This window comes from Kocuria atrinae (assembly GCF_039531425.1).
GTDB classification, from domain to species: domain Bacteria; phylum Actinomycetota; class Actinomycetes; order Actinomycetales; family Micrococcaceae; genus Kocuria; species Kocuria atrinae.
In genome coordinates this window covers 47,499-162,841 of the sequence record NZ_BAAAQA010000004.1, presented here as the reverse complement: position 1 = coordinate 162,841, position 115,343 = coordinate 47,499, and the positions used below count along the sequence as shown (strand labels likewise).

Genomic DNA, 115,343 nt, shown 5'->3' with positions numbered 1-115,343 from the left:
GGCACCCTTGGCCACGGCGTCGTCCACGAGTTCCTGAACCTTGTCGAGAGCCTTGGCTTCGACCAGGGGCCCGACGTCGGTCCCGTCCTGAGCGCCGTCGCCCACCGACAACCTGCCCAGTCGCTCCGCGAGCTTTCTGGAGAACTCGTCCATGACCGAACTGTGGACGAACAAGCGGTTGGCCGCGGTGCAGGCCTCACCCATGTTCCGCATCTTGGCGGCCACTGCGCCGTCGACCGCGCGATCCAGGTCAGCGTCCTCGAAGACGATGAACGGCGCGTTACCGCCTAGTTCCATGGAGGAGCGCATCACGTGCTGCGCTGCTTGTTCCAGCAGGCGGACGCCCACATCTGTGGAACCCGTGAAACTGACCTTCCGGGCAATGCCGCTGGCCATCCACGGGCTCACCACCGAGGAGGCCTTCTTGGTGCACACCACGTTGAGCACACCGGCCGGAAGCCCCGCCTCGACCAGAATGTCGACCAGCGCCAGAGAGGACAGCGGCGTAAGGTTCGCGGGTTTGAACACCATGGTGCAGCCGGCGGCGATGGCCGGCCCGATCTTGCGCGTACCCATGGCCAGCGGGAAGTTCCACGGCGTGACCAGCACGCACGGACCCACGGGTTGTTTGGACACCATGATGCGATTCTTGCCGTCCCCGGTCATGGTCTGGTCCCCGCCGATGCGCACGGCTTCTTCGGAGAACCAGCGGAAGAACTCGGCGGCGTAGGCCACTTCTCCCTTGGCCTCGGGCAGCGGCTTACCCATTTCCGTGGTCATGATGAGAGCCAGCTCGTCCTGGCGTTCCATGATCAGGTCGTAGGCGCGGCGCAGGATCTCGCTGCGTTCCCGTGGCGGCGTAGCGGCCCATTCCTTCTGGACCCGTCCTGCGGTTTCAATGGCGCGCTGGGCGTCCTCAGGTCCGCCGTCAGCCACGGTGGCGATGACTTCTTCGGTTGCCGGATTGAGCACGTCAAAGCGAGCCCCGGAGGCGGCCTCACCCCACTGGCCGTTGATGAACGTGCCCGTGTTGACCGTGGCTACCGCGTCCAGGGCCGCCTGCGAGGTGCGGTGTTCGGTGGTGTGTGTGCTCATGGGAGTTCCTTCGTTCGAAGATGGCCAGTCATGTCAGGGCGAGCCCGGTGGTTGTGATTCAGTTGCCCCGGAGCTCGTATACCGAGGCTCACCGTCCGCTGCGGCTCGGCTGAAGGATCCGGGGTCCAGGATTTCGGCGATGTGCGTGCCACGTGCGCTGGGATCCAGTTGATTCACCTGCATTGCGCACGAGAATCCGTCCGTGAGCACCGCGGTGTCCGGTGCAGCCGCGCGCAAGGCCGGGGCCAGGGACGTTTCTGCGACCTTCATGCTGACCTCGTAATGTTCGGCCTCGAATCCGAAGTTTCCGGCCACTCCGCAGCAGCCATTCGCCTCGTTCACCTCGGCAACTCCCGCGGCCGCGAGCGCCCTGCGCTGCGTGGCGGGGCCGAACACCGAGTACTCGTGGCAATGGGTCTGCACGACGGCGCGCTGCGGCAGCGGCCGCGCCGGCTCTGCCAGCCTGTCCTGACCCGCCAGAGAAGTAATGTGCGCCGCGAAACTCGTGACCCTGCGCGACACCCGCTGCGCTTGCTCGGTGTGCACGAGTTCCGGCAGGTCCTTACGCAGGGCCGCCGCGCAACTGGGTTCGATGACCACGATGGGGTGGTCAGTTCCGTCATCCAATACCGACGCCGCGCGATTCAACATCTTCTTGGCGGTGCCCAACTGTCCCGTGGAGATCCACGTGAGCCCGCAGCACACATCCGCCGCGCACTCGACGTTTTCGCCCGCGCCGGCCAGAACTCGGGCGGCCGCTCCGGCGACCTCGGGTCGGAAACCGCGAGTGAAGGTGTCCACGAACAGCACGGCGCCACGGGAAGGGTCGCCGCCGGTCGAGGAACTACTCGATGTGGCACTGCTGGGAGAGGTGGGGCCGGACGTCGAACCGTCGGACGTGGAATCCGACAGGCCTCCAGAACCGTCGCGTGGAAGGGTGCGAGCGGCGTCGTTGGTCTCGCGGCGCGACCGCCCGGTGCGAGCGGCATCGTCGACCTCGGTACGCCACTGCCCCGCACGCGCGAACTTCGGCAGCGCGCGGCGCGTGGTGAGACCGCCGAGCCACGCGGCGGCCTTGCCCAGCGGCGTGGTCAGAACGGCATTGACGAGCGGTGCGATCCTGCCCGCGATCTTGAGCCAGCGCGGCAGCCACCCCAGGGAGTAGTGCGAGCGCGGACGGATCCGGCCCGCGTAGTAATGGTCGAAGAATTCGGACTTGTAGGTGGCCATGTCCACGCCCGCGGGGCAGTCCGTGGCGCAGGCCTTGCAGGAGAGGCACAGGTCGAGGGTCTCGCGCACGTCGTCGGACTTCCACCCTTCGGACACGGTGGCGGCTCCGCGCACCATGTCCTGGAGGACTCTGGCCCGCCCGCGCGTCGAGTCTTTCTCGTCATGGGTTGCGCGGAAGCTCGGGCACATCACGCCGCCGCTGTCCGCGCGGCAGCGCCCCACACCAATGCAACCTTGGACCGCGTGCACCCAGGGATCGGGTTGGGCAGCGTGCCCGGACTCGCGGGCGGTTTCCGCCGCGCCCGCGGGTTGCAGATCGAAGCTGGTGTGCCATTCCCGGTCCGGCACACCTTGGAGGGCCAGGTGCGCGTCGATGGGTTCCGGATCCACGATCGATCCTGGGTTCAGCAGCCCCGTGGGGTCCCACGCGCGCCGGAACGCAGCAAAGGCCTCGAGTACCTCGGGCGAATACATGATGGGCAACAACGCGGAGCGGGCGCGGCCGTCGCCGTGTTCCCCGGACAAAGAGCCGCCGTGGCGAACCACCAGGTGGGCGGCATCCCGGGTGAACTTCCGGTATACCTCGCGCCCGGCTTCGGTGCGCAGGTCGAACGTGATGCGAATGTGCATGCACCCGGCGCCGAAGTGCCCGTACATCACACCGTCCAGGTCGTAGTCCCCCATGAGTTCACGCAGTTCGGCCAGGTAGTCGGCCAGTTTTTCAGGGGCCACCGCGGAATCTTCCCAGCCCGGCCAGGATTCTCCGCCCGTGGACAGCCGGGACGAGAGTCCGGCGCCGTCCTCGCGCACCCGCCACAGGTTCGCGCGTTCCTCCGGGTCGGGAACAGCGATGCCTTCCACAAGCCGACCGTTCTCGCTCAGCCGCTCCAGCAACTCATCCGCCTGCGCATTGACGGCGTCTTCCGTGTCGCCGTCCAGGTCCACGAACAACCACGCATTGCCCTCGGGCAGACCCGTGACGGAATCGGGCCCGCGCCGCCAACGCATGGTCTCCACAATGGCCTTATCGGTTCCCTCGACCGCCGCGGGCGAGAACTCGAGGATCGTGGTCACGTCCCGAGCGGCATCAACCACCGTGTCGTAGCCCAGGCACACCAGCAGCGCACTCGCGGGTTTGGGCACCAATCGCATGCGAGCGCCCACGATCAAGGCGCAGGTCCCCTCGGATCCCACAAGCGCCCGAGCCACGTTGAAACCCTTTTCGGGCAGCAGATTCTGCAGGTGGTATCCCGAGACTTGGCGCGGGATTTGGCCGAGTTCCAGCCGGAATGCAGCCAGGTGTTCGCGGGCCAGCTCCCGCAGTTCACGGCTCAATTCCTCCGCACGCATCACCGATGCCCTGTCGGTCGGGTCCGTGGCGCGCAGCTCGCTCGCGGTGGCCGTCAGCCGTGCCCCGTCCGAAGTCACTACGTCGATCTCGATCGTGTGATCGCTGGTCCGTCCGTACCGCACGGAGTGGTTGCCACACGCGTCGTTGCCGATCGCGCCGCCCACGGTAGCGCGATTCTTGGAGGACGGATCCGGGGCGAAGGTCAGCTTGCCGCCCGTCGCGGCCTCGACCTCGCGGGTCAGATTCGCCAGCACCACACCGGGTTCCACCGCGACGGTTCCGGCCTCCCGGTCCACCTCCAGGATCCGGTCCATGTGGCGCGAAAAATCGACGACGACGCCGCGCCCCACCGCATTGCCCGCCATGGACGTTCCGCCGCCCCGGCTGACAACGGGGGTGCGAGTTGCCGCGCAGGCGCGCACGGTAGCGACCACGTCATCCACGGCGCGCGGAAAGACGACGGCGAGGGGTCGCACACGGTAGTTGGAGGCATCGTAGGCGTACTCGGAGGTGCGGCGCTCGGAGGGGTCGACCTCAATTCCCACTTCGCGAAGTCGGGTGACCACCGGAATTGCTGCGGGCGTCATGGGCGCCCTCAGTTCCCGGCAGCCGAGCCAGCAGACGCCGTGACGGCGGCCAGAGCGGCGTCGAACCGTTCGAGGCCCTGCTCGATCTCGCGTTCGGTGACCACGAGCGCGGGGATCAACCGAACCACGTTGCCCGCGGGCCCACAGGTGAGCGTGAGGAGGTCCTGGTCGGTTGTGGCCTGCTGCACCGCAGCGGCGGTGGCGGCATCCGGTGAGCCGTCCGGGGCGGTGAACTCGATGCCCTGCATCAGGCCAAGCCCGCGCACGTTACCAATCACCGGATAGCGGGACTGGATGTCCAGAAGTCCGGCTTGGAGTTGGTCGCCGCGGACCCGGGAGTTCTCGACAAGACCTTCGTCCTCCACAACCTGAAGGGTGGCCACGCCCGCCGCCGCGGAGACCGCGTTGCCGCCGTAGGTGCCACCCTGCGAACCGGGCCAGCCCTTGGACATGAGCTCGTTCGACGCGGCGATGGCCGAGATCGGGAAGCCCGAGGCTATGCCCTTGGCCATGATCTGGATATCCGGCAGCGCGGTGGAGTGTTGGTGTCCCCAGTACTTGCCGGTGCGCCCGACCCCGGCTTGCACCTCGTCGAAGATCAGGAGGATGTCGTGGCGGTCGGCTCGTTCGCGCAGTCCCTCGAGGAATCGCGGGGGCGTGGGGATGTAGCCGCCGTCCCCCAGCGCCGGTTCGATCAGGAACGCCGCGGTGTCATTGGGGGCCGTGCGCGTGGTCAGCAGGTAGTCGAGCTCCTGCAACGCAAAGCCCACGGCCGTGTCCTGATCCCAGCCGTAGCGGTAGGCGTACGGGAACGCGGACATGTGTACGCCGGACATCAGCGGCGAGAAGCCGGCCGAGAACTTGGTACCTGCGGTCGTCAAGGATGCCGCCGCCACCGTGCGACCGTGGAACCCACCCTGGAACACCACGATGTTGGGGCGGCCCGTGGCCATACGAGCCAACCGGACCGCGGCTTCGACAGCCTCCGAGCCGGAGTTGGCGAAGAACAGAGAGTCCAATCCCGCGGGCAGCACCTCACCCAGTTTCTCCGTGAACGCCAACAGCGGCTTGTGCAGCACGGTGGTGTATTGCGCGTGGATCACCTTGCCCACTTGCTCCCGGGCCGCTTCCACCACCTTGGGGTGGCAGTGACCGGTGCTCGTCACCCCGATGCCCGTGGTGAAGTCCAGGTACTCCCGGCCGTCCGTGCCATAGATCCAACTTCCCAGGGCGTGATCGACCACAACGGGAGTTGCCTGCTTCAGGAGAGGACTCAGAGATGTCATGGGTCACATTGTCCCGGCGTAATCGAATGATTGTCAACAATCAGAGGATTGCTCTAGGGTGCAAGTGTGGAGCCGAAAAAAACACCCGAAAACCACCCGGACAACACATCAAGCACCGCCGGGCCGCCAGCTCGCGCACCTCAGGGCACCGGCAATACGAAGCGGGCAACCCTGGCAAGCGACGCCGCCGCCGGGAGCGAGCGACGTCGGCGCCCAAAACTCGTAGTGCTCACCTCCCCCGGCGTCCCCGACCTACCCAATGCGCGGGAGATCGAGACACTGGCCGAGGTCGTCTACGCGGACGCGGACCGACTACCGGAAGCCCTACCCGGCGCGCAGGTATTACTGGTCTGGGATTTCTTCTCCACAGCCCTGCGGGACGCGTGGCAGTCCGCAACGGACCTCGAGTGGATCCACGTGGCGGCGGCCGGCGTGGATTCGTTGCTGTTCGACGAACTCCGCGTCTCGGACATCACGGTGACCAATGCCCACAGCGCCTTTGACGTGCCCATTGCCGAGTTCGTGCTCGCCTCGATCCTGGCCCACGACAAGCAACTGCACCGCAGCAAGGAACTGCAACGCGAGGCGGAATGGCAGCATCGCGAACTCCAGCAGACCGCGAGGCAGCGGGCACTAGTGGTTGGCACCGGCGGCATCGGCCGCGCCACCGCCCGACTGTTGAGTGCGGCAGGATTGAAGGTCACGGGTGCGGGACGCACCGGTCGCGAGCGCGACGAGGATTTCGGGACGGTCATCGCCAGCTCGGACCTCGCGGACCACGTGGGCGAGGTCGACCACCTGGTGCTGATCGCGCCCCTGACCAACGCCACGCGGGGACTACTGAACAGTGAAGTCCTCCATCGCATGAAACCGTCAGCGCACGTGGTCAACGTGGGACGCGGAGCGCTCGTGGACGAACCGGCGCTGGTCAATGCATTGCGAGAAGAACGCATAGCGGCGGTGTCGTTGGATGTCTTCGAGCACGAACCCCTCCCCCGCGACCACCCGTTCTGGGCCATGCCCAACGTGCACATGTCTGCGCACATGAGCGGGGATGTGGTCGGCTGGCAAACCACCCTGGCGGAACAGTTCGAGGACAACCTGGGCCGCTGGTTGCACGGCAAGACCCTGAAGAACCAGGTCGACAAGCACCTGGGGTACGTGCGCAGCCACTAGAGGGGCTCGTGTACGGCCAGGACTATTCATAGCCAGACCGTGGCTGCAATGCGCGGCATCCCTCGCGCTACCGCACCCCCCAGCAGTGTGGAGTGAGGAACCTACAGCCCCGCAGTCTTAGGTGATGAACATGCAGAAAAAGTGCGCTCAAGCTGCACTTCCTTCCCCTGGCGCTTCGCAGCCGCCTTTTCCTCACACGAGGCTTCCCCGCATCGAAATCTCACGCCACACTGCCCACGCCATGGCGCATCGACACCTCAGGCGCCGATGCCGGATGCCGTCGCCCCGCCGCCCGATGTGCACATAGCAGCTAGTCAGAGCCTCAACACCATCTTTCGGGCAGCCGACCCACGGGGTCTTTCCTGCGCACCCGCGCAATACCACGAAATTTTTCGGCAAACCTCTTGACCTGTGACCCAGCTTACAGTATATTTCGTATTACGGAAAACAGCTTCCGGATGATGAAAGGAATGAGAAATGTCGAACGCACCTGCCACTGCAGCCCACGTGTCCTACTTCAAGTACACCGGCGATACGCTGGACCCGGATTTCTCCGCCGGTAGCAGCAAGATCGAGAACCGTTCCGCTGAGATGTGGACTCTGGCCGTATCTGCTGCTTGCATCGGAGCAGCACTGTCCCGGATCCTGACCCGCTGATCGCGGATCCCGCCGGAACCACCAAACACCTAGGAGCAACCATGTCCCGCGAACTCGCTACGGGCGACACCGCCCCCGCCCTCAACCTCACCGCACACGACGGCAACACCGTGAATCTCGGTGAACAGAACGAGCGCAGCGCAGTGGTGTACTTCTACCCCAAGGCGTTCACGCCGGGGTGCACCACCGAGGCATGCGACTTCCGCGACAACCTGGCCGCCATCAAGGGCCTGGGTTACGACGTGTACGGAGTCTCCGGGGACAGCCCGGAAGAACTCAACCGTTTCGTGGAGGAGTACCACCTCCCCTACACGCTTCTTTCCGATCCCGATCACGCAGCCGCCAAGGAATGGGGCGCATGGGGTGAACGCACCATCAACGGTGAAACCTCCGAGGGCCCCCTGCGTTCCACGTTCGTCGTGAACGCAGACGGCACGCTCGCGAACGCCGAATACCGCGTCGATGCGAAGGGACACGTGGGTCGTCTCGTGTCCGAATTGTCCAACGGTTCCTGAGAACCGTCACTAATCTCCGCCCGGACAGTGGCCTCCTGGACGGACGGAAATAGCGGCAGCCGCCTTCGGGCGGCTGCCGCCCCTTTTAACCGTTCATCTGTCTTACGACGACGCCGCGCCCTTGGCATTCAGACTCCGCTCTCAGACCCGGGCTGACCCCGGAAAGGTGATGGGAGCTCGGACCCGCGCCGATCAGTCCTCGGCAGTAATGAGGCCTTCGGAAACCATCCAGTCGTAGGCCACGTCCACGGGTTCCTGACCTTCCACATCCACCTTGAGGTTCAACTGGCGCATGGTCTCATCGGTCAACAGCGGTGAGACCTGGTCAAAGACTTCCTGCAGTTGCGGGTACTCCTCCAGAGTCTCCGAGTTGAACACCGGTGCCGCGTTGTACGCCGGGAAGAAGTTGCGATCGTCCTCCAGGACGGTCAGCTCCAGGGCGTCGATGCGACCATCGGTTGTGAAAACTTCACCGAAGTTGCAGTCGCCATCATCGGTCGCCGTGTACACAGCGCCCGTGTCGTACACGCCGATGTTGCCGTCCGGAATGCCGTTGGAGGATCCCCGCGGAATGTCGTAGGTCTCCAGCATGGGATCCAAGCCGTCCTGCCGGGAGTTGAACTCCGCCTCCACGCACAGCGTCCGCTCGGCCACGGGCAGGCTCCCGATCTGTGAGAGCTTGGAAATGTTGCCCAGTTCGGGCACCGCCTCGCTACGCACCGCGAATGCGTACGTGTTGTTCAGCGGCGCGGGCCTGCCCCATGTGAGTCCGTTCTCCAGGTCCGCGTCATGCATAGCCTGCCACTGTTCTTCCTTGTCCGGGATGCCGGTGGCGTTACCCATGTAAGTGATCCACGCGGTTCCCGTGTACTCGTAGGTGAAGTCCCCCTCGCCCGAAACCATCAGTTCGCGCACCGGCTGGCTTCCGGGCACATTGGTGAAGTCCTCCACCTCGAATCCCGCGGCCTCTGCGGTCATCACGGCGATCTTGCCCAGGATGAGTTGCTCGGTGAAGTTCTTACTCACCACCGTCACCTGGGCGTCCTCGGGCAGTCCCTCCACAGGTTGGATCTCGCCCGGTTGTACCTCCGGCACGAACGACGTGGCCGGTTGCAGCCCACATCCCGCCAACAACATCACAGACGGTGCCGCACCGATTCCGGCAACGGCGCGCGTCGGCTTACTTTTCGACGACGCCGCCCCGGCCACCGGTCGTTGCGCTCCTTGCGTTCGTTTCGACGTTGCCATCACAGTCCCTTCGGGCGCGCGACGTGTTCCACGAAGCGCCCCAGCCAATCCACGAGCAGTGCCAAGAGTGCGACCAGCAGAGAGCCCGCGATCAGCACCTTGATCAAGTTCAGGTTTACGCCCGTGGTAATCAGAATTCCCAGTCCACCGCCGTTGATGAACGTGGCTAGCGTTGCGGTTCCGACCAGCAACACCAGAGCGGTGCGAATACCGGAGAGCATGACCGGCACCGCCAGCGGAAGTTCCACTCTGAAAAGCACAGCCGCCGCGCTCATACCCATTCCGCGTCCGGCCTCCACAAGCCGTTCATCCACCTGTTGCAGGCCCACCATGGTGTTGCGCAACACCGGTAGAACCGCATATGCCACCAGCGCGACGACCGCCGCGGTGAAGCCGAAGCCCAGCCAGAAGGACAACAACACCACCAGCCCGATGGCCGGTGCCGCCTGTCCGATGTTGGCCACCACGAGCACGGGTCCGGTCAGTTTTCGCAGCGGCCCACGGGTGAGCAGGATGCCCAGCGGAATCGCGATGAGCAGGACCAGTGCGGCTGCCACGGCGGTGAGTTTCAGGTGCTCCCACGTGTAGCCCCATAGGGCGTCGGGTGCCAGGGTCGCGCGTTCGGTGTCGGTCAGATCGCCGAATGCCAACCACGCGAACAGTGCCGCAATGCCCACCATGATGACAGCGAGCTGAATCCACAGCCCCTTGGACGAACCTCCCGCGACCGCCGCGGTGGTCGAGACGGCATCCGGGTTCGTTACGCCGGTGGTTGCACTCACGGCCGATCCCTCGTTTCTGCCACGTTATCCCTGCCGACGTCGCCCCGACTCGTTGCGCTCGAGTCGTCCCCGTGCTCGTCCCGCGGGGCACGCTGGCCCTCAGCCGGGGTTCGAGTGGAGTCGTCGGAGGCGCCCGCCGCCGTGGAACCGGCGGTGGCGGCGTCGTCGGCAACTTCCGGAAGGGATCCGGTGTTGAGGCCCACCGGTGCATCGCCGCCGCCCTGGGCTGCGGCTTGCCCGGTGGAGATGGCGTCCATCACCGTGTTGACCGTGATCAGGCCGGTGAACACGTCTCGTCGACCAGCGACCAGTGCGGCTCCGGTGCTCGCGACCAGCATCGCGTCCAAGGCATCGTTGAGCGTGGACTGTTCGTTGACGAGAGGCAGGTTGGGGTCCGTAGCGTCCGAGATGACCTGCATGCGTGAGAGCTGGCGCTGCGACAACCATTGAATGGCGCGCCCGCGGGAGTCCAGGATCACCACGTTCTGCTGACTTGCTTCCTCAAGTCGAGCGATGATCGTTTCCGGTGACTCGCCGGGGGTAGCGGTGACGGCTTCCTGCTGCTCGACTTCGTGCACCCGGTTGAGCGTGAGTTGCTTGAGACCCGCACCGGAGCCGATGAAGTTCTCCACGAACTCGTTGTTCGGATTCGCCAGAATACGTTCGGGAGAGTCGTACTGCTCGATCTGGGCGCCCTCGTTGAAGATGGCGATCCAGTCGCCGAGCTTCACGGCCTCGTCAAAGTCGTGGGTCACACAAACGATGGTTTTCTGCAGCTCTGCCTGGATGTTGAGCAACTCGTTCTGCAGGCGCTGCCGGGTGATGGGGTCCACCGCACCGAACGGCTCGTCCATGAGCAGGACGGGCGGATCTGCGGCGAGCGCACGGGCCACGCCAATGCGCTGCTGCTGGCCACCGGAAAGTTCTTTGGGATAGCGGTTGCGGTAGGTTTTCGGGTCCAGGGACACCAGTTCAAGGAGCTCGTCCACGCGGGCGGCAATGCGGCCCTTGTCCCACCCGAGCATCTTGGGGACCAAACCGATGTTGGCCGCCACACTCATGTGCGGGAACAGACCGCCGGCCTGGATCACGTAACCGATCTGACGGCGGAGCTTGTCGCCGTTCATGTCCGTGACGTTGTCCCCGTTGATCACGATTGACCCGTCCGTGGGCTCGATCAGACGATTGATCATCTTCAGCGTGGTGGTCTTACCGCAACCGGAGGGACCCACGAGCATCACGATGCTGCCCGCAGGGATTTCCATGGTGAGACCGCCCACGGCCGGCTTGGCCTGTCCGGGGTACTGCTTGGTCACCTGATCAAGCAGGATGGACGCGCCGCTGACCTTCTCGGCGGAGTTCTGGATGGTTTGTGTTTCGGACGCGGATACCTCGCGAGGTTGTCAGACGGCTCAGGACCACCAGCAGGAGGTCCAAGATGATGGCCAGCAGGATGACACCGACGACTCCCACCACCACGGATTCGAAGGCGTTGGCCCCGCCCAGGCGGGAGAGACCGGAGAAAATGAAGCCACCCAGGCCGGGGCCCAGGGTGTAGGCGGCCACGGCGGCAATGCCCATGACCATCTGGGCAGACACGCGAATGCCCGCCAGGATGATGGGCCACGCCATGGGCAGTTCCACGGTGGCCAGGGTGCGGAAACGGCTCATGCCAATACCGCGAGCGGATTCGACCACGGAGGCGGGAATGCTGTTCAACCCCACCACCGCGTTACGGAGGATGGGCAGGGTCGCGAAGAACGTGACCACGATGACCGCTGGAACCACACCGAACCCGAACGGCGCGATCAGTAGACCGATCAGAGCGAAGGACGGAATGGTGAGGCCCATGGCCGAGACCCCGTTGGCCAGCGCACTGGCCGTCCTACTCCGGTAGACCAATGCGGACAGCACCACGGCCAGAACGGTGGCCAGCACAAGGCACTGCACCACCAGGCTGAAATGCTGCCACGAGGCGAACAAAATCTGTTGTTGACTATCTCTGACGAAATCCCACACGCGCGTACCGTCCCCACCCTCCCCGCAGGCAGAGGGCTGCATCGTCCATAGTGGTCAGATTGCTGTTGAATCCCACGCAGGTTAGGGCCGATTTAGCGCATTCTTGTGTATTACGACATACGTTCTTCGTATCGTGACCCGTTCGTGACCTTAAGGGCCGGGGTCCTGAATGAGGCCGAGCCTCCTCGACGAGATCGCACCGGCAGACAGCGAGGTCGCCGGCAGCCTTCGCAATCGAGTGTTCTCGGGGCCGGCCGTGTCGCTCATAGCGGACAGCCCGCGAATCTTCTTGCCAACGTCGCCGCGCGGTGGAACCGTAGAACCATAATCACATTGAAAGGAGCCTTACCAATGGCTGACTTGACCGGTAAGAAGATTCTCTCGCTGCAGACCAACCGCGGCGTGGAGCAGGACGAGTTGAAGGTTCCCCTGGAAAAGCTGCGCGAAGCGGGTGCCACCGTCACCGTTGCATCGCAGGAGACCGGCGAGATCCAGAGCCTCGTGGGCGACTGGGATCTGGGTGAGACGTTCCCCGTGGATCAGACCATCGCGGACGTGAACGAGTCCGAGTACGACCTGTTGCTGCTGCCCGGCGGCACGCTCAACGCGGATACCCTGCGCCTTGATGAGGATGCCCAGAAGATCGCCAAGGCGTTCGCTTCCTCTGGCCGCCCCGTCGCGTCCATCTGTCACGGCCCGTGGTTGCTGGTGGAGACCGGCCTGGTGGACGGCAAGACCCTGACCTCCTACGACTCCGTCAAGGTCGACATCACCAACGCCGGCGGCACCTGGGTGGATGAGCCCATGAAGCGCTGCCCCGCCAAGGACTGGGTGCTCATTACCTCGCGTAACCCCGGTGACCTGGAACCGTTCGTCCAGGCCATCAAGGATGAATTGAGCGCCTGAGGTCACTGACCGGATCACCTGGCTGAGCCCTAGTCAGAGTTGATCCAAATCAGAACCAAAGCTGCCCCGGCCGCGTCACGCGACCGGGGCAGCTTTCTTGGTCATGATTGTGCCGGACAGGATCTGGCCGGCAGTCGCCCGCGCTACTTGCCGAGCACGTCCTTCAATGCGCCCAGGATGAGCGCCACGGAATCCGGCGCGGCATTGGGGCCCATCAGTCCGATACGCCACACGGTGCTCGCGAACTCCTTGACGCCGGCACCGATCTCCAGGTTGTACTTCTCGAGGAGCTCCTTACGGACCGCCGCGGAGTCCACGCCTTCCGGAACCTTGACGGTGGTCAGCTCGGGCAGGCGATACCCCTCCGCGGCGAACAGCTCGAGGCCCATGGCCTCGAGTCCGTCCTGGAGCGCCTGGCCTGCGGCGTAGTGACGGTCGCGAACGGCGTCGAGACCCTCACCCAGAATGCGCTGCAGCCCCGCGTCCAGGGACGCGATCATGGCCACCGGAGCGGTGTGGTGGTAAGTGCGCGAGGCGCTGCCGGAGGTTTCCCCCACGTAGCCGCCCAGCATGCCAAGGTCCAAGTACCACGAGCGCGGGTTCTCCACGCGGCGCTCCCACGCACGGTCGGACACTGTGAAGGGCGCCAGACCGGGGGCCACACCCAGGCACTTCTGGGTGCCGGCGTACCCGATATCGATGCCCCATTCATCGGCCTTCAGCTCGATGCCGCCGATCGAGGTTACGGCGTCCACGAGGAGCAACGCGTCGCCCTTGATCGCACCGAGGGCAGCGATGTCAGAACGCGCACCCGTTGAGGTCTCCGCGTGAACGGCGGCGATGATCGCGGGGTTCGGGTGCGCCTCGGCCACCTTCTGAGCGTCCACGGGCTGGCCGAATGGGAAGTCCACCCGAACCACCTCGGCACCACAGCGTGCTGCGACATCGCACATGCGCTCACCGAATAAACCATTGACCGCGACAACCACCACGTCACCGGGGTTCACGAAGTTCACGAACGCCGCTTCCATACCCGCCGAGCCGGTGGCCGAGATCGGCAACGTGCGGCGATTGGAGGTTCCCCACACCTGGCGCAGACCATCGCATGCACGGTCCATGATCTCCAGGAACTGCGGGTCCAAGTGGCCGATGAGCGGCCGGGCGAGGGCCTCGGTGGCTTCCGGGTACGGGTTGGACGGGCCGGGGCCGAACAAGTGGCGAACGGTCAACGTGTTGGTCATGCGGGGCCTCCTCAGGCTGTCCACGTGTGGGTTTTGTCTCGTTCAACCCTAGTCGGCGCTGGGCTGCACGGTTTCCGGTGTGACGGGGCGGCGCAGGAACAGCACGGTCAGCGCGAGCGCCACCACGATCAGCGCGCCCACGAAGGCCACCACACCGTTCCACCCGAAGTTGGTGAGGAACAGCCCGGCCGCGTAACCAAAAACGGAGGAGCCACCGTAATAGAACAGCGTGTACAACGAGGACGCCTGGGCGCGCCCCACGGTGGCTCGCGCGGGCACCCAGCCGTTAGCCACGGAATGGGCGGCGAAGAAGCCCGCGGTGAAAATCAGCAGTCCCACCACCACTGCGGGCAGCCAAGGAATCAGCATCATGAGCAACCCGCCCAGCGTGATCAGGGACGAAATGATCAGGACCTTCCTGCGGCCGTGACGCGCGGCAATCCGCCCCGCCTCGGTCGAGGACCACGTGCCGGACAGATACGACAGGAACAGCACCGACACGATCGACTGGGGTACGTTGTACGGCTCCTCCCCCAGGTGGAAACCGATGAAGTTGTACACGGCCACGAACCCGCCCATGAGCAAGAATCCCTGCATGTACAAGGACACGAGTCCGGGGTCCTTGAGGTTGACCAGCAACCGTTCGAAGAGTCCACCTTGCCCACCGAGGCGAACCGATTGCGGGGTGAACCCTCGTTGCCTGGGTGCTAACAGGATGAAGGCCACAGCGGCCCCGGCGGCATAAATCGCCACGACCATGGTGCCGGCACGCCAGCCCCAGAAGTCAGCGACCGGTGCGGCCACGATACGACCCGAGAGCCCTCCCAGGGTGGTGCCCGAAATGTAGCTGCCCGCCGCAACCGCGGCGTGCAACGGGTTCACTTCCTCCGCCAGATAGGCCATGGCCACGGAGGGAATACCGCCCAGCGCCATGCCCTCCAGGAATCTCATTCCCACGAGCAGTTCGAAGCTCGGCATGAACGTCATAGTTACGCCCAGAATGGTTGCCGCGATGACTGCCGCCACCATGGTGGTCCGGCGGCCGAACCTGTCCGACATCAGCGACCACGGGATCACCGCGACCGCCAAACCCAGTGTGGCCGCCGAAACCGCCAAGGATGCCTGCGCGGCGTCGATGTGCAGTTCTCTGGCCATGATGGGGAGGACCGCCTGCACGGAATACAGCTGCGCGAAGGTTGCGATCCCCGCGCAGAGCAACGCGATCAGAATCCTCTTGTACCCGGAGCTGCCTCGCTCATAGCCTTCCCACACTCCGCCGGCCTGCATGCTGAGGCGCTCCCTTTCACATTGATGCCGCTGCAAACTTCCTGGACCAGGGTACGCCTCGTTCCGTGGGCCCCGGGCGCCCAGCACCGGACAGAACAACACATCTGTTTCCCTCGGGTAGCCACAGCCCCTACAGTATGAACACATCATCTAGTTCAACTTGGGGGAGTCGAACTCATGAGATCTTCACGGGGACCATTCTGGGCTGTGACAGTCATTCCACTAGTCATGGGCACGGTGCTGTTCACCGCGGTGGGGGCCGCGGTGGCCGCACCCACGACCACACCGGACGTGTCGGACACACCGGATGCGGAGTCTGACCTGGCCTCATCCGCGTCTCCGAGCCAAGACCCCTTGCGGGAACGCACGGGCATCTCGGCCGGGATTCCAATCTGGGGCAACTGGTGCGGACCCGGTCACGGCGGTGGGGAGCCGCAAGGCACCTTCGACACGCTGTGCATGCGCCACGACCGGTGCTACATCGACAGCGGCTACTTCGGCTGTCTGTGCGACGCGCACTTCCGCGCCGAAATCCACCGGTTCGGGCCTCAAATGGAAACCGACGAACGCGTGGTCGCCGCGGCCACCACCGTCTGGTTCACGGTCTCACCGTGTGTGCCGCGATGAGCCACTTCGCTGCGCAACCAAACGCGAGGTCTCGTGCCGCTCGAGCCGCTGAACCTCTGTCAGATCAGCCCCGCCCCGCCACGTCCCGGCGAGAAGCCCGCGAAGCATCACGGCAGGCAGCATCCCCGCCCGCATCCCGACCGGCTTCCCGGCGTGCTGCACGGCGTGATTCCGGTTCCGGACCTCGCCATTCGGCGCGTAACCACCGTCCAGCTCACGGCGAGCGCGGTCATTACTCGTCGCGGCTCACGGTGATCATGTTCTTCGTGGCGGTGGGGATCACGTTGTTCCTGCCGTTCGGCCAGTACATGGGTCCGTGGTTACCGCTGGTCCTGCTGGGGGTTCCGTTCCTCGCGGGCGGGTGTGGCACGGGGTGCGCCGTTCTTTGCAATCGCCCGGGGTGGGGCATCGCCAATTTGGCCGTCGCGATCCTCTACCTGCCGCTGTTGTTCGTGCTGATCACGGTGATCAGCGGCCCCTAGCCGGGTCGCCCATGGAGACCGGCCCGTGGGTGCTGCGCCTCGCGACGCCCGAGACTTCGCGCGGTCAATGAGCTGAAGCACAAGGACGACGCCGCCCGGCCCCCGCGCTGTGCGGGCGACCGAGCGGCGTCGTCATCTCGTCTCAGGAACTGCGGAAGTGGAGCTTTACTTGTCGCTCACCGCAGCGGCGAGGTTCTCCAGGGATTCCTCGAGTACGGACTCCGGGAACACCGGGAAGCTCAGCTTCTTGAGCAGCTTGTGGTGCACGTCCGACCAGGAGTAGGTCAGCGTGACCTGGGTGGAATCCGGTCCCTGCGGCTGGAGTTCGTACATCCACTCCCAACCGTTGTGCTCGATGGGGGTGCCCTCCTGGCAGGGCTTCCACGCGATCAGCTTGTTGGGATCGAAGCCGGTGACGTGGTTCTCCATTTTGTAGTCACCGCCCATGGCTTCCGCGTTCATGTTCATGACGAACACGTCCCCGGTCTGCTGGATGCGCTGGTCCGTGCCGGACACCACGGTGCCCGATCCATCCACCTGCGGGTGCTTGGCGGGCAGGGAGAGTACTTCGAAGATGTCCTCTGCCGGGGCGTCGATGACCCGGCTGGCGCTGATGCTGGTCTCGCTCATGAAAACCTCTTTCTGCGATGGGTTCTGCGACTAACTGGTTTCAACCCTAGGCGCTGCCCGCCCCGCCACCGCAAGGACTTCAGCGATCGGCGAAGCCCTCCACCGGTCCGCGCTCAAGTGCGTCACGGGTGCCGTCCTGAGCCGCCAGGTTGCGCAAGTGATAGGCAAAGCCCAGGGCGGCCCGGCCCCGCAACCGCCCGGAGGTGATGGCCCGAATGCGGTCCGTGGACTCGACGCGAGCGCCGTGCGCGCGAAGCGCACCGACCACCGCCTCGTCCTCGCTGCATTCCACGTTCGGGAAGCCACCGGCCGCTTGGAACGCGCCTGCTCGCACCCCCATGTTCGCGGCATGGATATAAGGGTGCCCCTCGGTCAGATCGTGCTCCAGGTGCCACAGTCGGAACACCTGTTCGGGGCAGTCGGCGGGGTCCGGTTCCACGGTACCGAGCACAGCATCCACACCGGCCAGCGAGCGTTCAACCTGATAACTGAGCCAGTTCTGCGGTACCGCAGTGTCCGCGTCCGTGGACGCGATCCAGTCCGCCCCGAGGCGCAGCGCATGGTTTGCGGCGGCTTGTCGCGCTCCGCCGGCGCTCGCCCAGTCACCCTCCAGAACGGTCAGGTCCGCCCACTGTTCCAGGCCCCGTGACGACGGCGCAGCCCAGGCCTCCCGGGTGGCCGCCACCGTGCGGTCGGTGCAGCTGTCAGCGGCCAGGATTACGTCAACGGTGGTCTCCGGTTCGGCACGCACGAGCGTCCGAGCGGCCCCCGCGACCGACTCGATGCACCTGGCCACGCGTTCTTCCTCATTGCAGGCGGGAATCACCACCGCGATCCGTGGACTCATGCGCGGCCGCGCCGAGTGCGTGTGTAGATGTCGATCTCGAAGTCCGCCTCGCGGTGCTCCACCAACCGGGTCAGGGTGCGCCGCCGCCGGGCCTCACGGTGCACGTCGTCCCCGTCCAACGGCCAATCCTTGATGGGGTGGCGCCAGTGGCACAACACCAGGTGGCCGTCCGGTGACAGCGCCTTGGTGCACAGTGTCAGCAGCTCTTTCCACTGTTCGGGCGAGCAGAAGTAGCCCACCTCGCTCACCACGATCAGGTCCAGACCGGTCCACTCCGGATCCCATTGCTCGGGCAGCACCGCGTTGCGCAATTGCACGTTCTTGAGACCCCGCTCGGCGAGGCGCGCGCGGGCCTTGTCCAGGGCGACGTCGCTCGCATCCACCGCCGTCATCACGTCAACACGCGCGGCCAACTGCGCGGTGAGCGCACCGGTGGAGCAGCCGATGTCCAGGGCGCGGGGGTACAACTCCCGCGGGAGGCTGGCGGTGAGCACATCGCGTTTCCGGTGCTCGTAGCGGGAGCTGTCCACGTTCCACGGGTCCTCGGATTCGGTGTGGACACGGTTGAAGACCGGAGTCTGATGGGGTGCGGCCAGGATGAAGTATTCGCGGTCCCGTTCAAAATGTTCCAGGATGTGCGGCCCGAGCAGCACCTCGTCCCCAGGCTGGTCCGAGAGCGGGCGCACCTGGGACGCGTGATGTTCCAGCGCCTGTTGTTTGGCGTCCCGGTCCTCGTCAGAGAGCGTTACATGCACCAGCCCGCGCGGCAGTTTGTTCGGGGTGCCCCAGTGCCACCACCAAATGGGGTACTGAACGCAGCGAACGGCGGCCGCACCGGCGGTCTGCCGAACCTGTTCCGCGAGGACCTCGTGATCCGGGTGACCGTCCTTGACCCACGTGACCACGGCCAGGGGCTGGTTCCCGTGAGCCGCCCAGGCCACGGCGTCGTTGATGGGGCCCGCGAGCGCCTCGGCCGTGAGCCCGCCGTCGGGTAGCGCGAGGTACTCGGGGGTGACACAGCCGGCGGTGATGGCACCGACCGCTTCCGCCATTTCCTGGTGGCGCACGCGTGACAGCGATTCCTGGGTGTGCGTGGGGGAATCCGGGTGGGACTTCTCCCCCAGCGTGGCCACGATGACGCGTACGGCCGCACCGTTTTGGATCAGTCGGTGCACGGTGCCGCCCGCGCCCAGGGTCTCGTCATCCGGGTGCGCGGCGAAGACGACGGCGCGGTCCACGCCCTCCAAGTCCAGCTCGGGAACTACACGCAGGGCCTTACTGTCGGCCCATTCCTGCTCCGGAGTTCCAGGATCCCGGTGATCGAAGGTCACCACGGTGTTCCCTCCTGAGTCGTGTCACCCACGGGTTCTGCGGTCAGCAGCAGTTCTCCCAGTGCCGCGTTGTCCCGTTCGGCGTGGTCCTGGCGGATGTACACCTGCAACGAGGAGACCCGGCGGATGTGCGCGGCGTCCCCGGTCAGCGGCCCCGGTCCGGTGGCCCGTGAGACTTCTCGGAGCACCGTTTCCGCGGCTTCCGCAACCGTTCTACGAACGCGCAACGCCCACAGCGCGCCTCGCTCCCCCGTTGCCTCACCACGGTCGACGGCGCTCGCGGCCCGATCGAGCACGGCCGAGGCCGCGGTCAGGGCCAGGTCCACGCGACCGAGGTGGGCGCGGGCGGCGTCGTCGAGGGGCTTGCGCGGTTTCTTGGAGCGCTGCCACAGGAGGTCCGCCACGGATTGCGCCCCGCCCAACCAGATCGCGGCCACACCCATGCCGCCCCAGGCGAACCCGGGGCGGGTCAGGTACCACTCGTCCTCGCCGAGCGGTTCGGCGGGCACCGAGCGGAAGTTCACCGCGGTAGTGGGGACGTCCGAGAGCCCCTGAGAAACCCACGTGTCGAGGGGCTCGGGCTGGAATCCGGGGTGATCCGTCGAAATCACGAACGCACGGCGGTGACCGGTGCGCTCACCCGACTCGTCCGTGACGTGCGCGGTCGCCACGGCGCGGCTCACGAAGTCCGCCAGCGAGCACCACGGCTTGGTGCCGGTCAGTGTCCAGCCGGTCGCGGAAAGTGATGCGGTCAGTGGCGTTCCGGGGCCTTCCGCTGCCCACACCGCCCAGGTGTCTCCATCGGTCAGGAGGTCGCCGCGACCGGCCTGATCGATGATGGCCACGGCATCCAGGTGCGGTTCAATGATGCGTGCGTGGGCGAGATCCTGCCGCCCCAAGTGGCTCAAGGCGGCCCAGAGCTCGCGCGTATCTCCCTGACCCGGCAGGGGAAGCTCACGTGTCAGTTCCCCCGCCCTGTTCAGGCTGTGGCGGACGAACTCCGCCACCTGCCCGGCAACGGGTCGAGGGGCCTGCGGGATCGGCAACATCGACTGATCAAACACAGTAATAAGCCTACGTGTCTTGGGGGCTTGGCCGCGTCCACCCGCAGGGCCGTGACCGGATTTGTATCATGTTTAGTAACACGCGCCTCATTTAACCGTTCGAAGGGGTCCCATCATGTCCACCACCCAGGCAACGTTCGCCGTGGACACCACGTCCCCGGTCCCCGTGTACGAGCAGCTGGTCCAGTGCGTCACGAACGGAATCGCTTCCGGATCGTTGGAGGCCGGCGACCGGATTCCTCCGGTGCGTGCCCTGGCCACCGAATTGGGCCTGGCCGCCGGAACCGTGGCCAAGGCCTACCGCACCATGGAGGCCAGCGGTGTGATCGAAACCCGCGGCCGCAAGGGCACTTTCATCGCGCAGTCCTCCGACGACCGGCACGCTGCGGCGTGCCGCGCTGCCGCCGAGTACCTGGACCGCGCGGCGGGAGACCTGAACTACTCCCCCGAAGAGTGCCTGCAGATCGTGCAGCGGATGCTGGATCAGCGCGCGGCGGACTGAGAACCCGCGCCCCCAGGGGCCCCGAGTCATGCGAAGGTCGCGCATCATGTGTGGCCGCCTTACTGCACAGTAGGGCGGGCTACCTTGCAGTAAACCGGGATGAAATGGCCACGGGCAGCGCTCGACCTACAGATCGGTCCGCCAACCGGACCGGAGCAGATCGTTCAGTTCCTCTCGGGTCGAACCGTCCGCGGACGGGGCGCCCAGCGCCCATGCCATGGACAGGGTTGCGAGATACAGGTTCCTCCCGGTGAGGCCCTCGCGCGCATGGCCGTCGCCCTGGGCCGCCTCCAAGAACGCTCCGGTCGTGTCGATGACCTCTTGGCACGTGAGGCGCAGCGGGGAATCCTGCTCGCCCAATGCGGTCCGCAGGGGTTCGGGCAGGCCCTCGTAGGCCCTCATCCACCGGCTCACGGCATCGAGCCAGCGCTCGAGCGCGGCACCGGAGTCGCCGGACTCCTTCTCGATAGCGGCTGCCTCGGCGGACAGATCCGGCTGACGTCCTTCAAGGACTCCCGCGACCAACGCATCTCTGTTGGGGAAATGACGGTAGAGCGTCCCCGCGCCCACTCCCGCCCGCTTGGCGATGGCGTCCATGGAAACTTCCAAGCCCTCCGAAGCGAAGACCTGTTCGGCCACATCCAGGATGTGCGCCCGGTTGCGCCGGGCATCGGTGCGGGTGGGGCGCGTGTTCCGAGAGGGGTGCGCTGATGAGGGGCCTCCGCCCACGGCTGAAGTCATGAGGGGAACCACCTTGTCGGTTGATTAACGGAGACTCTCTCCGTATTTTGGTTTTCAAACCGGAGAGTGTCTCCTAATATCTCGCAAAGGACTGCCATGAGCAAGCGCACCATGATCCTCGGAATGCAGCTGGGCAACGGCTACGGATCCCAACCGATGGCATGGAAAGCACCGGGGGTCGACGCCGCCAACTACGCCAACTTCGACGCTCACGTTCGATACGCCCAAGCCGCCGAACGTGGAAAGTTCGCGTTCTTGTTCCTGCCCGATTTCGCCGGGATGAGCAAGGCCCCCGAACAAGAAGCTCCCATGCTCACGTTGGACCCCCTGATGACTTTGGCCGCGATTGCCCGCGGTACCGAGCGCATCGGCCTGGTAGCGACCGGCTCCACGACCTTCAACGAGCCGTACAACACGGCCCGCCAGTTCAAGACCTTGGATGTCATGAGCCACGGTCGCGCCGGGTGGAACGCTGTGACGACCAGTGATCCTCTGGTGGCCGCCAACTACGGTCAGGAGATCGACGCCCGACCCGAACGGTACGAACGCGCGCACGAAACCATTCAGATTGCCCAGGCACTGTGGGGCAGCTGGGAAAAGGACGCCTGGATCAAGGACCAGCAGACCGGCCAATTCGCGGACCCGGACAAGATCCAGCCGATCAATCTGCAGGGACGGCACGTGGCCTCACGGGGACCGCTGCCGATTCCGCCGTCCGAGCAGGGCCAGCCGGTGGTCTTCCAGGCGGGCGGCGGCGACTACGGACTGGGGCTTGCGGGCCGCTACGCCAACGCCGTCATCGGTGCCACGTTCACCATTGAGGATGCCAAGGCTCAGCGGAATGCCGTCCGGAAGGCCGCCGTGGATGCTGGCCGCGATCCCGATGAGATCAAGTACTTCGCCGGGGTCATGCCCGCCATCGCGGGGAGCAAACGGGAGGCCCTGGATCGCCGTGTGGCGCTGGGCCGCGAGGTCTTCCCCGCCCGCGTTCCTTACCTGGGTGCGATGCTCGGTCTGTCACTGGACGTGTCCCAGCTGAACCAACCCCTGACGGGGGAACAGTTGGAAGCCGCCCGTCCCAGCCCGTTCGATCCCCGGTCACAGCGGGCGTACGAGGTGGCTCAGGAAGGGTGGAGCATCCGGGACATCCTGGCCCACGGAGTGATCGACTACCACCCCACCCCCGTGGGTACTGCAGAAGACACCGCGGACCACCTTCAGGAATGGTTCGAGGCCGGTGCCGCGGACGGGTTCTGGGTGTCCATCGATGTCTACGAGGACGGCATCGATACCTTCGTGGATGAAGTGGTGCCCATCCTCCAGGAGCGCGGCCTTTACCACTCCGACTACGAGGGAACTACGCTCCGCGATCACCTGGGCGTTCCCGAACAGTACGGCCAGGATCCGCGCCTCGGCTGAGCGGGCGGGATTCACTAACGACGACGACGGCGCGAGCGGGCTGGGTGCCCGCTCGCGCCGTGTGGTGTGGAGCGCCGTCGTCGATCGCGCGCCGTGGTGAAAACCCGCCGTCGTCCTTTCGTGCATCTTCGTAGGTGAAGCGCGGCGGAACGAATGCGACGGTTACTTGGCCGGCGTCTGCTCGACCGGCTTGTCGTTCTCGTTGGTCTTGCCGCCGTTGCGCACCACGAGGGCCAGTAGGAAAGCCACCGCGGCGAACACAGCCAGCAACGTGAGTCCCACGAAGTACGAGCGGTTGTCCGGGTTGTAGGTGGCGCCCATGACCAGGGGCGGGAAGTAACCGCCCAGGCCACCGGCGGCGGCAATGATGCCACCAATGGTGCCCACGTCCTTGGCGGGAGCCGCGCGGCCCACCCATCCGAACACACCGCCGGTGCCCAGGCCCAAGAACACGGCCATGGCCAGGAACAGCGGGCCGTAGACGTGCTCGGCGTCCGGCTGGAAAGCCACGAACATGGCCAGCACGATGGTGCCGCCGAACGAGGTCAGAGTGACGATCTTGGGTCCGAACTTATCCGCGAGCGTGCCGCCAATGGGGCGGGCGATCACGGCGGCCAGCGCGAACCCGGCGGTGCGGGTGCCGGCCCCGGTGGGGTCGTACTCGTACACGTTGGCCAGGTAGGTCGGGAGGTAGTTGGAGAAGGCCACGAAAGCTCCGAAGACCACTGCGTAGAGGAAGCACAGCTGCCACGTGACCTTGAGGGTGAAGGCGTGCTTGAGCTTGGGCATCATAGGCTCGACCTTGCGCCCGGCACGCGCCGGGGAATCACGCAGCATCAACCAGCACAGCAGGGCACTGACGGCCACGATCGCGGCAATGATGATGTGAGTGGCCATGTACCCGGTGGCCTCAACGAGGCGCGGGGTGAAGAACGCGGACACCGCGGTACCCACCATGCCGGCGCCGAACACACCGGTCGCGAAGCCCTTGCGATTGGATTCGTACCAGGCGGAGCAGAACGGGATGCCGATCGCGAACACCGTGCCGGCAATACCCAGGAAGAACGCCACCACCACGAGCAGCGGGAAGTTGTTGAGCTGACCCACCAGGCCCGTGAGCAACACGAGCGGGGCGGTGATGCCCAGAATCACGGTGAACATGAGTCGCCCACCGTACTTATCGGTGAGTGCACCCACCGGAACGCGGGCGATCGAGCCCACAAAGATGGGCATGGCCACGAGAATGGCCGTCTGCCCCGGGGTCAGCGACATTTCACCCGCATAGCGTTTGGACAGCGGCCCCACGATGGTCCACGCCCAGAAGCCCACCGTGGACGCCAGGGTGGCCAGGACGAGATTCTTGAGTTGACCCTGTTTCAGGTTCGGTGCCGCTGAGGCGGCTTGAACGGAGGACATGACACTCCTTCTGCGAGGTCTGCGAAAGCTACGAGCTGGTGGGCCTGGCTCGGAAGGCGTTCTCGCGGGAACGCCTTCCGAGCGGAGAGCCGTTTACTTGACGCGCGTGGAACCGGAGTGTTCGCGGGGAGGCCGGGTGCGGCGTCGTCCGCTGTCGCGGTCGTGCGTACCGATCGGCTCCCAACCGCGGCGCACCGGAGCGGAACCGGTGCGGGGGCTGGAACCGCGCGTGCGGTACACGATGTACGGGCGGAACAGGTAGTGCAGCGGTGCGGTGAACGCGTGCACCAGGCGGGTGAAGGGCCAGATCGCGAACAGCGCCATGCCCCACAGCACGTGGATGTGGAACGAGGTGGACGCCGCTGCCATGGCCCCAACATCCGGCTGCAGGATCCACAGCGAACGGAACCACGGGGACACGGTCTCGCGGTAGTCCACGGTGTTCGGGTCGAAGACGGCCAGCACGGTGGTGGCCAGGCCAGCCAGAATCGCTCCCAGCAGCATCACGTACATGAATTTGTCGTTACCGGTCGTGGCCATGAAGACCGGGCCGGTGCGGCGTCGGCGAACGATCAGCATGACAATGCCCACGAGCGTTCCCACACCGGCCACCGTGCCGATGGACAGCGCCAGGAAGTGATACGCGTGCTCGGACATGCCCACGGCCTCGGTCCAGGATTTGGGAATCACCAGGCCCACGATGTGTCCGACGAGCACCGCCAGAATGCCGAAGTGGAACAGCGGTGAGGCAATCCTCAGCAGTCGGGATTCGTAGAGCTGGGACGAACGGGTGGTCCAACCGAACTGGTCGTACTTGTAGCGCCAAATCACCCCGCCAATGAGTACCGCCATCACCACGTAGGGCAGCACTCCCCACAGAAGAGAGTCGAGAACGTTCACTGGTTACCTCCGGTCATGGGCAGGAGTCGGGGGTCATAGGCATCCAGACCCACGGATTCGGTGGGCGGACCGTAACCCGCCATACGCGCCACCGCTGACTCGTCCTCCGGGGACGGTCCGGGCAGCGTTGAGCACACCAGTTCCACCACGCACGCGTGGGGCAAATTGTCACGCAGCAGCGCCAGTCGCAGTAGCTCGAGCGAGGGTCGGTAACGCTGCAGCAGCTCGAACCCGTCTTCCGGGGAGACGCGCGCCGCGAACTCCAACACGACGGGCAGGTGGTCCGGCAGTTCTTCGTCCCCGAACACGCAACCGTGCGCGCGGTAGACCTGCTTGAACGCTGATAACGCCTCACCTCGACGGCGCGTGTCACCGTCCGTCCAATAGGTCAGGTGCAGGCTGTGACGGCGCGAGAGGTCGTATTCCTGGACGTAGTCGCCTTGGATTTCCCGCAGGTCACCCTCGCGCAGCCAGCGGGTCAGGGGTTCGACGGCGCTCGGGGCCACCCCGACCTCGGTCAGGGCGTCCTCGAGCACGGGTAGCTGGTCGATGAGTTCCCGGTCCGGATAGCCCAGAAGCACCGCCGCAGCCTGGCGGATGACCGCCGAGCGTTGCGGATGACGGTCCCGGTACTCGGGAACATCCACGGTGCCTTTGGCGGCCTTACCCAGCAGGGTGGAGAGCAGACCCATCATCGCCCCCCGCTGGCACCGGCGGTGCCCTGATCAGGACGAGAACCCGAGTTCTCCGCGGTGGTCGACATAGTCGCCGCGTCCTCCTGATTCCGGGCGGGGAACAACCCGTCCGGGCTGCCGTTGCCGTCCCAGTTGAGCAGGTTCACGCGCCCGGCCAGTTGCTCGTTACCCGTGGGGTCATCCCCCATTTGGCGCGAGCGCAGCGCCTGGAAGTTCTCCACGGCCACCGGCATCGGGCGGCCCGAGGCCTCACCGAACACACCGGTCTGACCCATGCCGGGCCCGCCGTCCACATCCAGCGAGCATCCGATCTCTTCCAGGTTGTGGGCGTCCTCCACGTGGGCCGCGGGAATCACGTAGCGCTCGTCGTACTTGGCGATCGCCATGAGACGGTACATCTGCTGGATTTCGGAACCGGTCATGCCCACGGCCTCCGCAATGGACTCGTCAGGTTCGTCACCCAGGGTGATGTTGCGCATGTAGGCGCGCATCGCGGCCAGCTTGCGCAGCACGTTGGTCACGAGCTCGGTGTCACCGGCGGTGAACAGCTCGGCGAGGTACTCCACCGGGATGCGCAGACTCTCGATGGCACCGAACAAGTTCTCCGGGTCCTCGCCGTCGTGGCCCTGTTCCTTGAGCAGATCCACGATGGGAGACAGCGGCGGCACGTACCAGACCATGGGCATGGTGCGGTACTCGGGGTGCAGCGGCAGCGCCACGCGCAGTGTCTTGGCCAGCGCGTACACCGGTGACTTGCGAGCGGCGTCGAGCCAGTCCTCCGGGATGCCCTCCTGACGAGCGGCGGCAACGACCTCGGGGTCGTTGGGATCGAGCATGAGGTCCAACTGGGCCTCGTACAGATCCTGCTCGTTGGGGGTCGCGGCGGCCTGGGTGACCTTATCGGCGTCGTACAGGAAGATGCCGATGTAACGCATGCGGCCCACGCACGTCTCCGCGCACACGGTGGGGATACCCACTTCGATACGGGGGTAGCAGAACGTGCATTTCTCGGCTTTACCGGACTTGTGGTTGTAGTAGATCTTCTTGTACGGGCAGCCCGTCACGCACTGACGCCAGCCGCGGCACTGGTCCTGGTCCACCAGCACAATGCCGTCCTCGGCGCGCTTGTAAATGGCGCCGGATGGGCAGGCCGCCATGCAGGACGGGTTCAAGCAGTGCTCGCACAACCGCGGCAGGTAGAACATGAAGGTCTGTTCGAACTCGAACTTGATCCGGTCGTTGGCTTCCTTGTGAAGCTTCTGGATGATCGGATCCAGGTGACCCATTTCCGTGGCGCCGCCGAGATCGTCGTCCCAGTTGGCCGACCATTCGACCTTGGTGTCCTCACCCGTGATCAGGGACTTGGGGCGAGCCACCGGGAAGTCATCACCGGCGGGTGCGTTGACCAGGTTCTCGTAATCGTAGGTCCAAGGCTCGTAGTAGTCCTTCAACTCCGGCTGAACCGGGGAAGCGAACAACTGGGCGAGCTTTTTGAGCTTGCCGCCGGACTTCAACTTGAGGTTGCCGCGCTTGTTGAGTTCCCAGCCACCCTTCCAGGTTTCTTGGTCCTCGTAACGGCGCGGGTACCCCTGACCCGGGCGGGTCTCCACGTTGTTGAACCACACGTACTCGGTACCGGCACGGTTGGTCCATGCTTGTTTACACGTCACCGAACAGGTGTGACACCCGATGCACTTGTCGAGAGTCATCACCATGGCGACTTGAGCCATGACACGCATCAGTACTGAACCTCCTGCGAGCGCTTGCGGACAACGGAGACGATGTCTCGCTGGTTTCCGGTGGGGCCCATGTAGTTGAAGGCCCAGGACAGATGGGCGTAGCCGCCGATCATGTGGGTGGGTTTGACCAGGATTCGCGTGACGGAGTTGTGAATGCCGCCGCGTTTACCCGTGGCCTCGGACTTGGGAACGTCAATGGTGCGTTCCTGTGCGTGGTGCACGTACACCACCCCTTCGGGCATGCGGTGGGAGACCACTGCGCGTCCGACGAACACGCCGTTGGTGTTCACGCACTCGACCCAGTCGTTGTCGGAGACCTCGATGGCCGTGGCGTCCTGCGGGGACATCCACACCGAGGTGCCACCGCGGGACAGCGACAACATGAACAGGTTGTCCTGGTACTCCGAGTGGATCGACCACTTGTTGTGCGGGGTCAGGTAGCGGACCGCGATGGACAGCTCACCCTTCTCACCGAGCTTGGGCTCCCCGAACAGCCGGTGCATGTCCAGCGGTGGCCGGTAGGTGGGCAACATCTCGCCCATGTCCTTGAGCCAGTCGTGATCCAGGAAGAAGTGCATGCGGCCACTCAGGGTGTGGAACGGCTTGAGCCGCTCGATGTTCACCGTGAACGGTGCGTACCGGCGGCCTCCGGTTTCCGAACCGGACCACTCCGGTGAGGTGATCACCGGGACGGGTGCCTGCTGGGTGTCCTTGAACGTGATGCGCTTTTCTTCCGAGCCGCGCGCCAAATCGGAGAGTTCCTTACCCACGCGCTTCTCGAGCGTTTCGAAGCCCTGCGTGGCCAGCTCGCCGTTGGTGGTGCCGGACAGCATCAGGATGGCCTCGGCCATGCGCTGATCGGTATCCAGCGCGGGACGTCCCTCCGCGGCGCCCGAATCGAACACACCGTGCAGGCGACCCAGCTGGTCCACCTGGTGCTTGACATCGAAAGTGACGTTCTTGGTGGTCAGCCCCAGCTTGTCGGCCAACGGGCCGAGTGCCACGAACTTGTCACCGATGGCGGTGTAGTCGCGTTCCACGATCTTCAGGTTGGGCATGTTCTTTCCCGGAATAGCGGGAAGGTCCGTGCCCTTCCATTCCGGTGCGTGACCGCCCGGTTGGGCGATCTCCCCCGGGGTGTCGTGGGTGAGCGCGGTGGCCACAACGTCCTTGCGCACGCCCAGGTGGTCACGGGACTGCCGTGCGACCTCGTCAGCCAGCAGCTGGAACAGCTTCCAGTCCGTCTTGGCTTCCCAGGGCGGGGAGATCGCTGGGGTGAACGCGTGCACGAACGGGTGCATATCGGTGGAGGAGAGGTCGTACTTCTCGTACCAGGTGGCCGCCGGGAACACGATGTCCGACAGCAGCGTGGATGAGGTCATACGGAAGTCCGCCGAGACCAGCAGGTCCAACTTTCCTTCCGGAGCGTCCTCGTGCCAGCGCACGTCGCGCGGTTTGGCGGCCTCGTGGTCCTCGCCCATCACGCTGTTGTGGGTTCCCAGCAGGTGCTTGAGGAAGTACTCCTCACCCTTGGCCGACGACCCGAACAGGTTGGAGCGCCACAGCACCAGCGTGCGCGGCCAGTTCTCCGGGGCGTCCGGGTCCTCCACGGCAAAGTTCAGTTCGCCGTTCTTGAGCTTGCTCGCGATCCACTCGGGTTCGCTGCCGGCCTCACCGCGTTCGACGGCGCTCGTGGCAGCATCGGCCACATCGAGCGAGTTCTCGTGGAATTGCGGGTAGAACGGCATCCAGCCCAGGCGGGTGGACTGTGCGATCACGTCCGCGGTGTGCATGCCCTTGAGGTGACCGTCCGCGAGTGGGGACTGCAGCGAGTCCGATGAGTAACCGTCGGAACGGAACTGGTCGGTGTGCATGTACCAGAAGGCCGTGCCGATCATGAAGCGCGGCGGACGCACCCAGTCGCTACCGGAGGCCATGGTGGCCCAGCCGGTGATGGGGCGCGCCTTTTCCTGGCCCACGTAGTGGGCCCAACCGCCGCCGTTTCGGCCCTGGCAGCCGCACAGCATGAGCATGGCCAGGATGGCGCGGTAGGTCGCATCACCGTGGTACCACTGGCAAATACCGGCGCCCAGGATGATCATCGACCGGCCCTCGGACTTCTCCGCGTTGGCGGAGAACTCGCGGGCGGTGCGGATCACGGCCTCGGCAGGGACGGAGGTGACCTCTTCCTGCCAAGCGGGAGTGTAAGCGGTATCGACGTCGTCGTAACCGGTGGCCCACTCCCCCGGCAGACCCTCGCGGCCCACGCCGTACTGGGCCAGCATGATGTCGAACACCGTAGTGACGGTGCGACCCGCAATCTCGGTCACGGGTACGCCCCGGCGGATCACCGAGCCCACACCGGTGGGGTCGGTGAAGGCCGGCAGCGCCAGATCGCTCACCTCACCTTGGTAACCGGAAGCGTCCGCGATCGACAACGACGGCGTGACACCCTCCAGATCGAGGTTCCACTTGCCCTCGTCGTGCTCGTTGTAGCGGAAGCCCATGGAGCCGTTGGGAACCACCGGCTGATTGGTGTCCCGGTCCAGCAGAACAGTCTTGAACGCGGGATCAGCCTGCGAAGCGGCGTCGTCCCCGGCCTTGCCCAGATCCTCGGCGGTGAGGAACTTGTCCGCGACCACCGTGCCGTCCTCGCGGCGCGACAGCGAGACGAGGAACGGAAGGTCCGTGTACTGCGAGACGTAATTCTCGAAGAACGGGACGCGGCGGTCCACGAAGTTCTCCTTGAGGATCACATGACCCATGGCCATTGCCAGGGCCGAGTCGGTGCCGGCCTGGGCGGGCAGCCACTCATCCGCGAACTTGGTGTTGTCCGCGTAGTCAGGGCTGACCGAGACCACCTTGGTGCCTCGGTAGCGCACCTCGGCCAACCAGTGGGCGTCCGGGGTACGGGTCACGGGAATGTTGGAGCCCCACATCATGAGGTAGGTGGCATCCCACCAGTCACCGGATTCGGGAACGTCCGTCTGGTCTCCGAACACCTGGGGCGAGGCCACCGGGAGGTCTGCGTACCAGTCGTAGAAGCTGTTCATCACACCACCGATGAGGTTGATGAACCGGGCACCAGCTGCATGCGAAACCATGGACATCGCGGGAATCGGCGAGAACCCGATGCAGCGGTCCGGGCCGTACGCCTTGATGGTGTGCACGTGAGCGGCGGCCGACATTTCCACGGCTTCCTGCCAACTGGAGCGCACCAGTCCGCCCTTACCGCGGGCCTTCTGGAAGGCCTCACGCTTGACGGGGTCATTGACAATGGACTCCCACGCGAGCACCGGATCCGAGTGGATCTGCTTGGCCTCGCGATACATCTCCAACAGCACGCCGCGCACGTACGGGTAGCGGACGCGGGTGGGTGAATAGGTGTACCAGGAGAATGCGGCGCCGCGAGGGCAACCGCGCGGTTCGTATTCGGGGCGATCCGGGCCCACCGACGGGTAGTCCGTCTCCTGGGCCTCCCACGTGATGATGCCGTCCTTGACGTACACCTTCCACGAGCAGGATCCGGTGCAGTTCACGCCGTGGGTGGAACGGACAACTTTGTCGTGACTCCAGCGGTTGCGGTAGAAGGCGTCGCCCGCGCGACCACCCTCCCGGAACACGGCGCGGCCGTCCTCCGTCTCGTCCCAGCGGGAGAAGAATTTCCCGAGTTTCAATAACGCGTTCGACGCCGGGCCATCGACCCCGGCGGGGGTTTCGGTGGTAGCCATGGAGCCACCGTACCCCTAATTCACATTCAAAATGCCGATTTAACGCGGCAGTAACCAAAAATCCATCTTTCCGGGCCTGACCTGGGAATATGGTCAGATATTCGTGCGCTAATCGACCGTTTGGTTGGCACTGGTGGGATGACCTGGGGTGGCGCATCAATTGGTCGGACCTTACTGTTCGGTAGGGGGCCATACCGGGCCGCACCTCCTCAAGAAACCGCTCCGTTCCCACCACGACACCCGGTTCGTACGACACGCCGTACCCGACCTAGACTGGTGCCCCATGAAGTCCATGATTGCGCCGATCTTGCTTGTCGCCACCGCCCTGATTCAGTCAATGGGCCTGTTCCCCTATCACGGTGACGGCATCACGCTGGCGGGGCAGCTGTTGTTCCCCATCCTGTTCGCGCTCATGGCCATGTACCTGTCGACCAAGGGGTTGCCGGGCGCCTTCGCCACGGTGCACCTGGTCATCCTGATCGGGTCCGTGATCCTGCTGATCCTCTCGCTGGTGGGGATGAGCATGAGCCTCCCGCAGCTCTACCCGACCATGATCCTGTACTACATCGCGTTCGTGCTGGTGGCTGTGGAGTGCGGTCTGCGGATCGCCGGAATGCCCAAGAAACGCCGCGCGAATGACCCTGCTGAGCTCAACGATTCCGAGACCACGGTCTAGGTGCTGCGCTTCGACAGCGTGATCGTTGCCGGCGGCAGATCTTCCCGCTTGGGCGGCACACCCAAAGCCGGACTTCGCCGGGGCGCAGAAAGTCTGCTGGAGATCACGGTGCGCGCCGTGAACGAGGCTGGGTGCGCCGTCGTCGTGGGGCCCGACGACCTGGCCGTACCGCCCGCGACCCTGCGGACCCGCGAGGATCCACCGTTCTCGGGTCCCGCCGCCGCGATTGCCGCGGGCCTGGATCATCTGGCGCGGCAACCGTCCCGCGCGGCATGGACGGCGGTCTTGGCCTGCGACATGCCCGACGTGGCCGCGGCCGTCCAATCACTCGCCGACGCCGCGGCAAACCTGCCGTCCGACACCCAAGGGTTGATCGCAACGGCGCCCGACGGCCACCGCGAGAACTTGGCCGTCATGATCCGGACCGAACCGCTCACCACCGTCTTCTCCGAGTACCCCTCGCGAGACCGCTCCGTCCGGTCATTTTGGAAACACTTGCGTCTGATCGAGGTAGCAGTTCCGGCGGGCAGCACCCAGGACGTGGATACATGGGAAGATGTGACCAGGTTCGATCTGCACTGAATCCACACGTCGAGGAGATGGCATGCCCGGACTTCCCACCACGCACGAACACTTCAACCAGGACGCGGACCAGACTCCCCCGGAAACCGAGGGCCAGGAACCCACGCGCCGTTGGGTTGACTGGGATGAAGCCCGCGAGATCGCCCACCGCATCCCCGAACCGCTGCCCAGCAGGTTGCTGCCGCTGACCGACGCCCTGGGTGAGACCCTCGCGGAGACCATCACCGCGATCATGCCGGTCCCCCACTACGCGTCCGCAGCAATCGATGGCTGGGCCGTAGCAGGCGAGGGCCCGTGGCGAATCCGCACTCCCCAGCCCGCCGAGACCGATGAGCGACTCCTCCTGACCCTGCCGCCGGATGAGCGCATCCTGCCGGTAGTTGAGCTCCGCCCGGGTGAGGCCACGCAGGTGAGCGTGGGTTCGGCCGTGCCGGTGTACACCAAGGCCGTGCTGTCCAACCACCGCGGCCACGTGGTGCCCACTCAGGCGCCGGTTGACCACATGGAGGACTACCAGCCCGTGGAGGGCGACATGCTGGAGGATGCCACTCCGGCTGCGTCGCTGATCCAGAATCAGGACGTGCGCGCCCTGGGGCAGGAAATCTCCGACGGCGACGAGTTGCTGCGGATCGGCTGCCATCTCAATCCCGCTCACATCGGCCTGGCCGCAAGCGCCGGTCACGACATGCTCCCGGTGCTGCGCCGTCCGCGCGTCACCGTGCTGCTGGGTTTCGCGCACGTCGTGGAGGACGGCATTCCCGGACCCGGTGAAGTCCGGGACGTTCTGGGGCCCCAGATTCCGGCCATTTTGCAGGACCTGGGCGCCAATGTGGATCAGGTTCGCCGCGTTCCAGACGGTGCGCAGGGCGTACTCACCGCCCTTACGGAGTCGCCTTCGGGTGCAGGCTCCCTGCTGGACGCCCGCGCGGAGATCGTCGTGACCACCGGCGGCACCGGCCACGGCGAGGATGATCACGTGCGTGAAGCGCTCACCGAGTTGGACGCTCACCTGATCATCGACGGTCTGGCCCAAGAACCCGCGCACGGCGTGATCGTGGCGCAGTTGCCGGAGGACGGTCCCGTGGTGCTGGCGCTGCCCGGTAGTCCGTTGTCCGCGGTCACGGGCTTACTGAGTGTTGGACACGCCTTGATCGCCGGTGCCACGGGTCAGCCGCTGCCCCAGGCTCGTTCGGCCACCTCCGGCGCCGAGATCGAGCAGACCGGCAGTGTGCGCGTGATTCCCGCCTATTACCAGGAGGGCCGTGTCCTGCCCGAGCCCGCGGTGGGCCCCGCCATGCTGTCCGGCATGGCTCACGCTGACGTGCTCATGGTGGTCCCGGCCGAGGGCCTGCGCCCGGGCCAGGACCTCAAGGTACTGGGTCTGCCCTGGCGCCGATGACCGGACTTTAACCGCCGACGACGCCGCTCCGGTTGGAGCGGCGTCGTCGCGGTTTAAGAGTGGCTCGGTGAGGCGCCGGCCGGTCGAGGCGGTGGGGCGGAACCGCCCACCCGGGGCAGGAAGCGTACGTCAGGCGGCCGTGACGAAGAAGACGATGGCCCCGATGATGAACACGCTCGCCGCCAGTAGCGCGCAGGTCAGCTCCAGAATGATGCCGATACCCGCGGCCTTAAGAGCGACCCATGAGGTGTCCAGTGCTGTGCGGAAGTTACGGTTGCGCACGGTTTCAGACGCCAGTAGCCCCACGATGAAGCCGATCACCAAGCCCACCACGGGAATCACGAACATGCCGATCACGGCACCTATGACACCGAACAGCAGCGTGCGGTTGGGGATGGCGCGGCGTTTCAAACGCGTCCCGGTGAGCACCAAGCTCGCGGACATGCCCGCCAGCAGCAATGTGCCGCCGAGGGCGAGGACGACCCAGCCCTCCACGGACTGCACAACCACCGCCCAAATGATCAGACCGATCAGTGCGGTGATGGACCCCGGCAACACGGGGATGATGATGCCCAGGCACCCGATGATGATGAGTACCGAGGTCGCAATGGTGGCAATAATCTCTGGGGTCACCGTCACATCGTACGGGTACCGCGGGCGAACTATACTTGCATCTAAAGTGCCAATATTTGTGGATCGGATGGACGGTGCCCACTCTCAGCAAGCCCCAGGACCCAGCGCCCGCCACGAAGAAGCACGGGAGGTCGTGGCACCGCACCGCCGGTAAGCCCGTGCGCTGGTGGATGACCGCGCTGATCCTGGTGCTCGGCTTCCACCGGTGGATCCCCGAAACCCGCTGGCTCATGGTGCACATGGTCACGCTGGGGCTGATCACCACCTCGATCATGGTGTGGTCCCAGCACTTCACCGAGGCGCTACTGCATCACCGGCTCCCCGACCACGAGCGCCCTCGCCAGATCCTGCGCATTTACGGGGTCACAGCGGGCACCGTGCTACTCATGGTGGGCATGCTCGCGGACTGGTGGTGGCTCACCCTGGTGTCCGCAACGATCATCGGCGGCCTACTCACGTGGCACGGGTTGTCGCTCCTTTCTCAGTTGCGCACCGCGTTGCCCGCCCGGTTCGGCATCACCGTGCGTTGGTATGCGGTAGCGGCATTCTTCCTGCCGGTGGGCGCAATATTCGGGGCGATTCTGGCCCTGGATCTGGCTGACCCCTGGCATTCTCGGTTACTCCTGACCCACCAGGCAGTCAACGTTCTGGGGTTCGTGGGTCTCACGGTGTCCGCGACACTGCTGACCCTGTGGCCGACCATGGTGCGCACGCGCATGGAAGAGACAGCCACGGCCCTGTCCCGCATCGCCCTGCCCGCCATGGCCGCGGGAAGTTTGGTGGCTGCCGGTGGTGCCTTGGGTGGCTGGGTTCCCGTGGTGGTCCTCGGGTTGTTCGGTTACGCGGTGGGCGTGGGCCTGGTCGGCCGCATCATGATCCGCACGGGCATGCGCAAGCTGCCCGAGGGCTACATGGGATGGTCCGTGGCCTCCGGCATCGCCTGGCTGTTCGTCACCGTGGTGATCGCGCTGATTCTGGTGGCGGTCCAGGGCATTCAGACAAGTGTGATGGGCGCACTGACCATTCCGTTCGTGGCCGGATTCCTGTTGCAGACCCTGCTGGGCGCCATGAGTTACATCCTCCCGTCCACGATGGGCGGCGGGCCCGCCACGGTGCGCGCTTCGCTGGCAGCCATCAACCGCGGTGGCGTCTACCGGGTCACGGTCTTGAACCTCTGCATTGCACTGTTCGCGCTACCCGCCGGCATGCTGCCTTCGTGGGTGCGCGCCATGGTCTCGATCGTGGGCGCGGTTGCGTTCGCGGCGTTCATCCCATTGATGATCTCCTCCGCCAAGGTTTCCGTTGCCGGACGGCGCCGCCTCATGGCACAGCGCGCGGCTGGCCAAGCTCCCGCAACAGATACGGCCGGCGGTTCCAGCTCTGCGGCAGCCAGCACTGGGGCACCCGACCGAAAGCCCAACCCCCTGCGGCAAATCGTGGCGGGGGTGCTCACGGTCTTACTGGCGGTGGGGGCGGGCATTGCCGTGGCACCGCAGTCAGCGGGGATCGGTCTGAGTTCTGGTACAGAGAACACAGTGCAGGCCACCGGTAACACCACCGAGATCACGATGCATGCCAACCAGGACATGCGTTTCGACCCCGGAGACATCGAAGTCCCCGTGGGCGATCGCTTGGTGATCACGCTGATCAACGACGACCCCACCAACGTGCACGACCTGGTCTTCGCCAACGGTGCGACATCCGGTCGAGTTGGCCCCGGCGATTCCGCCGTGGTGGATGCCGGCATCATTACGGAACCGCTTGAGGGCTGGTGTTCCGTGATCGGTCACCGCTCCATGGGCATGACGGTCACCGTGATTCCGGTGGACGAACAAGGCAACCCCGTGGGTACTGCAGGCCATGAGGAACACGGGGCGGGTGGGGCGCCCCCGGCGATCGACTCGCAGGATCCTGCCGCGGACGTGGACTTCAATGCCGCGCCTGGCGAGGCCTTCGAGGCCCGTGACCCAGCGCTGGATCCGGCACCGAACGAGACGGTGCACGAACTGACCCTGGACGTTCAGGAGGTCGCCCGGGAAGTCGCACCCGGTGTAACCCTGGACGCGTGGACCTTCAACGGCGATTACACCGGGCCCACGCTGCGCGGAAAAGTGGGCGACGTGTTCGAGGTGACGCTGACCAACAGCGGCAGCATGGGCCACTCGGTCGATTTCCACGCGGGAGACGTGTCGCCGGACGAGACCATGCGGACCATTGCCCCGGGAGAGTCCCTCGTCTACCGCTTCGAGGCGGTACGGTCCGGGATCTGGTTGTACCACTGCGCCACCGCCCCCATGAGCACACATGTCGCTGCGGGAATGTTCGGCGCGGTGATCATCGATCCGCCCGACTTGCCCGAGGTGGACCGCGAGTACCTACTGGTGCAGAACGAAACCTACGTGACAGTCCCGCCCGCGGAGCAACCGGACCTGCCGGACGGCGTGAACGCGGTGGTGGATCCCGCGGCGATTGCGGCTGGAACGCCGTCGTTGACCATGTTCAACGGACATGCGACTCAGTACATGCACGATAAACTGCCCGCGCGAACTGACGAGCGCGTTCGGATCTGGGTGCTCGCGGCCGGCCCGTCCAAGGGCACGAGTTTCCATGTGGTGGGCGGGCAGTTCGACACCGTGTACAAGGAGGGCGCGTACCTGTTGTCGCCCTCCAGCCCCGGCAATCCGAGTGGCACCGGCGGAGCACAGGCCCTCGATCTTGCGCCGGCGCAGGGTGGCTTCGTAGAAATGTCATTCCCGGAGGCCGGCACGTACACGTTCGTGAACCACTCGTTTGCAGAGGCTGAGCGCGGGGCGAGGGGTCAGATCGAGGTGACGGAGTAATTCCGGAACTGCAAACCCGGGTGACTCGTTTCAAGTGCATCCTGGTCGACAGCACGACCGACCCTGCCAAACACCGTGCACTCTGATGGACGCTGGGGCCTTCGTACCGAGGCCCGACGTAGATCAGTCGACGTTGCGTCCCAGGAACGGGGATTTCCGGGTTGCAACGTCGACTGATGTGCAGAGTTGGCTGGGCCTGGGGCGGACCGTCGACGAGACTGCAGACTCCGCTCGACCAGGTCCCGCCGGGTCAGCGCTGGGGGATCGTGATGCTCTGACCCGCGCGAATCAGGTGCAGTTGAACCTTGTCGCGATTGGCTGCGTAGAGCTCATCGACCGTCACGCCGGAACGCTGAGCGATGGAACCGAGGGTGTCACCTGACTGAACCGTGTATTCACCGGCGGGGATGATTCCCGTGCCGTTGTCGATCGGCTGGAAATCGGAGTTGCCACCAGCGCCAGCACCACCGCCGGCTCCCGCGCCCGCCCCGGCACCGGCCTCAGCCGACCCGGAGCTGTCGCCGCCGGAGCCCGAACCTCCACCGGCTGCGCCACCCGAGCTATCAGCACCTGCACCGGAGCCGTCAGCGCCGGCTTCACCTGAACCGCCACCACCAGTCGCGTTACCCGCACCGAAGCCGCCGGCCGAGCCATCCGTTCCGTCACCGGCACCGCCAGTGCCTTCAGTCCCGGAGCCACCGGAGCCGTCACCACCCGCTCCGGCTCCTTCGCCAGAGCCGGATCCTTCTTCCGAGCCTGCTTCTCCCGCGGCCGCGCCACCGGCACCTTCAGAGGCACCGCCCGTGGCGCCACCAGTAGCCTCGGCGGTCGCAGCGGCGCCGGTGTTCGTGTCCTCCGCGTTCTCCCCGCTGCCACCGCACGCGGTCAGTGCCAATGCTGTGGCGAGCGCAAGTGGTGCCAAGCCCTTGTAAACCTTCTTCTGCATGATGTCTCCTATCCCTCGATCGAGGGGTCATCAGTACCAGTTGTGATGCAACTCACGCTACCGGAGAATCAAAGAAAAACCCGGGCCGACGCACACGCGCCAGCCCGGGTCTCTCTGGTTATGAACTACTCTGTCAGCGCACTGCGCATGGTGCGCAGGGCCACCGAGAGCGCCGCGAGTTCGGCCCCGGCATCCCCGCCGGAGGACATCCCCTCGATCTCTCCCAGCACGTCACGCAGGCGTTCCAAGCGATCCTGGTTCTCGCGCTCCCACGCAACGACCTTCTCCTCGGCGTTCTCACCGGGGGACTCGAGCGCCTGTGCCGCGAGAGCAACCAGCGTGGAGTACAGGTCCTCACGCATTGAGATCCTGGCCATGTTCTCCCACCGAGTGGTCTGCGGAAGCGCGGTGATGCGATCCAGCAGGTTTTCCAACCCGTACCGGTCGAACAGGGCAAAGTAGACCTTGGCAATGGTCTCGACGGTCACGTGCTCTTCGCTCTCGGTCGACGACGCCGCGTGCTCGCCGGCCCGCTCTCCTGCTACCTGCACTCCGCCGGCCTGAGCCAAGCGTGCGACGTCCAGCAGTGCGAAAGCGTCCAGCAACTCTGCCCATTCGACGGCCAGGTCCTTGGGCACCGACTGACGCTCGGCCAGCTCGGTGTCCGCGCTGACGCGTTCCTGGGACTGGGCACTCATGAGCTGCTGTTCGCCGAAGCGCAGCTGCACGGTGGGCTTGTAAGCATCCACGAGTTCCTGAATGGTCGCCTCGGATTCACTGCGATTGAGGAACCAACGCACCACTCGGTCCAACAGACGCCGCATGCGCAGGGTCAACTTGTTCCACATCTCCAGCGGAACATCCGTACCCAGCTGAGCGTGACGAGCCACGTAGGGCTCCAGGTCGAAGATCTCCACGGCCGCCGTGAAGACCGCCGCCAGATCCGCCAGATCCGCACCCGAATCATCCACCACGCGATATGCAAATGCGATGCCGCCGTAGTTGATGATCTTATTGGCCACCATGGTGGCGATGATCTGCTTACGCAGCGGGTGGGACTGAATGTCCTCGCCGAACTTCTCACGGATCTGCGTGGGGAAATAGTGCTCCAGCGTGGCATCGAACCATGGGTCATCCGCCAGGTCGCTGTGGGTCAGCGCCCCGGTCAGCTGAATCTTGGTGTACGCGGTGAGCACCGACAGCTCCGGCCCGGTCAAGGACTCACCGTTCTCCGCACGCTCACGCAGTTCCTCGTCCGTGGGCAAGAACTCGAGCTCCCGGTCCAGGTCGGCCTCTTCCTCGAGCCAGTGCATCAGCCGGATGAATGTTTCCGCGAACTCCGGGCCGCGAGCGCGCTCGGTCGTGAGCAGCACGTTCTGCGCCACGTTGGTGCGCAGCACAAGGTCCGCAACCTCGTCCGTCATGGATTCAATGAAGTCAGCACGTTCGTCCCGGTCCAACTTGCCGGCCTCGACCATGCGGTCGACCAGGATCTTGATGTTCACCTCGCGGTCGGAGGACTCCACACCGCCGGAGTTGTCGATCGCGTCCGTGTTGACCAGGATCCCGTTGCGCGCTGCTTCGATACGTCCCAGCTGAGTAGCGCCCAGGTTGCCGCCCTCGCCGATGACCCTGACCCGCAGGTCTTCACCGTTGACTCGGATCGGATCATTGGCCTTGTCGCCCACGTCCTGGTTGGTTTCCAGCGAGGACTTGACGTACGTGCCGATGCCACCGTTGTAGAGCAGATCCGCCGGGGCGAGCAGGATAGCGCGCACCAGTTCCTGCGGAGCCATGGACTCCACACCTTCATCGAGCCCCAGTGCCTCGCGCACCTGCGGGGTAATCGGGATGGACTTCTCCCGGCGCGAGTAGACACCGCCACCTTCAGAAATCACTGATGCGTCGAAATCCTGCCAGGACGTACGCCCGGCGTTGAACAGTCGCTCTCGTTCCTTGTACGACGCCGCTGTGTCCGGGGCCGGGTCCAGGAACACGTCGCGGTGATCGAACGCCGCAACCAGCTTGATGTGCTCGGACAGCAACATGCCGTTACCGAACACGTCACCGGACATGTCACCGATGCCCACCGCGGTGAACGCCTCGGATTGGGTGTCCACGCCCAGCTCGAAGAAGTGCCGCTTGACCGATTCCCACGCACCGCGGGCCGTGATACCCATGGCCTTGTGGTCGTAACCGACCGAGCCGCCGGAAGCGAAGGCATCGCCCAGCCAGAAGTTCCGATCCAGGGAGATGGCGTTGGCGGTATCGGAGAACGCAGCCGTTCCCTTGTCCGCGGCGACCACCAGATATGAATCGTCCTCATCACGACGGATCACTCGATCCGGGTGCAACACCGTGTCTCCCTGGGGAGTCTCGGGTGCCTCGGCGGCGTCCTTGGAGCCGTCATCCGAGACCTCCGCGTTCGGCTCGGCGTTGGACTCATGGGTGATGTTGTCAGTGACATCCAGCAGCGAAGCGATGAACAGCTTGTACGCCTCACGGCCTTCCTCCAACCAGCCCTCACGATCCTGCTGCGGATCCGGAAGCTGCTTGGGGAAGAAGCCGCCCTTGGCGCCGTCCGGGACGATCACTGCATTCTTGACCATCTGAGCCTTGACCAGGCCGAGCACCTCGGTGCGGAAGTCTTCCCGGCGATCCGACCAGCGCAAGCCACCGCGTGCCACATGTCCGAACCGCAAGTGCGTTCCCTCCACGCGCGGGGACCACACCCAGATCTCGAACTTGGGTCGAGGGTAGGGAGCCGCATCGATTGACTGCGGGTCCAGCTTGAACGCCATGGTGGGGCGCTCCTGGTACACGTTGGTGCGAAGCGTTGCCCCCACCACGTTGGCCAGCGCCCGGAAGAGACGGTCCGCGTCCAGGGAGGGGACCTCGTCCAAGACTTTGTCGAGGCGTTCCCGGGCGGCATCACGCGCTTGAGAGCGTTCCTCACGGCCCTGCTCCGTGTCCTCGAACCGCTCCGGGTCGAAACTCGAACGGAAGAACTCCGAGAGTTCCCGAGTGGCCTCCGGGTAGTCGAGCAAGGTATCGGCAATGAACTCGAACGAGTTCGCGTAGCCCAACTGCAACAGGTAGCGAACGTAGGAACGCAACACGGCAACCCCACGCCAGCTCAGGCGTTCGGTCAGCACCAAGCGGTCCAGCGAGTCGGATTCCGATCGCCCGGAGAGGATGGCACAGAGCGTGTCCTCGATGAGGTCCTCGGTCTTGGCGCTATCAGGCCCCTGAGCATCCACCCCGGTGGGGAGTTCCACACCGAAGTCGTACAGCTGGAATTCGCGGCCGTCAGACGGGGTCACCGTGTACGGACGCTGGTCCAACACGGTGAGTCCCATGTTGTGCAACAGCGGCAACAGCTCGGTCAGAGACAGCGCTTGGGTCAGGTAAATATTGAGGCGTACCTGCCCGTCGTGTTCGGCCACGCGGACCTCTGCCGGCAGATTCGGGTCGCGGCCCCATAGTTCCTCGCAGCGCTGCAGGTCCTCCACTGCCTCTTCGATTTCGTAGTCCTCGCGGTAGGCACCCGGGAAGGCGTGGGTCCACAGCGGGGTGAGGCGAGCGGCGTCGTCGGAATCGAAACCCAACCGAATGGCGCGCGCCAGAGTGTCCGGCCACGAGCGAACCGCTGCGCGCAACCGGTGCTCGAGGTCTGCCTGGTCGAATTCGCGCACTTCGCCCGTGTACGGCAAGCGGATGCGGAAGAACAGTCGTGCCAGGGAGGAGGATGTCAGGCGCACCTCGAAGTCGATGGCCTCGGAGTCGAAGACGTCCTGGAGTTGTTCTTCAATGCGCTGGCGTACCGAAGTGTTGTAGCGGTCGCGCGGCAAGAACACCACGGCCGACATGAAACGTCCGAAGGTGTCCTGCCGGAGGAACAACCGCGTTTGACGGCGTTCGTTCAGGCCCAGCACACCGCTGGCTGTGTCGTAGAGTTCGTCGGCTGTCATGTGGAACAACTCGTCGCGCGGGTAATCCTCGATGATCCCCAGGAGATCGCGCGCGGAGTGGCTGTCCGGCAAGAAACCGAAGCGCTCCACCACGGCATTCACCTTTTCGCGCACCAGCGGAGTCTGGTGGGCGGGCACGGAATGAGCCCTACGCGAGAACAACCCGAGGATCAGATACTCGCCGGTGACCGTACCGTCCTGCGCGAAGGTTCTGATGCCGATGTAATCGAGGTACTCACGCCGGTGAATCGAGGAACGGCGATTGGCCTTGGTCACGAACACCACTTCGCGGTCCCTGGCGTGCAGACTGCCCAGGCCGGTGAGGCGTTGTGTGTGCCCTTCTGTGCCCGCTTCTCGCAGCAATCCCAACCCGGTTTGCGGGCGGGAATGCAGTGCGGCGTCCTCGCCTTCATCGGTGAGGTCGTAGCGCTTGATACCCATGAACACGAAGTTGCCTCCGCGCAGCCAATCCAGGAATTCTGCGGCGGAATCCACATCAGGTAGCTGGGAACCGTCCTCGAAACGAATCTGATGCAAGCCGTTCAGGGAACGGGCCAGCTCATCCGCCACGGAGTGCATCTGATCCTGGTCCTCGTCCACGCGGCGGACATCCGGAATCAACCTCTCACCGAGGTAGCTCTTCAGTTCTTCCCGCTCTTCATCGCTCAGGTTGCGGTGCAGGACGATCCGGATCCACGATTCGATCACGGATTCAGTGCGGCCTCCCCCACCGCTGGAACGCGGGGTGGCATTGGGGCTGAGCGGCACCAGTGGGATGGCAGTGGTGTCACCGGATGAAGCGGTAGAAATATTGGGGACCTGCGCCAGCGATTCCAGTTCATGCGTTTCGGCATCCCGAGTGGCCAGCAACAACGGGTGCAACACCAACTCGGCACCGCCCCACTTCGCGGCGATTTCCGTGTTCAACGTGGATACCAAGAACGGCATGTCGTCAGTGACCACGTAGAGGACGGTGTTGTCCTGATCCTCTCGAACGTCCACGCGCACGTCACCCTTGGAGCGGGTCTTGCCCACCTCTCGATGCGCCTGAGCTCTGGACGTGAGCCGCTCCTCCTTGGCTGCGGCAACATCTGCATCCGGGACAGACCTGTAGTACTCGTTGATCCACTCTTGCTCGCCGCTCCATTGGGGGCGTTGCCACGTTACGGGTATGACCTGGGTGTCGGTCGCATCGGGAGGGGTCACGTCTGCATCACGCCTTTGCTCGCAGTCGATTCGAGATAGGAACGCACGGCCACCGAAAACCCAAACGCGCGCCTGCCCTGTGTGGCGGCAGTACGCGCGGTCGGCCACGTTGCCGAGTCTGCCCCCAGCCTATGGCTCCCCGTGAGCAAGAGCCACCATTCGGGTTGAGCGGGGAGTGAACGCCAGAACTTCTCCCGTCGCTTCCTTCCAATTCCTAAGGGAAACTAATTAACTACCGAGTAACATTTCTTGACGCAAAAAGATTTATTGATAATTGATCGCGAGTTATACATGCAATCAAGAATGCATGGTTAGGTATCCCCAATTTTCCGCTTATTTCGCGGGATAGGCCACCTTAATTCTTAGCCCCACCGAGAGGCGCCGACGCCGCCGCAGCCACCTCATCCGCGGTCAGGGTCACCACTTCCCCGTTCTTCAAGCTCCGAAGCTTCCGGTTCAAAATGTGCCCCGCAGTGAGACGAATAAAGGAACCGTGGCTGACGATCATCACGTTCTGTCCCGGGTAGTCGGCGAGGATCTGCTGTAACAGCGCCACACCTCGAGCCACGAGATCCGCAGTGTGTTCGCCGTGCTGTTCCATGAACGCATGGCGCTCTTCCTCGGTCATGTGGCTGCAGTCGTAGCCTTCGATCTCTCCGAAGCTGCGCTCGATCAGATCGTCGTAGGTGCGCGACAGTTCCAGGCCGACTTCTTCACCAATGATTTCCGCGGTTTCGCGAGCGCGGGACAGCGGTGAGGAAACGAGGACGTCCCAGTGCTCCCCAGACGCCGCCAGCTCGCGCCCCACTTCACGGGCTTGTTCGCGCCCGGTCGAGTTGAGGGGGATGTCGGTGCGGCCCTGGAGCCGGCGAGCGAAGTTCCAGTCGGTCTGCCCGTGGCGGATGAGGGAAAGAGAAGAGTCAGTCACGCTTCAACGCTACCCGCAGTCACGCAGTTCTTCTGTCGTGGTGCCCGCCACCCGCGAGCAGCACCGCACACGCGCATTTCAATGCTTCCATCCCCCGCCACGCGCGGAAAGGTTCAGAAATGAGTGAGGCCCGGAACCTCCGATATTCGGAGGCTCCGGGCCGCTCAAGAAGGCCAAAGGTTATGCGCGGTTCTCATCCGTCTGGATGTCGACGCGCTCCTTGCGGAGGGTGTCCTCGATGACTTCGGTGCGCTCGGTGCGCTGAGCCACCAGACGGACACGCTGGTAAGGAACGCGCACGGTCTGGACCACGGCTTCGGTGCGGTACAGGATCATTTCGTCGTCGCCCACGGGCAACTCGCTGCCGTCGAGGAAAGCCTGGCGTTCCTCTTCGGTGATGGGGGTGTGGACCACGTCGGGCTCATCGTGGCCCACGGTCACTTCCTGACGGACTGGCTCTTCAACCACGTATTTGCGGAGCCGGAGCCTTCCGGTTTCCTCCTGTTGACGGTTGATCACCAGACGCTCTTCATGACGAACCACGGATGCGGCCTGGTCATCGAGCATTTCTTCACGTTGCGGATCACGCGGGTCCTGCCCGGGAGCGCTGTTCTGTACTGCCATCCTGACCTCCTGAAAGAGTGTGTTCTAGAGATTATCAGCCGGGTTATGTTGCAACCTACCGTGTAGCATTTGGAGCTACCCCGGTGGGTCCCGAAAGGATGAGCTGATGAGCTATTCGGATGATGGCAACGGTTATTTCACACGTGCCCTGGACGCCGAGGATCGGGGTGAACTCTCCCAGGCCGAGACCGCTTATCGGCAGGCGATCGAGTTGTTCAAAGAGACCCAGCAGACTCAGCGCGAACTTGCGGCGTGCCACTACAACTTGGGTCATCTGTACGTGGTCATGAACGCGCGGGACAAGGCGATCACCGAGTACCAGCGCTGCTTGGAGTACTTCGGACAGATCCCGGACAGCAGTAAGCCCAAGGGCCGCGCCCACCTGATCGTCGGTTCATTGCTCGTAGAGGATCGCGACTACCCGCGTGCAGAGTCCCATTTGCTGGACGCGCTCGGGCAGTATTTGGACGCCCCGCACGAGCCCAAAGATCAGGCCGAGTGCTACATCAATCTGGCGCGCGTTTACAACGCCACCAAACGCCGGGCCCAGGCCATCACGGCCTATAACCGAGCGTTGGATTTTTACCAGGAGACCCCTGGTTCTCAGCGTGACCAGTCCGATTGCTACACCGAGTTGGGCATCGTCTACCAGTACCTGGGCAAACTGGACGAGTCCGCTGCCGCCTATGGTGAGGCCGCACGCTTGCGCCAACAGGTCTCCCACCACCGCCACCACAAACACAAGGGTTCCGAATCATGAGTTCACCGCTGATCTACGGTTGCATGGCCCTGGGTGGGGCCTGGGACCGTTCCGAGATCACCAGCGCCCAGTTCGACGCCGCTCACACCGCCGTGCGCGCGGCTCACGACGCCGGGTTCGACCTTTTCGACCACGCTGACATTTACGCGGCGGGTAAGTCGGAGACGGTCTTCGGTCGCATCCTGGCCGAAGATCCGGAACTCCGCCAAGGGATCAAGCTGCAGACAAAGTGCGGCATCCGTATCCCGGGTAATACCGGACCCGACAATTCCCCGGTGCACTACCGGTTGGACCGGGACACCATCCGCGCGAGCCTCGAGGGCTCTCTGCAGCGCTTGGGCGTGGACAGCGTGGAACGACTGATTCTGCACCGCCCGGACCCGTTGACCACCCTGGGTGAAACAGGCCAAACCCTGGACGACCTGCGTTCTGAAGGGTTGATCAACTCCGTGGGGTTGTCCAATATGACTCTGCGCCATGTGGCAGCGTTCCAGCAGGTGTTGTGCACCCCGCTGACCGCCGTTCAGATTCAGATGAGCCTGGCCCACCGTGACTTCGTTGAAGCCCAGGTGCTGGGTAACCAGACCGAGGGCACCGAGTACAACTTCCCCGAGGGTTTGCTCACCCATTGCGCGGCGGACGAGATCGAGGTTCAGGCATGGGGCGCCATGGCGGACGGCATCTACTCCGGTCGCCAGGCACCCGAAGGTGACACGACCGCGGAGGCCACGAGCGGCGTCGTCGATCGGCTGGCGGAACGCATGAATGTCACCCGTGAGGCCGTGGTGGTCGGCTGGTTGCTGCGCCATCCCTACGGCATTCGCCCGGTGGTCGGCACTATGAATCCGGAGCGCATCCGCGCGTGCGCCCAGGCACCCCAAGCCGCCGAGCTCATGACCCACACGGATTGGTACGAGCTCTGGACCGCCGCGCGCGGGCATTCATTGCCCTGAGCGCCATCACCGCGAGAATGCCTGCAAAAGAGTATTCTCCGAAGTGAGGCCTGACTAGGGCACTAGGTGATCGTCACCAAACGGTGACCTTCATAAGCTTGCTCCGGACCGCCCACATGGCTATTTTCTTTTGTAAAGAAGCCGTCGCGGGCTGCGACGGTGGACAGGGAGAGTAACCATGAACCGACCTTGGCTTACACGCACGCCCGGGCACGTGGTGTGCCAGCCGGACGAGTTCAGTTATCGCACCGACCTACCCGTGGTTGAGGCCACGGCTACCAGGTCACTCGCGATCGACGAACTCACCACCGTTGAATTGCGGGTCACCCCCGGCCAGCATCAATTGGTGATTCAGTACGGCGACGACCATTGGGTGGAGACGATCGGTCTTTTCGACGACGCCGCCCCGGACCTGCCGATTCTTCGGCGCCTTCCCAACCCCACGGGCTTTGCCACCGATTTCGAAGTGGGCTGTACCGTGACTTCACATTCGCCGCGAGGACTTGTGAAGACACTGCAGCATTTGCTGGACCGGCTGGATAACGCACCGCTAGCGTTGTGCGTCCAGGATCCCGAGGAGCCCTCCGCAATCACTGCGGCCTGCTGTCACATGGACCCGGTGGAGAACACGCTCATGTGGTGGACGTGGCGGACCCTTCCGGAGTCCGGTTGCGTGGTTCGCACGCGTGCGCAATTACACCTCACGGCCGTGCCGCAGAGTATTGCGGCATAGCTAACAGCCACCGTAAACCAGCGCGGCAGATAATTGCGGGCCCTGCCCCACGGGCCGGACCGCAGAGGAGCAGCGCTACAAGTAGTCGCGCGTGCTCAGAACGGCGACGGCGCGGTGTACGACTCCAGCAGTTCGCGCTGGTCCTTGGTGATGCGCAGAACCGTCTGCGTTTCCGGAACGAACAACGCGAGCTGGGTCTGGGCGCGAACGCAGGGAGCGCCGTCGGCGGCGTCGACGATTTCAAAGCCGAGTTCCAACGTGGCTGCCTTGGCCGAGACGACCCACACGCGAACCTCCGTGGGGACGTTTCGATAGGCCAGCGGGCGCAGGTACTTGACGCGGTGTTCGGCAATGAGCGCCTGGGTGCCGTCCGGGAGCACCGAGAACAGCGGGATCTTGGCCGGGGCAATTTGCTCGCCCGTGCCCACGGGCACACCGAAGGTCGCGATTCGAGCCTCTTCAAGAACGCGGATGACCTCCACGTTGTTCACGTGCCCGTACGGGTCCATGTCACCCCAACGCAACGGAACCTGACAGGTGACGGAGCGTTCCAGGTACTCGTTCGATCGCATATCGGCGCTCCTCACGTGCAGATTTGTCATGGTCGCCGGCAGCTCACGGGATTGCCGGGGATGAATGAGATGATATCCGCGTCCATGTTCTGATGGGGGTATTTGGGTGACGGTTCAGGAGCCTGCCGAGACCAAGCGGCATCGTTGGCTCACCCTGCTGGTTGCGGCGTTAGCAGTGGCCGTGGCCGGATGGCTAGCCGTCTGCTGGGCCGTGCTGGAGCACCCCCGCACGGAGGAACCCGCGATGTCCGATGCGCTGCTGGTGCTCGGCCCTCCGGATACCCAACGCATGGCCACAGCGCAGGGATTGATGGAGCGTGGCATCGCGCCCGTGCTGGTCATTGCGACCCCCGACGCTCAGCCCGATGATCCGCCCGCCATGGTGCAGTACTACGAGGACAAGGATTTCTGCACCCCGCGCACCGATTACGAGGTCATCTGCTTCCAGCCCAATCCCTCCACCACCCAGGGCGAGGCCATGCAGTTGCGCGACCTTGCCGCTGAGCGCGGTTGGGACACCGTGACTGCCGTGACGTTCAAACAGCACGTGCCGCGGGCGCGCATGATCCTGGAGCGCTGCTATCACGGTGAGTTACGGATGGCCGCAACCGACTACGAGTTCACACCACTGCGCACGCTGCGGCAGTACGTGTACCAGAGCGGCGGGTACGTGAAGGCCTGGCTCACTCCCGGGTGCGAACAGCAGTTGCCAGGCAACCCGAAAGAGTTGGATTGAGGTTCTCGTGAGTGATCTTCAGTGTCCCGCCACGGTGGTTTTCGTCGCCGACGCCGCTGCGGCCGACAACCTGCCCACCTCGCGTTTTCGTGTGGCCCAGGTGATGTCTCCGTATGTCCGCACACCTATGGATTTGGTAGGCGCCGTCGAGAACGCAGCCGATGAGTACCGCGGGGAATGCGTGGCGGTAGTGGCCCCGCGACCACTGGTGATCGAGGCCTTGGATGAGGTCTCCGCTGGTGGGTCTTCAGCAACTCCGTCCCCGGATGACCCGTGGGTTGCGGTGGACGTGGATTCCGCCGGCTGGACGCTGTTGCACACCGAGTCCTGAGGGTCCTTATGCGTGTCTGACCACGTTCCTAACGTGGGGCTTCATGACCGACGAGCCCGCGATCGGAGAGTGCGTGTTGACCGTGATGTCCCGGTGATGGGGCCGAGCCATGCTGCGTGTGGTGCCGCTGCATGGGTGGCGCTGACCGCCGACTACACCCTGCAATTTTCCGACTTTTCTGTGCCGATCGGCTTCGGTGTACTCCCCGTGGGTGACGCGGGGGTGGTGACCGGCGCCCTGATCTGCGCGGGCGCCGCGCTGTTGCCGGATATCGATCACCCCAACGGAACCGTGGCGCGCTCTCTGCCGCCATTCTCGGGATGGTTAGCGCGGATCGTCTCTCGGTTGTCGGGCGGCCATCGACGAGGAACTCACTCTCTGATCGGGCCACTCGTGTTCGCCCTGCTGGCCTGGTTGTCACAAAACGCCGCCCTTCCCGTGGGCGACGGGCTGCGCTGGTTGGCGGAGTCGAGTGGCGATGATTCTGCACCCGCCGTTGTTGCGGCGCTACCCGGGCAGGTGTGGCCGTTGGCCGCGGTGCTCTCGGTGTTGATGATCGCGTTCGCGGTGAAGGTCCTGGCGTTTCTTCCGGACCGGATTTCGCATGCCAACTGGCTGGTGGCCATCGGCCTGGGAATCGTGGTGGCCACCAATCCCCCGGACCATCCGTGGTGGTTCGTGATTGCCGTGGCTTTGGGGTGTGCGGTGCACATGATCGGCGACATGGTGACCACTCAGGGGATTCACTTGCTGTGGCCGTTGCGCCCTCGTTTACCGGTGCCGTCCACGTTTTACCGGGGCAGATCCTTCGTGCGATTTCCCGTTCTGGGAAAGGCCGGGTCCGGCATGGAACTGGCTGTGCTGACGCCCATCAGCGTGTACGCGATGGTCGGTCTGGCGTGCGCCTTGGCAGCATGGGGTGGCATGACTCTGGGGTGATGCAGTTGCGACGGGAGGCCGTGCACGGCGATTCGCCAAACGCATCAGGCATCGGGTAGGCTACTCAACGTTGTTCACCGGCGGAAGCTGAGTGAATAAACAAGCGCGAGTGGCGGAATAGGCAGACGCGCACGGTTCAGGTCCGTGTGCCCGAGAGGGCGTGGGGGTTCAACTCCCCCCTCGCGCACCACAGTGAAACCGGCTGTTGACAAGGTAAACACCTTATCGACAGCCGGTTTTTCGTTGTCTACCAACGTGTATGGACCCGGGTGGGAGAATCGTGCCATGAGCACACTCGATGACGCCTTGGGCCTGGCCGCCTCTCATGGTCTGCGCCTATCCGCTGATGGCGCCACCGTGGTGGAGGCCGGCTTGGACTACCGCGTCATCATGGCGGCTGACGAAACCGCACACCGCTGGGTGCTGCGGATCCCGCGCCGTCCGGACGTCTCCGGGGGCATGGCCGCCGAGGTCCGCATCCTCGATTTCGTTGCGCCCGTGCTCCGCGCGGAGAAAGTTTCGGTTCCGGACTGGCAGATTCGCACTCCGGAGCTGATTGCTTACCCGGCCCTCCCTGGCACTCCGGGCCTGACCCTGTCTGATTCCGGAGAACCCATCTGGCATATGGACCCGGCCAGTCCGCAGTACGCCGCCCGCTTGGGACGTCTGCTGGCACGCCTGCACTCGCTCAATGCCGCGGATGCCAAGGCTGCTGGCTTGGAGGCCCGGTCGCCGGATCAAGTCCGTCAGACCTGGCAGGACGACATCAACCGGGTGACCAACGAGTTCACCGTGGCTCCCACTCTCGCCAACGCTTGGCGGGCATGGATAGATGAGGACATTTGCTGGCCCGACCGGACGGTGATGACTCACGGGGAGATTTACCCCGCTCACGTCCTCCTCGACAATGGCGGAGCGATTACCGGCATCCTGGACTGGACAACCGCCCGTGTGGACGATCCCGCCCGCGACTTCGCCTTCCAGCACGGCGCCGCCGGTGACGAGATTCTGCAGGCCACCCTGGACGCCTATGAACAGGCCGGTGGCCATGTACATTTGGGCCTGGCCGCTCAGGCCCGCCACCTGTGGGAGGCTTCACCGCTCGGTTACGCGATCTATGCTCTGACCACTGGCTCCGAGACCGATCAAGCCACTGCCGCAGCGATGCTCAACCCGAAGGCCTGATCCATCCAATGAAGTCGTCGAGCTCAAATAACCAGGTGCCTGCCGAACAAGCGAACTCGTCGAGGGTGCCACTGATCTTTCTCGTGGTCGTGGGGTTGATCATTGGTGCACTGGTTTGGCTGGGACCCACTATCGCCAACAGCTTCCGCGTACAGGACGGCCGTTTCTACGTGGGCTCGGAGTGCAGCGTGGAGACCCCGGACGGCACCATCAACCTCGAGCGTGATGAGGCCAAACTCGCCACCACGGCAGTTGCGCTAGCCGCTCGCGGCGCCGAAACCCCGGACACGTCCGGCATCGACCCGGCGGTCATCCAGCGCCTCGCGGATGGGCCTGCCGACGACGCCGGGCCAAGCCTTCGTTGCGAAGGCACCGCAGCAGATGACTTACCCGAACAAGAGCTAACGCCAACCGGCCTCACACCGCGCGCCCAGCGACTACGTGACGAAATGACCGAGGTGTTCGGTGACCAGCCACTGGGTGGATTCGCCCCCGGAGGGGTCAGCCAAGGCCATGGAGCCGAATCGACCCATTACAGCGGCCGCGGCATCGACGTCTTCTTCCGCCCGATCACCGAAGAGAACCGCCGCGAGGGGTGGATTCTCGCCCAGTGGCTGATCGCCCACGCAGATGACCTGGACATCCAGTACGTGATCTTCGATGACAAGATCTGGAGCGCCCACAGCTCCCGTGGCCACTGGCAAACCTACGATGCCCCCGAGCCGGCCAGCGACATCTTGCGCCACCGCGATCACGTGCACGTGGATGTTCTCCGGGGCGAACCCCGGTAGCGAATTTCCATGTTGTGCGAGCTCCGGTTCAACCTCTGGCACGTCAGTTCGAGGAAGTATGGACATCACGTTCGTCTTACATCTATCGAGTGATAGAACCCTTGACTTTCCGGTCGTTATTAAATCGTAACCCTCTTACTTAGTCCGCTAATCGAATCGAAACCTGGTCGATCTAGGCATCGCTCCTAGTCAGACACGTTCTTCCTGTGTAGTTTGAGTCTCGCTCAGATCAGGGGGTTGGCATCCCCACCTACACGAGAAGGAGCTATCGACATGAAAACCTCCCTTTTCCAGAAGATCGGCATCGCGTTATTCGCATCCGCCGCACTGGCCACACCGATGACGGCGCAGGCCGCACCCGCGGCGGAAGAAACCAACGAGTACATCGTGGGCGGTGAACCCGCGCAGAACCGCGCGGTGGTCCAACTCAAGTTCACACAGAACGGCGGCCAGTATGGCTGCTCGGGCTCGCTCATCAGTGAGGAATGGGTCCTGACCGCCCGGCACTGCACCGAAGACGCGAGCAACATGAACGTGTTCACGTCCAACTCCACTCAGAACCCGGGCCAGCCCGTGCGTGCGGCGCAACTCGCGAACTCGCCGCGCGGCGACGTCGGCCTGGTGCGCTTGTCCCAACCGGTGAACGTGGGCGAGACCATGGACCTCACCGACAGCACCATTCCGCAGCGCGGACAGCAAGGAACGGTTCAGGGCTACGGACTGCGCGCCAATTCGACGCCGTCCACCGGTTTGTTCCAAGCGGACGTACTAGTCACCGGCCCCAGCCGCGACCTCCACGGTGGCCCCGCAAGCAACATTCGCGGCATCACGGGTGCAGCCAACCGGGGCGACTCAAGTGGTCCGCTCATCATCAATGGCCAGGTAGTGGGTGTCTGCTCCACCGGCGATACGCCCGATCCCGGCGCGAACATCAACTCGGGCTCGAACTACTCCAACGTGGCCGCCCACCGGGACTGGATCAGACAGACCGCGGGGATCTGATTCACTGAAATGAGACCGTGGATCGCGGGACGCGTCGTCACCTGACAAGGGCCGGCGCGTCCCGCACTGCACGTCCCAAATTTCGACGGCGTGGATTGCTGCCCCCGGCCAGCGACCTCTTCCATTCAAAGCTCATCAGGCGTTGACTGAGTCGTAGCAAGAACAGCCGAAACACCTCTTCAGGAGATCGGTCATGAACCGCGAAGACCCGGAACGCCTTGCCGCCCAACCCAAACTGAACCAGCCCGATGCCGCGCCTCCAGTGGTGGGCCGGGACGCTTTCGACGCCGCACTCGCGCAACAAGTCGCCCGCGAGAAGGAAGTGACGCGACACAACGATCGGGTCTCGGCCGAGCGGCGTCGGCTACCGATGGTCGAGGTCGAGAACTATACGTTCGAGGGCCCGGACGGGCCCGTGAAGCTGACCGACTTGTTCGGTGAGCACTACCTGCTACTCGTGCAAAACGTGATGTTCGGCCCCGAATGGGAGGCCGGCTGCCCGAGTTGCACGTGGGCCGTGGACAACCTGCCGGCCAACATGGGCCGGCTGACGGAGAACGGGATCGCGTTCGCGCTGATCTCCCAGGCGCCCATCGACAAGCTCGAGGCCTGGCGAGAAAAGAACGGCTGGCCGCACCTGTGGGTCTCCTCGCATGACACCAGCTACCACTATGACTGGGGCTGGACCCGCACGAATGACCAGGGCGAGGAAGGGCAACTACCCGGGTATTCGTACTACCTCCTCAAGGACAGCGTGCCGTACCTGACCTACATGACGACGGCGCGCGGCACGGAAGCCATCCTGCCCACCGCCCACATCATGGACCGCACGATTTACGGACGACAGCAAGACTGGGAGGACAGCCCCGAGGGCTGGCCGCAATACCCGACCTACGGCTGACTCTGAGCGGCAGCGACCGATTCACGGGATAACCAGGACAGGAATTGTTCGCGACTTATAGTTGTCCCGTGGCTCCCCTCCCCCGCGCGCTCCGCTTCCTGATCAGCCCCAATCGTGGTTTACCCATACTGGTTGCCCTGGTAGCCATATTGCTGTGGGTGGTTTTCAACGCAGAGGTTGCTCTGCTCTGGGTTTCCGCCGCGCTATTCGTGCTGTTGATCGCGTTTATCCTGATCAGCGCGGTACTGCCGCCGCCCAAGCCGTTTCGCGAGAGCCGAATTCTCACCAAGTTCATTTATCAGATCCTGCTGACCACGTGGAAGGGCCTGATGGTGGGTGTGGCCGCGTACCTGGGCGCGTTGGTGAGCATTGAGATTCAGCAAGCCTCGTCAAAACCCGAAAATACGCTGGAGGCATTCGCCACGAGCATCACCGGCACCCTGCCTCTGGTGTTGACCATTGCCCTCACCGGCGGCCTTTTGACCTTCCTGCTCGCCGCCTCATTCGATGTGCACCGCACACCGCGCGGCGTTAAGCGTCAGGCCATGACAGCTGCTGCGAACAAGGCGCGGGGCATGTTCGTGCGTGGTCGATCCGGGGCCATATCCGAGAATTCGCTCGCCATTCAGTGGTGGGATGCCGCCACCTCGGGGTTGTGTTTGGCTATCACGGCTTTTCTCACCGCTCCGGTGTTTCTGTTCACATCGCTCTACCGGTTGGATGTCTTTTCCTAGCCGCCGCACCATCAGGCAGTAGCCCACCAATTCCCAGCGACTTGAAAGTTTCAAGGCTCGGGGCCATCCTGAAAGACGGGTAATGCCGTTCGATCCAGACTCAGCACCGACTTTGAGGGAAATTGATGACTCCACCAGAAAACAAGACGACATTGCATTCAGGGGACGGGGGCCCTGCCTCCTCGAGCCCCGAATCTAGCTCCGTGGACCACCCGGAACAGGACTCCGGGCCTTCCGCTGAAGAACTGCGCGCCCCCAAGGGCAAGCGAGTCGATGACCAGGACAGCGACCGCGAGATCACCGAAAAGCTTCGTGCGCAGGGTGTACGCATTGGTAAAGGTGGCATAGCGCCGGCCGTCTTCTGGCCGTCACTTCTGATTATCGTTGCCGTGGGCCTGCTGGGTGTGCTCGCACCCGACTTCACCGGCGAGGTTTTTGAAGGCACTCAGAGCTGGATCGTCACCAACTTCGGTTGGTACTACATGCTGGTCATCGGCGGTTTCGTGGCGTTCACCCTGATCTTGGGATTCTCCCGATTCGGCAAGGTGAAGCTGGGCCGTGACACGGATAAACCGGAGTTCGGGCTCTTCTCCTGGTTCGCCATGCTTTTCGCCGCGGGCATGGGCATCGGCCTGGTGTTCTACGGCGTGGGCGAACCGCTCATGTACGCCACGGTGAGCCAGAAACCGGGCTTCGAGAATCTCTCCGAGTCTGAGCTGCAAGGCATGGCCATGGCCCAGACCTTCGTGCACTGGGGCTTGCACCCCTGGTCCGTGTACGCCGTGGTCGGCCTCTCCATCGCCTACGCAGTGCACCGCCGTGGCCGCCCCGTCTCCATCCGCTGGGCACTCGAGCCCGTTTTCGGCGATCGGGTCAAGGGCTGGATCGGCGACGTCATTGATATCTTGGCGATCTTCGGCACCGTCTTTGGCGTGGCCACTTCGCTGGGCCTGGGTGTTCAGCAGATCTCCACGGGCATGCAGTCCATCGGAATCGTGGACAGTGTGGACAACACCCTGTTGGTCATCCTGATCATCGTGATCACATTCTTGGCCCTGATTTCCGTTCTGTCCGGTCTGGGCAAGGGCATCCGTTGGCTCTCCAACGCGAACCTGTCGTTGGCAGGAATCCTTCTGATCGCGGTTCTCCTGCTCGGCCCCACGGTGTTCTTGCTGGACAACTTCGTCCAGTCCCTGGGCACCTACCTGGCCAACATCATGAACATGACCTTTGACGTGGGCGCCTACACGCGTACCGAAGATGCCACGTCCTGGTACTCCAGCTGGACCCTCTTCTACTGGGGCTGGTGGATCGCTTGGTCCCCGTTCGTGGGTGTGTTCATCGCCCGCATATCGCGAGGCCGCACCGTTCGTCAGTTCATTGCCGGTGTACTCCTGGTCCCCACCCTGGTGGGCTTCCTCTGGTTCGCCGTCATGGGCGGTTCCGGTTTGTTCCGCCAGTTCTTCGGCGAAGGCGACATGGTGCAGGACGGTTCCGTTGGCGCGGAGGCGGCCCTGTTCCAGGTCCTCTCCGATCTGCCGCTGGGTTCGATTCTCTCCGTGGCAGCCATCCTGCTGGTGGCCATCTTCTTCATCACCTCGTCCGACTCCGGATCGTTGGTCGTGGACATGCTGGCCTCGGGTGGCCACCCGAACCCGCCGTCGTGGTCCCGTGCTCTGTGGGCCATTGTCGAGGGCCTGCTGGCCATCGGCCTGCTCCTCGCGGGCGGTCTGACGGCGCTTCAAGCGGGTTCTTTGATCACCGCGCTTCCGTTCAGCGTGGTCATGATCCTGATGTGCGTGGCCACCGTGCGCGTACTCTCCAAGGACACCCGCGAGCTCGAGGCACGCCGCCGCGAACTCGCGCTCAGCGAGGTGCGCCAAGGCATCACCGGCGACATCACGCACAGTCCCGAGTTCGAGGAGTACGTGGACAACCGCATCGACTACCGGATTTCCCGGACCAAGGGTGTCTTCAGCCAAGATCGCGAACGCTGACTCAGGCAGTGATTTCAGCGCCGTGAGTTATCGCTGATTCACAGACACGGCCCCGTTCGACGCGCCACTCGGCGTGACGGGCGGGGCCGTTCCCATGCTCGACGACGGCGCTCAGTAGCCTGCCCGGTGGCCTTCAGTAACGGAGTTGGACCACGATCCCGCTCAAGCGCTCCGCTTCCTGATCCGTGATTCTCACTCCCAAGGCACGCACTTTCTCGACCACCTGTTCCGGCTCCAACGAGTGCTGCACCGTGGGCGCCCCGGGCACCCGCACAGTGGTTCCCGTTTCGGTGACCGTCACGTGCCCCTCCGGCGTGTGCTTCATGACCATCAGATGGTTGAGGAACACCGATTCCGGGTCCGTGGAGGTTTTCAGGTGCCCCATGCGCACGTCCCCCGCGTGCACGGTGGATTCGTCCAGCACGTGCTCCATCTCGCCGTCTCGCTGAAAGGCCCAGAGCGGCCAGCCCTCGTCCTGAATCCGCGCGATTGAGAATTCACGATCCCCTTCATGGCGCACACTCCCCTCCGCCAGTGGAATCGGGCCGGTCACACTGAAACCGAACCCGGGGTCGCACAGGTAGCGAACGCCGTCGACGTCCACGAGCACCGTCATGTGCGTGCGCGGGCTCTCCAAGGCGCGCACGCGGCCGAGTGCGCGCGGCACCGTGAACCCCAGCGATTCCAGTGCCGCGGCGAACAGCTGGGAATGCTCGAAGCAGTAGCCCCCACGACGCCGCTCGACCAGTTGGGCACCCACGGCCTCAGGCTTCACGCCCGGATGATTGCCGAGTAACACCTCCACGTTGCTGAACGGAAAGGTGAACGCGTGGGCGCGGTGCAGCGTCTCAAGAAGGACTAAACTCGGCGGCCCCGGGGTGACGTCGAGGGCACGCAGGTAGCCGGGGACGTCGAACTCGCTGATCTCCCACTCTGAGTTCGTCGCGATGCTCTTCGACATTGGAATCTCCTCGTTGAATCGTCCAGACTGCACAGTTCAAAGCCCCTGGCCACCCTCATTTTGTGGCCACATGTGCGCTCACCTCGGCCCTGCTCTCTGTGTCCTCCAGACCCTAAAATTCATGAAGGCAGCTTGATCCGTTGCCATTTCTGGGGGAGAAACTACAGCACTGATTGGGGAGGGCCTTTCTCATGGAATTGTCTCGTCGCTTGTTCTTCAAATCCACCGCGGCCGGTGGTTTGGCGCTTTACGTGAATGGCGCCAACGGTATGCCGGAGGCGGTGGGCGCGGAGATTCCGGGCGGCAGCCTACCCGCCACGAACATCCGGCAGTTCGTGAACCGGTTGACGGTTCCGCAGATCCTGCCTCGTAAGGGCACCCGTTCCACGCCCTATGGAACAGCCGATTACTACGAGATGTCGATGAAACAAACGACACAGCAGATGCTTCCGTGGGGAATGCCCAAGACCACGGTGTGGGCCTACGGGCCCACAGGCGGGTCGGACTCCGCATTCACTTCTCCTGGGTTGAGCATTTCGGCGCTGCAGAACCGGCCCGTGCAGATCAAGTGGACCAATGAACTGGTCGATCGTAATGGTCGCTACCTGCCGCACCTCTTTGCCGTCGACCGTTCCCTGCACTGAGCCAACGTGCCACAGGAGCCCGGCCACGAAGGGTTAGTCAGCACGGACATCAAGCCCATGCTCGAGGGCCGCCGCTATGTCACCCCGGACAAGTACACGGATCCGGAAACCCAGTACACGGACTGCACCGGCCCGGTCCCGATCATCACTCACTTGCACGGTGCGTTGGCGGTCAAGGATCACTCCGATGGTTACTCGGAAGCCTGGTACCTACCGCGCGCCAACAACATTCCCGCGGGTCATGCCAAGCACGGCCGGTGGTGGGACTTCCTGAAGGAAGAGCACCGCAGAGAGACCGGGGTGGACTGGGGCGATGGCCACCAGACCGTGACCTACCCCAACACCAACCGCGCCACCAGCCTGTGGTTCCACCATCACGCGTTGGGTCTCACCCGGCTCACCGTCTACGCCGGGGCCGCGAGCTTCTACCTGATGCGCGGGCTTGAGTACGACGTGCTGGATTCCCGTACCGGACGAACCGCCCGAGCGCCAGCCGGCCCCAGCAACGTGTACGGCCAGAACCGCTCGAATCCCGGCGCGGACCTCGCCCTGGCCATCCAAGATCGTTCTTTCAACAGCGACGGTTCCCTGTTCTACCCTTCCTCCAGGTCGTTCTTCGACGGCTACGAAGGCCCCTTCTACCCGGAGGAACCGGGCATCCCGCCCAACTGGGTGCCCGAGTTCTTCGGTAACACCATGGTGGTCAACGGCCAGACGTGGCCCTACCAACGTGTGGAGCGGCGTCGTTATCGCATGCGATTCCTGAACGCGTGTGGTTCGCGCACCCTGTACCTGGATTTCCGGGGCATCCCGGGCGTGGAGGTGTGGCAGGTCGCCAACGACGGCGGTTACCTGGACGAGAAGGTCAACATCATGCCGCTCGAGGGCTGGCGCCGTGGCCGCGTGATTCTGGCCCCGGCCGAGCGCAACGAGCTGCTCGTTGACTTCACCAACGTGCGCACCGGTCGTTACACGCTGCGCAACGTGGGGCCCGATGCGTTCTTCCCGGGAGGTCGCCCCGCGGAGAACGGTGAGGAACCGCGGGTCAAGCTGTACCCGTTCGAAGAGCGCGACGTGGTGTTCCCGCCGGCGGATCCGAACACCACCGGCAAGGTCATGGCCTTCGATGTGGTTCCGTACTGGGGTATCGACACGTCTACGCCGGGACGTTATCTGAGGATGAAACCTCAGCCCAAGCTCCCCGCGCCCGTGCGTACGCGGCGCCTGGCCACGACCATGAGCTTCCACAACGTCAACGAGGATCCCGCGCCGTACGCCTCGCACACCATGCTGGGCGTGCTGCACGGTGAACCCGGCGGCAAAATGCACATCCAGGACACCATGTGGAGTGATCCCGTCACGGAGAACCCGCAGCCCGGTGACGTGGAGGATTGGGAGATCTACAACCTGGTCCAGGACGCTCCCGTACCCCACCCCATCCACATTCACGAGACGGCTTTCGAGATCCTCGAGCGCCGCATGATTTGGTACAACTGGGACACCGGCGTCATGGAAATGGGACCCGAGACCCCGCTGCTGCCGGGTGAAACCGGTCGCAAGGACACCGTATTCGTCTACCCGGGCGAAATGATCCGGCTGCGCATGCGCTTCACCACCCCGGGCCAGTACATGTGGCACTGCCACCTACTGGAGCACGAGGACAACGAGATGATGCGCCCGTTCCGAGTCGGCCCCGAACAGCCCGGCCAGCCCGAGGACCTGCCGAGTCACGACATGCCCCACGCGCACTAGGATCGACCTTCACGACGACGCCGCCCGGCCCACCTCGCGCTCCCTCGCGCGGGTGGGCCGGGCGGTTTCGTTGCCGGTGGTGACCGCGGTTGAGCCCGGGTGCACTCTGATTGACGCTACGACCCGCCTTTTTGGGCCACCGTAATCTGATAGACGTTGCGACCAAGATCTTCGATCTTTTCGTCATTACCGTCGATCAGGTTGCAGCCCACAGTCAGGGATGGCTTTACCGTGCAGAAGACTGCACGATCCGGAGGGAGTTGCGTTCAGCGCCCGGCGTTCTGCTCGTAGTCGGTAAATGCCGCGATGAGTTCCTTCCAGATCCGCTCGGCAACCTCAGGGTCCAAGCCTGCATCGAGTGCCTGTTCGCGGCGTGCTCGCAGAATCGACTCCACGCGTTCAGGGTCGTGGGCGTCCTGAATGCCCTGACCGGCTTTGACTTCTCCGGCGCGAGTCACGAAGGACTGCCGCTCGGCGAGAAGTGAGATCAGCTGCGCGTCGATGTTGTCGATCGCGGCGCGAACCTGTTCGATGTTGTGCGGCATTTGAGCGTCCATAACGCCACACTAACGGCTCTCTCATGTGCTCGGACAGGGAAGTTTCAAGCGGAATTGGCTCCAGATAACTGGGGAACCGCTACGCTCCTTTGCGTGAACACTCCCTCGGTCGATCTGCCCGCCAAACTGATCGAGACGCTCATCAGCATGGGCAACGAACGGGACGCCCAAGCCAAGGCGAAGTACCTCCAGGCAGTGCCCGGCGGTTACGGCGAAGGTGACCAGTTCGTAGGAGTCCGAGTTCCCGCCATCCGATCACTGGCCAGGGAGGCTATGAAGCAAACCACCTTGGACGACGCCGCTGTCCTACTCGATCACGAGATTCACGAGGTGCGCCTGCTGGGCACCATCCTGCTCGTTGAGCTGTTCAAGCCCGCTCGGGCCGACAAGGACGCCGTCATCCAACTGCTTCTGGCCAAGGCTGATCGCCTCAACAACTGGGATCTCGTGGACACAGTGGTTCCGTACACGTTGGGGCCCTGGCTACTCGTGCAGCCGACAGACAAGGCGACTGCGATTCTCAACGACTTAGCAGACTCCCCCGTTCTCTGGCGACGTCGCATGGCCATGGTCTCCACGCTCGGTCAGATCCGCTTGGGCCACCACGACCAGGCCCCCAGGTTGGCGGCCAAACTCCAGACCGACCCACACCACCTCATGCACAAAGCGGTCGGGTGGATGCTGCGCGGAGTGGGCAACAAGAACCGTGTCCTCCTCGACGCGTTCCTCAATGAGCACGCTGCCACTTTGCCTCGCACCGCCCTTCGCTACGCGCTGGAAAAGCACGACACCGAAGCCCGCGCCCGCTATCTGGCCATGGCCCAGGAAAGGTGACGAGCGGCGTCGTCGACATGCGGGAACGCTACTTCCCCACCCGCGAGGCCAACGCGGTGACCGCGGCCTTGACCCCGGTGGACAGCGTGGGCTCCATGACCGGCGCGAAGAACGGGGAGTGGTTCACGGGAACGGGCCCGTCGCCTTCCATGACCTCAGCAGGGTGGCCGCCGAACATCCAGAACACGGAGGGCACGTCGATCGCCTCGGCCAGAGCGCCGAAGTCCTCCGAGCCCATCATCGGCTCCACCTCGACCACGGAATCCTCGCCGAGCTCGCGCTTGAACTCGTCCATCACCTCAGCGGTGGCCTCGGGATTGTTGTAATTACGAGGAAATTGCGAGAGAACCTCCATGGTCGGCTCCGGCGCGCCGGATGCGGCAGCTTCCGCAGAAATGATGCGACGCAAGGACGCCAACACCTTCTCGCGAATCGCCGGATCGAATGTGCGCACGTTCAGGGTGAACTCCGCGGACGCCGGGATGATGTTCTCTTTCAACCCGCCGTGGAACGTGGCGATCGTGACCACCGCGGCCCGGCGCGGGTCGATCTCGCGCGAGACCACGGTTTGGATGCGGGTAATCATGTGCGCGCCCAACACGATGGGATCGGTGGAATCCTGCGGCTGCGACGCGTGCGCACCCTGCCCGTGAATCGTGATCTTCCACGAATCCGCCAGGGCCATGGCGTCGCCCACCGAGTAGTTGATGGTTCCCGCCAGAATGGGCATCACGTGCTGGCCGTAAACCACCTCGGGCTTGGGTGCCTTGTCCCACAGCCCGTCATCGAGCATTGCCTTGGCGCCGGCCGCAGTTTCCTCCCCCGGCTGGAAGATCCACACGATGGTCCCGGACCATGCGTCCGTGGCGCCAGCGAAGATCTCTGCCGCCGCGAGCGCCGCGGACATGTGCGTATCGTGCCCGCACGCGTGCATCACGGGCACCTCGGTGCCGTCGTCAAGCTGGCCCGTTGCCGTGCTCGCGTACTCCACGCCGGTGTCCTCGGCCAGGGGCAGGGCGTCCGTGTCCGCGCGGAAAGCGACCACGGGCCCGTCCCCGTTCTTCAGCGCGCCGACGACGCCGCTCCCGCCACAGCGGAAATTCTCGATTCCCAGCGCGGTCAAGCGCTCCTCGATCAACTCCGCGGTGCGGTGTTCTTGCATGGACAGCTCCGGGGCCGCGTGAAGTTCGCGGTAGAGCTCATGCATGCGGTTCCGGAGGTCATCGGTGAGTTCGAGTGACTGGCTGGTCATAAGGTGCACTTCCTAACGATTACGGGGTTCCGCGGGTTCGGTGCCCTCGGGATCCTTCACGAGGCGCGCGGACTTTTCCCTCAGGAACCAAGCCAACACGGCAGTGGTGATCACGGCAATGGCCGTGCTGAAGAACGCCAGCGACGGAATGGCCGGAACCAGGAGGAACACGACCGCGGCCGAGACCACAATGGCGATGATGGTGGCGCGCAGCTGCTTGAGCGAGACGATGGCCTGGACGACCACGGCACCCAGCACAGAAGCCAAAATGTAGGTCTGCACCACCTGGGTGACGTTCTGCGGGATCACGCTCACGAGCCATGTGCCCATGAAGCCCACGAAGATCAGCAGCGAGAACAGATGCACCATGGCGGCGCCGCTGATGGCCATGACTGCCGCGAGCTCGCCCCGGCGGGTACCCGGCTTGGCGTTCACTGCAGACTGTGCGATCAGCGCGGAGGGCAGCAATTTGTTGGAGATGTTGCCGATCATGAAGGCCTGATACATCGAGGCCTGCCCAAGGATCGGGTAATACGTCAGCGGTTCCACGATCCAAATCACCGCAAACGTTCCGGCAATCGCCAGGAAGGCGGTGAGGATTTTGGTCTGGTCCACTTCCAAACCGCTGAAAAACACCAGATAAACCGGGCCGGCGAGCGAGAAGATGAGTCCCACGATCATCGTGAGGCGACCCCACCGGGAGGTGGTGCGGTCGAAAGTCTGGAGAGCGGCGTCGTGGCCGGTCACTGTAGTCATGAGTTAGTCCTTTGGGATCTCAGAAACCGGTTCAGGCCGCGAACAGCCCGGAGGAGACAGCCACGTAAGTCAGCACGAGGGCCGTCAGGATGGCGATGCCCAGGGCCCATTCGCGCAGCCACTTGAGATTGAGCTGCTTGGCCAGGAACAGGCACGCGCCCATCACGGCCGCCGAGGAGAAGAACGCGACCACGTGATATCCGGACTTGGGCAGCTCGGCGAAACCGAGGGCGAAGAACGCGGCAAGCATGGCCGCACCGGGAACCACAGTCATCACGGCCGGATTCACGCTGCGCAACTTGGCGTCACCGCGCTTGAGGATGGGCGTGAAAATCAGTGTGGCGAGCATCCACATGGCGCCGCCCAGGCTCATGGCCATGAATGCCATGGCGTACACGCTCTGCGTGTAGGTGGGCCCGCCCAGCTCGGCCTCCAATGTTCCTGCGGCGATACTGGCGGCGGCGGTTTCGTAAGAGACGGAGCCGATCAGGCCGATGCGTACCAAGACAGCGGGCGTGCCGAACACGGTCAGCAACGCAACCGCCACGAGTACCACGGCCAGCGACGGCCCGATGGCCGAGACCGCGCCGGCGCGGAACGAGGTCTTGAGTTCGTCGGATGTCATGCCCACGGCGGGTGCGGCCTGCCGGACCGCACGGACGTAAATCAGGGTCTGAACGATGATGACCGCAAAGACACCCAGGGCGCAGATCCACAAGATAGGTGTGTTGGCTGCGGCCAGGATGTCCGTTGAACCGCTGTCGAAAGCAGTGGGGATGTGCATGGGGACTCCGAAAATCAGGCAGGATGAACGCCCCCATCAAAACACAAGGCGTGACCCCTGTCACGAAAAATCTCACATTTCGTTCTACGGGCCACGCGTTGGGTGGAGTTTTTTACATGATCACGGTGATTAGCGTGATCAATCCTTCACGGGAGTCTCCCCATCCGAACCCGCGCGATAGGCAGTCGAGCCAGCACCAGCGGCGTCGTCGTTGGTCGTGCCGACCTTGGGTGCGTCCTCAGCGTGCGAATCCGCGTGCTTCTCGGAACCCTTGTGGCCCTCCGAGTCGCCGTGGCCCTTCTTGCCGAACGGCAGCAGGTGCACGATGAGCACGATGATGGCGCCCCAGATCAGGCCGAGCAGGAGCGAGAAGAACGTCTCGATTAGCCACGCGAGCGCACCACCGACGCCGGCGACGTGGTGGGCGGGCTCGGCCAGATGGTGAACCCATTCGTAGGGAGCGGTGAGGCCCAGCTCGTCCATACCCACCAGGATGATGTGGCCGCCCACCCACAGCATGGCGAAGACGCCCACAACCGAGATGATCTTCAGCACCCACGGCATGGCCTTGACCAACGCCAAGCCGAATTTCTGCGCACCTTCGGATTCACGCTTGGCCATGGACAAACCGATGTCGTCCATCTTCACGATCAGCGCGACAAAGCCGTACACAGCCACGGTGATTCCGATAGCCACGACAATAAGGATCGCGGCGCGCGCCCAGATGCTTTCGGCGGCCACCTCGTTGAGGGCGATCACCATGATCTCGGCGCTGAGGATGAAGTCGGTGCGGATCGCGCCGGACGTCACCTTCTTCTCGGCTTCGGGGCCCCGCTCCGTGGCGGGCTCCTCGGGCGCATGGTCCTTCTTAGAGAAGTGCTCGTAGACCTTTTCCGCACCTTCGAAGCACAGGTACGTGCCGCCGAGCATCAGCAGGGGCGTGAGCAGGAACGGCGCGAACTGGCTCAACAGCAGCAATGCCGGAAGGATGAAGAGTAGTTTGTTGCGCAGCGAACCCTTGGTGATCGTCCAGATGATCGGGAGTTCCCGCTTGGGATCCACGCCGTGCACGTAGCGCGGGGTCACCGCAGCATCGTCCACGACGACGCCCGCGGCCTTCGCGCTCGCGCGACCGGCCGCCGCAGCGACGTCGTCAACGCTTGCCGCCGACAACTTCACGAGAGCGGCAATATCATCCAGTAATGCGGCCAACCCAACAGCCATGACCGTTCCTCAATTCGGTGGGAAGCAATGTGTCTGGAGTAAGGGTAAGGCCAGATCAGCCTGCCCGCTTACCCAACACCGCCACCAAGAACTCGCTGTCATCACTGAACGGACGCAGGTCCCAGGTCGACAACCGGAGCTGCGGCTGGAGACCGGCCGCGGCGGCGTCGTCGAAGAATTCTTGGAACGGATAGCCGCGGCCCGCGCCGAAGCCGATCACCGCGCGACCGTCCTCGGCCAAGTGGGATGCGAAGCGACGCAGCACCTCGACTCGCGTGCTCGGGGCGAGGAACGTCATCACGTTGCCCGCGCAGAGGATCGCGTCCAGGGGTTCGGTAATACCGTTTGCCGGAAGGTCCATTTCCGCGAGGTCGGAAACCACGTAGTCGGGGCCGGGGTAGTCCTCGCGCGCGGCCTCGATCAGGGCCGGGTCCACGTCCACGCCGACGACGCCGTGCCCCACCGCATGCAGGTAACCCGCGTTGCGTCCGGGGCCGCAGCCGGCGTCCAGAACCCGGGAGCCGCGGTCCACTATGGCGTCGATCAACCGGGCCTCACCCACGATGTCGTCACCGGCGGCGGCCATGTGCCGGAACCGCTCGATGTACCACTGTGAGTGCCCGGGGTTGGCCTCGACCTGTTTCATCCACTGACTCTGTTCAACCACACGGCCAGCGTACCGATCGGGAGGGCCCGCTGCTGCATCCCCTATTGAAGGACCGGCCGCCTTTTAACACGCACGAAACACAACGGTGCTTTTCCTGACTCACGGGTCTAACAACATGGTCATCGAACCGAACGGTAGGTGGAGCTCACAACGTGAGCTCGCCGCGCTCGACCCTTGAACCACGGATGAACCACGGAGCCACCATGCACCTGCTACCGCGCGAGCACGAGAAACTCATGATCGTCGTGGCCGCGGACCTCGCCCGACGCCGCCAAGCGCGCGGTCTCAAACTGAACCACCCCGAGGCCGTGGCGATCATCGGCTACGAGCTGCTCGAGGGCGCCCGTGACGGCCGCACGGTGTCGGACCTCATGAGCTGGGGCACCACCATCCTGACCCGCGAAGACGTCATGGAGGGCATCCCGGAGATGATCCACGACGTCCAAGTGGAGGCCACGTTCCCGGACGGCACCAAGCTCGTGACCGTCCACGACCCCATCCGATAAGGACTCCCGTGATCCCCGGCGAATACCTGCTCTCCGACGAACCCATCCTGTGCAATCCGGACCGCCCCACCGTGGAACTGGAGGTTACCAACACCGGTGACCGCCCGGTGCAGGTGGGCTCACACTTCCATTTCTACGAGGCCAATCCGGCGCTGGACTTCGACCGCGAGGCCGCTCGTGGTTTCCACTTGGACATTCCCTCCGGCACCGCCGTGCGCTTCGAACCCGGCGATCAGAAAACCGTGCGCCTGGTGACCATGGCGGGCGCACGCGCCGTCCACGGTTTCCGCAATGCGGTCAACGGCCCCCTCGACTAGGCAAGGATCCCCATGAGTTTCGAGATGTCCCGGCAGCAGTACGCCGGGTTGTACGGCCCCACCACCGGGGATGCCGTCCGACTGGCGGACACGGAGTTGTTCCTGGAAATCGAGGCGGATCACACAGTCCGCGGTGACGAAACGATCTTCGGTGGCGGCAAGGTCATGCGCGAGGGCATGGGACTGAACGGCCAGGCCACGCGCGACGGCGCTCCCGGTGACCATCCCGTGGTCGACACCGTGATCACCAACGCGATCGTGCTCGATTACACCGGTATCTACAAGGCGGACATCGGCCTGCGGGACGGCCACATCATGGCCATCGGCAAGGCCGGGAACTCCAACATCATGGACGGGGTGGACTTCACGATCGGCCCCGCCACGGAAGCCATTTCCGGCGAGGGGAAGATCCTCACCGCGGGCGGGATCGACTCGCACATCCACTTCATCAGCCCTGACCAGTTCGGTACGGCGCTGAATTCCGGGATCACCACCATGATCGGTGGCGGCACGGGCCCGGCAGAAGGCACCAAGGCCACGACCGTCACACCGGGCGCGTGGCACTTGGCCAACATGCTGCGGGCAGTGGAGAACTTTCCCATGAACGTGGGCTTCCTGGGGAAGGGGGAAGCGAGCGCCGTCGAACCCCTGGCGGAACAGATCGAGGCCGGGGCGATCGGACTGAAGGTGCACGAGGACTGGGGTTCCACGCCGGCGGCGATCGACAACTCGCTGCGCGTGGCGGACGAATACGACGTTCAGGTGGCCATCCACACGGACACCCTCAACGAGGCCGGGTTCGTGGAGCACACCATCAACGCCATTGCCGGGCGCGTGATCCACACCTACCACACGGAGGGCGCGGGCGGCGGGCATGCCCCGGACATCATCAAGATCGCGGGCATGCCCAACGTGTTGCCCGCGTCCACCAACCCCACGCTGCCGTTCACGCGCAACACCGAGGAAGAGCACCTGGACATGCTCATGGTGTGCCACCACCTCAACCCGGACATCCCGGAGGACGTGGCCTTCGCGGACTCTCGGATCCGCCCTGAGACCATTGCCGCGGAAGACGTCCTGCAGGACATGGGCGTTTTCTCCATCACCAGTTCTGACTCACAGGCCATGGGTCGGGTGGGCGAGGTGGTGCTACGGACATGGCAGGTCGCGGACAAGATGAAGAAGCAGCGCGGCAAGCTCCCCGGTGACAGCGAGCGCGGGGACAACGCTCGGCTCAAGCGCTACATCGCCAAGTACACGATCAACCCGGCGCTCACCCACGGGATTTCGGAGCACGTGGGCAGCGTGGAAGTGGGCAAGCTGGCGGATCTGGTGTTGTGGGACCCCGCGTTCTTCGGGGTGAAACCCACCCTGATTCTCAAGGGCGGTCAGATCGCGAGTTCGGTCATGGGCGATCCGAACGCCTCGATCCCCACGCCGCAGCCACAGTTGATGCGCACCGCCTTTGGTGCGTTGGGCTCGGCGGTGTATTCCTCGTCGATCACGTTCATGTCCCAGGCCGCCGTGGACGCTGGGGTGCCCGATCAGTTGGGGCTGCGAAAAATGGTGGAACCCGTGCACGGGATTCGATCCCTGCGGAAAGCGGACCTCCCCTTCAACGGTGAAACCCCGCAGCTCGAGGTGGACCCGGAAACCTACGAGGTACGCGTGGACGGCCAGACCATCACCTGTGAGCCCTCGGACGAGTTACCCATGGCGCAGCGTTATTTCCTCTTCTAGCCCCCGCTTTCCGGCTCGATTTTTCGGGCCATTCCCCGACAACTTTTGAAAGGAACCACCCATGATCGTTGAACAGGTGATCGGCAACGTGGCCGATCTGCCGCCCGCCGAACGCGAGAGTCTCCACGTAGAGAAAGTGGTCCTGCCCAGCGCCGACCTGGTCAAGCGCATCCAGCGGGTCACCACGGATCACGGCCGCACCCTTGGCTTGCGCTTGAATTCCCCGCACGGCCGGGACGGCGATCTGAAGGACGGGGACATCCTGCTCCGGGATGAATCCGGCGTGGTCGCGGTGTCCGTGGAAGCCACGGACGTGCTGGTCATCGCGCCGCGCTCCATCACCGAAATGGGCGTGACCGCGCATGCGCTGGGCAACCGCCACTTGCAGGCCCAGTTCTTCGATGCCTCCTCCGAGTACGGCGCTCAGGTCATGGTCGTCCAGTTCGATCACACCGTGGCCGACTACCTGGACGCCCAGCAGGTCCCCTATCAGCGCCAGGACCGCGTGATGCCCGTTCCGTTCCGGCACGCCGAGCACACGCACTAGGACTTTTCATGCTCAGTTCGACGACGCCGCACGAGCCCTTACTCACGCTCCTCCAGTTGTGCGATTCCGCCCTCCCCACGGGCGCGTTCGCACACACCTTTGGTATGGAGACGTACCTCCAGAGGGGCACCGTGCACGACGAGGCCACGTTCCAGGAGTGGCTCGCGCAGTTCGTGGATCACCAGTTGGTCTACGCGGACGGGCTGGCCGTGCGATTGACGGCGGAGGCGTGCGCTGCGCCTGGCACTGGCACTGGCACTGGCACTGGCACTGGCACTGGCACTGGCGAGGATGCTCTAAGTGGCATCGACTTTCTGATCGAACTGGACGGCCTCATGTACGCCCAGGCCCTGCCCTCACAGGTCAGGCAGGCCGGACTGACCATGGGTAAGCGGCTGCTCGACATCGGCCGGCTGTCCCTGCCCGGTCCCTGCCTGGAGAAATACGCCGCACTGGTTGACGCCGGACCATGCCACGGTCACCAGGCCATTGCATTCGGGCTGATTGGCACGGACCACGGCGTTCCCGCTACGTCACTGGTGAGCGCCTATTTGTTCTCCACGGTCACTGCATTGATGCAGAACGCAGTGCGCGGAATCCCCATCGGCCAGAACGCAGGACAGCGGGTCCTGGGGGTCATGCGTAGTCATGTCACCCGAGCGGAGGCCCGGATTGCCCAGCTCACGCTCGACGATCTGGGGGCCGTCTCCCCCGGACTGGAGATCGCCCAGATGCAGCACGAGACCCAGCGAGCCCGCATGTTCATGAGCTGATCACCGACTCACCACCCACCCAGCACTTCGCAGACCCATCGCAAGGAGATTTTCACCATGAACGCCATCAAAGTCGGCATCGGCGGACCCGTCGGAGCGGGTAAGACTCAGCTGATCGAACGCCTGACCCGTGCCCTGAGCGATGAGATGTCCTTGGCCGCGATCACCAACGACATCTACACGATCGAGGACGCCAAGATCCTCTCGCAGAACAGCGTGCTGCCCCTGGACCGCATCATCGGTCTGGAAACCGGCGGCTGCCCACACACCGCTATCCGCGAAGACACCTCCATGAACCAGGCGGCCATCGACAAGCTGGAGGCCGAGCACCCTGACCTGGACGTGATTTTCGTGGAGTCCGGCGGCGACAACCTCTCCGCCACGTTCAGCCCCGAGCTGGTGGATTTCTCCATCTACATCATCGACGTGGCCCAGGGTGAAAAGATCCCCCGCAAGGCCGGCCAGGGCATGATCAAGTCCGACCTGTTCATCATCAACAAGACGGACCTGGCACCCCACGTGGGCGCGGATCTGTCCGTCATGGAGTCGGATTCCAAAGACTTCCGCGGTGACAAGGCCTTCTGCTTCACCAACCTCAAGACCGACGAAGGTCTGGAGCATGTCATCCAGTGGCTGCGTCACGACGTACTCATGCTGGATTTGGCATGAGTTCCCCGACTCTTGCCGAAGATCTGAACGCACCGCCCACGGACCGGAACGAACCCGAGGACCCGGCGCGAGCGGCGTCGTCGTCCGTGGAAAATGGCACCTGGCGTGGCGAGCTGGACTTGACCGTGGCCCCGCGAGCCGGGCGATCCGTGGCCGTGCGGCAGTTCCACCGGGGCTCGCTGCGGGTGCTGCGGCCGCACTATCTGGACGCGTCCGGGCAGGTCACCTACGCGGTGGTCAATCCCGGTGGCGGGTATCTGGACGGCGACCGCTACCGCACGACCCTGGTTCTCGAGCCGGGCGCGGACCTGCTGCTGACCACGCAATCGGCGACCAAGGTTTATCGCTCGCCGCACGACCACACCCTGCAGGAAACGGACGTGCGGCTCAGTCCCGACAGCCGGCTCGAATACCTGCCGGACCAGCTGATCGCCTATCGGGATGCGCGCTACGACCAGGTCACGCGCGTGGCCATGGAGCCGTCGGCGAGCCTCGTGCTCGCGGACCTGGTCACGCCCGGCTGGTCCCCCACCGGCGAACCGTTCCGCTACGACCGCGTGCGGCTGCGCACCCGCGTGAGCATGGCGGGGCGGCCCGTGGTGGTCGACAACTTGCTGCTGGAGCCCGGCGCTCACGGGCTCGACGGTCTCGGATTCTTTGAGGGCTACACGCACGTCGGCTCGCTTCTGGTGATCGATCCCCGCGCCGACGACGCCGCTCTGGCCGACGTCCGCGCCCTGCTCGCCGAGCGCTCCGGCCACGTTAGAGCCGGTGCCACTGCAACGCCCGTGCCCGGCATGGCCGTGCGTGTCCTGGGCCGTTCCACGCCCGAGGTCTCCGAGGCCATCGAGGCCGTGGTCAATCTGCTGCGTGAGCGTTGGTTCGGGCAGGGCGCCGTCGATCTTCGCAAGTACTGAACAGGAGAATTCCGTGTCTGCACTCTCGACTCTGAACCCCGCTGTGGGCCGCCCATCGGTGGACGATTGGCCGTTCCGCACGCGTGTGCTGTGCACTCTGGGTGCCGTGGCCGTTCTGCACCTGGTCGCGCTGGGGCTGTGGGGGTTGGGAAGCCTGGGCGGCTCGGTGCCCCTGGCCATCGGCCTGGTCATCACGTGCTATCTGACCGGGGTGAAGCACAGCTACGACTGGGACCACATTGCCGCGATCGACAACTCCACGCGGCGCTTCGTCGGTCAGGGGAAGCGCCCCGCGAGCGTGGGCCTGGCCTTCAGCATGGGACACAGTTCCGTGGTGATTCTGGCCGGAATTCTGGTGGTGCTCGGCGCGACGTTCGTGTCCTCGTTCATCTCCGAAGGGACCGCGGCGAACACGACTCTGGGGATCATTGGCGGAACGGTGTCCGGGGTGTTCCTGCTGCTGATCGGCCTGTACAACGCGGGTGCGTGCGCCCACAGTTGGAGGCTGCGGCGGCGCGTACGCGACGGCTACGCGGTGGGTGAGGAGGATCTGCACGCTCAGGGCCTGGTCTCGCGGGTGATGGCCAAACCGCTGGCCCGGGTGCAGCGGCCGCGCAACATCTTCACGCTGGGGTTCTTGTTCGGACTCGGTTTCGATACCGCCAGCACCATTTCACTCTTAGTCCTGACAGTCTCCGCGTCCGTGGCGGGAGTGTCCGGGTGGACGCTGTTGTCGCTGCCGTTCTTCTTCGCCGCGGGCATGTGCCTGTGTGACTCGCTCAACGGACTGGCCGTGCTGCGTATGTACCGCTCGGCCTGGCGCGATCCCGCTCGCAAGCTGGGCTTCAACACCGCGATCACGGGGCTCTCTGCGGCGGCCGCACTGTTCATCTCGGTGATCACACTGGGCGGGGTGCTCAACACTGCGTTCGGGCTGAGCGACCCGGTCACCTCGTGGCTCGCGAATGTCGATCTGGGCGACGCCGGGCTGCTCCTGATTGCCGCGCTGCTGGTGGTCTGGGGAGGGTTCGCGTTGGTGCGGAAGGCACGCCGCGCGTAATGAACGGATTTACTTGATGCTTCAACTACCCTGACAACGTTAGTTACCTCTCAGTCACTACAGCTCCTCGATGTGGAAGAAGCTTGACCGGGCACAGCGAGAGGTTCCCCCTGTTGAAAGAACAATCATGAAGAAGCTCACCTCTGTTCTCGGTATCGCATTGCTCGCAGTGACTATGGCTGGTTGCTCGACTGCAGAAGCTGAACCCAAACCCACGGCACCTAACGTGGAGCCCGCAACGGCAGCATCTTCCGAGAATCGCAGTAACGAAGACGCTGCAAACAAATCGGAACGCGGAAATATCGTCAAGAAGGTGGGCGAGCCGGCTGGTGTTTCCGGCCAGGAAAACTCGAACGAAAAATTAATCAATTTCGCGGTCCAGGACATCGAAGTGGATCCTGTGTGCACTGGATCTTATCCTCAGCCTTCTGAGAATGGGCACCTAGTAGCCGTCCAGATTGCCGCCGAAACAGGCTCGGCCGAGCTATTCGAGGAGCTTTACTACGGTACTGACTACTCACTCAGCAACCACAACTGGGAATTCATCACCCCTAAGGGCACCACTGCGAACAATATCGCGACTGTCGCCACATACTCATGCTTCCCTGAGAACGAACTACTGCCAGAATCGATCGACCCTGCCGAAAAGGTGACCGGAAAGATAGTTCTGGATGTTCCCGCCCCCGTAGGGACTTTGATTTTCAACGATGTTCTAAGCGATGTCAGCTGGGAATGGAGCATGCCGTCCAAGTAGTCCCCTGACGCAGTTATAAGGAGGCGCCGCCAGTACTTCACCCGGTGGCGCCTCCGTCATGCCGGAAGCGGCACGTTCAATTCAACATCAGAAGTTGGCACGCACAAGGTCCCCAGACAAACACGGTTGTCACCCATCAGTGTGACTCTTCATTGGCTAGTGCAACCGCGGCCGCAAATTTATGGAATTAGTTGTGTATGCACGCCACGTTGTCAAGTCTGCGGGCATACTCATCAGTACTACTAGCAGCCGATCCCCCAACAGGAGCACACAATGGAGTTTGCAGAACGGCTAACAGCCTTGGCGAACAAGGTTTCTCAGCAAAAGGCCGCACTCGAGACTGAAGAGGCTACGAAGAATGCTTTCGTCATGCCGTTCATTTCCACGATTCTCGGCTACGACGTCTTCAACCCTGCCGAAGTCGTCCCTGAATTCACCGCTGACATCGGCGTCAAAAAGGGTGAAAAGATCGACTACGCGATCGTTCAGGACAACCATGTGCAGATGCTCATCGAGTGCAAGCACGTAGGCGCTCCGCTATCTCTTGAACACGCTTCGCAGCTCTTCCGATACTTCGCAGTGACGAACGCTCGCATCGCGATCTTGACCAACGGTGAGGTCTACGAGTTCTATACGGACCTGGATGCGCCGAACAAAATGGATTCCAAACCGTTCTTGGTTCTTGATCTGTCTGACATCGACATGACGCTCATCCAAGAACTGCAGAAGCTAAGCAAGACGGAGTTCGACCTGGACTCAATCATCAACGCTGCCGGTGAACTCAAGTACGTGGGCCAGATCAAACGAGCAATTGCTTCCCAGTTCAAGGAACCCTCGGACGACTGGATCAAGTTCTTCACCAACCGGGTCTACGAGGGTGCATACACGCAGAAAGTGAGGGAACAGTTCACTCCGCTCGTTGCCAAAGCCGCGCAGCAATTCCTCAATGAGCAGGTCAATAACCGTCTCACTACTGCCTTGGGCGCGGGCTCAACTCCCCCGCCGATTCCCAGCGAGGATGCTCCCGCCGATGCAATCCAGAGCCAGGACGAAGCCGACAAGGACCTTAGAGAATCCGAAGATGGGGTGGTTACTACCCTTGAGGAATTGAACGGTTTTCACATCATCCGCGCGATCGTCTGCAACCAAGTGGATGTCTCGCGCGTGACGTACAGGGATGCGAAAACGTATTGCGCCGTCTTGCTGGACGACAACAATCGGAAGAGCATTGCGCGTCTTCACTTCAACCGCAGCCAGAAGTACATCGGTATTTTCGATGAGGACAAGAAGGAGACCCGCCAACCGATCGATTCGCTGGAGCAGATCTACGCACTGAGCGACGACCTGCGAGCGACTGTGGAGCGGCTCAATGCCTAACTGGATACGCTCTAAATACTTCAGTTGTCGTTAGAAAGTTCCCCATGCTCATCCTCACCGCCGCTCTTGTTGCTGTCCTGGTCGGCAGCATCCTGCAACGGGTCTCGGGTACCGGCGTGGGGCTGGTCGTGGCTCCGGTGTTGTCGCTGCTGATGGGCCCGGCCACGGGCGTGCTGGTGACCAACGCGGCCACGGTGTGCTCGGGTTTCATGATCACGTTGTCCGTGCGGCGGATGGTCGAGTGGAAACACGCGGCCATCCTGATCGCTGCGGCCCTTCCCGGGGTCATCCTCGGGGCGCTCGTGGTCAGTTGGGTCTCTGCCGAGTGGCTTCAGATCGGTGTGGGTGCGGTAGTGCTCCTGGCCTTGGCCATCACCAAGTTCTCCCGCAGTACGGGTGACGTGAAACAGCGGAAAGCCGTTGTCCCGGCCGGTCTGATCGGCGGATTCTTCAACTCCACGGCGGGCGTCGCGGCTCCGGCAATGGTCGTGTACTCACGCATCACCAATTGGGATCAGCTGCGATTCGCCGCCACCATGCAACCGGTGTTCATGTCCCTGGGTGCATTGTCCGTGGGCTCCAAACTGATTGCGGGTGTGCCGTTCGTGCTCCCGGTCCCGGTGTTTGTGGCGTTCGGCTCCCTCATTGCCACGATCTTCGTGGGCATCACCGTTGGCACGTGGCTCTCGCATCGGATGGACAAGGCCGCGGCATCCAAACTGGCGATGACGCTGGCGGCGGTGGGCGGCGTCGTCGTTATGGTGCGAGGCGCGCTGGCTCTGATCCTGGCGTGACGGTATAAGGTTCCCTAGTACCAAATCCGAGGCGGAAATCGGGGATAGGGAACCACACATCGGCCCGCTACCGCCGGGCCGGCAGCTCGCGCACCTCGTGCCGCTTGCCGTAGGCCATGATGCCCAGGCAGACGACGGCGATCACCGCGCCCGAAAGGAACAGCCACGGGTAGGTGGTGACCTCGGAGATCACGGCGAGGACCATGGGCACGAAGAAGCCGATGTACGTCAGGGAGTAGAAGACGGCGGTGAGCCCGGCCAGGTCGTCCACGCGGGCAATGCGCTGGACCTCTTGCAAGCCGGAGACCAGCACCAGGCCATAGCCGCAGCCCAGGATGGCCGCAGAAATCAGCACGACCGGCAGGAACAGCGTGGCGGATGCGAAGACGGCGCTGAGCATGCCGATGACCACGGCGATCATGCCAACCACCAGGGAACGGATGGAGCCGTCGCGGTCCAGTCGCTTGCCCAGCGGCTGGATGAAGAAGCCGAAGGTCAGGCACACCAGGCACAACAGGCCCGAGAAGGCGATGCCGTAGTCGGGCCCCACGACCTCCGCCATGAGGGCCGGAAGGATCGCGTAGCCAGAGGCCGCACAGCCGAAGACCCACGGGGCCGACGGTGCCACCACGAACCAGAAGCGATGCTGCTTGGCCGCCGGGATCTTCAGATCGGACCACAGGGAACCGATGTGGCGACCCGTGGTACGCGTCTCCGGCGCACCGGCCACGAGGAACACTGTGGAGATGCAGATCAAAATGTTGATCAGGTAGGGCAGCACCGTTTGCAACGGAGCGAACTGGGCCAGCGTGGCAGCCACTGCGGCACCCAGGGCAAAGCCCGCGGTCAAGGACAGCGAGGCTCGGCGCGCGCCGGACACCTTCTCCGGCTCAGGTTCGTACGGACGCCCGGAGAGTTCCTTGACCCAGGAGGTGCCCACCGCCATGCCCAATCCGAGAGCCACGCCGGACAGAACCCGACCGATGAACAGCACCGTGAGGCTGCCCGAGCCCAGGGCCAACAGCCCGCTGCCCAGCATCGCGATGATGGGGGCGGGAATCATCAGTGCCCTGCGGCCATGCCGGTCCGAGAGCGGACCACCGATCAGCAGCGCGGGAACGATACCCAGCACGTATGCCGCCAGGAGCATGTCCACGGCAACCTGATCGAAACCCTCCACGTGGCGGTACATCACCAGCAGCGGCGTGAATTCGTTACCGCCCCAGGCCACCGCGAATAAACCGGCGGCCACCCGTGTCCAGGGTTTGATCCTCATTCAACAATTCCTTCGTAGACGTGACGCAGGTGATCCGACAGCAGCTCTCGCACTCGCTCCGCGTCACCGTTTTCAACGGCGCGGACGATCTCGCGATGCTGATCCAGAATCTCGGAGGCCTTGTCGTCCACGGTTCGAACGGCCGTGGCGATCAGGCGCATCTGCCGGTCGCGCAGCCCCGAGTAAAAGGTGCTGAGCAGGGAGTTCCCAGCGGCCTCGACGATGGCCGTATGGAATGCGGCATCCAGCTCGGTGAACCGCTCCGTGCCAACTGCCTGAGATTGCTGCTCGAGCAGCCCGTTCAAGGCCGACGGCAACGCCGGGTCCCGCAGTGCCGCAGCCACGCAACCGCCTTCGACCACTCGGCGGGCTTCGATCACCTCGCGCGCTTCGGACGGCCCCACGGGAACCACCAGGGCACCCCGCTTGGGGTAGAGCCGCATGAGACCTTCGGCCTGCAGCCGCAGGAATGCTTCCCGGACGGGGGTGCGCGAGACGCCCAGTTCTTCCGCGACGATTCCCTCGGAGAGCAACTCCCCGTCCAGCTCGCCGGACAGGATCCGCGCTTTCGCGTGCGTGTACGCACGTTCTGCTGCGTTGGTTGGCACAGTTCTCCCCGGTCATCGGCGCTTAGATACAAGATGCATGCTAAGTGCCAGTGACCGTGATCACCAACTGGGCGGCCCGGCCAGTCCTTTGACACTCCCGCGGCAACTCATAAGAATCGAGGATATGAGCGCAGATCAGCGGGACCCCCAGGTACCTCCGGTCACTGCGCCCACTATTTACGACGTCGCTCGCCACGCGGGCGTCGCACCCTCCACCGTCTCGCGCACCTTTGCCCGCCCGGGCAGGGTCTCCTTCGACACCGCCCAAAAGGTTCGGGCCGCCGCTGAGGAGCTGGGCTACCGCGTCAAGTCCGCCAACCGCGCGGGACTGGACGGCGAGCGCCGCACCAAGATGATCTCGCTGATGCTCGCGGACATCTCCAACCCGGTGTTCTTCGAGCTGATCCGCGGCGCGGAGGAAGCGGCATCCGAGGCAGGCTATCTCGTGCTGCTCAACAACACGCACGAGGATGACCGCACGGAGCGGAACATCATCGAGCGCACGCTGCCCATGGTGGACGGCGTGCTGCTGACGAGTTCACGCATGTCCGACTCCGCAATCCGCATGATGGCCAAGCAGAAGCCCACGGTGGTGGCCAATCGCGCGGTGAACGGCGTGGCCTCCGTGGTCCCGGACAACGCCCGAGGGATGCGCCGTGCCGCGGAACATCTGGCTTCATGCGGCAGGCGGAATATTCTCTACGCCGCCGGCCCGGAAGCCTCCTGGTCGGACGGGATGCGCTGGCGGGCGCTGCGGGAATCCGCCCTGGAACTGGAATTGAAAGTCCACCGGATGGGTCCGTTCGAACCCACCTCGGAGGGTGGTCGCAGGGCGGCTCAGCACTGGCTCGACCACCGCGTACCCGCGGTGATCCTCTACAACGACCTCATGGCCATGGGATTCCTGCGCGAACTGCGCCAGCACAACGTTCGGATCCCGCAGGACGTGGCCGTGGTGGGTTTCGACAACGTTCAGGAACTGGACCTGATCAGCCCGTCGTTGAGTTCCGTGGCCGCACCCATGCACGCGATCGGCGCCACGGCCGTGCAGAATCTCCTGGCCATGGTTCGAGGAGCCACCCATACGGCGTCGAAACCCGTAGTGGTGCCGTCCCGGCTGGTCGTCCGCGAATCCAGCACGCTACCCGTGCAGGGCGGCTGACTCATTCAGCAACTCACGGCAACCCATTGCCTGAGCCGGTGTTCGCGGCTGGGATGGGGGTATGTCAACGTCGATAGCAGCCCATCCAGACCGATTGCTGCCGGCTGACCCGGGTACCCGGGCCATTGCCCGCAACCTTTTGAAGCAGGTCGAGGACCTGCCGATCGTCTCCCCGCACGGGCACGTGGATGCCCGGATCATCGCGGACAACACCCCGTTCCCAGATCCCACGGAACTGCTCATCAGCCCGGACCACTACGTGACCCGTCTGCTGCACGCCAATGGTGTGAACCTCTCCGACCTCAACGTGGGCAAGAGCAACGGCGCCGACCCGCGCGAGGCCTGGCGGATCTTCTGCCGCAATTGGCACCTCTACGACGGCACGGCCTCCGGCTACTGGCTGCGCTCCGAGTTCGTCAACGTGTTCGGCATCGACGACTCCAAGATCAACGAGGCCCACGCGGACGAGATCTACGACCAGCTCCAGACCATCGTGGAGCAGCCCAATTTCCGCCCACGCGAACTGTTCGAGAAGTTCAAGCTCGAGGTCATGGCCACCACGGACGACCCCCTGGATGACCTGTCGGCTCACGAACAGATCGCGGCGGACAACTCGTTTTCCGGTCGCGTACTGCCCACGTTCCGCCCGGACGCCTACGTGAAGTTCCACGGCGCGGGTTTCGCGGACAAGGCACAGAAGCTCATCGATACCGCCGGCGACGGTCTCTCCGGCTACGAGGGCTACATTCGCGCGATGGAGAACGGCCGCAAGTACTTCATCGACCGCGGTGCGGTGTCCGCCGATCACGGCACGCTCAATGCCAACACGCTGAAGCTCGATCCCGCGGAGGCCACCCTTCTGTTCGAGAAGGGCCTGCGCGGCGAAGCCACCGTGGATGAGGCCAACGCGTTCGAGGCCCACATGACCTACCAGTTTGCGCGGATGTCGGTGGAGGACGGCCTGGTCATGACCATCCACCCGGGCGTTTACCGCAACCACTCCCCCGAAACGTTCGATGAGTTCGGCGCGGACACCGGCCACGACATCCCGTTCGCCATGGAATACACCCGCGGCCTCCAGCCGCTGCTCGGGGATTTCGGCAACCGCGAGGACTTCCACTTCGTCCTGTTCACGATCGACGAGACCGTCTACTCCCGTGAGATCGCGCCACTGGCCGGCTTCTACCCGTCCGTGTACGTGGGTGCGCCGTGGTGGTTCATCGATGAACCGGACGCCATGTTCCGCTGGCGCTCGGCGATCACCGGCACCGCGGGCTTCTCGCGCTCGTCCGGGTTCATCGACGACACCCGCGCGTTCTGCTCCATTCCCGCCCGCCACGACGCCTCCCGCCGCACGGAGGCTGCCTTCCTGGCCAAGTACGTGGCCGAACACCGCATCAGTGAGGACCGCGCCACCGAGATCATCGTGGATATCATCGACGCCGCTCCCAGAAGGGTTTTCAAGCTGTGACCACCTCGAACACCACCGAACCGCGCCCCTTCAACCGCACCACCGTGGACGCGCCGCAGGCCCCGCAGCCGCGCCTGGTCCACATTGGCCTGGGCGCCTTCCACCGCGCGCACCAGCTCTGGTACACCCAGCATTCCGAGAACGACGCCGCTCGCCCCCAATGGAGCTATGCCTCCTTCTCAGGGCGTTCGGCAGATCTCGCCAACTCACTCGAAGCGCAGGACGGGCTCTACACCCTGGTGGAACGCGGTCCCGACAGTGACGAGTACGAGGTCATCAACGGCATCGTTGAGGCCCACCCCGCGGAGAACGTATCCCGGTTGTGGGAACTGCTGGCCGCACCCAGCACCGCGGTGCTCACCATTACCGTGACCGAGGCGGCCTACAACCTGGCCGAGGGCCTCGCGTTCGACGCCGCGCAGTCAGCGGTTGCCGAGGATCTCGCGTCTCTCAAGGCCGCATTCGCCGACGGCGCGTTCGGCCTCTCCGAGGTGGGCGTCCCGGCCACGATGGCCGGCAAGGTGGTCGTGGGACTGGCCGAGCGACGTCGTCAGAACGCCGGTGGCCTGGCCGTGGTCTCGTGCGACAACTTGTCCGCCAACGATGTGGCCGCGCACAATGCGATCCAGGGACTGGCCGCCGCCGTTGACCCGGAGCTGGGAGAGTGGGTCGAGGAGAACGTGTCCTTCGTGGCCACCTCGATCGACCGCATCACACCGCGCACCGAGGACTCGGTGCTGGCGGACGTGGCCCGGGAAACCGGCTACGCGGACCAGGTACCCGTGGTGACGGAACCGTTCCGCAGCTGGGTGCTGCAGGGCGAGTTTCCCGCGGGCCGCCCCGACTGGGAGAAAGCCGGCGCGGAGTTCGTGGACGACATCGAGCCCTTCGAGCGTCGCAAGCTGTGGTTACTCAACGGCTCCCACTCGCTCATGGCCTACACCGGCCAGTTGCGCGGTCACGCAACCGTGGCCGAGGCCATCGGGGATCCCGTGTGCCGCGCGTGGGTTGAGGAATTCTGGGACGAAGCAGCCCAGCACCTGACCACACCGGGACTCGACATCCCCGGCTACCGCGACGCGCTACTGGACCGGTTCTCCAATCCGCGCATCGCACACCACCTGGCCCAGATCGCGATGGACGGCTCCACCAAGCTGCAGATGCGCGCTGTACCGGTGCTCAAGGCTGAACGACAGGCCGGTCGCGCCGGAACCGCCGCGGCCCGGGCCATAGCCGCATGGATCGCCTACCTCGACGGCCGCACGGAGGTGTCCGATGCCCGTTCCGAACTCGTGTTGGAGGCGAGCCAGAAGCCCACGGATGAGCGAGTTCGCGCGCTCATTGCCGTACTGGATGCGGAACTCGCGCAGCAGGAGGACGTGGTGGATCAGATCAACGGATTGGTGAACGAGCTGCGTTGATCATCCGTTCTTACAGTCGACGCTGACCAGTGAAAGGTCGCACCGAGACGGCCCCGGCACGTGCCGGGGCCGTTTGGCTGTCGAGGCGACCGAGCGGCGTCGTCAAGCCACCAGGGGCGTGGCTCTGGCAACTCCCGGAAACCACGCGTGCTCCCCGGCCCCGCGGGTGGAAGCTGGGTGTAACCAAGGGTGAAAAACCCCTCGCTGACCTTTGAACCAGCGCCGCAGGGCGCGGATCGGCACACAGGCAAAGGAGCCTTAAATGTCAGTCCCAGCAACATCGCAAATACCGGCGATCAACAAACCGCACCTCAAGCCCAAGACCCTCTTCGGTTACGGCCTGGGCGACGCCGGATGCAACATCGCCTTCCAGATGACCGGCCTGTTCCTCTTGCTCTTCTACACCAACGTGGTGGGCATTCGTGCAGATCACGCGGGTGTGATCCTCATGATCGTGAAGGTCTGGGACGCGTTCGCGGACCTGTTCGCCGGTCGCATGGTGGACCGCACCATGACTCGCTGGGGCAAGTTCCGCCCGTTCCTGATCTGGTACTCGATCCCGCTGTTGCTCTCCAACCTGCTGTGCTTCTGGATCCCCGTGGACGGCTACGGTGCCAAGCTGGCGTGGGCCACCATCAGCTACGCGCTCATGGGTCTGCTCTACTCGATGGTCAACATTCCGTACGGCTCGCTGGCCGGCGCGATGAGCCAGAATCCCGTGGACCGTTCCCGTTTGGCCTCGGCCCGCATGGTCGGCTCCGGTGCGACCATTCTGCTGCTCTCCCTGTTCCTGGCACCGCGCATCAAGGGCGCAGAAAACCTGGCCGCGACCTTCCTGATCACCGCTGTGGCGTTCGTGATCATCGGTGCGCTGTTCTTCTTCACCACGTTCGCGACCTCCAAGGAAGTCGTGTACCGCGAGGTCGAACGTGTGACGCTCAAGGAAACCATTGCGACCGTTCGTCAGAACGGTCCGCTGATCCGCCTGTGCAGTTCGTCCCTCTTGTACCTGATCGCGCAGAACGTGATCGGTGCGCTGACCATTTACCTGTCCACCTACGTGCTGACCCGCTACTCAGAAGCCGGATGGGTGGCCACCATTTCCATCGTCATCACCACGGGCGCAGTGCTTTACGTGGGTCCGTTCGGCCCCACCGTGACCCGTGTGCTCGGTAAGAAGCGCGGCTTCATGTACGCGGCTGTTCTGGCAGCCGTTGGTGGCGTGTTGTTCTCCCTCAGCAACTTCCTCTGGTACTCCTTCGCACTGAGCCTGCTGGGCCTGTTCTTCATGGGCGTGGGCATGGGCATCCTCAACACCATGACCTGGGCCCTGGAAGCAGACACCGTGGAGTACGGCGAGTACAAGACCGGCATTCGCACCGAAGGTGCCACCTACTCTGCGTTCTCCTTCACCCGCAAGGTGGGCCAAGCAGTGGGCGTGGCCGTGGCCGGTTACATCCTGACGTGGAGCGGATTTGACGCAGCCAACACCGTTCAGTCCGAGGACACCGTTCGCGGTATGGCATTGGGCGCCGGACTGGTTCCTGCCGTGATCTTCCTGGGTGCCATGCTGATCATGGCTGCTTACCCCCTGACCGAAGCCAAGTTCAAGGACATCATGAAGTCCATCGAGGCCAACCGTCAGCTGCGTCATGAACAGTTGCAGCACGGTGACATCCCCAACTCCGTTCCCACCCGTGAGGACCGCGTGGGCCCCACCGCTCGCGACTCCCACCCCATGACCACCCAGTCCCCCGTTGTCCCGCCCAAGGATGACGACGCGCCGTCGGCCTAGAAACCGACGACAACCATTTGATTTCCGGAGAGGATAAATCCATGAAGATCACCTCGGCCAAGGTCATCGTGACCAGCCCCACCCGCAACTTCGTGACGCTGAAGATCACCACCGACGAGGGTATTACCGGCATCGGTGACGCCACCCTGAACGGCCGCGAGCTGTCTGTCGCCACGTACCTGTCCGACCACATCGTGCCGCTGTTGATCGACCGCGATCCCGCGAACATCGAGGACACCTGGCAGTTCCTCTACCGCTCCGGGTACTGGCGCCGCGGTCCTGTGACCATGGCGGCGATTGCCGCCGTGGACATGGCCCTGTGGGACATCAAGGGCAAAGTGGCCGGCATGCCGGTGTACCAGTTGCTCGGCGGCGCGTCCCGCCGCGGCCTGGCGACCTACGGGCACGCCTCCGGCCGCGACACCGAGGAGATCTTCGACTCGATCCGCTCCGAGCAGGAACACGGCTACACTGCCATTCGCGTGCAGTCCTCCGTCCCGGGCATCACCGCCCTGTACGGTGTGGCTGCCCAGTCGCAGTCCTCCGGCGAGCGCTACGACTACGAACCCGCTCAGCGCGCAGCCCTGCCCGCAGAGGAAGATTGGGACACCCGTGCGTACATGCGCCACATCCCCTCGGTCTTCGAGGCCGTGCGCAACGAGTTCGGCCCGGAGTTGCCGCTGCTCCACGATGGTCACCACCGCATGACGCCCATTCAGGCGGCCAAGCTCGGCAAGTCGCTGGAGCCCTACGATCTGTTCTGGCTCGAGGACTGCACCCCGGCCGAGAACCAGGACGCTCTGCGCCTGGTCCGCCAGCACACCACCCAGCCGCTGGCCATTGGCGAGGTCTTCAACACCATTTGGGACATCAAGGACCTGATTTCCGAGCAGCTCATCGACTACGTGCGTTGTGCCTCCACGCACTTCGGTGGCATCTCTCCGCTGAAGAAGGTCATGGATTACGCCGCGATGTACCAGGTCAAGTCCGGTTTCCATGGCCCCACGGATGTGTCCCCGGTGGGCTTCGCCGCCCAGATGCACGTGGGCATGGCCATCCACAACTTCGGCCTGCAGGAGTACATGCCGCACTCGGAGAAGACCAACCAGGTCTTCCTGCAGAACATGACGTTCGAGAACGGCCTGCTGCACCCCTCCGACACCCCGGGACTCGGCGTGGAGATCGACGAGGACGAGGCGGAGAAGTACGAATACGCCAACGCCTACCTGCCGTACAACCGCCTTGCCGACGGCACGGTCCACGACTGGTGAGCCCCGCCGTGACGTCGCTCAACAAGGTGGAACCGCTCGTGGTGGTCATGGGTGTGTCGGGGTCAGGCAAAACGACCATCGGAACCCTCGTAGCCCACGAGCTGGGAGTGGAGTTCATCGACGGTGACAGCCTGCACCCCATCGAGAACGTGCAGAAGATGGCCTCCGGCACCCCTCTCAACGATGACGACCGGTGGCCCTGGCTCGAGATCGTGGGCCGCACACTGCACGAGCGGGGTGAACAGCACGAGGGCATGGTGATCGCGTGCTCCGCGCTCAAGCGCAAGTACCGGGAACGGATCCGCTCGCAAGCGCCGTCGGCGTTGTTCCTGCACCTGGACGGGTCCGTGGCGGTGCTGACCCGGCGGATCGAGGGCCGCAGCGGGCACTTCATGCCGGCCACGCTGTTGCAGTCCCAGCTGGACACCCTCGAGCCGCTCGCGCAGGAGGAGGGCGGCTACAAGCTCGACATCGATCAGTCCGTGCCGGACATGGTGAACGAGGCGGTGACCAAGCTGCGGGCCATCGCGGCGGCGAACTCGTAGTCCACGCCTTCGCGGTAAGCATCCGAAGCGTCCCAGGGTGCTCGACAGGGCACCCCGGGACGCTTCTTCGATGCGCGTGCCCATCCGCGATCCGGGACGACGGCGCCGGGCCCGGCGCCGTCGTCAGCCTCGTCGGGTCGCCGGCATCGAACCGGTAGTCCCGCCCCTCACCCTCTGCGCAGCAGGACCGCGACCTCGTAGTGTCCGGTGTGGGGAAACATGTCCAGCAGTCGTGCTTCCACGGGCCGCAAGGACGGCATCCGGCCCAGGTCCCGCGCGAGCGTCGTGGCGTTGCACGACGAGTACACGACATGATCCACCGATGAGTTCTCGAGCCACGCGCACAGGGACGCTTCCAGCCCGCGGCGGGGCGGGTTGACGATCGCGAGCTCCGGGGTGCCGGGCAGATCCGCGGGGGTCGCGGCGGCGTCGTCGGCGAGGAAACGCACGGAGCCCGGACCCTCATCCGGTAGCCCCATGGCGCGGGCGGTGTCCCGGGCGGAGGCCACGGCCTCGGCGGAGATCTCGGTGCCCGCGACCTCGCGCGTGGGAGCGGCGACATGCAGCGCGAAACCCCCGACCCCGCAGTACAGGTCCCACACGCTCGCCGGGTCCACCGCGTCCACCCAGTCCGCGACCTGGCGGTACAGCTGCTCCGTGACCCGTGTGTTCGTCTGGAAGAACGAGCGCGGCCGGACTCGCAGGTCGATGCCGTTGACCGGCATGATCAGCTCGCCCTGCCGCGAGAGCAGGATCTCCTCGGCGCCCTCGATCACGGCCTTGTGCTCGGGCTGGATGTTCACGGAGAGCACGTCCGCGTGCGGCACGAGCTCGCGCAGCAGATCCGTGTTGTCCCGGATCTTGGCCAGCTGCCCGGTGCTGCGCAGGACGAACCGGATCATGAGCCGCCCGTCCGGGTTCCCCGTGACGATCAGGTGTTTGAGCTCGCCGCGCCGCTTGGCCACGTCGTACGGCAACAGCCGCACCCGCGCGATGAACTCGGCGAGCGCGTGGATCGCGCGCGTCAAGGGTTCGGGGTAGAGCGGGCAGTCGCGCAGGTCGATCCCGCGGCCCCCGCGGTCCAGGATGCCTAGGGTCGGTGCGCCGACCTTCCCGGCCACGACCATCTTGGCCTTGTTGCGGAACCCCGCCTCCACAGACGCGACCGGCTCGAGCCACCGCGGCTCACCGTGTGAGTCCACGAGGTCGCGCACGAGCTGTTGTTTGCGAGCGAGCTGCCGCGCGTAGGGTACCTCGATCACCGTGCAGGATCGGCACAGGTCCCGGTCGTAATATCCGCATTCCACCCGCTCGATTCTACGACGACGCCGCACGCGCCCCTTCCCCGCTCGGGCCGCCCGCACGCTGGTAATCCCGGCGGTATCGTGACAGCGTGGCACGAACACCGCCCCTTCCGCCCGAGGACCTGCCATGAGCACCCCACACCCCTCCCCCGCCGCGATGCGCGGCCGCAAGGACCCCGCACTGGGCGTCCGCCCGGTGGACTACACCTCGTGGCGCCCTTCCGAGCGGCAAGGGGACGCGGACGCCGTCGGCGATGACTCCGAACCTCGGGCCGGAGCAGCGCCGGACGGGACGCCTCGGTCAGGTCCCGGGCCCCGAACAGTTCCCGGCGCGGGCGGCACCCGTGCTGTTCCTGCCGTGGGCGGGGCACCCAAACCGGGCCCTGGGCCGCGCACGGTCCCCGCCGGGGAACCCACCACGCCCATCGCGTCCGAAGCACCACGCGAGCTCACGGTGGCCCCGCAGCTCGCGGAGTTCGTTCGCCTGTTGCGCGCGGGCATCACCCCCGACACCACTGCCCCCGAGCGTGCGTTCTACACCGTGGACTCCGATCTGTCGGGGGCCCCGGCGCTCGAGGTACCCGCGGACGGCGTCGTCGTACAGGGCGTGTGGGACGTGAGCGAGAGCGCGCTGCAAGCCGTCGTGGCGGACCCCGAGGACACCTGGACCGCGGACCTCGGGCGCACCGACTACTACGTGCGCGGCCGGCTGTGCGTGCAGGTGACCCGGGCGGAGCACCGCGTGGTGGGGATCTACCGCAGCGGGTGGGCGATCGCCCGGCGCCCGGACGAGACCTGGGCGGACACCCCCGACTCCCTCGAGCACACCGGCGCGAAACCCGGGGGCAGCGGCACCCGCTATCCCACCAACCGCAGGGAACTGCTCGAACGGTTGCGCGGGGCGGGCTTCGAGGTCACCACGTCCGGGCCCACCCACGGGAAGATCACCCACCCGGACGTCCCCGGTAGGTTCCTGCCGTTCTCCTCGACGCCGTCCTCGCAGCGCTATGGCCGCCACGTGACCACCGCGGTGAAGCGGGTCTTCGGGATCGACCTGCGGGACCCCGCGAAAACCCGGTAACTGCCCTAAGTACCCCCTAAAGGGAGGGCAGGCATTTCCCCTCGGGAACCCCGGAATCACGTGCCAAAGGCGTATGCTTTTGCACAGTTCACTCCGCCCGTCCCGGGGAAAATGGTTAGTCTGGGCAAAAGTTCGTCAGGGGGCAAGCGCGCCGAGGTTCTTGGGGAAGAACCGGACGCCCGCAACGGAGACACGTATTACTTGGGGGATCATTCATGCTCACGTACTCGCAGCTGCGCCGTTCCAGGCCCGGCCACCGCTCACGCGTTCGCGAGGAGGACTCCGTACGCCACGGGTGGGTGCCTGCCGGGAACCGGTGGATCGCGGTGGACGTGCACGAACCCACGGCCACCGAGCGCGGCGGGACCGTCATCATCGTGGGGTCCCCGGGACGCGATCGCGTGACCCTGACCCGCAGCATGATCCACACGGCCCGGGCGCTGGCCGCTCACGGGTGGCGTGTGGTGCGCCTCGACTGGTCCGGGACCGGTCAGAGCCCCACCGCCGAGGAAGCCGTGGACGCCGGACTGTGGGTCGACGACCTGACCACCGTCCGCGATTGGGCGAGCTCCCACGGTCCCGTCCACGGGGTGGGCTTCAGCCTGGGCGGCACCGTGCTCGCCGCCACCGGGGATCATGGCTGGGCCTCCCGGCTGGTGCTGGCCCCCGTGTCCGGTAAGCAGTGGGTGCGCCACCAGAGCGCGCTGCGCCGCATGGGCGGGCCGGACCTACCGCCCCGCGTGAGCGAGGGCACGGAACTGATGAACCTGCAGCTGTCCTCGCACGGCGCGGCCGCGCTCAAGGCGCTTCCCGAGCCCGCGGACGGTCCCGATCGTCGGATCCGCATCCTGTCCGACGAAGAAGCAGGCGCACTCCCGATCAACGTGCACCCCCGCGCGGCCGCCGTCCCCGCCCGTCTGATCGCCACCGTTCGCACCGCGCTGGACGCCGCCCCGGCCGGGACGACGCCGGATGACACCGCTCGTCCCGACGGGGACGGCCTGGTCCCCGAGCAGGAGATCACCGTGGACGTGGCCGGGACACCCGTGGTGCTGCGGCGCTCGACCAGCGGGGCCGCCCGACGCCCGGCCATCATCACCGAGCCGGTGACCCGCGACCACGACGCCCCCGGGCTGGCGTTCATCTCCCCGGGTTCGGAGGTCATGGAGGCCTCCGGCGGTCTGTGGCTGCGCACCGCGCTGCTCGCGTCCGCGCGCGGCGCCGTGTGCTTGCTTGCCGAACGCTCCGACACCGGCGAGCTCGTGCGCTCGGACATCACGCAGGACTCCAACCCGTACGCTCACCAGACGCTCACCGAATCCCGGGAACTCGTGATGCACCTGAGCGAACTCACGGACGGTCCGCTCCTGGGGGCGGGCATCTGTCTGGGCGCGTGGGGCCTGGTTGCCTCGGCCCACGAACTGCCCGCAACCGTGAGCGAACGACTCACGCTCATGGTCATCAACAACGTCGCGTGGCAGCGGGCACCGTGGCGCTACTGGCGCCAGGGCCTGCGCGGCGGCCCCCTGGCCCCCACCCTGCCCGGGCAGGACGAGGCGGCGGCAGCGCCGTCGTCCGCTCCCACCGCCGACGACGCACCCGCCGGCTCCCGCTGGGATGCCGTCCTGGCCGGGCTCAACGCCTACGTGGGGACGACGGCGCGCACCGTGGTACGCGGCACCCGTCACCGCGCCCGCAACGCGTCACCTCGGGTCAATGCGCTCGCGGCCGGGGTGGGGGTCATCGACGTCCCGCAGCCCACGCTGCGCCGGCTCACCAAGATCCCCGGACTCACGGTGGACGCGGTCTTCGGACCCGCCGATGCCAAGCACTGCGGGGTCACACCCCAGCGCCTGGGCCCGCGCAGCACGCTCACCGTCCTGGACCCGTTGGACCACTCGCTGTTCGCCACGGAATCGTGCCGCCGGATGGTGGATTACGTCCTGGCGTACGTGCCCGAGGTGTGAACCGCGGCGCGTACGGGACAGCGGGCCGATGACAACCGCCGGCAAATGACTCAGGAGCCCCGCACGGGTGGCGTTGCCAGCACGTGCGGGGCTCTCTCGTCGATACGGCTCATGGGGCCGTCATGAGGTGACGCTTCACCCGGCCCGTTGAGAGATCGTCGGCTACTCGGGCTCGGCGCCCACCGGTACCGATGGGGCGCTCAGCGCCCGCACCCGCGCGGCCGCACGACCCTCGTCGGTGAGAGCTCCGCTGACCGGAACGTGCACCGTCTCACCCGGGAGCACATGGACGTAGCCGTCCTCGGCCACGGCCCCGCGGGGCAGGTCCAGGGCCACGAATCGCGCAAGTCCGAACGCCGTCACGGCCACCGACCACTCCCCCTGTTCCGTCCTGACCCAGTGAGCGTCGAGTCCCGGATCGGGTGCATCGTTGCGTCGCGGTCCGCCGGTCAGGTGGACGTCCCGGGCGAGCACGCGACCGGAGGGGTTCACGAGCTGGGCGGACACGGCGTCGTACTCCCGCTCGCCGAAACCGTACGCGTGGTCGAGGTCCCGGAACGTACCGTCCGCGAGGTCCGCGCGGATCACGGTCTCGCCGCGCGCGGGCACCGTGACCGGGATGTCGAGGGGTTGCTGGCAGCCGCCGTGCACCGTGGCCACGGTCAGTCGCAGTGTGGCCGTGAGTGGGGTCGGGCCGTCGTTCCAGACATGGACGGGTAGTCCGTCGCCGCCGGCGGGGAGGAAGGACACGGCCACGGGCGCGCACGCCCGGCGCATCCCGTACCACGCGGCGGTGGGCCGCCCGGAAGCATCCAGGACACCCCACCCGGGCCCCGCGGCCATGGACAGCGCCGAGAGCACGAGCGCTCCCCGGCACGGCGAATCCCTGCTGCGCCACTGGGCGAAAGTCCGCTGGAACACGTGGGCGAGCGCGGCGCGCTCGTACTCGAGGCGCTCGACGTGACCCGTCCCTGCGCTGTCGGACGCGGGCTGCCCCGGGGTCGCCAGACCGGCGTCCGGATCGCTGTCCCGGTCCAGGAACAGTCGGTGGACATAGATCGCGGTGGTGTCCTCGAAGGTCCATTCCGCCCCCGGGTCGTGGGCCACACGGGCGCGCCACGCGTCCGCGGAATCCCCATCGTCCAGCGGACCGTCCGTCCCGAATTGCTCCCGCACCGCGGCGGGTTCCGGCGGCACCGCGAAGGCCAGCGCCTCCGCCGCGAACCGCACCCCGCGGGTCACCGCGTCCTCGAGCGGTCGCCCGTAGGCCCCCACCCCGAAGTAGTGGGACACGCCGTCGGCCGCGTCCGTGGGAGCGACGGTCGGCACCGACGACGCCGCCCGCTCCCCCGAGGCCTCGCCCGTCTCGTACGCGTGCTGCGCGGCGTCCAGGTCCGCGTCCGAGCACGGAGAGGACGGGACGACCACCACGTCCGCATCGGCCTCCCCGACCGCGCGGGGAACGTCCCGCAGGACCACGTCCGTGCGCCACTGCTCGGCGGGCCGGCCCGCGAGCACGGGGGCCTGGATGACCTCGGTGCCCCCGGAGATCACGACCGTGGACGGATGAGAGGCTAACCGGGAGGTGAGGTATCGGACCTCGTGGCGCAGCCCGGCGCGCCACTCGGAATCGTCCGGCGGGTCCTGAGGCCCCAGGGCCACGTCTTGCCAGACCATGAGACCCAGCTCGTCGCACGCGCGGTGGAAGTCCTCGGTCTCGTAGCACGCCGTTCCCGGGACGCGGATCATGGTGCTGCCGCCCGCGTGCAGGCGTTCCAGCACGTCACGGGTGCGCTGCGGGTCCGCGGCCACCTCGAAGGGGTCCGCACCGGCCCACACGGCACCCCTCGCGAACACGGGGACGTCATTGATCCGCAGGGCCAAACCGCGATGGTCCCGGTCCCGCGGTTCGGCACACACCGACCGGAACCCCACGGCGTACGTGCATTCCCCCTGCCCGGTGCGCACCCGCACCCGGTACAGCGGTTGCTCGCCCATCCCGTGCGGCCACCACAGCGCGGGGTCGGGCACGGTCACGTCCACGGTGAACGTTTCGCGCGATGTGGCATCGGACGCGGTCACGACGCGCTCGGCGGTCACCGGCTGCGCGTCCACCTCATAGGGAGGCTCCACGGTGATGTGTACGGTTTCACGCGCATGTTCCACCGTAGCGCCGCGGGCCACCGGAACATCCGGGTCCGCTGAGCATCCGACGCCCGCCAGCTCCGCGGCCGCGCCCGCGCTCCCGGCCGTGTCCGCGTAAAGACCCGGGGTCGTACCCGTGGCCGGGCCGAGTTCCACGGTCACGACGCCGCTACCGTCCTCCCTGACCCGCGTACGCACCGCGCGCGGTACGAGTCCGAGCGAGGGGTGGGGAGTGTCGTCGTCGTCGGCGGAAGAAAGAAGTGGGACAGCGCGCAGGCCGCCCCACGGACCCAGGACGGGCAGCGCACCGGGCCAGTCGATCGAGCCGATCAGCGGGGTGCGGCGCCACCGCAGGGAGCGGTCGGACACGAGCGGCGACAACCAGCGGGCGCGCGGCTTGCGCGGCACACTCACGGACGCCGTGGGCAGGACCCGCAGGGCGATCTCACACGGCCCGGACGGTAGCTCCACGATCACGTCCCACGGTGCGAAGGCACTATGGGACTCGTGCACGACCCGGTCCGCAACCAGCAGCTGCGCCACGGTGGCCACGCCCGTGGACATGAACCGGTGCCGACCACCGGCGGTGGTGACCCGGGTGCGGTACTCCCACACGGTGTCGGGACCGTCAGCGGCCAGCACGGTGGCCACGCGGTCCTTCCCGAGGGCGTCCCGCAGGGCACCGGACACCGTCCCCGGGACCCGCGCGGGAATCCCACGAGCGAGGGCATCGCCCGGGTCCTGCGACGGGTCGAGGCGCCGGAGCGTCCACGCGGCGTCGCGCACCCCGGTCACTCCCCCAGGCCCAGGGCCTCACGCACCGCGCGCATGCCCGCGGTGTGCCCGGCCACGAACGCCTCCGCGGACGAGTCGATGCGCGGTGTCCTGCCCGAGGCCGCCCGGGCGAGCTTGAACTGCAGGGTCTTGGCCGCACCGGCGGCGGCGTCGAACTGCTCGGCGGCCTCGATCAGCTGCTCCGCGTCCACGTCGCTCGGCCACTCCTGCGCACCGCGGGACAGGTACCGGCACGCGTGGGCGGCGAGCCCGGACGTGAGACCGGCCTGGCGCGTCGTCGCGAACGAGTACTGGTGGAAGTACTCCATGCCCCGCTCGGCGAGCACCGGGACGTGCTCCCGGATCGCGGCCACGAGCCGGTCGGCCGCCGGATCGGGGTGCGCGGAATTCCCCGCCCCAGCAACAGGAGCGCGGCGCACGTGCCCCCGCGCGATCTCCACGGCGCGCTGCCACAGCGCCTCGGGCGCCAGGGACCGGATGCCGTCCAGGCGCACGAGTTCCACGTACGGGTACGGGACCCACCCGGAACCCACACCCGTGCCCAACGCGTTGTCGAGGTCCTCCCCGTGCAGCACGTGGACACCGTCGTTGTGCAGGTAGACGAGTTCCCCCGCGACCGGATCCAGGCGCAACGGCACGATGGACGTCTTGGTATGGGCCCGCCCGTAGGACACGCCCTCGGTGTCCGGGAGGTGGTAGGCGTCCACCTCCACGATCAGGGCGTCCCCGCGGGACATCACCAGCTGCACGTGTTCAGCCAGGGGCCGCCACGTGTCGTACTCCCCCACCGTGAGGCCGTAGAGCGTCTCGAGGTCCTCCTGCCGGGGCTTGAGGAACTCCCACTGGTCCCCCAGGAAGTCCGCGCTGAACGCGGCCCCGAGCATGGGCAGCGGGTCCAACCCGAGGGTCGCGGTGAGACCGATCCACACGTCCATGTAGCAGTTCGTGGGTGACCACGGTTCCACCGGGTCGTGCAGGACGGAGCGCGGTGCGTTCGCCACGGTGAGCGACTCGCACCCGCGCACGGCCAGGACCTCGTGGCCGAAGGGCTCCCGCACGGACGCGGTATCCGCCGGCCCACCGTGGTTCCAGGTCACGGCGGTCATGGCAACCCCAGTTCCTGACGCACGGTCACGGGCCACGCGGCGGTGTCGAAACCGTGGCGCATGGCCAGGGCCAGGGCCACCCGCTCCAGACCGAAGCCGAAGCACGCGGAGTGGGCCACGGCACCGTCGGCGGTGTGCATGCTGAAAGCCTCGCCGAAGTGGTCCTCGTGCAGGTTCGCCGAGGCGATCGCCGTGGGGTGGCCCGGGTAGACCTCCGTGAGGATCTCGAACTTCAGCTGCGCCTCACGCTGACCCGCGCTGAGCAGCTTGCCCGCGCGGCCGAAGAACGGGTCGTTGGCGGTGTCCGCCTGGACCTCGAGCCCCAGGGAGCTCAGCAGGTTGGTCCCCGCCTCGAGCCACTTCTCGCGGTGCTCCCGGGCCTCCTGCGGCGTGCCCAGGCACACCGCCTCGAACATCCGGAAGGTCACGAAACGCATGGGGTCCGGGCTGGGCTCGTGGCGGTAACACTCGCCCACGAGCTCGAACACCGAGCCGTCCACCTGCGAGCCCTCGAGGTACGCGTACAAGGGGTGGCACACCGCGGGGACCAGCGCGTGGCCGGCCGGGGTGAGCTGGGCGGACCAGTCACCGTGTTCCTCGTACGTGGCGAGCAGCTCACGGTGGGCCTTGTTGTCGCCCTCGAACGCGGAGATGGTCCCGAGTAGTTGCGGGAAGGACGCGACGTAGTCGGTGCGCTCGAGCAACCGGGTCCCGTTGACCGGTGGGAAGCGCAACCGGCGCGTTCCCGCGTCCGGGGACAATCGCGCCGCGACCTTGCGGGCCGCCGCGGCGATGCCCTGCACGACGTCCTCGGCCTGCGGACCGAGCCCAATCACGCCGTCCCCGAGGGTGGGCAGGAACCAGCCGTGGGCCTCGAGGCCCTCGCGGAAGGTGTCCTGCAGCTGGGAGAGGTCCTGTGTGGTGTCCGTGGCGCTCATCGTTGCCCCCTGGAAACGAGTTGGAGTGTGGCGGTGTGGAGCAGGATGCGGTCGTTGTTGACCATGACCGAGGGCCCGATGCTGTCCCGGTACAACCGGGCCAGGCTCACGGGCGAACGATTGGCGAAAGCGGTGATGCCCACGATCACCATGGCGTCCCCCACGATCCGGCGCACTGCTTCCGCGCCCGAGACCTTGAGGGTGTTCATGGCGATCGCGAACTGCATGGACTCGGTCACGGCCGGATCGTCCCACGCGGCCTCGTAGCGGGCCACGCTCGCATGCACCACGTCCGTCATGGACTGCAGCTGCACCTCGAGTTCCGCGAGCCGCAGCGCGGACGGCGGTGTGGTCCCCGGGGTCTTACGCGCGGCCTTTTGCACCACGGACCGGGCGGTGAGCCCGGCCTGGGTAGCCATGCCCAACCACGCGGAGGCCCACAGGCAGTGGGCCGCCGGGAGCATGGTCTGCGCGGAGATCGTCTCGAACAGCACCGTGAACATGGCGTCCGCGGGCGTGGTGGCGTCCAGCTCGAAGGACTCGGAGCACGTGCCCCGCATCCCCAGGGCGTCCCAGCCACGCTGGCGGTCCAGCTGCAGGTTCTCGGCCTCGACCACCAACAGCACCTGGTCGCTCGACGCCGCGTCCTCGCTGCGCCGCGCGGTCACCAGGATCGCGTCCGCGTACGCACCGTAGGAGATCACGGGGCAGCTCTTGTGCAGGGCCACCCGACCGTCCTCGATCGGGCGCACGGCGCACGTGGAATTGCGGGTGTCCCCGCCGATCTGGGCCTCGGTCGTGGCGGAGGCCAACAACAGCCCCTCGGCGGCCACACGGCGGGTGTAGTCCCGCAGGAAGTCGGTGTCCGCGTGGCGGGTGAGGCACAGCACCTGGGAGTGGTGCATGGCCAGGATCATGGCCGTGGAGGTGCACTCCCGACCCACGCGCTCGAGCATCCGGCACAGCTCGGTGATGCTGTAGCCCAGCCCGCCGTCCGCCTCCGGGATCGGCGCGGCCAACAGGCCCTGGGCGCGGGCCTCCTCGATGGCCTCCCGCGGGAACCGGGACTCCGAGTCCACCGCGTCCGCGAACTCGCGGGCCACGGCGGCCACGGCCTCCGCGCGCGCGGCGACCCGCTCGGCCCGGTCGGTGTCCTCGGCACCCCGCTGCGGGGTGTCGGTCAGTACTGCATGATCAGTCATTGTTGATCGCCTCCACGGCCTCGGTGATGGAGTTGATGGACGTGAACGTGGCCTTGGTCAGGCGCTCCTCGGGAAACTCGATGTCGAACTCGTCCTCCAGGCCCAGCATCACGTTCACGGACGCGTGGGAGGTCATGCCTGCGCGGTACAGGTCCGCATCCGCGGCGATCGTCCCGGCGTCCTCGGACAGCTTCCCGTGCTGGCCCAGCACGGAGCGGACGGTGGTCTCGATGGCGGTGGAATCCATGGGGTGAACCTCTTTCGGTTGATGTGGTGGTTTTCGATGTCCGCGCCCCGGGTACCGGTCGGCGCGGTGGTCTGGCCTACGGTCAGGGCTGGGGTGAGCGGATGGCCAGGGCCACGGCCATCGCGAAGCCTCCGTCGTGGGACGTGCTCACGCTCCACGCCCCGAGTCCGGCGCCGCGGGCCAGGCGGGCGGCCGTGCCCCGCAGTTCCACGTGAGGGGCACCGTGGGCGTCCGAGCGGATCATGATCTGGGGCCAGGCCACGGCGTCGTCGGCGCTCGGGCGCAAGACCTTCAGCACGGCCTCCTTGGCCGCGAAGCGCCCCGCCACGGACTCCGCCGCGAGCGGGCGTCCGTCCGGACGCGTGAGGTCGGCGATCTCCTCGGGCGCGAACAGTGCCCGCAGGTACCGCTGCCCGCGCTGTGCGAGCGCTTCGGCCACGGGCGCGACCTCCTGCAGGTCGCAGCCCACGCGGGGTACGCCGACGACTCCGTCCCCTGCCTCGGTCCCGCGTGTCACGGTCACGGGCGCGCTCGTCACGACGAGCTCCGTGAGGTCACGTCCTCGAATGCCGAGGGCACCGACGGCTGGGGCGAGGCGCGCTTCACGCCCACCCGATCGGCCCAGCGCCCGAGGGCGACCGTGGCCGCGGGGGTCCAGCACGGGAACTCGTGGCCGCCGTTGCACTGGCCCGCCTGGCCGTACTCGGTGTACTGGTAATCCACTCCCTGTGACTCGAGCTCGCGCGCCATGGTCACCGTGGTGTCCTTCAGAGCGGGTTCGATGTCCCCCTCCTGGCCGTTGCCTCGGCCAGCGAAGAGTTGCACGTGGACATTCTTGAGCTCCCCGCTCCGGACCGCGGGATCGTTCGCACGCCACTGTTCCTCGGTCGTGACCGAGCCGTTGCCGAACACCGAATCGGTGCGGCCCGTGGCCTCCCGGGATCCCGTGGCGATCGTCTGCTTGGCCTCGTTCGAGGACAGGTCCAGCAACCCGGACAGGCTCACGGCCTCCCCGAAGAGATCGGGACGTTGCTCGGCGTAGCGCATGGCGCCGTACCCGCCCATCGAGTTGCCGATGATCACGCGGTGCTCGCGGTCCGCCCTGGTGGACAGGTGCTGATCCACCCACGGGACCACCTGGTCCAGGTGGAATGTCTCCCAGTTCTGCGTGAGTTCCTCCTGGGACGCCCAGTCCGAGTACCAGCCCACCTTGCCCCCGCTCACGATGACAGTGATCACGGGCAGACCCTGGGTGAGCTGCTCGGCCTGACCCGCCTCGTACCACTGCAGGGCAGGGGCCTCCGTGGCACCGCTGCCCGGGAGGAGATACACCACCGGGTACTTCTTCGCCGGGTCGTAGTCCTGCGGGGTGATCACCACCACCGAGTTGCGCCCTCCAGGGGCCTCCGCGGAGACCTGATCCGTGCTCACCGCGAGTTCCGCGGCCCGCTCCGAGAGCCCCCGCGCACCCGTCACGGTGATCCCGTGGGACGGTTGCGTGAGTTGCTGCGGGTCCGCGAAACCCACCCGGGACAGCGCGGCGTCGTCGAACCCCAGGCTCTCACCGGAGGAGGACGGCGCGTGGTCGCCGGACCCGCCGGCCGCGCAGCCGCTCAGCAGTACGGCCGTGAGGGCGCACCCGGCGAGCGCGCGGGCGCTGCGTGTTCTCAGACGGCGCACGGGACGACCACCTCGGCGGGTGAGGGGCTCAGGCCCAGGGCGGCGTCCACGATCTCGAGGGCCGTGAGGCGTGAGGCGTGGGCCTGGAGGGAGTGGTCCAGGGCGGGCACGTGGGCCACCCTGATCCGGCGACCCTGGCGCTGCAACCGGGCCAGACCCTCCTCCCCGCGTTCCTGCTGGAAAAGCAGACCGTCCTCCGGCCCGAAGTAGAACGTGACCTCGGCGCCCCGGGACGCGTACTCCATGACCACCTCGGGAACGTTGGGGATGTTGCGCCGGCCCAGCACGAGCCACACGATATACGGCATGCGGCGGCGCACCCGGTCCTTGGCGCGCGTGCGCCAGCTCGTGGTGACCTCCACGTCGCTCATGGTGCGCAGCTGTTCCAGCACGGCGTCCACGTCCCAGTTGCGATAGAGCTTGTCGTAGTAGCTCTCCGCCGCGCGCCACGCCACGTTGTTGAGCACCACGCGGGTGGTCATGGCGCTCGTGGGCGGGGCCATGGCGACCAGCCAGCCGCCCACGCACAGCCCCACCCCGGTGACCTTCTCCCCGGTGCGCTCGGCCAGCCACGCGGCACCCAGGTCCAGGTCCGCCACGCCCTGCCCCGTGTAAGGGTTGATGTCCTTGACCTCGTCCAGGCCAGCGGCGTCACCGCAGTGGTGACGCTCGATGCGCAGCGCGGGGACACCGCGCGCGGCGAGTCGGCGTGCCTGCACGGTCCACAGTCCCGTGGGCCCGTCCTTGGGGTCCGCGGACGGCGGTGCGAGCACCACCGCGCCGGCCCCGGTGCCGTCGCGGCCCACGGGATGGGTGTAGGAGGCCGGCAAGTGGTCCGGGCCCAGCTCCAGCAGGTCCTCCTGGACCTCCGCGCCGAACTCCGCCACATGGAAGCACGCGGTCGTCGTGGGACGCCAGCCGCTCACGTCCACCCAATCCTCCCTGTGGGACGTGGTGGGGACGGAATCGTCCAGTCGACCCACGAGGGCGGCGATCGCCTCCGGGCTCGCCTTCGCGTAGATCGCGGCCACGCCGTATAACTTCTTGGCGATGCGCCGGTCCTCCTCGCGCACCGTGATCAGACCCGGGGTCTTCATCTTGCGGGGATCCGGTAGGGCGCGGATGGCCGCGGCTTCGGCGTCGGTGAAGTGTGCGCCGCCGATCTCCACGCCGTCGGGGACCTCGGGCGGCAGGATCAACCCGCTCGTGCGCCGCAGGCCCGTGTACTGGCGCATGTAGACGGCGCCCGAGACCGGTTCCCACAGCACGCGCCGATCGAACGGCAGGGGTGAGGTCGCGAGCACACCCGCACCGATGCGCAGCCCGATCCCGTGCACGGGCAGATCAGGTCCTACGAGCTCCCGCGCGGCACGGTGGGCCACCGCGAGGTCCTCGTGCCACACCTCGAGCGGGTTGCTCAGGGCCGGACGCGCACCGGATTCGGAGGTCCCGCTCCACGCCAGGCGGATCACGAGCCACCCGGATTCCGCGGCGCGCGCGGCCACGAGGCGCATGCTGCGGTGACTCACGACCTCCTCGCGCGCCAAGGCCGGCGCCACGATCACGGCGCCGCGCACACGATCGTCCGCGGGGCCGTGGACCCACGCGTGGATGGTGTGGTCGTGGTCCGTCAAGAAAGTTGCCTGCCCGGCAATACGCATGAAATCTCCCCCAGTTCTGCTCCGGTGCGCCTCAGCCGCGCCCCTTCGCACGTCCCCCGTGGTGATGGGTGCCCTCTCGAAGACCGGGCCCCACCCCGAAGTGCGGATCGATGCCCCGAACTCCGCGTCACTTTCGCGTTCCCCCGCGGGAGTCGTGCATGTTTGCACTCATAAAGCATAGCCAGGGAGACACCGGTCGTGACCGAGATTACCGTCCCCTAATGTGTGGTTTTACATCAAGATCACTGTTTTTCGCGCTCCCACCTGAGGTGATACCCACGTGTACCTATATGAGCCCACACAGAATTGTCATCACTGTGGTGTTAGGTGCTTGTGCACACGATTATGATGGCAAACGTCGGCACACGCGAGATTCGTGTTTCGGCGACATTCACCGCTCCCGGTGGGACAGCCATGAGGCATTGCTGCACCACGTGGCGCGGAGGCGGACTGGGGAAGTCCGCCCATTCGGGAAAAGCGGCAGCGGCTGAGTTGCTCCGCTTTTCATGGGGGAGGAGATAGCGTGGCAGCACGCGTCCTGATCATCGGACTCAACTATTCACCGGAACACACGGGCATCGCGCCGTACACCGCCGGCATGGCTCGCGCGCTGCGCGAGGAGGGATGGGACGCCCGGGTCATCACGGGTCTCCCGCACTACCCGCAGTGGCGCGTCCACGAAGGGTATTCGCACCGCCGCGCCGCGCACGAGGAGATCGACGGCGTGCCCGTCCTGCGCGTGCCGCACCCCGTTCCCCACGACGCCGGACAGCTGCGCCGGCTGGGGATGGAGATCGTCTTCGGCCTGCGTGCCGCGACCGCCGCGTGGGGCGATCCCGACGCCGTCGTGGTCGTGAGCCCCGCCCTGTTCTCGTCGGCGATCGTGCGGGTGCGCGCCGCGCTGAGCCGCACGCCGGTGATCGCGTGGGTGCAGGACATCTACACCGCCGGGCTCACCGAGACTGGCGCGGCGAGCGGACCCGTGGCGCGCGTCATGCGCGGTATCGAGAGCACCTTCCTGCGCTCGTGCCAGGGGGTGGCCGTGATCCACGACCGCTTCTCGGACTACCTGCGCCGCGAGATGGCCGTGCCCGCGCGCCGGATCAGCACCGTGCGCAACTGGACCCACATCTCCCAGACCCCCTCGGTGGACACCGACGAACTACGGCGTCGTTTCGGGTGGGGCGCGGGCGACGTCGTCGTCCTGCACACGGGCAACATGGGTGCCAAACAGAACCTCGCGAACGTCGCCGCGGCCGCGGACGTTGCCGAGCGCACGGGAGCGCCGCTGCGATTCGTGCTCGTGGGCGGCGGGCACCAGCGCCCGCAGCTCGAGGAGCTGGCCCGGCGCACGCCGCGCTTCGAGGTCCTGCCCGGGGTCGACGACGAGACCTACGCCGGACTGCTGCGCGCCGCGGACGTCCTGCTGGTCAACGAACGACCGGGGCTCAAGGAGATGTGCGTCCCGAGCAAGCTCACGAGCTACTTCACCGCTGGCCGTCCCGTGCTCGCGGCCGTCGAGGCCGAGAGCCCGTCCGCCGCCGAGCTCGACGCCGCGGACGCGGGCATCCGTGTGGCGCCCGGGGATCCCGAGGCACTCGTGGCGGGCGCCCTGCAACTGCACGAGGAGTGGATCGCGACCGGCGGCGCCACGCACCGCGGCGGACGCCGCTACGTGCGCGACGTGCTCAGCGCCGGCGCCGCGGTCCGCGCCTTCAGCACCGCGCTGCGCGCGCTGCTACCCACCGAGACCACCGCACCTGCGGCGGCACTGCATTCCTGATCGGCCGGGACACCCGTCCCGACGTACCACGTCACACAGGGGAGACCACTCATGACCAAGAAAGCACTCATCACCGGCATCACCGGGCAGGACGGTTCCTACCTCGCGGAGCTGTTGCTCGCCAAGGGCTACGAGGTCCACGGCCTGATCCGCCGCGCGTCCACGTTCAACACGTCCCGCATCGACCACCTGTACCAGGACCCGCACGACCCGCAGGCGCGGCTGTTCCTGCACTACGGCGATCTTTCCGACGCCGCCCGTCTGGTCACGCTGCTGGGCGAGATAGACCCGGACGAGGTCTACAACCTCGCGGCCCAGTCGCACGTGCGCGTGTCCTTCGACGAGCCCGAGCACACGGGTGACACCACGGGCCTCGGCACCGTGCGTCTGCTCGAGGCCGTGCGCCGCGCCGGGGTGAAGTGCCGCTTCTACCAGGCCTCGACGTCCGAGCTGTTCGGGGCCACTCCCCCGCCGCAGAACGAGGACACCCCGTTCTACCCGCGCTCCCCGTACGGCGCGGCCAAGATCTACTCCTACTGGATCACCAAGAACTACCGCGAGGCGTACGACATGTTCGCCGTGAACGGGATCCTCTTCAACCACGAGTCCCCGCGCCGCGGCGAGACGTTCGTGACGCGCAAGATCACGCGTGCCGTGGCCGCGATCGCGGCGGGCAAGCAGGACCTGCTCTACATGGGCAACCTGGACGCCGTGCGCGACTGGGGCTACGCGGCGGAGTACGTGGAGGGCATGTGGCGCATGCTCCAGGTGGACGAACCGGAGGACTTCGTGCTAGCCACGGGCCGCCCGTCCACGGTGCGCGAGTTCCTGGAGACCGCGTTCGAGCACGCTGGGCTGGACTGGGAGAAGCACGTCCGCTTCGACGACCGTTACCTGCGCCCCACCGAGGTGGACGCGCTCATCGGTGACCCGTCCAAGGCCGAGCAGAAGCTCGGGTGGAAGGCCACGGTGCACGCCCCGGAGCTCGCGCGGATCATGGTGGACGCGGACCGCGCTGCCCTGGAGTGCGCCGGTTCCCCGTGGATCGACACCGTGTCCGAGCGCATCTGGACGCCGGAGCACGCGGCGTGAGCGCGGACGTGGCGAACCGCCGGGACACCGCTGCCGGCCAGGAGCACTGGCCGCACACGGTGAGCGACCCGGCCGATGCCCGCACGACCGACGACGTCGCCTACACCCCCGGCGCGCTGGACCGCTCCGCGCCGTTCTACGTGGCCGGTCACCGCGGTCTCGTGGGTTCCGCCATCTGGCGTCACCTCCAGGACGAGGGTTTCGAGAACCTGATCGGTGCGAGCTCCCGTGAGCTGGACCTGCGGGACCGTGCGGCCGTGGAGGCGTTCATAGCCGAGCACAGGCCGCGCTACCTCGTGCTCGCGGCGGCCAAGGTGGGCGGGATCGGCGCGAACAATTCCCAGCCCGTGGACTTCCTGTCCGACAACCTGCGGATCCAGCTCAACATCCTGGACGCCGCGCGCACCGCCGGCGTGGAACGCGTGCTGTTCCTGGGTTCCTCCTGCATCTACCCCAAACTCGCGGAACAACCGCTGCGCGAGGACTCGCTGCTCACGGGGTACCTGGAGCCCACCAACGACGCCTACGCGATCGCCAAGATCGCCGGCATCCTGCACGTGCAGTCGATGCGACGCCAGTACGGGCTGCCGTGGATCTCCGCGATGCCCACCAACCTCTACGGCCCCGGGGACAACTTCTCCCCGTCCGGCTCCCACGTGCTGCCCGCCATGATCCGCCGCTACGACGAGGCCGTGCGTGCCGGTGACACCGAGATCACCAACTGGGGTTCGGGTTCACCGCGGCGCGAGTTCCTGCACGTGTCGGACCTGGCCACGGCGTGCCTGTACCTCATGGAGCATTACGACGGGCCCCAGCAGGTCAACGTGGGCACCGGCGAGGACGTGACCATCAAGGAACTCGCCGGCCTCGTGGCCTCGGCCACCGGGTACGAGGGCACCACCTCGTGGGACACCTCCAAGCCGGACGGGACGCCCCGCAAGCTTATGGACGTCTCCCTGTTGCGCTCGCTGGGCTGGTCCGCCTCGATCGACCTGCCCACCGGGCTCGACGACGCCGTGGCCTGGTACCGCGCGCACCGCGAGCAGGCGCGGGGCGCCTGAGCGACCGGATGCCCCACTTGATGCGGGGACACTCCGTGTGATGAAGGGACACTCCGTGTCATGGGCGAACTCTCCGCATGATGCTGTGACGACCCGAGCGATGCGGGTCGTCTCCGCTGCCCCGCGGGGATGGCCGCGGCGTGCCGACCGCAAATAGCATGGGAGCCCGGCGTTCAGAGCCGAGCGCCCTGCTCGAGAAGGCAGCCATGGACATCCACGCCTACGTGGTCGATCACGTCGATGCACCGTTCCGGTGGGAAGAACTCACCGTGGACGAGCCGGGTCCCGGTGAGGCGGTGGTTAAGATCGTGGCCACGGGCATGTGCCACACGGACCTGAACACCTAAGCGGGCAACATACCGCTGCCCCTGCCCGGAGTGCTGGGCTACGAGGGTGCCGGGATCGTCACGAGGATCGGCGCGGGCGTGGAGAACGTGGCCGTGGACGAGTCCGTTCCCCTGGAACTCGCGGGCCCCCTCGCGTGCGGTATCACCACCGGGGCGGGAGCCGTGCTCAACACCGCGAATCCCGGCCCGGGTGAATCCGTGGTGGTCTACGGTGTGGGTGCCGTGGGGCTCGGGGCCATCAGGGCTGCCCGCAATTCGGCCGCGGCCACGATCATCGCGGTGGACCTGCATGACTCCCGCCTGGAGCTCGCCCAGCGCTACGGGGCCACGCACGTGATCAATTCCGAGAAGGAGGACTCGCTGGAACGGATCCGGGAGATCACCGGAGGGGCAGCGGACTACGCCATCGAATGCACCGGCGTGATCGCCGTGCTCGACGAGGCCATCGAGGCGATCGGCATGCTCGGCACGTGCCTCCTGATCGGCGGCGCACCCACGGACGCCCGGTTCTCCACGGACCACATGCGCACGCTATTCGGCAAGCGGATCGTGGACACCCTGGGCGGTTCACGGACCTCCCAGGAGATGATCCCCGCACTGCTCGCCCTGTGGAAGGTCGGGCGGTTCCCCTTCGACGAGCTCGTGCGGACCTACCCCATGGCCGAGATCGAACAGGCCATCCGGGACACCCGCTCCGGGGAGGTCATCAAGGCGGTGCTCACGCTCGAGTGAGCACCGCCCGCCGCGCCGCGGGACGCCACGCGTCCACGCCCAGGATCGCGATCGCGAGCAGCAGCGAGCCGTCAAGTCCGTGGGCCAGTGGTACCCCAGGTAGAGCCGACTGAACGCGACCACCCCGATCAGCACCACCCCCGCCGCGGCCACCCACCATCGGGTGAGCGGGGAGCGGGAGGGGCGCGGGGTCGTCGTACCCGTTGCGGCCTCAAAGGACGACGCCGCCGCGGGACCCGCCGCCGGTGACCGCGGGCTCGTCGAGGCGCCCGCGCAGGAAGGTGGACCGGCCGGTCGCCGGGGTCGAGGTGGACCGGCCGGTCGCCGGGGTCGAGGTGGACCGGCCGGTCGCCGGGGTCGAGGTCGTCATGGCGTCATGCTGCGTCCGCAAACCGGGAACGGGTTGTGCGTTGGCCCTACGCCACCAGGAGCCAGCAGCCCGCCAGCCCGATGGTCGAGAGGACCGCAGCCACCAGGAACGACCGCCACGGCGCACTGCGTCCCACCAGGACGTATGCGACGAGGACCACGGCGAACTCACGGATGACCAGCAGCGTGGCCGCGAGGTGCAGGTCGAACGACGCGACCCATGCGATCAGCGCACCGAAGACCACGCCGATCACCGGACCCACGAACGTCTTCCAGGCCGCACCGGTGCGCACGAGCAGCACGGAGGCCGCCCAGGACAGCACTACGGGGAAGGACACCATGGCGATGAACGGCACCATGGACATCGCGGGTTTCCAGTCGCCACCCAGCAGGGGCGTGAGGACCACGCTCGCCGTGAGGGCGATCAGCACGCACGCGAACGCGAGCATGAGCGCGCGCAGCAACAAATGGTCACTCGCGCTCCGGATCTCCTCCGGGGTCTCCTTGTCCGCGATCCCCACACGCACCACGTTCGCGGTGGACGCGGCCAGGGCGTCCCCCGGGGCGCGACCCACGGCGCTGCCCGCGGTGTAGGTACCGAGGACAGCGGTGCCGGCGAACACGGCCATGAACAGTCGCTCGGCCTGGCCCTGGAACCAGGACACCAGCGCGTAGCCGGACATCGTGCCCATGTCGGAGAGGATCGAACGCTCGCCCGGAGTGGAGTGCGGCAGGGGCTGGGTGTTACGGCGCGCACGGCGCCAGCACAGCAGGGCGAACATGCCCTCCGTGACGGCCAGCTGCAGGGCCGGGCCCAGCAGCGAGTGGGTCAGTACCAGAATGGTCCCGCCCACGAGCAGACCCACGAGGGAGGCCCGCAACTGCATCCGGGCCAGGGTCCCCCACTGGTTGGTGGCCTGCAGTGTGCCCACGTACAGCAGACCCAGGGCCCCGAAACCGGGCGCGAGCGCCACGGGCAGCACTTGGAAGAACTCGCCCCAGTTCTCGAGCGTCCCGTTGTGCAGCAGGAACAGCATGAGCCCGGTAAGGATCACGAAGGCCAGGACGGGCATGATCACCCGGTAGCGGTTCATGATCTTCATGCCCCCGGGTTCGGTCAGCACGCGGATCACCGCGAACCGGGCCCCGGAGTCGATCGTGACCTGGATGGCCGTGTAGAGCAGGGTCACCACGTTGTAAATACCCACGTAATGCGGGGACGTGAACGCGGCGAGCGTGAGGATCACGATCGCGGAGGACATCCGCGGGATCGCGCGCTCGATGAGCGACTTGATCTGGTTCAGCATGCCGGTGCCGGGATGAGGGTGGCGGCTCTCGCCAACTGACGCCGCGCGTAGTGCCGCGTCCCGGGGCGCACCCCGGCCACGATGGCCTCGAGCTGTTCCCGCGTGCCCCGGATGGATCCGGGGACCCCGCCGTTGGCCTCGAGCCACGGCCGCCCGGAGGCGCGGGCCCACGCGGTCCACGCGCGCCGGATCTCGGGGTCGGAGACGATGCGCTCCAGGTAGGTGTCCGAACTCGACAGCTGGCTCTCACTCAACCGGTAGGCCACCACGGGGGTGGCCAGTTTCACGATCCGGGCCCCGGCGCGCAGGGCGTCGAGCCACAGGACGTAGTCCTCCGCGGTGTTGGGCCGCGCGTAGGCGTCCGCGGCCACGAGCGCCTCCCGTGTGGCGAGCATGCTCGAGTGGAACAGGGGGTTGACGAACGGCAGCAGCAGTCCGATCTCGCGGGTCGTGAGACTGCCCGGGTACCCGGGGCGCAGGAGCATCCCCCGCCCGAAGCGGATCCCCGTGCCGCACACGATGTCCGCGTGGCGCACGGCCCGGAAGCCCACCCGGAAACGCCACGGCAGGGAGATGTCGTCCGAGTCCATGCGGGCCACGAGCTCGCTGTCCGTGGACTCCAGGGCCCGGCGCATGCATGCCACGGTCCCCCGGTTGACGGCATCGGTCCGGACGACGACGCGGCGGTCCGTCACCCGGCGGGCCGCACGTTCGGTCTCGGCGTCCGGGCCGTCCACGGACACCACCAACTCCGCGTCCCGCGGCATGGCCCGCAGCGTGGAACGCATGGCGCTCTCCACGGTGGCACCCGACCGATAGGCGGGCATGATGACAGTAAGCCTGGGCAAAGTGGTCCACTCCCCGTTGATGAAGCCCCGGGAACGCGGAGGTCGCCCCTCCACACCCGTTGAGCTGATTTATTTGTGAACTGCCGGTGTCCGCGGTGAAAGCTCCGTGGCCGGTGAAGATCTTATTCCCGCGGGCGGTGATTTCGTATCACCACGGCCGAAGATGCGTTCAACGATCCACAACCCCCACAGTGGCAGGATCGACAACGTCAAGAACACCTCGAGGGACTCCAGCTGCCCCACGATGCCTTGGAAGACGAGCGTGGATCCTACGGTGGCCAACAACAACCGATTGGTTTCACTCCGGCTGCGACTGTAGGCATCGGAGACCATGGCAGACACCAGCCCCAACACGAAGTAGCCGACGATCGCACCGAGCAGGCCGAAATTCAGGATCATTTCTGCGCTGAGCCCCGGAACCACGTAAATCTGGTCTTCCCCACCCAACAAGTCGTATCCCGAGACCTGCACCATGGACCGGAAAGGATTCTCCGCCGGGATACCCGCGAAATGCAGAAGCGCAAGCGGGACGTTGAGCAGGGCGCTCAACAGGGTCTCACCGTGGAGCGCCCCGTGGAACTGGACGTGGTTCTCGGCCCAGGCGGCCATGGAGAACCGCCCCCATTGCCAATCCACGAACGACCACGGGTCCGTGGTGGCACCTACGCGCCGGGCCGTGGTCGCGATGATAAACCCCACGAACACGGTCACGCCCACCACGATCAGCGGCCACCGCAGGACGTTGATCCGGGGCAGCATCAGAGCCAGCAGAGGAAATGCCACGTAGGCGATCTCGGAACGCCCACCGTTCCACGTGGCGCTGACGCCCAATGCGGCCAACCCGGCCACCAGGATGATGGTGTTCCACACCGCTGGGCCGGGCACACGCTTCCGGCTCGCGAGCGCCAAGACCAGGATCGTAATGCCCCACGGCAGCCAACCCGCCAGGAATGCGTAGCGGGCATTGCCGCCGTCCACGGAAATGATCCGCCCGCCGGTCTGGTCGGTCGTGGCGCCCATCACTCGCACGAGTCCCACGGCGCCCGCTGCTACGAGTACGAGAGCCAGGCCCCCCATGCTGACCCGGTGATGGGATACGAAGGAATACAACTGTTCGGGTATCAGAGGGCGCCGGGGAACCTGTCGGGGACCACGGTGTGCGGCCAGGATCCGCGGCCGCGGGATCGTCAGCCCCGCCCAGAGGGCACACATGCCCAAGAAGGTCGACCAGGCGGCCGTGGTCAAGCCGGATGTAGCACCTGCGGGAGTACCGGACATGGCCTCGTAGAATCCGCGGTCCCTGGACCACCCCAATACATGGGCGAATCCGGACAGGACGTTGGCCACGAGGAAGTTGATCACGAGCCACATCCGCAGGTTCAGCCCGTCCACCCGGTCCCTGGTCCAGATGTGGATGAGCGCGAGCGCACCCACGGCGGTCGTGGCCCCCAGGAGGAACACGGCCCAGCCGAAAGGAGTCATCGTGTTCATCGTGGGCTTCAGAGAACGCCGGAGTGTGCGCGCGAAGGGCGCACCTGGTTGGCCACCAATGCCACGGGCGTTTCGCGGAATCCCTGAACCGAGAACTGCAGCTGATCGGTCGAGGTCTTCCCGGGCACCGTGACCAGCAGGACCTCATCCGCCAGTTCGCCCAGCACCGCCGCGTCCACGGAGTCCTGCAACGGGGAACAATCGAGGACGACCACGTCGAATTCCGAACGCAACTCACCCACCAACGCAGCCATCGGTTCCGAGCACACCAGGTCACTCGGGCGCGGCGTCGGCGTACCCGCGGGTAGGAAGGTCAGCCCCATCTCGAGGCGAACAGTGCTCTGGTCTGCCCCGGCCCGACGTTCCACGAGATCCGAGACACCGAGGTGATTGTGCTGGGCCAGCAAAACAGTTGCCCCGCGGTCGGAGAGGTTGGCATCCACGAGAGCCACGCGGCTGCCCAGACCGGCAAAGCTACGCGCGAGTTCCACGGCGACCGTGGTGGCACCGTCGCCCGAACGCTGACCGGTCACCACCAGTACCGCGCAGCCGGCCACATGGGGCAGGACCTCGGCATGACCCTGTTGGATGCGCGAGCGCAGCGAAGTGACGTGAGGTGACACCTCCCGCGCCGGCGCGGATTCGCCACCCGCGGGAAAGAAGCTGCGCGCGTCAGTCCTGTGCTTCAGTCGCGGAACGGACGCGACCAGCGACGCACCCGGCACACGACGCAGCTCCGTCGTGGTCCGCGGTCGCCGAACCAGACTCTCCAACACGAAGGCGAGGATCACGCCCAACAGCGCGCCGCCGACCACACCGAACAACGGATAGAGCCACGACGGCAGGCCACTGGTTTCATCCGGGAGCTGCGCCCGGCTAAGAACCGTGGCCTGAACGGTGCCTCCCCGGTTGGCGACCTCGGGGGACAGTGACCCGACCCCTCTGATCAATTGATCCGCGACCCCGTTGGCAACCGTCTGGGCCTCCTGAGGCGAGTCCGCGGTGGCATCGACCTGGATGATGGAGGTGGCCGTCGGATTGGTGACGTCCAACATGTCCTGCAATTGCGCGACCGTCTTATCCACACCCGTGTCCTCGACGACGGGTTTGAGGATGTAGGGAGACGTCGCCACGGTCGCGTACGACTTCAGCTCTCGCGAAAGGTACGTGGCTGCCTGGTTCAACTCCGTGGCGGAGTCACTCGCGGGAATGGAGACGTAGAGGGATGACGTGGCCTTGTACGTGTCCGGAGACACCAAGGCGTAGATCCCCCCGGCCAACAAGCCCACCACGGTCAGTGTGGTGACGGTTTTCCACCATTTCTTCAAAATATCGACGTAATCATGCAGCGTCATGTGCCCTCCCAGCCCCTGATCACAATGAAAGACGGTTCGTCTCGGACGCTGCCCAGCCCCCGAGCACGTCCCACCAGTCTTTTCATCGCTCCCCTGTAATGGGCCTCAGTCTAACGCGCGAAATCATGTCGATGAACACGCAGATAGTTTCTGTGGAATTATTTTGTACCCGAATTGGGGGATAAACCTTCATCGGCAGATCTCGACAGCAATTGGAACCCGCAGGAAATGAGGGCTGCAAAACTGTTCGCAGAAGCAGAAACATTCCCACGACAAGTACGTTGCCCTCAGCAACGAGACAGTGCGCGACCTGCGCCGTTGCGGAAAGTCTTCCCGTACGCATGTGGGCAAGGACCCCGCCCCAGGCGCCCGTCGGCGTCGAGGAGATATCGAGGACGAAGCGACGGCATTACCCCCGGTGTCTCCACTTATGGGGTCAGAAGCAGGCGGATCGACGAGCGCAGTGTGCCAAGCTTGGATCCCGTAGCCGCGCGCCCGCGGGGAGAGCGGACCGGTTGCGCGCAGCGCGCAGCCCTATTTGCGGCTCGACGACAGGGGGAGACCATGACACACACGACGAGACGCCTGGCCACCTTCACCGGCCGCGGCTACGACAAGGGCCGGGGAACGCTGCAGTGCGCCGCGTGGGCCCTCGTGGCGGAACCGCTGCAGCGGTCCGTCCTGTGCCCGCCGAGTGTACGCACCCGCATCCTGCGGGCCTTCGGCGCGCAGATCGGGGAGGGCACACTGATCCGCCACGACGTGCGGATCCACTGGCCGTGGAAACTGGCCGTGGGCGAGAACTCGTGGATTGGCGTGGGCGCATGGTTGCTCAACCTGGAGCCCATCACGATCGGCTCGGACGTGTGCGTGTCGCAGGGCACCATGCTGTGCACGGGCAGCCACCGCGCGGACGACCCGGCCTTCGAGTTCGACAACGCCCCCATCACCGTGGCCGACGGCGCATGGATCGCCCTGCGAGCCACCGTCCTGCGCGGCGTCACGGTGGGCGAGGGCGCCGTCGTGGGAGCCACCGCGCTCGTCACGCGGGACGTCCCGGCCGGGGCGCGCGTGCTCGCCCCCGTGGCCACGAAGGCGTGAACGGCGTGCGGATCCTGCAGGTCGTCGCCCTGGTCTCGGGCACCAACGCGTACGGCGGGCCCACCACGGTGGCCCTCAACCAGTGTCGTGCGCTTGCCGACGCCGGACACGACGTGATCCTCGCCGCGACCGGCTCCGATCTGGGCGCGCCCCTGCCCACCGAACGCGACGGCGTGCGCACGCAGCTCTTCCGTCCCGTCCAGGCCCTGCCGGGTGCGGGTTTCGCGGGTCTCACATCGCCGGCCATGCTGTCGTGGCTGCGCCGGGTCGCGCCGACCGCGGACGTGGTGCACGTGCACACGGCGCGTGACCTGCTGACCCTGCCGGCCGCGTGGCTCGCGGAGCGCGCGGGCACCCGAACCATCCTGCAAACCCACGGGATGATCGACCCGTCCGAGAATCCCCTCGCGGGGCCCCTGGACGCCCTGCTGACCCGACGGGTGCTGCGGGACGCGCACCGGGTCTGCTATCTCACCCCTCAGGAGGAACAGGACCTCACCGAGGTCGCCCGCGGGCCCGTGAACCTCATGGAACTGCACAATGGGATGCCCGTATCCTCGCGCCCCCGCGTGCCGCGGGAAGACGACGAGTGTCGCGTGCTGTTCCTCGCGCGTCTGCAGGATCGCAAGCGTCCGCTCGCGTTCGTGGCCGCCGCGCGATCCCTGGCCGAGCGGTTCCCGCGCGCCACGTTCACGCTCGTGGGCCCGGATGAGGGCCAGGGGGACGCGGTGCGCGCGGCGATCGCGGCCGCGGGCCTCGGCGAGCGCCTCACGTGGGCCGGCCCGGTGGACTCCGCGGGCGCGGCGCGGTGGATGGCGGAATCGGACGTGTACGTCCTACCCTCCGTCCACGAGCCGTACCCCATGTCGGTTCTCGAGGCCATGTCCGCGGGACTGCCCGTGGTCGTGACGGACACGTGCGGGCTCGCGCCCACGGTCGCGCGAACGGGGTCCGGCGCGGTCGTGGACGACACCCAGCCACCCCTCGAAGATGCCCTCGCGCAGCTGATCGCCGATCCCGAGCGGCGACGGCGAGCGGGTCGGGCGGCCGCGGACACGATCGCGCGCGAGTACGGGATGCGCGCCGTCGTCGAGAAGCTGCTGGGCGCGTACCGGGACTGAGCGGACGGCGCGGTCCCGGAGGACGACGCCGCCGGGTCATCCCGCGCGCGAGCGCCGCGTTCGGGGGTGACCCGGAATGCTACGTCGTGAAACGGGGCGCCCGCGCCCCACCCCATAGGATGGACGGGTGAAGGCCTTACTGCTTGAGAACATCCATACCGACGCCGTTGACCTCCTGCGCAGCCGCGGAGTTGAGGTCGAGACCCGCAAGGGCGCGCTGGACCCCGCCGAGCTGAAGGAAGCGCTGCACGGCGTCGACTTGCTGGGGATCCGCTCGAAGACCCAGGTCACGCGCGAGGTGCTGGAAGCGCACCCGCAGCTGCAGACCATTGGCGCGTTCTGTATCGGCACCAACCAGATCGATCTGACCGCCGCCACGGACACCGCCACCGTGGTGTTCAACGCCCCGTACTCCAACACCCGATCCGTGGTGGAGCTGGCGATGGGCGAGATCATCGTGATGGCCCGTCACCTCACCGACAAGAACAAGGCGATGCACGAGGGTGTGTGGGACAAGTCCGCCAAGGGCTCACACGAGGTGCGCGGCCGCACGCTGGGCATCGTGGGTTACGGCAACATCGGCAAGCAGCTGTCCGTGCTGGCCGAGGCATTCGGCATGAAGGTCTACTACTACGACACCGTGGACCGCCTGGCCATGGGTAACGCCACCAAGTGCGACTCCCTGGACGAGCTGCTGGAGTCGGTCGAAACCGTAACCCTGCACGTGGACGGTCGCCCCAACAACGCCAACATGTTTGGCCGCGAGCAGTTCCGCAAGATGCGCCCGCGCTCACTGTTCCTGAACCTGTCCCGCGGTCACGTGGTTGACCACGAGGCGCTGCGCGAGGCCCTGGTCTCCGGCCACGTGGCGGGTGCCGCGGTGGACGTGTTCCCCACCGAGCCCAAGGTCGCCGGCGATCCGTTCACCTCGCCGCTGCAGGGGCTGCCCAACGTGATCCTCACCCCGCACGTGGGCGGCTCCACTGCGGAGGCACAGGAGAACATCGGACAGTTCGTGGCCGGCAAGCTGGTCGACTACAGCCGCTACGGTTCCACGAGCCTGTCCGTGAACTTCCCGGAGGTTCAGCTGGATCCGGAGATCGTCGGCACCCGTCTGCTGCACATCCACAGCAACCTGCCCGGCGTGCTGGCTCGCGTGAACTCGGTGCTGGGCGAGCACGGCATCAACGTGGACCGGCAGCAGCTGGTCACCAAGGGCCAGACCGGCTACCTGGTCACCGATTGCGGCAACGGCGTGACCCCGGAGGTCGTGGCAGCCATCGAGGCACTGCCCGAAACCATTCGGGTGGCCACCGTCAGCTAGCGCCACTCCCCCGCTGGCACGTCTTCAAACGCGACCGACCCGGCGAGAATCCGAACCAATGGCCCGCCCCCATTCACCGGGGCGGGCCATTGGCGCTCGTGACCCGCCGCGCGTCAAGGTTACGCGCGAAATACTCAGTAACTTCATAGAATAAATACCACGTAATCCCCATCACAATGACGTGGAGATCCCCATGAGCCACCCAGCGGTGCCCGGCGCGCACCTCAAGAACCTTGATCCAGATCCGCACCGCGGTGAAGAGGTCAACTTCCAATCCCCCGGCGAACGTGCAGAGGCCGAGGACCCCAAAACCCACCGCATCAAGTGGCTCGGCCTGATCGCAGGTCTTGCGCTGGCACTCCTCGTGTATTTCTTGATGCCCGGCGACGTAGCCCAGGGCGCCCGCCTCACCGCGGCCACGGCCGTTCTCATGGGTGCATGGTGGATGACCGAAGCCCTCCCGCTCCCGGCCACCGCCCTGGTTCCGCTGGTGGTCTTCCCGGTCCTCGGTGACGACGTCAAGTTCGACGACGTGGGAGCTTCCTACGGCAACAACGTGATCTTCCTGTTCATGGGCGGCTTCCTGTTGGCCCTGGCCATGCAGCGCTGGAACCTGCACCGCCGCATCGCCCTGCTGACCGTCAAGGTCATCGGCACCAAGCCCACCCAGATGGTTGCGGGCTTCATGGTCGCGACCGGCTTCCTCTCCATGTGGGTCTCCAACACCGCAACCGCCGTGATGATGCTCCCGATCGGCGTGTCCGTGCTGCTGTTGGTCACCAAGATCGGCGACGGGACCGACACCGGTGCCGACGCCACACCTGAGGGCGCCGCATCCGACGCTCGCCAGGCAACCGACGACGCCGCTCCGGCCACCTCCCAGGCCGGCCCCGACACCGAAGTTGACCCCGAGGACAGCTCGGTGAAGCAGGAGATCATCAAGTCCAACTTCGGTACGGCGTTGATGTTGGGTATCGCGTATGCCGCCTCGATCGGTTCGCTGGGCACCATCATCGGCACCCCGCCGAACACCCTGATGGCCGGTTACCTGTCCGACACCCATGACATCCAGATCGGCTTCGGCCAGTGGATGCTGGTGGGAGTCCCGCTGGCGGTCGTGATGCTGGCGATCTGCTGGTTCTTGCTCACCAAGGTGTTGTTCAAGCCCGAAATCACCGAAATCCCGGGCGGCAAGGAACTCATCCAGGACGAACTTCACAAACTCGGCCCCATGTCCTCCGGTGAGAAGCGTGTGCTGGCCATCTTCATCCTGGCTGCCGTCTCTTGGGTGTTCATTCCGATGATTTTCGACACCCCGCCGATCTCCGACGCGGGAATCGCCATGACCATTGGTTTGCTGCTGTTCTTCTGCCCCGCCGGTGCCGCACGCGGCGTGCGTCTGCTGGACTGGGATTCTGCCGTCAAGCTGCCCTGGGGTGTTCTGTTGCTGTTCGGCGGCGGTTTGGCGCTGTCCTCGCAGTTCTCGGGTTCCGGCCTGACCGAGTGGATCGGCGAGCAGGCCCAGGGTCTGGGTGGCGTTCCCATGATCCTGATGGTGTTGGTCTTCGCGGCCGGCATCCTGTTCCTGACCGAGTTGACCTCCAACACCGCAACCGCCGCCACGTTCTTGCCGGTTGCCGGTGGCGTGGCCATGGGCCTGGGAATCGACCCGATGCTGCTGGCCATCCCGGTGGCGCTTGCCGCTACCTGCGCGTTCATGCTCCCGGTGGCCACCCCGCCCAACGCCATTGCCTTCGGCTCCGGGTATGTGACCATCTCGCAAATGATTCGGGGCGGCGTTTTCCTGAATCTGATCGCCATGGTCCTCATCACCCTGGTGACCATGACGCTGGCCGTATGGGTCTTCGGACTCACCTTCTAGCGTTCACCCGCTGTCGGCCCGCCAGGG

Annotated in this window: 103 protein-coding genes, 1 tRNA gene and 1 pseudogene (1 of these 105 only partly in view); 56 read left to right on the top strand and 49 right to left on the bottom strand. The window is 65.6% G+C overall.

All coding sequences use genetic code 11. The features are described from left to right. The 3 genes in view from ABD283_RS03735 to ABD283_RS03725 are tightly spaced (at most 33 nt apart) and all read right to left on the bottom strand, a layout consistent with a single transcriptional unit that may run on beyond the window. A protein-coding gene (locus ABD283_RS03735) for an NAD-dependent succinate-semialdehyde dehydrogenase (protein ID WP_344223677.1) crosses the window boundary here: on the bottom strand, positions 1-1,095 show its 5' portion. The gene continues 396 nt to the left of window position 1, outside the view; 1,095 of the gene's 1,491 nt are visible here — the first part of the coding sequence; the start codon lies at positions 1,093-1,095; the stop codon falls past the left edge of the window. A gap of 33 nt (positions 1,096-1,128) precedes the next feature. Beyond that, positions 1,129-4,263: an FAD-binding and (Fe-S)-binding domain-containing protein gene (locus ABD283_RS03730; RefSeq protein ID WP_344223676.1), complete on the bottom strand. Its 3,135-nt coding sequence runs from the start codon at positions 4,261-4,263 to the stop codon at positions 1,129-1,131. 8 nt (positions 4,264-4,271) lie between these two features. After that, positions 4,272-5,549 (bottom strand): aspartate aminotransferase family protein, encoded by a 1,278-nt coding sequence (locus tag ABD283_RS03725; RefSeq protein ID WP_344223675.1) that lies wholly within the window; start codon positions 5,547-5,549, stop codon positions 4,272-4,274. 225 nt (positions 5,550-5,774) lie between these two features. Here ABD283_RS03725 and ABD283_RS03720 point away from each other — a divergent pair, with 225 nt between their 5' ends. The 3 genes from ABD283_RS03720 (at position 5,775) to ABD283_RS03710 (ending at position 7,897) form a co-directional block, all read left to right on the top strand. Beyond that, positions 5,775-6,725, top strand: coding sequence for a D-2-hydroxyacid dehydrogenase (locus ABD283_RS03720; protein WP_344223674.1), 951 nt, complete (start codon positions 5,775-5,777; stop codon positions 6,723-6,725). 477 nt (positions 6,726-7,202) lie between these two features. Beyond that, positions 7,203-7,382, top strand: a complete 180-nt coding sequence (locus tag ABD283_RS03715; protein ID WP_095797624.1) for a hypothetical protein — start codon at positions 7,203-7,205, stop codon at positions 7,380-7,382. A gap of 41 nt (positions 7,383-7,423) precedes the next feature. Further along, a complete protein-coding gene (locus tag ABD283_RS03710) occupies positions 7,424-7,897 on the top strand; it encodes a peroxiredoxin (protein ID WP_303381815.1) in 474 nt (157 codons plus the stop codon). A gap of 192 nt (positions 7,898-8,089) precedes the next feature. Here ABD283_RS03710 and ABD283_RS03705 read toward each other — a convergent pair whose 3' ends face one another. From ABD283_RS03705 to ABD283_RS03690, 4 genes are all read right to left on the bottom strand, one after another. Next, positions 8,090-9,034, bottom strand: a complete 945-nt coding sequence (locus ABD283_RS03705; protein ID WP_344223727.1) for a glycine betaine ABC transporter substrate-binding protein — start codon at positions 9,032-9,034, stop codon at positions 8,090-8,092. A 110-nt stretch (positions 9,035-9,144) separates the two neighbouring features. Then, positions 9,145-9,825 (bottom strand): ABC transporter permease, encoded by a 681-nt coding sequence (locus tag ABD283_RS03700; RefSeq protein WP_344223726.1) that lies wholly within the window; start codon positions 9,823-9,825, stop codon positions 9,145-9,147. A gap of 98 nt (positions 9,826-9,923) precedes the next feature. After that, complete coding sequence (locus ABD283_RS03695; RefSeq protein ID WP_344223673.1) at positions 9,924-11,243, bottom strand: ABC transporter ATP-binding protein; 1,320 nt, start codon at positions 11,241-11,243, stop codon at positions 9,924-9,926. Positions 11,244-11,247: 4 nt separating this feature from the next. After that, complete coding sequence (locus tag ABD283_RS03690; RefSeq protein WP_425552792.1) at positions 11,248-11,988, bottom strand: ABC transporter permease; 741 nt, start codon at positions 11,986-11,988, stop codon at positions 11,248-11,250. A 309-nt stretch (positions 11,989-12,297) separates the two neighbouring features. Here ABD283_RS03690 and ABD283_RS03685 point away from each other — a divergent pair, with 309 nt between their 5' ends. Continuing rightward, a complete protein-coding gene (locus tag ABD283_RS03685) occupies positions 12,298-12,852 on the top strand; it encodes a type 1 glutamine amidotransferase domain-containing protein (protein ID WP_344223672.1) in 555 nt (184 codons plus the stop codon). 143 nt (positions 12,853-12,995) lie between these two features. Here the strand turns inward: ABD283_RS03685 and ABD283_RS03680 are convergent, their stop codons facing one another. Together ABD283_RS03680 and ABD283_RS03675 are read right to left on the bottom strand one after the other, a co-directional pair. Continuing rightward, positions 12,996-14,093, bottom strand: a complete 1,098-nt coding sequence (locus ABD283_RS03680; protein WP_344223671.1) for a pyridoxal-phosphate-dependent aminotransferase family protein — start codon at positions 14,091-14,093, stop codon at positions 12,996-12,998. Positions 14,094-14,141: 48 nt separating this feature from the next. Next, on the bottom strand, positions 14,142-15,380 hold the full coding sequence (locus ABD283_RS03675) for an MFS transporter (protein ID WP_344223670.1): 1,239 nt from the start codon (positions 15,378-15,380) through the stop codon (positions 14,142-14,144). A 207-nt stretch (positions 15,381-15,587) separates the two neighbouring features. Between ABD283_RS03675 and ABD283_RS03670 the strand changes: the two genes are divergently transcribed. Continuing rightward, entirely contained in the window at positions 15,588-16,007 is a 420-nt protein-coding gene (locus ABD283_RS03670; protein WP_344223669.1) for a phospholipase A2 family protein, read from the top strand. Continuing rightward, a complete protein-coding gene (locus tag ABD283_RS03665; RefSeq protein WP_344223668.1) occupies positions 16,004-16,489 on the top strand; it encodes a hypothetical protein in 486 nt (161 codons plus the stop codon). Before ABD283_RS03670 ends, ABD283_RS03665 begins: the two co-directional genes overlap by 4 nt. Positions 16,490-16,654: 165 nt before the next feature. Here ABD283_RS03665 and ABD283_RS03660 read toward each other — a convergent pair whose 3' ends face one another. The 4 genes from ABD283_RS03660 to ABD283_RS03645 form a co-directional block, all read right to left on the bottom strand. After that, positions 16,655-17,119 carry an SRPBCC family protein gene (locus ABD283_RS03660; protein ID WP_344223667.1) on the bottom strand — a complete coding sequence of 155 codons (465 nt, stop codon included), beginning with the start codon at positions 17,117-17,119 and terminating at the stop codon, positions 16,655-16,657. A 79-nt stretch (positions 17,120-17,198) separates the two neighbouring features. Continuing rightward, positions 17,199-17,966, bottom strand: coding sequence for a glycosyltransferase family 2 protein (locus ABD283_RS03655; RefSeq protein WP_344223665.1), 768 nt, complete (start codon positions 17,964-17,966; stop codon positions 17,199-17,201). After that, positions 17,963-19,300 carry a PIG-L family deacetylase gene (locus ABD283_RS03650; protein WP_344223663.1) on the bottom strand — a complete coding sequence of 446 codons (1,338 nt, stop codon included), beginning with the start codon at positions 19,298-19,300 and terminating at the stop codon, positions 17,963-17,965. Before ABD283_RS03650 ends, ABD283_RS03655 begins: the two co-directional genes overlap by 4 nt. Further along, positions 19,294-20,361 (bottom strand): acyl-CoA dehydrogenase family protein, encoded by a 1,068-nt coding sequence (locus ABD283_RS03645; protein WP_344223661.1) that lies wholly within the window; start codon positions 20,359-20,361, stop codon positions 19,294-19,296. The genes ABD283_RS03650 and ABD283_RS03645 overlap by 7 nt, the downstream gene beginning before the upstream one ends. A 115-nt stretch (positions 20,362-20,476) precedes the next feature. Here ABD283_RS03645 and ABD283_RS03640 point away from each other — a divergent pair, with 115 nt between their 5' ends. Beyond that, complete coding sequence (locus ABD283_RS03640) at positions 20,477-20,863, top strand: GntR family transcriptional regulator (RefSeq protein ID WP_344223660.1); 387 nt, start codon at positions 20,477-20,479, stop codon at positions 20,861-20,863. A 126-nt stretch (positions 20,864-20,989) separates the two neighbouring features. Here ABD283_RS03640 and ABD283_RS03635 read toward each other — a convergent pair whose 3' ends face one another. Next, the gene (locus tag ABD283_RS03635) at positions 20,990-21,604 is read right to left on the bottom strand and encodes a TetR/AcrR family transcriptional regulator (protein WP_344223659.1); all 615 of its coding nucleotides are present in this window, start codon (positions 21,602-21,604) and stop codon (positions 20,990-20,992) included. Positions 21,605-21,700: 96 nt separating this feature from the next. Here ABD283_RS03635 and ABD283_RS03630 point away from each other — a divergent pair, with 96 nt between their 5' ends. Further along, positions 21,701-23,023, top strand: coding sequence for an NtaA/DmoA family FMN-dependent monooxygenase (locus ABD283_RS03630; protein WP_344223658.1), 1,323 nt, complete (start codon positions 21,701-21,703; stop codon positions 23,021-23,023). Between the two features lie 162 nt (positions 23,024-23,185). Here ABD283_RS03630 and ABD283_RS03625 read toward each other — a convergent pair whose 3' ends face one another. From ABD283_RS03625 to ABD283_RS03605, 5 genes are all read right to left on the bottom strand, one after another. Then, positions 23,186-24,439: an MFS transporter gene (locus ABD283_RS03625; protein WP_344223657.1), complete on the bottom strand. Its 1,254-nt coding sequence runs from the start codon at positions 24,437-24,439 to the stop codon at positions 23,186-23,188. 93 nt (positions 24,440-24,532) lie between these two features. Beyond that, positions 24,533-25,339, bottom strand: coding sequence for a respiratory nitrate reductase subunit gamma (narI, locus tag ABD283_RS03620; RefSeq protein ID WP_344223656.1), 807 nt, complete (start codon positions 25,337-25,339; stop codon positions 24,533-24,535). After that, positions 25,336-26,031: a nitrate reductase molybdenum cofactor assembly chaperone gene (narJ, locus tag ABD283_RS03615; RefSeq protein ID WP_344223724.1), complete on the bottom strand. Its 696-nt coding sequence runs from the start codon at positions 26,029-26,031 to the stop codon at positions 25,336-25,338. The genes narI and narJ overlap by 4 nt, the downstream gene beginning before the upstream one ends. Next, complete coding sequence (narH, locus tag ABD283_RS03610; RefSeq protein ID WP_344223655.1) at positions 26,031-27,773, bottom strand: nitrate reductase subunit beta; 1,743 nt, start codon at positions 27,771-27,773, stop codon at positions 26,031-26,033. The genes narJ and narH overlap by 1 nt, the downstream gene beginning before the upstream one ends. Then, a complete protein-coding gene (locus tag ABD283_RS03605) occupies positions 27,773-31,504 on the bottom strand; it encodes a nitrate reductase subunit alpha (protein WP_344223654.1) in 3,732 nt (1,243 codons plus the stop codon). The genes narH and ABD283_RS03605 overlap by 1 nt, the downstream gene beginning before the upstream one ends. Positions 31,505-31,787: 283 nt before the next feature. Here ABD283_RS03605 and ABD283_RS03600 point away from each other — a divergent pair, with 283 nt between their 5' ends. The 3 genes from ABD283_RS03600 to ABD283_RS03590 are packed head-to-tail and all read left to right on the top strand — an operon-like array spanning position 31,788 to position 34,161. Then, positions 31,788-32,180, top strand: a complete 393-nt coding sequence (locus tag ABD283_RS03600; protein ID WP_344223653.1) for a hypothetical protein — start codon at positions 31,788-31,790, stop codon at positions 32,178-32,180. Further along, positions 32,181-32,762, top strand: a complete 582-nt coding sequence (mobA, locus tag ABD283_RS03595; protein ID WP_344223652.1) for a molybdenum cofactor guanylyltransferase — start codon at positions 32,181-32,183, stop codon at positions 32,760-32,762. 22 nt (positions 32,763-32,784) lie between these two features. Beyond that, positions 32,785-34,161 carry a molybdopterin molybdotransferase MoeA gene (locus ABD283_RS03590; RefSeq protein WP_344223651.1) on the top strand — a complete coding sequence of 459 codons (1,377 nt, stop codon included), beginning with the start codon at positions 32,785-32,787 and terminating at the stop codon, positions 34,159-34,161. A gap of 129 nt (positions 34,162-34,290) precedes the next feature. On the opposite strand, the gene ABD283_RS03585 is transcribed toward ABD283_RS03590, so the two are convergent. Beyond that, positions 34,291-34,794 carry a DUF456 domain-containing protein gene (locus tag ABD283_RS03585; RefSeq protein ID WP_344223650.1) on the bottom strand — a complete coding sequence of 168 codons (504 nt, stop codon included), beginning with the start codon at positions 34,792-34,794 and terminating at the stop codon, positions 34,291-34,293. A 74-nt stretch (positions 34,795-34,868) separates the two neighbouring features. On the opposite strand from ABD283_RS03585, the gene ABD283_RS03580 reads away from it, so the two are divergent. Beyond that, positions 34,869-37,634 (top strand): multicopper oxidase domain-containing protein, encoded by a 2,766-nt coding sequence (locus ABD283_RS03580; protein WP_344223649.1) that lies wholly within the window; start codon positions 34,869-34,871, stop codon positions 37,632-37,634. Between the two features lie 250 nt (positions 37,635-37,884). Here ABD283_RS03580 and ABD283_RS03575 read toward each other — a convergent pair whose 3' ends face one another. From ABD283_RS03575 to ABD283_RS03560, 4 genes are all read right to left on the bottom strand, one after another. After that, on the bottom strand, positions 37,885-38,580 hold the full coding sequence (locus tag ABD283_RS03575; RefSeq protein WP_344223648.1) for a LysM peptidoglycan-binding domain-containing protein: 696 nt from the start codon (positions 38,578-38,580) through the stop codon (positions 37,885-37,887). A 125-nt stretch (positions 38,581-38,705) separates the two neighbouring features. Further along, complete coding sequence (locus ABD283_RS03570) at positions 38,706-43,757, bottom strand: NAD-glutamate dehydrogenase (protein ID WP_344223647.1); 5,052 nt, start codon at positions 43,755-43,757, stop codon at positions 38,706-38,708. Positions 43,758-44,112: 355 nt separating this feature from the next. Beyond that, positions 44,113-44,685: a histidine phosphatase family protein gene (locus ABD283_RS03565; RefSeq protein WP_344223645.1), complete on the bottom strand. Its 573-nt coding sequence runs from the start codon at positions 44,683-44,685 to the stop codon at positions 44,113-44,115. A gap of 180 nt (positions 44,686-44,865) precedes the next feature. After that, positions 44,866-45,309 carry a YsnF/AvaK domain-containing protein gene (locus ABD283_RS03560; RefSeq protein WP_344223644.1) on the bottom strand — a complete coding sequence of 148 codons (444 nt, stop codon included), beginning with the start codon at positions 45,307-45,309 and terminating at the stop codon, positions 44,866-44,868. Positions 45,310-45,415: 106 nt separating this feature from the next. Between ABD283_RS03560 and ABD283_RS03555 the strand changes: the two genes are divergently transcribed. The 3 genes from ABD283_RS03555 to ABD283_RS03545 all read left to right on the top strand — a co-directional run bounded on the left by ABD283_RS03555 (position 45,416) and on the right by ABD283_RS03545 (position 47,755). Beyond that, entirely contained in the window at positions 45,416-46,069 is a 654-nt protein-coding gene (locus ABD283_RS03555) for a DUF2225 domain-containing protein (protein WP_344223643.1), read from the top strand. Beyond that, positions 46,066-47,022, top strand: a complete 957-nt coding sequence (locus ABD283_RS03550) for an aldo/keto reductase (protein ID WP_344223642.1) — start codon at positions 46,066-46,068, stop codon at positions 47,020-47,022. Before ABD283_RS03555 ends, ABD283_RS03550 begins: the two co-directional genes overlap by 4 nt. Positions 47,023-47,200: 178 nt before the next feature. Then, a complete protein-coding gene (locus ABD283_RS03545) occupies positions 47,201-47,755 on the top strand; it encodes a DUF2617 family protein (RefSeq protein WP_344223640.1) in 555 nt (184 codons plus the stop codon). A gap of 95 nt (positions 47,756-47,850) precedes the next feature. Here the strand turns inward: ABD283_RS03545 and ABD283_RS03540 are convergent, their stop codons facing one another. After that, on the bottom strand, positions 47,851-48,327 hold the full coding sequence (locus tag ABD283_RS03540) for an acyl-CoA thioesterase (protein ID WP_344223639.1): 477 nt from the start codon (positions 48,325-48,327) through the stop codon (positions 47,851-47,853). A 106-nt stretch (positions 48,328-48,433) separates the two neighbouring features. Between ABD283_RS03540 and ABD283_RS03535 the strand changes: the two genes are divergently transcribed. The 10 genes from ABD283_RS03535 (at position 48,434) to ABD283_RS03490 (ending at position 56,943) form a co-directional block, all read left to right on the top strand. Beyond that, complete coding sequence (locus tag ABD283_RS03535) at positions 48,434-49,063, top strand: YdcF family protein (protein ID WP_344223638.1); 630 nt, start codon at positions 48,434-48,436, stop codon at positions 49,061-49,063. Positions 49,064-49,070: 7 nt separating this feature from the next. Continuing rightward, positions 49,071-49,394, top strand: coding sequence for a hypothetical protein (locus ABD283_RS03530; protein ID WP_344223637.1), 324 nt, complete (start codon positions 49,071-49,073; stop codon positions 49,392-49,394). Positions 49,395-49,490: 96 nt separating this feature from the next. Next, the gene (locus ABD283_RS03525) at positions 49,491-50,333 is read left to right on the top strand and encodes a metal-dependent hydrolase (RefSeq protein WP_344223723.1); all 843 of its coding nucleotides are present in this window, start codon (positions 49,491-49,493) and stop codon (positions 50,331-50,333) included. Positions 50,334-50,436: 103 nt separating this feature from the next. After that, a tRNA-Leu gene (locus ABD283_RS03520) sits at positions 50,437-50,523 on the top strand. Between the two features lie 95 nt (positions 50,524-50,618). After that, positions 50,619-51,518: a macrolide 2'-phosphotransferase gene (locus ABD283_RS03515; RefSeq protein WP_344223635.1), complete on the top strand. Its 900-nt coding sequence runs from the start codon at positions 50,619-50,621 to the stop codon at positions 51,516-51,518. Between the two features lie 65 nt (positions 51,519-51,583). Then, positions 51,584-52,309, top strand: a complete 726-nt coding sequence (locus ABD283_RS03510; protein WP_344223634.1) for a VldE C-terminal domain-containing protein — start codon at positions 51,584-51,586, stop codon at positions 52,307-52,309. Positions 52,310-52,582: 273 nt separating this feature from the next. Further along, positions 52,583-53,311, top strand: a complete 729-nt coding sequence (locus tag ABD283_RS03505; RefSeq protein ID WP_344223633.1) for a S1 family peptidase — start codon at positions 52,583-52,585, stop codon at positions 53,309-53,311. 193 nt (positions 53,312-53,504) lie between these two features. Then, entirely contained in the window at positions 53,505-54,212 is a 708-nt protein-coding gene (locus ABD283_RS03500; RefSeq protein ID WP_344223632.1) for a DUF899 family protein, read from the top strand. A gap of 68 nt (positions 54,213-54,280) precedes the next feature. Next, the gene (locus ABD283_RS03495; protein ID WP_344223631.1) at positions 54,281-54,946 is read left to right on the top strand and encodes a hypothetical protein; all 666 of its coding nucleotides are present in this window, start codon (positions 54,281-54,283) and stop codon (positions 54,944-54,946) included. Between the two features lie 125 nt (positions 54,947-55,071). After that, positions 55,072-56,943 (top strand): BCCT family transporter, encoded by a 1,872-nt coding sequence (locus ABD283_RS03490; protein ID WP_344223630.1) that lies wholly within the window; start codon positions 55,072-55,074, stop codon positions 56,941-56,943. 133 nt (positions 56,944-57,076) lie between these two features. Here ABD283_RS03490 and ABD283_RS03485 read toward each other — a convergent pair whose 3' ends face one another. After that, positions 57,077-57,904, bottom strand: a complete 828-nt coding sequence (locus ABD283_RS03485) for an arylamine N-acetyltransferase family protein (RefSeq protein ID WP_344223629.1) — start codon at positions 57,902-57,904, stop codon at positions 57,077-57,079. Positions 57,905-58,095: 191 nt separating this feature from the next. Between ABD283_RS03485 and ABD283_RS03480 the strand changes: the two genes are divergently transcribed. Together ABD283_RS03480 and ABD283_RS03475 are read left to right on the top strand one after the other, a co-directional pair. After that, the gene (locus ABD283_RS03480; protein ID WP_344223628.1) at positions 58,096-58,548 is read left to right on the top strand and encodes a cupredoxin domain-containing protein; all 453 of its coding nucleotides are present in this window, start codon (positions 58,096-58,098) and stop codon (positions 58,546-58,548) included. 6 nt (positions 58,549-58,554) lie between these two features. Beyond that, complete coding sequence (locus ABD283_RS03475) at positions 58,555-60,300, top strand: multicopper oxidase family protein (protein ID WP_344223627.1); 1,746 nt, start codon at positions 58,555-58,557, stop codon at positions 60,298-60,300. 266 nt (positions 60,301-60,566) lie between these two features. Here the strand turns inward: ABD283_RS03475 and ABD283_RS03470 are convergent, their stop codons facing one another. Then, positions 60,567-60,857, bottom strand: a complete 291-nt coding sequence (locus ABD283_RS03470; protein ID WP_344223626.1) for a chorismate mutase — start codon at positions 60,855-60,857, stop codon at positions 60,567-60,569. 93 nt (positions 60,858-60,950) lie between these two features. Between ABD283_RS03470 and ABD283_RS03465 the strand changes: the two genes are divergently transcribed. Next, on the top strand, positions 60,951-61,691 hold the full coding sequence (locus tag ABD283_RS03465; RefSeq protein WP_344223625.1) for a DNA alkylation repair protein: 741 nt from the start codon (positions 60,951-60,953) through the stop codon (positions 61,689-61,691). A gap of 28 nt (positions 61,692-61,719) precedes the next feature. Here ABD283_RS03465 and ABD283_RS03460 read toward each other — a convergent pair whose 3' ends face one another. The 5 genes from ABD283_RS03460 to ABD283_RS03440 form a co-directional block, all read right to left on the bottom strand. Beyond that, positions 61,720-62,943, bottom strand: a complete 1,224-nt coding sequence (locus tag ABD283_RS03460; RefSeq protein WP_344223624.1) for an amidohydrolase — start codon at positions 62,941-62,943, stop codon at positions 61,720-61,722. 12 nt (positions 62,944-62,955) lie between these two features. Further along, positions 62,956-63,699, bottom strand: coding sequence for a hypothetical protein (locus ABD283_RS03455; RefSeq protein WP_344223623.1), 744 nt, complete (start codon positions 63,697-63,699; stop codon positions 62,956-62,958). Positions 63,700-63,730: 31 nt separating this feature from the next. After that, positions 63,731-64,483 (bottom strand): DUF5058 family protein, encoded by a 753-nt coding sequence (locus ABD283_RS03450; protein ID WP_095798627.1) that lies wholly within the window; start codon positions 64,481-64,483, stop codon positions 63,731-63,733. Positions 64,484-64,621: 138 nt separating this feature from the next. After that, positions 64,622-65,707, bottom strand: a complete 1,086-nt coding sequence (locus ABD283_RS03445) for a DUF808 domain-containing protein (RefSeq protein ID WP_344223622.1) — start codon at positions 65,705-65,707, stop codon at positions 64,622-64,624. A gap of 55 nt (positions 65,708-65,762) precedes the next feature. Then, positions 65,763-66,353, bottom strand: a complete 591-nt coding sequence (locus ABD283_RS03440) for a class I SAM-dependent methyltransferase (RefSeq protein ID WP_344223621.1) — start codon at positions 66,351-66,353, stop codon at positions 65,763-65,765. A gap of 224 nt (positions 66,354-66,577) precedes the next feature. Here ABD283_RS03440 and ABD283_RS03435 point away from each other — a divergent pair, with 224 nt between their 5' ends. From ABD283_RS03435 to ABD283_RS03385, 11 genes are all read left to right on the top strand, one after another. After that, on the top strand, positions 66,578-66,880 hold the full coding sequence (locus ABD283_RS03435) for an urease subunit gamma (RefSeq protein ID WP_344223722.1): 303 nt from the start codon (positions 66,578-66,580) through the stop codon (positions 66,878-66,880). Between the two features lie 8 nt (positions 66,881-66,888). Continuing rightward, the gene (locus ABD283_RS03430) at positions 66,889-67,197 is read left to right on the top strand and encodes an urease subunit beta (RefSeq protein WP_344223620.1); all 309 of its coding nucleotides are present in this window, start codon (positions 66,889-66,891) and stop codon (positions 67,195-67,197) included. Positions 67,198-67,209: 12 nt separating this feature from the next. Then, positions 67,210-68,937: an urease subunit alpha gene (gene ureC, locus ABD283_RS03425; RefSeq protein ID WP_344223619.1), complete on the top strand. Its 1,728-nt coding sequence runs from the start codon at positions 67,210-67,212 to the stop codon at positions 68,935-68,937. Between the two features lie 61 nt (positions 68,938-68,998). Then, positions 68,999-69,484 (top strand): urease accessory protein UreE, encoded by a 486-nt coding sequence (ureE, locus tag ABD283_RS03420; RefSeq protein WP_095798622.1) that lies wholly within the window; start codon positions 68,999-69,001, stop codon positions 69,482-69,484. 8 nt (positions 69,485-69,492) lie between these two features. Further along, on the top strand, positions 69,493-70,257 hold the full coding sequence (locus ABD283_RS03415) for an urease accessory protein UreF (protein WP_344223618.1): 765 nt from the start codon (positions 69,493-69,495) through the stop codon (positions 70,255-70,257). Positions 70,258-70,314: 57 nt separating this feature from the next. After that, positions 70,315-70,926, top strand: a complete 612-nt coding sequence (gene ureG, locus ABD283_RS03410; protein WP_016996236.1) for an urease accessory protein UreG — start codon at positions 70,315-70,317, stop codon at positions 70,924-70,926. Then, complete coding sequence (locus ABD283_RS03405) at positions 70,923-71,843, top strand: urease accessory protein UreD (RefSeq protein ID WP_344223617.1); 921 nt, start codon at positions 70,923-70,925, stop codon at positions 71,841-71,843. Before ureG ends, ABD283_RS03405 begins: the two co-directional genes overlap by 4 nt. A 13-nt stretch (positions 71,844-71,856) precedes the next feature. Then, a complete protein-coding gene (locus tag ABD283_RS03400) occupies positions 71,857-72,903 on the top strand; it encodes a HoxN/HupN/NixA family nickel/cobalt transporter (RefSeq protein WP_344223616.1) in 1,047 nt (348 codons plus the stop codon). Positions 72,904-73,030: 127 nt separating this feature from the next. Then, positions 73,031-73,657, top strand: a complete 627-nt coding sequence (locus ABD283_RS03395; protein ID WP_344223615.1) for a hypothetical protein — start codon at positions 73,031-73,033, stop codon at positions 73,655-73,657. A gap of 273 nt (positions 73,658-73,930) precedes the next feature. Beyond that, on the top strand, positions 73,931-75,034 hold the full coding sequence (locus tag ABD283_RS03390; protein ID WP_344223614.1) for a type I restriction enzyme HsdR N-terminal domain-containing protein: 1,104 nt from the start codon (positions 73,931-73,933) through the stop codon (positions 75,032-75,034). Between the two features lie 44 nt (positions 75,035-75,078). Beyond that, a complete protein-coding gene (locus ABD283_RS03385) occupies positions 75,079-75,828 on the top strand; it encodes a TSUP family transporter (protein ID WP_344223613.1) in 750 nt (249 codons plus the stop codon). A 67-nt stretch (positions 75,829-75,895) separates the two neighbouring features. Here the strand turns inward: ABD283_RS03385 and ABD283_RS03380 are convergent, their stop codons facing one another. Beyond that, entirely contained in the window at positions 75,896-77,104 is a 1,209-nt protein-coding gene (locus ABD283_RS03380; RefSeq protein WP_344223612.1) for an MFS transporter, read from the bottom strand. Beyond that, on the bottom strand, positions 77,101-77,712 hold the full coding sequence (locus ABD283_RS03375; RefSeq protein ID WP_315276512.1) for a GntR family transcriptional regulator: 612 nt from the start codon (positions 77,710-77,712) through the stop codon (positions 77,101-77,103). The genes ABD283_RS03380 and ABD283_RS03375 overlap by 4 nt, the downstream gene beginning before the upstream one ends. Positions 77,713-77,836: 124 nt before the next feature. Here ABD283_RS03375 and ABD283_RS03370 point away from each other — a divergent pair, with 124 nt between their 5' ends. From ABD283_RS03370 to ABD283_RS03345, 6 genes are all read left to right on the top strand, one after another. Then, positions 77,837-78,874, top strand: coding sequence for a LacI family DNA-binding transcriptional regulator (locus tag ABD283_RS03370; RefSeq protein WP_344223610.1), 1,038 nt, complete (start codon positions 77,837-77,839; stop codon positions 78,872-78,874). 61 nt (positions 78,875-78,935) lie between these two features. Continuing rightward, positions 78,936-80,345: a glucuronate isomerase gene (gene uxaC, locus ABD283_RS03365; RefSeq protein WP_344223609.1), complete on the top strand. Its 1,410-nt coding sequence runs from the start codon at positions 78,936-78,938 to the stop codon at positions 80,343-80,345. After that, positions 80,342-81,766: a mannitol dehydrogenase family protein gene (locus tag ABD283_RS03360; RefSeq protein WP_344223608.1), complete on the top strand. Its 1,425-nt coding sequence runs from the start codon at positions 80,342-80,344 to the stop codon at positions 81,764-81,766. The genes uxaC and ABD283_RS03360 overlap by 4 nt, the downstream gene beginning before the upstream one ends. A gap of 262 nt (positions 81,767-82,028) precedes the next feature. Further along, positions 82,029-83,561 (top strand): glycoside-pentoside-hexuronide (GPH):cation symporter, encoded by a 1,533-nt coding sequence (locus tag ABD283_RS03355; RefSeq protein WP_344223607.1) that lies wholly within the window; start codon positions 82,029-82,031, stop codon positions 83,559-83,561. Positions 83,562-83,602: 41 nt separating this feature from the next. Beyond that, complete coding sequence (manD, locus tag ABD283_RS03350; RefSeq protein ID WP_344223606.1) at positions 83,603-84,832, top strand: D-mannonate dehydratase ManD; 1,230 nt, start codon at positions 83,603-83,605, stop codon at positions 84,830-84,832. Beyond that, entirely contained in the window at positions 84,829-85,377 is a 549-nt protein-coding gene (locus ABD283_RS03345) for a gluconokinase (protein ID WP_344223605.1), read from the top strand. The genes manD and ABD283_RS03345 overlap by 4 nt, the downstream gene beginning before the upstream one ends. Positions 85,378-85,544: 167 nt before the next feature. Here ABD283_RS03345 and rlmC read toward each other — a convergent pair whose 3' ends face one another. After that, the gene (rlmC, locus tag ABD283_RS03340) at positions 85,545-86,684 is read right to left on the bottom strand and encodes a 23S rRNA (uracil(747)-C(5))-methyltransferase RlmC (RefSeq protein ID WP_344223604.1); all 1,140 of its coding nucleotides are present in this window, start codon (positions 86,682-86,684) and stop codon (positions 85,545-85,547) included. A 124-nt stretch (positions 86,685-86,808) separates the two neighbouring features. Between rlmC and ABD283_RS03335 the strand changes: the two genes are divergently transcribed. Together ABD283_RS03335 and ABD283_RS03330 are read left to right on the top strand one after the other, a co-directional pair. Further along, positions 86,809-87,762 carry a serine/threonine-protein kinase gene (locus tag ABD283_RS03335; RefSeq protein ID WP_344223603.1) on the top strand — a complete coding sequence of 318 codons (954 nt, stop codon included), beginning with the start codon at positions 86,809-86,811 and terminating at the stop codon, positions 87,760-87,762. Positions 87,763-87,977: 215 nt separating this feature from the next. Then, on the top strand, positions 87,978-89,729 hold the full coding sequence (locus ABD283_RS03330) for an alpha/beta hydrolase (RefSeq protein ID WP_344223602.1): 1,752 nt from the start codon (positions 87,978-87,980) through the stop codon (positions 89,727-89,729). A 162-nt stretch (positions 89,730-89,891) separates the two neighbouring features. Here ABD283_RS03330 and ABD283_RS03325 read toward each other — a convergent pair whose 3' ends face one another. The 8 genes from ABD283_RS03325 to ABD283_RS03290 form a co-directional block, all read right to left on the bottom strand. Next, the gene (locus ABD283_RS03325) at positions 89,892-92,669 is read right to left on the bottom strand and encodes a glycoside hydrolase family 2 protein (protein WP_344223601.1); all 2,778 of its coding nucleotides are present in this window, start codon (positions 92,667-92,669) and stop codon (positions 89,892-89,894) included. Then, positions 92,666-93,775: a DUF1839 family protein gene (locus ABD283_RS03320; protein ID WP_344223600.1), complete on the bottom strand. Its 1,110-nt coding sequence runs from the start codon at positions 93,773-93,775 to the stop codon at positions 92,666-92,668. The genes ABD283_RS03325 and ABD283_RS03320 overlap by 4 nt, the downstream gene beginning before the upstream one ends. Then, a complete protein-coding gene (locus ABD283_RS03315; RefSeq protein ID WP_167318905.1) occupies positions 93,772-94,713 on the bottom strand; it encodes a class-II aminoacyl-tRNA synthetase family protein in 942 nt (313 codons plus the stop codon). The genes ABD283_RS03320 and ABD283_RS03315 overlap by 4 nt, the downstream gene beginning before the upstream one ends. Further along, positions 94,710-95,915, bottom strand: coding sequence for an acyl-CoA dehydrogenase family protein (locus tag ABD283_RS03310; RefSeq protein ID WP_344223599.1), 1,206 nt, complete (start codon positions 95,913-95,915; stop codon positions 94,710-94,712). The genes ABD283_RS03315 and ABD283_RS03310 overlap by 4 nt, the downstream gene beginning before the upstream one ends. After that, positions 95,908-96,162 (bottom strand): acyl carrier protein, encoded by a 255-nt coding sequence (locus ABD283_RS03305; protein WP_064845610.1) that lies wholly within the window; start codon positions 96,160-96,162, stop codon positions 95,908-95,910. Before ABD283_RS03305 ends, ABD283_RS03310 begins: the two co-directional genes overlap by 8 nt. Positions 96,163-96,244: 82 nt before the next feature. Then, complete coding sequence (locus ABD283_RS03300; RefSeq protein ID WP_344223598.1) at positions 96,245-96,700, bottom strand: holo-ACP synthase; 456 nt, start codon at positions 96,698-96,700, stop codon at positions 96,245-96,247. Next, the gene (locus tag ABD283_RS03295) at positions 96,697-97,842 is read right to left on the bottom strand and encodes an alpha/beta hydrolase (protein WP_344223597.1); all 1,146 of its coding nucleotides are present in this window, start codon (positions 97,840-97,842) and stop codon (positions 96,697-96,699) included. Before ABD283_RS03295 ends, ABD283_RS03300 begins: the two co-directional genes overlap by 4 nt. Beyond that, a complete protein-coding gene (locus ABD283_RS03290) occupies positions 97,830-99,503 on the bottom strand; it encodes a hypothetical protein (RefSeq protein WP_344223596.1) in 1,674 nt (557 codons plus the stop codon). Before ABD283_RS03290 ends, ABD283_RS03295 begins: the two co-directional genes overlap by 13 nt. A 523-nt stretch (positions 99,504-100,026) precedes the next feature. Here ABD283_RS03290 and ABD283_RS03285 point away from each other — a divergent pair. The 5 genes from ABD283_RS03285 (at position 100,027) to ABD283_RS03265 (ending at position 104,518) form a co-directional block, all read left to right on the top strand. Beyond that, positions 100,027-101,286, top strand: a complete 1,260-nt coding sequence (locus tag ABD283_RS03285; protein ID WP_344223595.1) for a glycosyltransferase family 4 protein — start codon at positions 100,027-100,029, stop codon at positions 101,284-101,286. A 51-nt stretch (positions 101,287-101,337) separates the two neighbouring features. Then, on the top strand, positions 101,338-102,378 hold the full coding sequence (gmd, locus tag ABD283_RS03280; RefSeq protein ID WP_035964951.1) for a GDP-mannose 4,6-dehydratase: 1,041 nt from the start codon (positions 101,338-101,340) through the stop codon (positions 102,376-102,378). Between the two features lie 59 nt (positions 102,379-102,437). Further along, a complete protein-coding gene (locus ABD283_RS03275; RefSeq protein WP_186317211.1) occupies positions 102,438-103,439 on the top strand; it encodes a GDP-L-fucose synthase family protein in 1,002 nt (333 codons plus the stop codon). 140 nt (positions 103,440-103,579) lie between these two features. Beyond that, positions 103,580-103,786: a hypothetical protein gene (locus ABD283_RS03270; RefSeq protein ID WP_344223594.1), complete on the top strand. Its 207-nt coding sequence runs from the start codon at positions 103,580-103,582 to the stop codon at positions 103,784-103,786. 30 nt (positions 103,787-103,816) lie between these two features. Next, positions 103,817-104,518 carry a zinc-binding dehydrogenase gene (locus ABD283_RS03265; RefSeq protein ID WP_344223593.1) on the top strand — a complete coding sequence of 234 codons (702 nt, stop codon included), beginning with the start codon at positions 103,817-103,819 and terminating at the stop codon, positions 104,516-104,518. Between the two features lie 78 nt (positions 104,519-104,596). Here the strand turns inward: ABD283_RS03265 and ABD283_RS03260 are convergent. The 6 genes and pseudogenes from ABD283_RS03260 to ABD283_RS03235 all read right to left on the bottom strand — a co-directional run. Next, positions 104,597-104,689 (bottom strand): annotated as a pseudogene (locus tag ABD283_RS03260) (phosphatase PAP2 family protein); the annotation flags it as partial. 40 nt (positions 104,690-104,729) lie between these two features. After that, complete coding sequence (locus tag ABD283_RS03255) at positions 104,730-104,888, bottom strand: hypothetical protein (RefSeq protein ID WP_344223592.1); 159 nt, start codon at positions 104,886-104,888, stop codon at positions 104,730-104,732. A gap of 46 nt (positions 104,889-104,934) precedes the next feature. Next, positions 104,935-106,194 (bottom strand): lipopolysaccharide biosynthesis protein, encoded by a 1,260-nt coding sequence (locus tag ABD283_RS03250; RefSeq protein WP_064845616.1) that lies wholly within the window; start codon positions 106,192-106,194, stop codon positions 104,935-104,937. Then, positions 106,188-107,096, bottom strand: coding sequence for a glycosyltransferase family 2 protein (locus tag ABD283_RS03245; protein ID WP_344223591.1), 909 nt, complete (start codon positions 107,094-107,096; stop codon positions 106,188-106,190). Before ABD283_RS03245 ends, ABD283_RS03250 begins: the two co-directional genes overlap by 7 nt. Before the next feature lie 15 nt (positions 107,097-107,111). Continuing rightward, positions 107,112-108,533: a hypothetical protein gene (locus ABD283_RS03240; protein WP_344223590.1), complete on the bottom strand. Its 1,422-nt coding sequence runs from the start codon at positions 108,531-108,533 to the stop codon at positions 107,112-107,114. An 8-nt stretch (positions 108,534-108,541) separates the two neighbouring features. After that, complete coding sequence (locus ABD283_RS03235) at positions 108,542-109,888, bottom strand: tyrosine-protein kinase domain-containing protein (RefSeq protein WP_344223589.1); 1,347 nt, start codon at positions 109,886-109,888, stop codon at positions 108,542-108,544. Positions 109,889-110,452: 564 nt separating this feature from the next. On the opposite strand from ABD283_RS03235, the gene ABD283_RS03230 reads away from it, so the two are divergent. The 4 genes from ABD283_RS03230 (at position 110,453) to ABD283_RS03215 (ending at position 115,316) form a co-directional block, all read left to right on the top strand. Then, positions 110,453-110,989 carry an LbetaH domain-containing protein gene (locus tag ABD283_RS03230; RefSeq protein WP_344223588.1) on the top strand — a complete coding sequence of 179 codons (537 nt, stop codon included), beginning with the start codon at positions 110,453-110,455 and terminating at the stop codon, positions 110,987-110,989. 5 nt (positions 110,990-110,994) lie between these two features. Continuing rightward, positions 110,995-112,110, top strand: a complete 1,116-nt coding sequence (locus ABD283_RS03225) for a glycosyltransferase (protein ID WP_344223587.1) — start codon at positions 110,995-110,997, stop codon at positions 112,108-112,110. 127 nt (positions 112,111-112,237) lie between these two features. After that, complete coding sequence (serA, locus tag ABD283_RS03220; RefSeq protein WP_259912996.1) at positions 112,238-113,434, top strand: phosphoglycerate dehydrogenase; 1,197 nt, start codon at positions 112,238-112,240, stop codon at positions 113,432-113,434. A gap of 193 nt (positions 113,435-113,627) precedes the next feature. Continuing rightward, complete coding sequence (locus ABD283_RS03215) at positions 113,628-115,316, top strand: SLC13 family permease (RefSeq protein WP_315276513.1); 1,689 nt, start codon at positions 113,628-113,630, stop codon at positions 115,314-115,316. The last annotated feature ends 27 nt before the right edge of the window (positions 115,317-115,343 follow it).

Excerpts from the sequence above, each read along its gene's own strand:
- ABD283_RS03470 (WP_344223626.1), bottom strand. The coding sequence starts at position 60,857 with ATGGACGCTCAAATGCCGCACAACATCGAACAGGTTCGCGCCGCGATC.
- ABD283_RS03460 (WP_344223624.1), bottom strand. The coding sequence starts at position 62,943 with ATGACCAGCCAGTCACTCGAACTCACCGATGACCTCCGGAACCGCATG.
- ABD283_RS03710 (WP_303381815.1), top strand. The coding sequence starts at position 7,424 with ATGTCCCGCGAACTCGCTACGGGCGACACCGCCCCCGCCCTCAACCTC.
- ABD283_RS03320 (WP_344223600.1), bottom strand. The coding sequence starts at position 93,775 with ATGACCGCCGTGACCTGGAACCACGGTGGGCCGGCGGATACCGCGTCC.
- ABD283_RS03550 (WP_344223642.1), top strand. The coding sequence starts at position 46,066 with ATGAGTTCACCGCTGATCTACGGTTGCATGGCCCTGGGTGGGGCCTGG.
- ABD283_RS03545 (WP_344223640.1), top strand. The coding sequence starts at position 47,201 with ATGAACCGACCTTGGCTTACACGCACGCCCGGGCACGTGGTGTGCCAG.
- ABD283_RS03500 (WP_344223632.1), top strand. The coding sequence starts at position 53,505 with ATGAACCGCGAAGACCCGGAACGCCTTGCCGCCCAACCCAAACTGAAC.
- ABD283_RS03725 (WP_344223675.1), bottom strand. The coding sequence starts at position 5,549 with ATGACATCTCTGAGTCCTCTCCTGAAGCAGGCAACTCCCGTTGTGGTC.
- manD (WP_344223606.1), top strand. The coding sequence starts at position 83,603 with ATGAAGATCACCTCGGCCAAGGTCATCGTGACCAGCCCCACCCGCAAC.
- ABD283_RS03635 (WP_344223659.1), bottom strand. The coding sequence starts at position 21,604 with ATGACTTCAGCCGTGGGCGGAGGCCCCTCATCAGCGCACCCCTCTCGG.
- ABD283_RS03560 (WP_344223644.1), bottom strand. The coding sequence starts at position 45,309 with ATGGCAGTACAGAACAGCGCTCCCGGGCAGGACCCGCGTGATCCGCAA.
- ABD283_RS03215 (WP_315276513.1), top strand. The coding sequence starts at position 113,628 with ATGAGCCACCCAGCGGTGCCCGGCGCGCACCTCAAGAACCTTGATCCA.
- ABD283_RS03700 (WP_344223726.1), bottom strand. The coding sequence starts at position 9,825 with ATGGTGGGCATTGCGGCACTGTTCGCGTGGTTGGCATTCGGCGATCTG.
- ABD283_RS03230 (WP_344223588.1), top strand. The coding sequence starts at position 110,453 with ATGACACACACGACGAGACGCCTGGCCACCTTCACCGGCCGCGGCTAC.
- ABD283_RS03655 (WP_344223665.1), bottom strand. The coding sequence starts at position 17,966 with ATGAGTCCACGGATCGCGGTGGTGATTCCCGCCTGCAATGAGGAAGAA.
- ABD283_RS03450 (WP_095798627.1), bottom strand. The coding sequence starts at position 64,483 with ATGCACATCCCCACTGCTTTCGACAGCGGTTCAACGGACATCCTGGCC.
- ABD283_RS03555 (WP_344223643.1), top strand. The coding sequence starts at position 45,416 with ATGAGCTATTCGGATGATGGCAACGGTTATTTCACACGTGCCCTGGAC.
- ABD283_RS03240 (WP_344223590.1), bottom strand. The coding sequence starts at position 108,533 with ATGAACACGATGACTCCTTTCGGCTGGGCCGTGTTCCTCCTGGGGGCC.
- ABD283_RS03625 (WP_344223657.1), bottom strand. The coding sequence starts at position 24,439 with ATGTCCTCCGTTCAAGCCGCCTCAGCGGCACCGAACCTGAAACAGGGT.
- ABD283_RS03515 (WP_344223635.1), top strand. The coding sequence starts at position 50,619 with ATGAGCACACTCGATGACGCCTTGGGCCTGGCCGCCTCTCATGGTCTG.
- ABD283_RS03685 (WP_344223672.1), top strand. The coding sequence starts at position 12,298 with ATGGCTGACTTGACCGGTAAGAAGATTCTCTCGCTGCAGACCAACCGC.
- gmd (WP_035964951.1), top strand. The coding sequence starts at position 101,338 with ATGACCAAGAAAGCACTCATCACCGGCATCACCGGGCAGGACGGTTCC.
- ABD283_RS03370 (WP_344223610.1), top strand. The coding sequence starts at position 77,837 with ATGAGCGCAGATCAGCGGGACCCCCAGGTACCTCCGGTCACTGCGCCC.
- ABD283_RS03385 (WP_344223613.1), top strand. The coding sequence starts at position 75,079 with ATGCTCATCCTCACCGCCGCTCTTGTTGCTGTCCTGGTCGGCAGCATC.
- ABD283_RS03380 (WP_344223612.1), bottom strand. The coding sequence starts at position 77,104 with ATGAGGATCAAACCCTGGACACGGGTGGCCGCCGGTTTATTCGCGGTG.
- ABD283_RS03705 (WP_344223727.1), bottom strand. The coding sequence starts at position 9,034 with ATGTTGTTGGCGGGATGTGGGCTGCAACCGGCCACGTCGTTCGTGCCG.
- ABD283_RS03440 (WP_344223621.1), bottom strand. The coding sequence starts at position 66,353 with ATGAAACAGGTCGAGGCCAACCCCGGGCACTCACAGTGGTACATCGAG.
- ABD283_RS03445 (WP_344223622.1), bottom strand. The coding sequence starts at position 65,707 with ATGGCTGTTGGGTTGGCCGCATTACTGGATGATATTGCCGCTCTCGTG.
- ABD283_RS03255 (WP_344223592.1), bottom strand. The coding sequence starts at position 104,888 with ATGACGACCTCGACCCCGGCGACCGGCCGGTCCACCTCGACCCCGGCG.
- narJ (WP_344223724.1), bottom strand. The coding sequence starts at position 26,031 with ATGGGTCTGCTCTCCACCCTGCTGGGTAAGGCCGCCAAAGGCACCGTG.
- ABD283_RS03540 (WP_344223639.1), bottom strand. The coding sequence starts at position 48,327 with ATGCGATCGAACGAGTACCTGGAACGCTCCGTCACCTGTCAGGTTCCG.
- ureG (WP_016996236.1), top strand. The coding sequence starts at position 70,315 with ATGAACGCCATCAAAGTCGGCATCGGCGGACCCGTCGGAGCGGGTAAG.
- ABD283_RS03730 (WP_344223676.1), bottom strand. The coding sequence starts at position 4,263 with ATGACGCCCGCAGCAATTCCGGTGGTCACCCGACTTCGCGAAGTGGGA.
- ABD283_RS03455 (WP_344223623.1), bottom strand. The coding sequence starts at position 63,699 with ATGACTACAGTGACCGGCCACGACGCCGCTCTCCAGACTTTCGACCGC.
- ABD283_RS03490 (WP_344223630.1), top strand. The coding sequence starts at position 55,072 with ATGACTCCACCAGAAAACAAGACGACATTGCATTCAGGGGACGGGGGC.
- ABD283_RS03715 (WP_095797624.1), top strand. The coding sequence starts at position 7,203 with ATGTCGAACGCACCTGCCACTGCAGCCCACGTGTCCTACTTCAAGTAC.
- ABD283_RS03390 (WP_344223614.1), top strand. The coding sequence starts at position 73,931 with ATGGAGTTTGCAGAACGGCTAACAGCCTTGGCGAACAAGGTTTCTCAG.
- ABD283_RS03235 (WP_344223589.1), bottom strand. The coding sequence starts at position 109,888 with ATGACGCTGCATGATTACGTCGATATTTTGAAGAAATGGTGGAAAACC.
- ABD283_RS03290 (WP_344223596.1), bottom strand. The coding sequence starts at position 99,503 with ATGCGTATTGCCGGGCAGGCAACTTTCTTGACGGACCACGACCACACC.
- ABD283_RS03415 (WP_344223618.1), top strand. The coding sequence starts at position 69,493 with ATGCTCAGTTCGACGACGCCGCACGAGCCCTTACTCACGCTCCTCCAG.
- ABD283_RS03315 (WP_167318905.1), bottom strand. The coding sequence starts at position 94,713 with ATGAGCGCCACGGACACCACACAGGACCTCTCCCAGCTGCAGGACACC.
- ABD283_RS03675 (WP_344223670.1), bottom strand. The coding sequence starts at position 15,380 with ATGCAGGCCGGCGGAGTGTGGGAAGGCTATGAGCGAGGCAGCTCCGGG.
- ABD283_RS03590 (WP_344223651.1), top strand. The coding sequence starts at position 32,785 with ATGCCCGGACTTCCCACCACGCACGAACACTTCAACCAGGACGCGGAC.
- ABD283_RS03665 (WP_344223668.1), top strand. The coding sequence starts at position 16,004 with ATGAGCCACTTCGCTGCGCAACCAAACGCGAGGTCTCGTGCCGCTCGA.
- uxaC (WP_344223609.1), top strand. The coding sequence starts at position 78,936 with ATGTCAACGTCGATAGCAGCCCATCCAGACCGATTGCTGCCGGCTGAC.
- ABD283_RS03405 (WP_344223617.1), top strand. The coding sequence starts at position 70,923 with ATGAGTTCCCCGACTCTTGCCGAAGATCTGAACGCACCGCCCACGGAC.
- ABD283_RS03305 (WP_064845610.1), bottom strand. The coding sequence starts at position 96,162 with ATGGATTCCACCGCCATCGAGACCACCGTCCGCTCCGTGCTGGGCCAG.
- ABD283_RS03250 (WP_064845616.1), bottom strand. The coding sequence starts at position 106,194 with ATGCTGAACCAGATCAAGTCGCTCATCGAGCGCGCGATCCCGCGGATG.
- ABD283_RS03630 (WP_344223658.1), top strand. The coding sequence starts at position 21,701 with ATGAGCAAGCGCACCATGATCCTCGGAATGCAGCTGGGCAACGGCTAC.
- ABD283_RS03640 (WP_344223660.1), top strand. The coding sequence starts at position 20,477 with ATGTCCACCACCCAGGCAACGTTCGCCGTGGACACCACGTCCCCGGTC.
- ABD283_RS03525 (WP_344223723.1), top strand. The coding sequence starts at position 49,491 with ATGGGGCCGAGCCATGCTGCGTGTGGTGCCGCTGCATGGGTGGCGCTG.
- ABD283_RS03660 (WP_344223667.1), bottom strand. The coding sequence starts at position 17,119 with ATGAGCGAGACCAGCATCAGCGCCAGCCGGGTCATCGACGCCCCGGCA.
- ABD283_RS03600 (WP_344223653.1), top strand. The coding sequence starts at position 31,788 with ATGAAGTCCATGATTGCGCCGATCTTGCTTGTCGCCACCGCCCTGATT.
- ABD283_RS03335 (WP_344223603.1), top strand. The coding sequence starts at position 86,809 with ATGAGCACCCCACACCCCTCCCCCGCCGCGATGCGCGGCCGCAAGGAC.
- ureC (WP_344223619.1), top strand. The coding sequence starts at position 67,210 with ATGAGTTTCGAGATGTCCCGGCAGCAGTACGCCGGGTTGTACGGCCCC.
- ABD283_RS03435 (WP_344223722.1), top strand. The coding sequence starts at position 66,578 with ATGCACCTGCTACCGCGCGAGCACGAGAAACTCATGATCGTCGTGGCC.
- ABD283_RS03680 (WP_344223671.1), bottom strand. The coding sequence starts at position 14,093 with ATGACCAACACGTTGACCGTTCGCCACTTGTTCGGCCCCGGCCCGTCC.
- ABD283_RS03505 (WP_344223633.1), top strand. The coding sequence starts at position 52,583 with ATGAAAACCTCCCTTTTCCAGAAGATCGGCATCGCGTTATTCGCATCC.
- ABD283_RS03310 (WP_344223599.1), bottom strand. The coding sequence starts at position 95,915 with ATGACTGATCATGCAGTACTGACCGACACCCCGCAGCGGGGTGCCGAG.
- ABD283_RS03480 (WP_344223628.1), top strand. The coding sequence starts at position 58,096 with ATGGAATTGTCTCGTCGCTTGTTCTTCAAATCCACCGCGGCCGGTGGT.
- ureE (WP_095798622.1), top strand. The coding sequence starts at position 68,999 with ATGATCGTTGAACAGGTGATCGGCAACGTGGCCGATCTGCCGCCCGCC.
- ABD283_RS03690 (WP_425552792.1), bottom strand. The coding sequence starts at position 11,988 with ATGCAGCCCTCTGCCTGCGGGGAGGGTGGGGACGGTACGCGCGTGTGG.
- ABD283_RS03605 (WP_344223654.1), bottom strand. The coding sequence starts at position 31,504 with ATGGCTACCACCGAAACCCCCGCCGGGGTCGATGGCCCGGCGTCGAAC.
- ABD283_RS03395 (WP_344223615.1), top strand. The coding sequence starts at position 73,031 with ATGAAGAAGCTCACCTCTGTTCTCGGTATCGCATTGCTCGCAGTGACT.
- ABD283_RS03575 (WP_344223648.1), bottom strand. The coding sequence starts at position 38,580 with ATGCAGAAGAAGGTTTACAAGGGCTTGGCACCACTTGCGCTCGCCACA.
- ABD283_RS03330 (WP_344223602.1), top strand. The coding sequence starts at position 87,978 with ATGCTCACGTACTCGCAGCTGCGCCGTTCCAGGCCCGGCCACCGCTCA.
- ABD283_RS03355 (WP_344223607.1), top strand. The coding sequence starts at position 82,029 with ATGTCAGTCCCAGCAACATCGCAAATACCGGCGATCAACAAACCGCAC.
- narH (WP_344223655.1), bottom strand. The coding sequence starts at position 27,773 with ATGCGTGTCATGGCTCAAGTCGCCATGGTGATGACTCTCGACAAGTGC.
- ABD283_RS03485 (WP_344223629.1), bottom strand. The coding sequence starts at position 57,904 with ATGTCGAAGAGCATCGCGACGAACTCAGAGTGGGAGATCAGCGAGTTC.